Source organism: Plesiomonas sp. (assembly GCF_051652165.1).
Lineage (GTDB): Bacteria > Pseudomonadota > Gammaproteobacteria > Enterobacterales > CAMTGL01 > Plesiomonas.
Genome location: NZ_JBOFTR010000016.1, coordinates 173,014 through 288,356, shown reverse-complemented (window position 1 = coordinate 288,356; position 115,343 = coordinate 173,014). Strand labels below are relative to the sequence as shown.

At 42.7% G+C, this 115,343-nt stretch carries 101 protein-coding genes, 5 tRNA genes, 1 pseudogene and 1 other annotated feature (2 of these 108 only partly in view); of the genes and pseudogenes, 51 read left to right on the top strand and 56 right to left on the bottom strand.

Going from position 1 to position 115,343, the window contains the following annotated elements; genetic code table 11:
* Positions 1-133 carry the end of a cysteine--tRNA ligase gene (gene cysS, locus ACRC53_RS10935; RefSeq protein WP_438643437.1) on the top strand. It extends 1,256 nt beyond the left edge of the window, so the window shows 133 of its 1,389 coding nt (coding positions 1,257-1,389); the start codon falls outside the window, past its left edge; its stop codon occupies positions 131-133.
* Between the two features lie 79 nt (positions 134-212).
* On the opposite strand, the gene ACRC53_RS10930 is transcribed toward cysS, so the two are convergent.
* Positions 213-1,085 carry an ion transporter gene (locus ACRC53_RS10930; protein ID WP_438643436.1) on the bottom strand — a complete coding sequence of 291 codons (873 nt, stop codon included), beginning with the start codon at positions 1,083-1,085 and terminating at the stop codon, positions 213-215.
* A gap of 122 nt (positions 1,086-1,207) precedes the next feature.
* A complete protein-coding gene (gene folD, locus ACRC53_RS10925) occupies positions 1,208-2,062 on the bottom strand; it encodes a bifunctional methylenetetrahydrofolate dehydrogenase/methenyltetrahydrofolate cyclohydrolase FolD (protein ID WP_438643435.1) in 855 nt (284 codons plus the stop codon).
* A gap of 239 nt (positions 2,063-2,301) precedes the next feature.
* Between folD and ACRC53_RS10920 the strand changes: the two genes are divergently transcribed.
* The 3 genes from ACRC53_RS10920 (at position 2,302) to ACRC53_RS10910 (ending at position 2,603) form a co-directional block, all read left to right on the top strand.
* Positions 2,302-2,378, top strand: a tRNA-Pro gene (locus tag ACRC53_RS10920).
* A gap of 16 nt (positions 2,379-2,394) precedes the next feature.
* A tRNA-Arg gene (locus ACRC53_RS10915) sits at positions 2,395-2,471 on the top strand.
* Positions 2,472-2,527: 56 nt separating this feature from the next.
* Positions 2,528-2,603, top strand: a tRNA-His gene (locus tag ACRC53_RS10910).
* A gap of 116 nt (positions 2,604-2,719) precedes the next feature.
* Here ACRC53_RS10910 and ACRC53_RS10905 read toward each other — a convergent pair.
* The gene (locus ACRC53_RS10905; RefSeq protein WP_438643434.1) at positions 2,720-3,595 is read right to left on the bottom strand and encodes a winged helix-turn-helix domain-containing protein; all 876 of its coding nucleotides are present in this window, start codon (positions 3,593-3,595) and stop codon (positions 2,720-2,722) included.
* An 826-nt stretch (positions 3,596-4,421) separates the two neighbouring features.
* Here ACRC53_RS10905 and ACRC53_RS10900 point away from each other — a divergent pair.
* From ACRC53_RS10900 to ACRC53_RS10890, 3 genes are read left to right on the top strand one after another with little or no spacing between them, the layout of a single operon-like run.
* Complete coding sequence (locus ACRC53_RS10900; RefSeq protein WP_438643433.1) at positions 4,422-4,655, top strand: FeoA family protein; 234 nt, start codon at positions 4,422-4,424, stop codon at positions 4,653-4,655.
* Positions 4,652-6,934, top strand: coding sequence for a Fe(2+) transporter permease subunit FeoB (feoB, locus tag ACRC53_RS10895; RefSeq protein ID WP_438643432.1), 2,283 nt, complete (start codon positions 4,652-4,654; stop codon positions 6,932-6,934). The genes ACRC53_RS10900 and feoB overlap by 4 nt, the downstream gene beginning before the upstream one ends.
* Positions 6,931-7,173: a FeoC-like transcriptional regulator gene (locus ACRC53_RS10890; RefSeq protein ID WP_438643431.1), complete on the top strand. Its 243-nt coding sequence runs from the start codon at positions 6,931-6,933 to the stop codon at positions 7,171-7,173. Before feoB ends, ACRC53_RS10890 begins: the two co-directional genes overlap by 4 nt.
* A 132-nt stretch (positions 7,174-7,305) precedes the next feature.
* On the opposite strand, the gene ACRC53_RS10885 is transcribed toward ACRC53_RS10890, so the two are convergent.
* The 3 genes from ACRC53_RS10885 to ACRC53_RS10875 all read right to left on the bottom strand — a co-directional run bounded on the left by ACRC53_RS10885 (position 7,306) and on the right by ACRC53_RS10875 (position 11,519).
* Positions 7,306-7,749, bottom strand: coding sequence for an HIT domain-containing protein (locus tag ACRC53_RS10885; RefSeq protein WP_438643430.1), 444 nt, complete (start codon positions 7,747-7,749; stop codon positions 7,306-7,308).
* 137 nt (positions 7,750-7,886) lie between these two features.
* The gene (locus ACRC53_RS10880) at positions 7,887-10,439 is read right to left on the bottom strand and encodes a bifunctional diguanylate cyclase/phosphodiesterase (RefSeq protein ID WP_438643429.1); all 2,553 of its coding nucleotides are present in this window, start codon (positions 10,437-10,439) and stop codon (positions 7,887-7,889) included.
* Between the two features lie 423 nt (positions 10,440-10,862).
* Positions 10,863-11,519, bottom strand: a complete 657-nt coding sequence (locus ACRC53_RS10875) for a DUF4377 domain-containing protein (RefSeq protein ID WP_438643428.1) — start codon at positions 11,517-11,519, stop codon at positions 10,863-10,865.
* A gap of 299 nt (positions 11,520-11,818) precedes the next feature.
* Here ACRC53_RS10875 and lpxM point away from each other — a divergent pair, with 299 nt between their 5' ends.
* Positions 11,819-12,778 carry a lauroyl-Kdo(2)-lipid IV(A) myristoyltransferase gene (gene lpxM / locus ACRC53_RS10870; protein WP_438643427.1) on the top strand — a complete coding sequence of 320 codons (960 nt, stop codon included), beginning with the start codon at positions 11,819-11,821 and terminating at the stop codon, positions 12,776-12,778.
* Between the two features lie 146 nt (positions 12,779-12,924).
* The gene (locus ACRC53_RS10865; protein WP_438643426.1) at positions 12,925-14,187 is read left to right on the top strand and encodes a polysaccharide deacetylase family protein; all 1,263 of its coding nucleotides are present in this window, start codon (positions 12,925-12,927) and stop codon (positions 14,185-14,187) included.
* 205 nt (positions 14,188-14,392) lie between these two features.
* Here the strand turns inward: ACRC53_RS10865 and pyk are convergent, their stop codons facing one another.
* Both pyk and ACRC53_RS10855 read right to left on the bottom strand, forming a co-directional pair.
* Positions 14,393-15,835, bottom strand: coding sequence for a pyruvate kinase (gene pyk, locus ACRC53_RS10860; RefSeq protein ID WP_438643425.1), 1,443 nt, complete (start codon positions 15,833-15,835; stop codon positions 14,393-14,395).
* A 257-nt stretch (positions 15,836-16,092) separates the two neighbouring features.
* Positions 16,093-16,941, bottom strand: a complete 849-nt coding sequence (locus tag ACRC53_RS10855) for a MurR/RpiR family transcriptional regulator (protein ID WP_438643424.1) — start codon at positions 16,939-16,941, stop codon at positions 16,093-16,095.
* Positions 16,942-17,273: 332 nt separating this feature from the next.
* Between ACRC53_RS10855 and zwf the strand changes: the two genes are divergently transcribed.
* The 3 genes from zwf (at position 17,274) to ACRC53_RS10840 (ending at position 20,558) form a co-directional block, all read left to right on the top strand.
* Positions 17,274-18,743 carry a glucose-6-phosphate dehydrogenase gene (gene zwf / locus ACRC53_RS10850; protein ID WP_438643423.1) on the top strand — a complete coding sequence of 490 codons (1,470 nt, stop codon included), beginning with the start codon at positions 17,274-17,276 and terminating at the stop codon, positions 18,741-18,743.
* 151 nt (positions 18,744-18,894) lie between these two features.
* Positions 18,895-19,602: a 6-phosphogluconolactonase gene (pgl, locus tag ACRC53_RS10845; protein WP_438643422.1), complete on the top strand. Its 708-nt coding sequence runs from the start codon at positions 18,895-18,897 to the stop codon at positions 19,600-19,602.
* A 125-nt stretch (positions 19,603-19,727) separates the two neighbouring features.
* Complete coding sequence (locus tag ACRC53_RS10840; protein ID WP_438643421.1) at positions 19,728-20,558, top strand: SDR family oxidoreductase; 831 nt, start codon at positions 19,728-19,730, stop codon at positions 20,556-20,558.
* 238 nt (positions 20,559-20,796) lie between these two features.
* On the opposite strand, the gene rimO is transcribed toward ACRC53_RS10840, so the two are convergent.
* The 3 genes from rimO to ACRC53_RS10825 form a co-directional block, all read right to left on the bottom strand.
* Positions 20,797-22,110 (bottom strand): 30S ribosomal protein S12 methylthiotransferase RimO, encoded by a 1,314-nt coding sequence (gene rimO, locus ACRC53_RS10835; RefSeq protein ID WP_438643420.1) that lies wholly within the window; start codon positions 22,108-22,110, stop codon positions 20,797-20,799.
* Between the two features lie 108 nt (positions 22,111-22,218).
* A complete protein-coding gene (locus ACRC53_RS10830; RefSeq protein ID WP_438643419.1) occupies positions 22,219-23,445 on the bottom strand; it encodes a GGDEF domain-containing protein in 1,227 nt (408 codons plus the stop codon).
* A gap of 484 nt (positions 23,446-23,929) precedes the next feature.
* Positions 23,930-24,955, bottom strand: a complete 1,026-nt coding sequence (locus ACRC53_RS10825) for a HoxN/HupN/NixA family nickel/cobalt transporter (protein ID WP_438643418.1) — start codon at positions 24,953-24,955, stop codon at positions 23,930-23,932.
* A 507-nt stretch (positions 24,956-25,462) separates the two neighbouring features.
* Between ACRC53_RS10825 and ACRC53_RS10820 the strand changes: the two genes are divergently transcribed.
* Both ACRC53_RS10820 and ACRC53_RS10815 read left to right on the top strand, forming a co-directional pair.
* Positions 25,463-26,176 carry a TetR/AcrR family transcriptional regulator gene (locus tag ACRC53_RS10820; RefSeq protein ID WP_438643417.1) on the top strand — a complete coding sequence of 238 codons (714 nt, stop codon included), beginning with the start codon at positions 25,463-25,465 and terminating at the stop codon, positions 26,174-26,176.
* Positions 26,073-28,478, top strand: a complete 2,406-nt coding sequence (locus ACRC53_RS10815) for an acyl-CoA dehydrogenase (protein ID WP_438643416.1) — start codon at positions 26,073-26,075, stop codon at positions 28,476-28,478. The genes ACRC53_RS10820 and ACRC53_RS10815 overlap by 104 nt, the downstream gene beginning before the upstream one ends.
* A gap of 125 nt (positions 28,479-28,603) precedes the next feature.
* Here ACRC53_RS10815 and ACRC53_RS10810 read toward each other — a convergent pair whose 3' ends face one another.
* The gene (locus ACRC53_RS10810) at positions 28,604-30,289 is read right to left on the bottom strand and encodes an aspartate:alanine antiporter (RefSeq protein WP_438643415.1); all 1,686 of its coding nucleotides are present in this window, start codon (positions 30,287-30,289) and stop codon (positions 28,604-28,606) included.
* A gap of 305 nt (positions 30,290-30,594) precedes the next feature.
* Between ACRC53_RS10810 and ybjM the strand changes: the two genes are divergently transcribed.
* Positions 30,595-30,963, top strand: a complete 369-nt coding sequence (ybjM, locus tag ACRC53_RS10805; protein ID WP_438643414.1) for an inner membrane protein YbjM — start codon at positions 30,595-30,597, stop codon at positions 30,961-30,963.
* 287 nt (positions 30,964-31,250) lie between these two features.
* On the opposite strand, the gene ACRC53_RS10800 is transcribed toward ybjM, so the two are convergent.
* The gene (locus ACRC53_RS10800; protein WP_438643413.1) at positions 31,251-31,517 is read right to left on the bottom strand and encodes a GrxA family glutaredoxin; all 267 of its coding nucleotides are present in this window, start codon (positions 31,515-31,517) and stop codon (positions 31,251-31,253) included.
* A 269-nt stretch (positions 31,518-31,786) separates the two neighbouring features.
* Between ACRC53_RS10800 and ACRC53_RS10795 the strand changes: the two genes are divergently transcribed.
* A complete protein-coding gene (locus ACRC53_RS10795) occupies positions 31,787-31,963 on the top strand; it encodes a hypothetical protein (protein ID WP_438643412.1) in 177 nt (58 codons plus the stop codon).
* Between the two features lie 46 nt (positions 31,964-32,009).
* On the opposite strand, the gene ybaK is transcribed toward ACRC53_RS10795, so the two are convergent.
* Together ybaK and ACRC53_RS10785 are read right to left on the bottom strand one after the other, a co-directional pair.
* Positions 32,010-32,492 carry a Cys-tRNA(Pro)/Cys-tRNA(Cys) deacylase YbaK gene (gene ybaK, locus ACRC53_RS10790; RefSeq protein ID WP_438643411.1) on the bottom strand — a complete coding sequence of 161 codons (483 nt, stop codon included), beginning with the start codon at positions 32,490-32,492 and terminating at the stop codon, positions 32,010-32,012.
* 167 nt (positions 32,493-32,659) lie between these two features.
* Positions 32,660-33,238, bottom strand: a complete 579-nt coding sequence (locus ACRC53_RS10785; protein ID WP_438643410.1) for a flavodoxin family protein — start codon at positions 33,236-33,238, stop codon at positions 32,660-32,662.
* Positions 33,239-33,681: 443 nt separating this feature from the next.
* Between ACRC53_RS10785 and ACRC53_RS10780 the strand changes: the two genes are divergently transcribed.
* Positions 33,682-34,620, top strand: a complete 939-nt coding sequence (locus ACRC53_RS10780) for a GGDEF domain-containing response regulator (RefSeq protein ID WP_438643409.1) — start codon at positions 33,682-33,684, stop codon at positions 34,618-34,620.
* Between the two features lie 54 nt (positions 34,621-34,674).
* On the opposite strand, the gene ACRC53_RS10775 is transcribed toward ACRC53_RS10780, so the two are convergent.
* Entirely contained in the window at positions 34,675-36,156 is a 1,482-nt protein-coding gene (locus ACRC53_RS10775; protein WP_438643408.1) for a carboxypeptidase M32, read from the bottom strand.
* Between the two features lie 134 nt (positions 36,157-36,290).
* Between ACRC53_RS10775 and ACRC53_RS10770 the strand changes: the two genes are divergently transcribed.
* Positions 36,291-37,520: a DUF945 family protein gene (locus tag ACRC53_RS10770; protein WP_438643407.1), complete on the top strand. Its 1,230-nt coding sequence runs from the start codon at positions 36,291-36,293 to the stop codon at positions 37,518-37,520.
* Between the two features lie 233 nt (positions 37,521-37,753).
* Here ACRC53_RS10770 and ACRC53_RS10765 read toward each other — a convergent pair.
* The 5 genes from ACRC53_RS10765 to yqfB all read right to left on the bottom strand — a co-directional run bounded on the left by ACRC53_RS10765 (position 37,754) and on the right by yqfB (position 42,327).
* Positions 37,754-37,841 (bottom strand) — tRNA-Ser (locus ACRC53_RS10765).
* Between the two features lie 265 nt (positions 37,842-38,106).
* A complete protein-coding gene (locus ACRC53_RS10760) occupies positions 38,107-39,030 on the bottom strand; it encodes a GGDEF domain-containing response regulator (RefSeq protein WP_438643406.1) in 924 nt (307 codons plus the stop codon).
* 282 nt (positions 39,031-39,312) lie between these two features.
* Positions 39,313-40,968, bottom strand: a complete 1,656-nt coding sequence (locus ACRC53_RS10755; protein ID WP_438643405.1) for a phosphoethanolamine transferase — start codon at positions 40,966-40,968, stop codon at positions 39,313-39,315.
* Positions 40,969-41,356: 388 nt separating this feature from the next.
* The gene (locus ACRC53_RS10750; protein ID WP_438623925.1) at positions 41,357-41,584 is read right to left on the bottom strand and encodes an LPP leucine zipper domain-containing protein; all 228 of its coding nucleotides are present in this window, start codon (positions 41,582-41,584) and stop codon (positions 41,357-41,359) included.
* Positions 41,585-42,003: 419 nt separating this feature from the next.
* The gene (yqfB, locus tag ACRC53_RS10745) at positions 42,004-42,327 is read right to left on the bottom strand and encodes a N(4)-acetylcytidine aminohydrolase (RefSeq protein ID WP_438643404.1); all 324 of its coding nucleotides are present in this window, start codon (positions 42,325-42,327) and stop codon (positions 42,004-42,006) included.
* 295 nt (positions 42,328-42,622) lie between these two features.
* Here yqfB and ACRC53_RS10740 point away from each other — a divergent pair.
* The 3 genes from ACRC53_RS10740 (at position 42,623) to ACRC53_RS10730 (ending at position 44,436) form a co-directional block, all read left to right on the top strand.
* Positions 42,623-42,710: transfer RNA gene (locus ACRC53_RS10740), tRNA-Ser, on the top strand.
* Positions 42,711-43,045: 335 nt separating this feature from the next.
* On the top strand, positions 43,046-43,597 hold the full coding sequence (locus ACRC53_RS10735) for a kinase inhibitor (RefSeq protein ID WP_438643403.1): 552 nt from the start codon (positions 43,046-43,048) through the stop codon (positions 43,595-43,597).
* Positions 43,598-43,611: 14 nt separating this feature from the next.
* Positions 43,612-44,436, top strand: coding sequence for a helix-turn-helix transcriptional regulator (locus ACRC53_RS10730; protein ID WP_438643402.1), 825 nt, complete (start codon positions 43,612-43,614; stop codon positions 44,434-44,436).
* Positions 44,437-44,661: 225 nt separating this feature from the next.
* Here ACRC53_RS10730 and ychF read toward each other — a convergent pair whose 3' ends face one another.
* The 5 genes from ychF to lolB all read right to left on the bottom strand — a co-directional run bounded on the left by ychF (position 44,662) and on the right by lolB (position 49,177).
* Entirely contained in the window at positions 44,662-45,753 is a 1,092-nt protein-coding gene (ychF, locus tag ACRC53_RS10725) for a redox-regulated ATPase YchF (protein WP_438643401.1), read from the bottom strand.
* Positions 45,754-45,880: 127 nt separating this feature from the next.
* Complete coding sequence (gene pth, locus ACRC53_RS10720; RefSeq protein ID WP_438643400.1) at positions 45,881-46,471, bottom strand: aminoacyl-tRNA hydrolase; 591 nt, start codon at positions 46,469-46,471, stop codon at positions 45,881-45,883.
* Between the two features lie 161 nt (positions 46,472-46,632).
* A complete protein-coding gene (locus tag ACRC53_RS10715) occupies positions 46,633-47,580 on the bottom strand; it encodes a ribose-phosphate pyrophosphokinase (RefSeq protein WP_438643399.1) in 948 nt (315 codons plus the stop codon).
* Between the two features lie 147 nt (positions 47,581-47,727).
* A complete protein-coding gene (gene ispE, locus ACRC53_RS10710; RefSeq protein WP_438643398.1) occupies positions 47,728-48,627 on the bottom strand; it encodes a 4-(cytidine 5'-diphospho)-2-C-methyl-D-erythritol kinase in 900 nt (299 codons plus the stop codon).
* Complete coding sequence (lolB, locus tag ACRC53_RS10705; protein WP_438643644.1) at positions 48,611-49,177, bottom strand: lipoprotein insertase outer membrane protein LolB; 567 nt, start codon at positions 49,175-49,177, stop codon at positions 48,611-48,613. The genes ispE and lolB overlap by 17 nt, the downstream gene beginning before the upstream one ends.
* Positions 49,178-49,393: 216 nt before the next feature.
* Between lolB and hemA the strand changes: the two genes are divergently transcribed.
* The 6 genes from hemA to kdsA all read left to right on the top strand — a co-directional run bounded on the left by hemA (position 49,394) and on the right by kdsA (position 54,802).
* Positions 49,394-50,659, top strand: coding sequence for a glutamyl-tRNA reductase (hemA, locus tag ACRC53_RS10700; RefSeq protein ID WP_438643397.1), 1,266 nt, complete (start codon positions 49,394-49,396; stop codon positions 50,657-50,659).
* A 41-nt stretch (positions 50,660-50,700) separates the two neighbouring features.
* On the top strand, positions 50,701-51,783 hold the full coding sequence (gene prfA / locus ACRC53_RS10695) for a peptide chain release factor 1 (RefSeq protein ID WP_438643396.1): 1,083 nt from the start codon (positions 50,701-50,703) through the stop codon (positions 51,781-51,783).
* Between the two features lie 7 nt (positions 51,784-51,790).
* Positions 51,791-52,642, top strand: a complete 852-nt coding sequence (gene prmC / locus ACRC53_RS10690; protein ID WP_438643395.1) for a peptide chain release factor N(5)-glutamine methyltransferase — start codon at positions 51,791-51,793, stop codon at positions 52,640-52,642.
* A gap of 72 nt (positions 52,643-52,714) precedes the next feature.
* Positions 52,715-53,098 carry a SirB2 family protein gene (locus ACRC53_RS10685; protein WP_438643394.1) on the top strand — a complete coding sequence of 128 codons (384 nt, stop codon included), beginning with the start codon at positions 52,715-52,717 and terminating at the stop codon, positions 53,096-53,098.
* Between the two features lie 28 nt (positions 53,099-53,126).
* Positions 53,127-53,918, top strand: coding sequence for a transglutaminase family protein (locus ACRC53_RS10680; protein ID WP_438643393.1), 792 nt, complete (start codon positions 53,127-53,129; stop codon positions 53,916-53,918).
* A 29-nt stretch (positions 53,919-53,947) separates the two neighbouring features.
* On the top strand, positions 53,948-54,802 hold the full coding sequence (gene kdsA, locus ACRC53_RS10675) for a 3-deoxy-8-phosphooctulonate synthase (protein ID WP_438643392.1): 855 nt from the start codon (positions 53,948-53,950) through the stop codon (positions 54,800-54,802).
* A gap of 201 nt (positions 54,803-55,003) precedes the next feature.
* Here the strand turns inward: kdsA and ACRC53_RS10670 are convergent, their stop codons facing one another.
* Positions 55,004-56,902, bottom strand: coding sequence for a methyl-accepting chemotaxis protein (locus ACRC53_RS10670; RefSeq protein WP_438643391.1), 1,899 nt, complete (start codon positions 56,900-56,902; stop codon positions 55,004-55,006).
* A gap of 220 nt (positions 56,903-57,122) precedes the next feature.
* Between ACRC53_RS10670 and ACRC53_RS10665 the strand changes: the two genes are divergently transcribed.
* A complete protein-coding gene (locus tag ACRC53_RS10665; protein ID WP_438643390.1) occupies positions 57,123-58,472 on the top strand; it encodes a Na+/H+ antiporter NhaC family protein in 1,350 nt (449 codons plus the stop codon).
* Positions 58,473-58,781: 309 nt separating this feature from the next.
* Positions 58,782-60,446 carry a bifunctional UDP-sugar hydrolase/5'-nucleotidase UshA gene (gene ushA, locus ACRC53_RS10660; protein WP_438643389.1) on the top strand — a complete coding sequence of 555 codons (1,665 nt, stop codon included), beginning with the start codon at positions 58,782-58,784 and terminating at the stop codon, positions 60,444-60,446.
* A gap of 194 nt (positions 60,447-60,640) precedes the next feature.
* Here the strand turns inward: ushA and ACRC53_RS10655 are convergent, their stop codons facing one another.
* Positions 60,641-61,195, bottom strand: coding sequence for a lytic transglycosylase domain-containing protein (locus ACRC53_RS10655; protein WP_438643388.1), 555 nt, complete (start codon positions 61,193-61,195; stop codon positions 60,641-60,643).
* A gap of 526 nt (positions 61,196-61,721) precedes the next feature.
* Here ACRC53_RS10655 and ACRC53_RS10650 point away from each other — a divergent pair.
* From ACRC53_RS10650 to rimK, 3 genes are read left to right on the top strand one after another with little or no spacing between them, the layout of a single operon-like run.
* Positions 61,722-62,036 carry a DUF1418 family protein gene (locus ACRC53_RS10650; RefSeq protein WP_438643387.1) on the top strand — a complete coding sequence of 105 codons (315 nt, stop codon included), beginning with the start codon at positions 61,722-61,724 and terminating at the stop codon, positions 62,034-62,036.
* Positions 62,020-62,742 (top strand): oxygen-insensitive NADPH nitroreductase, encoded by a 723-nt coding sequence (nfsA, locus tag ACRC53_RS10645; RefSeq protein WP_438643386.1) that lies wholly within the window; start codon positions 62,020-62,022, stop codon positions 62,740-62,742. Before ACRC53_RS10650 ends, nfsA begins: the two co-directional genes overlap by 17 nt.
* A gap of 3 nt (positions 62,743-62,745) precedes the next feature.
* Entirely contained in the window at positions 62,746-63,687 is a 942-nt protein-coding gene (gene rimK / locus ACRC53_RS10640; protein ID WP_438643385.1) for a 30S ribosomal protein S6--L-glutamate ligase, read from the top strand.
* A 152-nt stretch (positions 63,688-63,839) separates the two neighbouring features.
* On the opposite strand, the gene ACRC53_RS10635 is transcribed toward rimK, so the two are convergent.
* Positions 63,840-64,034 (bottom strand): DUF4250 domain-containing protein, encoded by a 195-nt coding sequence (locus ACRC53_RS10635; RefSeq protein ID WP_438643384.1) that lies wholly within the window; start codon positions 64,032-64,034, stop codon positions 63,840-63,842.
* 358 nt (positions 64,035-64,392) lie between these two features.
* Between ACRC53_RS10635 and ACRC53_RS10630 the strand changes: the two genes are divergently transcribed.
* The 6 genes from ACRC53_RS10630 (at position 64,393) to rlmC (ending at position 70,936) form a co-directional block, all read left to right on the top strand.
* Entirely contained in the window at positions 64,393-64,881 is a 489-nt protein-coding gene (locus tag ACRC53_RS10630) for a YbjN domain-containing protein (protein ID WP_438643383.1), read from the top strand.
* Positions 64,882-65,252: 371 nt separating this feature from the next.
* Positions 65,253-66,371, top strand: a complete 1,119-nt coding sequence (potF, locus tag ACRC53_RS10625; RefSeq protein ID WP_438643643.1) for a spermidine/putrescine ABC transporter substrate-binding protein PotF — start codon at positions 65,253-65,255, stop codon at positions 66,369-66,371.
* Positions 66,372-66,615: 244 nt separating this feature from the next.
* The gene (potG, locus tag ACRC53_RS10620; RefSeq protein WP_438623154.1) at positions 66,616-67,737 is read left to right on the top strand and encodes a putrescine ABC transporter ATP-binding subunit PotG; all 1,122 of its coding nucleotides are present in this window, start codon (positions 66,616-66,618) and stop codon (positions 67,735-67,737) included.
* A 14-nt stretch (positions 67,738-67,751) separates the two neighbouring features.
* Positions 67,752-68,663, top strand: coding sequence for a putrescine ABC transporter permease PotH (gene potH, locus ACRC53_RS10615; protein WP_438622931.1), 912 nt, complete (start codon positions 67,752-67,754; stop codon positions 68,661-68,663).
* Positions 68,663-69,496, top strand: a complete 834-nt coding sequence (gene potI, locus ACRC53_RS10610) for a putrescine ABC transporter permease PotI (protein ID WP_438629763.1) — start codon at positions 68,663-68,665, stop codon at positions 69,494-69,496. Before potH ends, potI begins: the two co-directional genes overlap by 1 nt.
* Before the next feature lie 225 nt (positions 69,497-69,721).
* Positions 69,722-70,936 (top strand): 23S rRNA (uracil(747)-C(5))-methyltransferase RlmC, encoded by a 1,215-nt coding sequence (gene rlmC / locus ACRC53_RS10605; protein ID WP_438643382.1) that lies wholly within the window; start codon positions 69,722-69,724, stop codon positions 70,934-70,936.
* Between the two features lie 30 nt (positions 70,937-70,966).
* On the opposite strand, the gene ACRC53_RS10600 is transcribed toward rlmC, so the two are convergent.
* From ACRC53_RS10600 to hisG, 14 genes are all read right to left on the bottom strand, one after another.
* Positions 70,967-71,452 (bottom strand): methylated-DNA--[protein]-cysteine S-methyltransferase, encoded by a 486-nt coding sequence (locus tag ACRC53_RS10600; RefSeq protein WP_438622934.1) that lies wholly within the window; start codon positions 71,450-71,452, stop codon positions 70,967-70,969.
* 170 nt (positions 71,453-71,622) lie between these two features.
* Positions 71,623-71,976 carry a DUF2750 domain-containing protein gene (locus tag ACRC53_RS10595; RefSeq protein WP_438622935.1) on the bottom strand — a complete coding sequence of 118 codons (354 nt, stop codon included), beginning with the start codon at positions 71,974-71,976 and terminating at the stop codon, positions 71,623-71,625.
* A 102-nt stretch (positions 71,977-72,078) separates the two neighbouring features.
* Positions 72,079-72,744 (bottom strand): arginine ABC transporter permease ArtM, encoded by a 666-nt coding sequence (gene artM, locus ACRC53_RS10590; protein ID WP_438643381.1) that lies wholly within the window; start codon positions 72,742-72,744, stop codon positions 72,079-72,081.
* Positions 72,744-73,418 (bottom strand): arginine ABC transporter permease ArtQ, encoded by a 675-nt coding sequence (gene artQ / locus ACRC53_RS10585; protein ID WP_438643380.1) that lies wholly within the window; start codon positions 73,416-73,418, stop codon positions 72,744-72,746. Before artQ ends, artM begins: the two co-directional genes overlap by 1 nt.
* 6 nt (positions 73,419-73,424) lie before the next feature.
* Positions 73,425-74,168, bottom strand: coding sequence for an arginine ABC transporter substrate-binding protein (gene artJ, locus ACRC53_RS10580; RefSeq protein WP_438643379.1), 744 nt, complete (start codon positions 74,166-74,168; stop codon positions 73,425-73,427).
* Positions 74,169-74,202: 34 nt separating this feature from the next.
* Positions 74,203-74,931 carry an arginine ABC transporter ATP-binding protein ArtP gene (gene artP / locus ACRC53_RS10575; protein WP_438643378.1) on the bottom strand — a complete coding sequence of 243 codons (729 nt, stop codon included), beginning with the start codon at positions 74,929-74,931 and terminating at the stop codon, positions 74,203-74,205.
* 572 nt (positions 74,932-75,503) lie between these two features.
* The gene (gene hisIE / locus ACRC53_RS10570; protein ID WP_438643377.1) at positions 75,504-76,121 is read right to left on the bottom strand and encodes a bifunctional phosphoribosyl-AMP cyclohydrolase/phosphoribosyl-ATP diphosphatase HisIE; all 618 of its coding nucleotides are present in this window, start codon (positions 76,119-76,121) and stop codon (positions 75,504-75,506) included.
* Positions 76,115-76,891, bottom strand: coding sequence for an imidazole glycerol phosphate synthase subunit HisF (gene hisF / locus ACRC53_RS10565; RefSeq protein WP_438643376.1), 777 nt, complete (start codon positions 76,889-76,891; stop codon positions 76,115-76,117). The genes hisIE and hisF overlap by 7 nt, the downstream gene beginning before the upstream one ends.
* A complete protein-coding gene (gene hisA, locus ACRC53_RS10560; protein ID WP_438643375.1) occupies positions 76,873-77,610 on the bottom strand; it encodes a 1-(5-phosphoribosyl)-5-[(5-phosphoribosylamino)methylideneamino]imidazole-4-carboxamide isomerase in 738 nt (245 codons plus the stop codon). Before hisA ends, hisF begins: the two co-directional genes overlap by 19 nt.
* A 5-nt stretch (positions 77,611-77,615) precedes the next feature.
* Positions 77,616-78,227 (bottom strand): imidazole glycerol phosphate synthase subunit HisH, encoded by a 612-nt coding sequence (hisH, locus tag ACRC53_RS10555; RefSeq protein ID WP_438622943.1) that lies wholly within the window; start codon positions 78,225-78,227, stop codon positions 77,616-77,618.
* Complete coding sequence (gene hisB, locus ACRC53_RS10550; protein ID WP_438643642.1) at positions 78,228-79,313, bottom strand: bifunctional histidinol-phosphatase/imidazoleglycerol-phosphate dehydratase HisB; 1,086 nt, start codon at positions 79,311-79,313, stop codon at positions 78,228-78,230. It abuts the gene before it with no gap.
* Between the two features lie 59 nt (positions 79,314-79,372).
* Positions 79,373-80,482, bottom strand: coding sequence for a histidinol-phosphate transaminase (hisC, locus tag ACRC53_RS10545; protein WP_438643641.1), 1,110 nt, complete (start codon positions 80,480-80,482; stop codon positions 79,373-79,375).
* Between the two features lie 41 nt (positions 80,483-80,523).
* Positions 80,524-81,867: a histidinol dehydrogenase gene (gene hisD / locus ACRC53_RS10540; RefSeq protein WP_438643374.1), complete on the bottom strand. Its 1,344-nt coding sequence runs from the start codon at positions 81,865-81,867 to the stop codon at positions 80,524-80,526.
* 5 nt (positions 81,868-81,872) lie between these two features.
* A complete protein-coding gene (gene hisG / locus ACRC53_RS10535) occupies positions 81,873-82,772 on the bottom strand; it encodes an ATP phosphoribosyltransferase (RefSeq protein ID WP_438643373.1) in 900 nt (299 codons plus the stop codon).
* Between the two features lie 175 nt (positions 82,773-82,947).
* Positions 82,948-83,075 (bottom strand) — a sequence feature (His leader region).
* Positions 83,076-83,370: 295 nt separating this feature from the next.
* Here hisG and ACRC53_RS10530 point away from each other — a divergent pair.
* The 4 genes from ACRC53_RS10530 to rnd all read left to right on the top strand — a co-directional run bounded on the left by ACRC53_RS10530 (position 83,371) and on the right by rnd (position 89,439).
* Entirely contained in the window at positions 83,371-85,281 is a 1,911-nt protein-coding gene (locus ACRC53_RS10530; RefSeq protein ID WP_438643372.1) for an ATP-dependent DNA helicase, read from the top strand.
* A gap of 77 nt (positions 85,282-85,358) precedes the next feature.
* Positions 85,359-86,060: a tRNA (adenosine(37)-N6)-threonylcarbamoyltransferase complex dimerization subunit type 1 TsaB gene (gene tsaB, locus ACRC53_RS10525; RefSeq protein WP_438643371.1), complete on the top strand. Its 702-nt coding sequence runs from the start codon at positions 85,359-85,361 to the stop codon at positions 86,058-86,060.
* Positions 86,061-86,319: 259 nt separating this feature from the next.
* Positions 86,320-88,026, top strand: a complete 1,707-nt coding sequence (fadD, locus tag ACRC53_RS10520) for a long-chain-fatty-acid--CoA ligase FadD (RefSeq protein WP_438643370.1) — start codon at positions 86,320-86,322, stop codon at positions 88,024-88,026.
* A gap of 267 nt (positions 88,027-88,293) precedes the next feature.
* A complete protein-coding gene (gene rnd / locus ACRC53_RS10515; protein WP_438643640.1) occupies positions 88,294-89,439 on the top strand; it encodes a ribonuclease D in 1,146 nt (381 codons plus the stop codon).
* Positions 89,440-89,508: 69 nt separating this feature from the next.
* Here rnd and minE read toward each other — a convergent pair whose 3' ends face one another.
* From minE to minC, 3 genes are read right to left on the bottom strand one after another with little or no spacing between them, the layout of a single operon-like run.
* Positions 89,509-89,781 (bottom strand): cell division topological specificity factor MinE, encoded by a 273-nt coding sequence (gene minE / locus ACRC53_RS10510; protein WP_438643369.1) that lies wholly within the window; start codon positions 89,779-89,781, stop codon positions 89,509-89,511.
* A 3-nt stretch (positions 89,782-89,784) separates the two neighbouring features.
* Positions 89,785-90,597 carry a septum site-determining protein MinD gene (gene minD / locus ACRC53_RS10505; RefSeq protein ID WP_438643368.1) on the bottom strand — a complete coding sequence of 271 codons (813 nt, stop codon included), beginning with the start codon at positions 90,595-90,597 and terminating at the stop codon, positions 89,785-89,787.
* Between the two features lie 29 nt (positions 90,598-90,626).
* Entirely contained in the window at positions 90,627-91,307 is a 681-nt protein-coding gene (gene minC, locus ACRC53_RS10500; protein ID WP_438643367.1) for a septum site-determining protein MinC, read from the bottom strand.
* 126 nt (positions 91,308-91,433) lie between these two features.
* Between minC and ACRC53_RS10495 the strand changes: the two genes are divergently transcribed.
* From ACRC53_RS10495 to ACRC53_RS10485, 3 genes are all read left to right on the top strand, one after another.
* Entirely contained in the window at positions 91,434-91,727 is a 294-nt protein-coding gene (locus ACRC53_RS10495; protein WP_438643366.1) for a YcgL domain-containing protein, read from the top strand.
* Between the two features lie 107 nt (positions 91,728-91,834).
* Positions 91,835-92,884, top strand: coding sequence for a lytic murein transglycosylase (locus ACRC53_RS10490; RefSeq protein ID WP_438643365.1), 1,050 nt, complete (start codon positions 91,835-91,837; stop codon positions 92,882-92,884).
* Positions 92,885-92,980: 96 nt separating this feature from the next.
* The gene (locus tag ACRC53_RS10485) at positions 92,981-93,664 is read left to right on the top strand and encodes a fumarylacetoacetate hydrolase family protein (RefSeq protein WP_438643364.1); all 684 of its coding nucleotides are present in this window, start codon (positions 92,981-92,983) and stop codon (positions 93,662-93,664) included.
* 431 nt (positions 93,665-94,095) lie between these two features.
* Here ACRC53_RS10485 and ACRC53_RS10480 read toward each other — a convergent pair.
* Positions 94,096-96,366: pseudogene (locus tag ACRC53_RS10480) on the bottom strand (YgiQ family radical SAM protein); the annotation flags it as partial.
* A gap of 259 nt (positions 96,367-96,625) precedes the next feature.
* Between ACRC53_RS10480 and ACRC53_RS10475 the strand changes: the two are divergent.
* Positions 96,626-97,072 (top strand): YcgN family cysteine cluster protein, encoded by a 447-nt coding sequence (locus tag ACRC53_RS10475; protein ID WP_438643363.1) that lies wholly within the window; start codon positions 96,626-96,628, stop codon positions 97,070-97,072.
* Between the two features lie 166 nt (positions 97,073-97,238).
* A complete protein-coding gene (gene dusC, locus ACRC53_RS10470; protein WP_438643362.1) occupies positions 97,239-98,234 on the top strand; it encodes a tRNA dihydrouridine(16) synthase DusC in 996 nt (331 codons plus the stop codon).
* 218 nt (positions 98,235-98,452) lie between these two features.
* Here the strand turns inward: dusC and dsbB are convergent, their stop codons facing one another.
* Together dsbB and nhaB are read right to left on the bottom strand one after the other, a co-directional pair.
* Positions 98,453-98,983, bottom strand: a complete 531-nt coding sequence (gene dsbB / locus ACRC53_RS10465) for a disulfide bond formation protein DsbB (protein ID WP_438643361.1) — start codon at positions 98,981-98,983, stop codon at positions 98,453-98,455.
* Positions 98,984-99,113: 130 nt separating this feature from the next.
* Entirely contained in the window at positions 99,114-100,718 is a 1,605-nt protein-coding gene (gene nhaB, locus ACRC53_RS10460) for a Na(+)/H(+) antiporter NhaB (RefSeq protein WP_438643360.1), read from the bottom strand.
* A gap of 439 nt (positions 100,719-101,157) precedes the next feature.
* On the opposite strand from nhaB, the gene fadR reads away from it, so the two are divergent.
* Positions 101,158-101,877 carry a fatty acid metabolism transcriptional regulator FadR gene (gene fadR, locus ACRC53_RS10455; protein ID WP_438643359.1) on the top strand — a complete coding sequence of 240 codons (720 nt, stop codon included), beginning with the start codon at positions 101,158-101,160 and terminating at the stop codon, positions 101,875-101,877.
* A gap of 119 nt (positions 101,878-101,996) precedes the next feature.
* Here the strand turns inward: fadR and ACRC53_RS10450 are convergent, their stop codons facing one another.
* The 5 genes from ACRC53_RS10450 to gap form a co-directional block, all read right to left on the bottom strand.
* Positions 101,997-103,571 carry a SpoVR family protein gene (locus ACRC53_RS10450; RefSeq protein WP_438643358.1) on the bottom strand — a complete coding sequence of 525 codons (1,575 nt, stop codon included), beginning with the start codon at positions 103,569-103,571 and terminating at the stop codon, positions 101,997-101,999.
* Between the two features lie 12 nt (positions 103,572-103,583).
* Positions 103,584-104,855: a YeaH/YhbH family protein gene (locus tag ACRC53_RS10445; protein ID WP_438643357.1), complete on the bottom strand. Its 1,272-nt coding sequence runs from the start codon at positions 104,853-104,855 to the stop codon at positions 103,584-103,586.
* A 27-nt stretch (positions 104,856-104,882) separates the two neighbouring features.
* The gene (locus ACRC53_RS10440; protein WP_438643356.1) at positions 104,883-106,817 is read right to left on the bottom strand and encodes a PrkA family serine protein kinase; all 1,935 of its coding nucleotides are present in this window, start codon (positions 106,815-106,817) and stop codon (positions 104,883-104,885) included.
* Positions 106,818-107,240: 423 nt separating this feature from the next.
* The gene (locus ACRC53_RS10435) at positions 107,241-108,110 is read right to left on the bottom strand and encodes a D-hexose-6-phosphate mutarotase (RefSeq protein WP_438643355.1); all 870 of its coding nucleotides are present in this window, start codon (positions 108,108-108,110) and stop codon (positions 107,241-107,243) included.
* A 157-nt stretch (positions 108,111-108,267) separates the two neighbouring features.
* On the bottom strand, positions 108,268-109,263 hold the full coding sequence (gene gap, locus ACRC53_RS10430) for a type I glyceraldehyde-3-phosphate dehydrogenase (RefSeq protein ID WP_438622965.1): 996 nt from the start codon (positions 109,261-109,263) through the stop codon (positions 108,268-108,270).
* Positions 109,264-109,643: 380 nt separating this feature from the next.
* On the opposite strand from gap, the gene msrB reads away from it, so the two are divergent.
* Positions 109,644-110,048, top strand: coding sequence for a peptide-methionine (R)-S-oxide reductase MsrB (gene msrB / locus ACRC53_RS10425; RefSeq protein ID WP_438643354.1), 405 nt, complete (start codon positions 109,644-109,646; stop codon positions 110,046-110,048).
* A 147-nt stretch (positions 110,049-110,195) separates the two neighbouring features.
* Complete coding sequence (locus ACRC53_RS10420) at positions 110,196-110,498, top strand: YeaC family protein (RefSeq protein WP_438643353.1); 303 nt, start codon at positions 110,196-110,198, stop codon at positions 110,496-110,498.
* Between the two features lie 78 nt (positions 110,499-110,576).
* On the opposite strand, the gene ansA is transcribed toward ACRC53_RS10420, so the two are convergent.
* Both ansA and sppA read right to left on the bottom strand, forming a co-directional pair.
* The gene (gene ansA / locus ACRC53_RS10415) at positions 110,577-111,590 is read right to left on the bottom strand and encodes an asparaginase (protein WP_438643352.1); all 1,014 of its coding nucleotides are present in this window, start codon (positions 111,588-111,590) and stop codon (positions 110,577-110,579) included.
* A gap of 211 nt (positions 111,591-111,801) precedes the next feature.
* On the bottom strand, positions 111,802-113,655 hold the full coding sequence (gene sppA / locus ACRC53_RS10410; RefSeq protein WP_438643351.1) for a signal peptide peptidase SppA: 1,854 nt from the start codon (positions 113,653-113,655) through the stop codon (positions 111,802-111,804).
* A 219-nt stretch (positions 113,656-113,874) separates the two neighbouring features.
* Between sppA and ACRC53_RS10405 the strand changes: the two genes are divergently transcribed.
* Positions 113,875-115,343 carry the 5' portion of an oxidoreductase gene (locus ACRC53_RS10405; RefSeq protein ID WP_438643639.1) on the top strand. Its footprint extends 616 nt past the window's final position, so 1,469 of the gene's 2,085 nt are visible here — the first part of the coding sequence; it begins with the start codon at positions 113,875-113,877; its stop codon lies beyond the right edge, outside the window.

Genomic DNA, 115,343 nt, shown 5'->3' with positions numbered 1-115,343 from the left:
GTTGATTAAGCAGCGCAATGATGCTCGGGCAAGTAAAGACTGGTCTGCGGCTGATGCCGCACGTAACCGCCTGACTGAAATGGGCATCGTACTGGAAGATGGTGCGCAAGGCACAACCTGGCGCAGAGCGTAACTGTTATCGCTTATTGCGAGACAAATTTTTATTATTTCTACAGCTATAGATAAGCGGGAGTAAGACTCCCGCTGATTTTTTATCTTTTTTTAGGAAGAGCAGCACCGCAAAATTTGCAGTGTAGCGCATCAGCATCATGCCCAGTTCGGTGGCAGTGATCACAGCGTAACCTGTCTTTGTTTTTCTGTAACTCTTCCGTGAGTTGTGCAGTGAGAATGCCTGTTGGAACAGCAATAATCGAATAACCAATTAATATCACTAATGAGGCGATGACCCGACCCAGTGGTGTATGCGGCACAAGATCACCATATCCTACCGTTGTTAGCGTAACAATGGCCCAGTAGATCCCCATTGGAATACTGGTAAAGCCATTTTGCGGCCCTTCCACAACAAACATTATGCTGCCAAACAGACAAACCATCAGCCCGACCGCACCAAAAAAGACCAGCACTTTACGGTGGGTTTGTATCAGACAACGCCAAAGCAGATTGGCCTCTGACATATAACGAACAAGTTTGAGAATACGAAATAGCCGAAACATGCGCAGCAGACGCAACATTAAGGTGTACTCTAAGCCTGGAAATAGCAAAGAGAGATAAACCGGAAGAATAGATAACAGATCGACAATACCATAAAAACTGCCAGCATAGCGTAGGGGTTTAGGTGAACAATAGAGCCGTAAAAGATACTCTAAACTAAAAATGATACTAAATCCGATTTCACACCAGATAAACCATGTGTACCAATACGATTGTTGCGTCAGTGTGGAACCAATAATCAGTACCGCAACACTTAAGAGAACTGAAAATAACAGAGCTAACTCGACGATACGGCCAGAGCGATGCTGCGTATTAAATAAGATGTTATATAAGCGATGGCGATATTTTTTCGGTGTTAAATGTTGGCAATGGGGTGAAGAGGGGGGATGTTGCAAAGATGAGTTATCAGGCATAAAAGTAGCTCATACAGGTTGCTTGTGTGTTATCAATAAAATACAAGCTACTTGATGCCGGAAACGGCGGGCTAATGCAAATTAACCCGCACTAACTGCTAAATACAGACAAAAAAGAGTGATTAATCGTGATATTTTTCACATGCTAGTAATGTATTTTGCATCAAGGTCGCGACTGTCATCGGCCCTACACCACCCGGAACGGGTGTGATCCAAGCCGCATTCTCTTTTGCTGTTGCAAAATCGACATCACCGACAACTTTTCCATTCGCTTGGCGGTTAATACCAACATCAATGACTACTGCACCCGGTTTAATCCAATCACCGGGAATAAAATGCGGTTTACCGACAGCAACAACCAGCAAGTCAGCACGGCGCACATGGCTTTCTAGATCGCGTGTAAAGCGATGGGTTGTGGTGACGGTGCATCCAGCAAGCAATAATTCAAGTGACATCGGGCGGCCAACAATATTTGATGCACCAACCACGACCGCTTCCATCCCGTAAGTATCAATTCCGCACTGCTCAATCAACGTCATGATCCCCCCAGGGGTACAAGGGCGTAAGGTTGGAATACGTTGGCACAGACGGCCTATTGTATAAGGGTGAAAACCATCAACATCTTTATTCGGGTGAATTCGTTCAATAATTTGGGTGGTATCAATATGCTCAGGTAATGGTAGCTGAACTAAAATACCATCAATATCAGGTGCTTGATTGAGAGTGTCAATTAAATCAAGCAGATAATCTTGCGTTGTTTCTATGGGCAAATCATATGATTGAGATATAAAGCCAACCTCTTCACAGGCTTTACGCTTTGAACCCACATAGATTTGTGAGGCGGGATCTTGCCCTACTAGCACAACCGCTAGGCCGGGAGCGCGTTTTCCTTGCGCGATGCGTTGTTGTACTCGTTGCGCGACTGTTGTGCGAACTTGCTGCGCAATCGTTTTCCCGTCAATAATCATTGCAGTCATTAGACACACGATCCCTTACTAATTTTCAGAATGCATATTGTGTCAGAAACAACTAAGAGTGTCAGTAGACATCATGCAGGAAAAGTGGCGGGAAAAGTAACGAATGAAAAGTAACAGAATTGCTGTGATTTTGAGCGTTTGAACCCCTTGATGCTAAAAACATTTTGACTCATCAGCCCATCTCAGTATAATTCAAATCCTATTAAGTCAGGTGTTCGATACAGAGCAATGACATTAGTCGGTGAGTAGCGCAGCCCGGTAGCGCAACTGGTTTGGGACCAGTGGGTCGGAGGTTCGAATCCTCTCTCACCGACCACTATTCAATAGTGAGTGCACCCTTAGCTCAGTTGGATAGAGCAACGGCCTTCTAAGCCGTGGGTCACAGGTTCGAATCCTGTAGGGTGCGCCATTGAATATATATCAATATATTATATTGATATGATAAAATTAGCTAAAATCTCTATGGTGGCTGTAGCTCAGTTGGTAGAGTCCTGGATTGTGATTCCAGTTGTCGTGGGTTCGAGCCCCATCAGCCACCCCATTCTTTTGTCCTCGTGTTATCTATTTTTCCAATCATCTATTTATCTTTTTTTATTCCCGTATCATTATTATTTTATTTTTTCCTTTATTGCGATGATTTTTACTGTTTCAGCCTTTTCATATTAATACTTTGTTAATTATTTCTTTAATGATTTTATTAATATCTTCTTTTTTAGATCGTTCATTAATGAAAACTCTCTGATTATGTATCAGTTCATCATTTTCTACGATAAAAAAAGAGAGGTGATTATCCATCATCAATATACTGATTGAGCTTGGTTTTTGTTTTGTTATTTTAATTTTGTCTTGAATAATTCGTCTTAAATCTGATGTTAGATTCGGTTTGTCTGAAGATATCATTAATATATTGTCAGAGTAGATCTCTGGCAGGGTTCTATTTTGTTTTTTTTGTATTGTTGAATTGTAGTGAATAGTAATAATAAAGAGCACGAATACAACGAGCAGGCTAAATAGCAATTGTAATAGTGTTGTTTTATATTTGTCATGATGAGCCTGTGATTTGATGCTACTCTGTGTAGCATACATAGGGATATCAACTGCGATATTATTATCGTTTTGTGTGTTTTGTGTAGATGATGGAATACCGTTTGCTGCTGAGTATTTTAAGGCAATTTCATGAAATGGTATTGTTTTTTTCATATCAAGATAGAGTGGTGTTACGACATCAGATTCAAGCCTATAACCTGTTTTTGAAATGGTTTTAAGCCATTTTTGCTCTTTTCCGTTATCACCAATTAATGATCTAATATTACTGATAGCTTGAGTAATAGAACTTTCAGCCACTATTTTTCCTGGCCAACATTTCTCTAATAAATGCTCTTTTGATAATACATGACCTGCATTACGGGCTAATTCGAGCAGTGTCATGTAATCATGCTTCCCTATTTTAAACTCTCTATTTGACTCTGTGTCTAATAATAACGTCTTATCTGAGCTTATAATAATATTTCTTATTTGATAAGTATTCGTCATTATATAATACCAAGCTTGAAAAGAATCTGACTGAATTTTTATATAAATTCATATTAAAATCCAGAGTTAAATTTGAAATTTCATAAAACCTTAATTGATAGTGGTTTTTATATAATGCTAATTTTTATTTTATTCATTTTATTTGCATATTCGTGTGTGTGTGTTTTCGAATATACGTCTATTATATATGCTGTTATTTTTCATCTAAATAGAGTATGTTTTTGATATTGCAATAGGTATTACTTAGGGTTTTATACTGTAAGTGGAGATGTTGTAAATGTAGTTTTTAAACAAGACTTACAGCAATTTTATTTCTAATTTATTTCATACTAAGAATCGTTTACAGATATAGAGTGGTGTTTTTAAAAAAATGATGAAAGAATAATAAAATATATATGATAAAGAATGTGTGGGTATACTAGATAAGTAAAAAAATTAACGTGGCACGCTGTATAGCAATGCCACGGGTGTCAAGGACACCTTCGCTTGCTGCCGGGAGAGTGATGTAAAACCACTCTCTCTGATAAAACGGTCTTTTATCTATGATATAGGCGTGTAGTAAGGCAGTTCTACACATTAATATGTTTCTGTTATAGCAGTTTTAATCTCCATTATTTAGCTTAATCATCTTAATAATGTGACTTAATGTTAATTTATGCGAGATGTTTTGCACTGTAAATGTGTGATTATGTCAGCTGCATTAGTGAGTTTGTCAGATGTGCAACCTAGAGCAGGGAAATGTTGATCTGTAGCAAAAAAAGCTTGCTATAAAATACGTATAATAATGATAATGATAATCTATCCTATTTAAATGTTGGCGATTGCAATGAAAACACTGGCTGATTTGAGTGTGGGTAATAAAGCGCGAGTGGTAAATATGCAGCGTTTAGATCGCCCATTACGTAAAAAATTAATGGTTTTGGGGGTCTTACCTTCAAGCGAAATCAATGTGGTGCGTTTTGCTCCACTGGGTGATCCTTTGCAAATTGAAATTTGCGGGGTGAATATCGCGTTACGTTTAACAATTGCAGCGGGTATTGATGTTGAGGTATTAGCATGAATTTTTCCTTATTAACGGTAGGAAACCCTAACAGCGGTAAAACATCATTATTCAATGGGTTAACCGGTGCTCGTCAGCAAGTTGGTAACTGGAGTGGGGTTACTGTTGAAAAAAAGGTAGGATCATGCAGTGTTGGTGAGCATAAATTGCAAATTACTGACTTGCCTGGTGTATATGCGTTATCAGGAGATAATGTTGATAGTGGCAAAGATGAACAATTGGCAACGATTGTGGTTGAGTCTATTCCTGCTGATATTATTTTAAATATTGTTGATGCTTCTGCGTTAGAGCGTAGCTTATATCTGACATTACAATTAATTGAGACTGGTCGTCCTGTTGTTGTAGTGGTAAATAAAACAGATGCTCTTGATCGTAATCGTCAACAATTAAATGTGCCATTATTATCTCAAATACTTGGCTGCCCTGTATTTGCAATTTCAGCGCATAACCAACGTCAGGTAAATCGCTTTCGCAGTGAACTTGCTGATTTACTGATGCAAGGTGTGACACCTTCTACACTTCGACTAGATTATGGTTCAAATATTGAGTCTGTGCTTGGTGAACTTGAGGTATTGTGCCCACTCAATGAGCAAGCGAGTACTCGATCATTAGCTCTGCGCTTACTTGAAAGAGATCGGTTAGTTGAAAAGCGGTTAGATGCTGAACAGCAACATATTGCTAATCAAAAAATTATCCAATTAGAGAATGTTGTTGATACTGATTTACAAATTGCCGATGTGCGGTACAGCTTTATTCATGCGCAGTGCCAGAAAGTACGTAAACACATTGGTATTGTTAGTCATAAAACTAGTGAGAAAATTGATGGTATTGTCTTGAACCGTTATCTCGGTTTGCCCATTTTCTTATTAGTTATGTATTTGATGTTTATGTTTGCCATTAAAGTGGGTAGCTCCTTTATTGACTTTTTTGATATTTCAGTTGGTGCTTTACTGGTTGAGGGAACACATCATCTTTTTGATGGCGTACTCCCTGTTTGGCTCGTGACATTATTAGCTGATGGTTTTGGTGCTGGTATTCAAACGGTAACAACATTTATTCCGGTGATTGGATGTTTATATCTGTTTATGGCCATGCTAGAAGGCTCAGGCTATATGGCTCGTGCAGCCTTTGTTTTAGATAAATTAATGCAAAAAATTGGTTTACCAGGGCGTTCGTTTGTGCCTTTAGTGATTGGTTTTGGCTGCAATGTGCCTGCGATTATGGCAACCCGCACACTAACACAAGAGCGTGAGCGTTTGTTAACAGTAATGATGACACCCTTTATGTCTTGTGGCGCTCGTTTACCTGTTTATGCGCTGTTTGCGACAGCATTTTTTCCACATTCGGCACAAAATATTGTTTTTGCTCTATATCTTGTAGGTATTCTAGTCGCTATTTTTACAGGTTTGTTGCTGCGTAATACACTGCTGCCTGGAACAAGTGAAAGTTTTGTTATGGATCTTCCTGATTACGAGTGGCCAACATTACGTAATGTTGTGTTGAAAACATGGCAAAAACTGAAGAACTTTGTTTTTGGTGCGGGTAAAACCATTGTTATTGTTGTTGCTGCTCTTGGATTTTTTAATTCGTTAGGCGTAGATGGATCATTTGGTAATCAAAATACTGAACACTCTGTATTAGCTCAGATAGCCAAAAAAGTGACACCTGTATTAGCACCCATTGGAGTAGAAAAAGAGAACTGGCCAGCAACTGTGGGAATTATTACAGGAATTTTTGCTAAAGAAGCTGTAGTAGGGACACTAAACGCGTTATATAGCGGTGAAACAGCCACAAACAACAGTGACTATAATTTATTGGCTTCATTTAAAGAGGCTCTACTAACAATTCCTGAGAATTTGTTGAGTATTAATTTAGCTGATCCACTGGATATTAATGTGGGTGATACATCTAACCGTGCAGCAGCAGCAGAAGCGCAGCAGGTTAATGCATCAACATTTGATAAGCTATCACAAAATTTCTCTGGCCCTGCTGCTGCGTTTAGCTATTTATTGTTTGTGTTGTTATATACACCTTGTGTTGCAGCTATGGGGGCATTTGTCCGAGAGGTTGGGCGTAATTGGGCACTATTTGTTGCTGGCTGGACCATGCTTCTAGCATATGTAGTGGGGACTTGGTTCTATCAAATTATGCATTTTTCATTACATCCAGCAAACAGTATCTTGTGGTTGAGCATTACAGGCGGTTTGTTACTGGCAGTGATGGTGATATTACGCATAATGGGAAAAAATCAGCAACCGCGTGAGGTAAAATTAGTATGATTTTACAAACATTACGAGAAGCATTACAAACTCAAGGGCGTTCTACTCGTCGTGATTTGGCTAAACAATTTAATACCAGCGAAGAGGGTATTGATGCGATGTTGCAAGTTTGGTTGCGCAAAGGTCGAATAGCGAAAGAGACGCAATGTGTGTGTAGCGGCGGGTGTTGTGGTGCGAGTGAAGAGGTTTACTATCGCTGGTTAGGCGCTGATGGTATTTCGATTGTAGTCAAACACTAAGTGTAATGACCAAACTACTTTGCGCCAATGAAGTGTAATATAAACTTAAACGCCAACGGAAAAGACTTGCGTTGGCGTTTTTTGTGACTTTATGTTCTCTTATCTTATGTCTCTATTTTTATACTAAGATTTTTAGTCAGCAGGGACAAAATTAGCTAACTGTTTTAGTTTTTCAAGCAACAGTAAACTCGCTTGTGTTTGTTCATGAACACTACGCAGTTTACTGGCTAAATGACCCCAAATCGGTGCAGGCCAAACAGCATCTTGTTGGAATCGAGCAACATGGTGAATATGCAATTGAGAAACGATATTACCAATTGCTGCAATATTCAGTTTATCGGGTGTATATATTTGTTCAATGATCCGTGCAAGCGAACTTGACTCTTGCATTAGCTGTATTTGCTCTGCATCAGTTAACTGATGGATTTCTTTAATATTATTTCGTTGAGGAACAAGAATAAGCCAAGGTACATTACTGTCTTTACTCAATAACACCTGACATAGCGGAAAAAAACCAAGTGTAGTGGTATCAGCAAGCAGTTGTGGATGTAATACAAAATCTGAATGTGGCAGCATTACTATTTTATTCCTTAACGGGAAAGATCTGTATAAGCATAACAAGTTTATAGCCCAAGTTCTGCCCCGTTTGGGGAGTTTAATAAGATGAGCGATATGGTCTGCTTTAACTTATTTAGTTTACGTAACTTTGTGTATCACAAATTAAGTTTCCACTCTTCTAGTGGTATAGGCCGACCAAAATAGTACCCTTGTGCTTTTTTAGCTCCAAGTTGCTTTAAGCGAGACGCTTCTTCTGCATTTTCAACACCTTCAGCAACTAAGGGAACGTGGCAACTATTAGCAAGTTGAATGACGGAGTTGATGATACGATCACTGCCTGCACTATTGAGTAACCCACTAACGAATGTTCGATCTATTTTTAGACAATCAAAGGTTAACTGGTGCAAGTGCGCTAAACTTGAATAACCACTACCAAAATCATCTAGCGCAATTTTTACACCGATGTTGCGTAATATATGCAACCTTTCTTCAATAAAATGAAAGTTTTCAATAAGCATAGACTCAGTCAACTCTAGTGTGAGATTAGCCGGATTAAGTTGACTGTGTATCAGTGCTTTTTTTACAACAGCAATAAAATCAGTTTGGATTATTTGTCGTACAGAGATATTAATGTGCAGTTCAAAATCAGTTGGCCACTGTTGATATTTAATTTTATCCGCAATTGCTTTACAAGCATGCATTAATGTCCATGATCCAATAGGTAAAATTAACCCAGATTGTTCGGCAATAGGAATAAACTGATCAGGGCTAACAACCCCCAATGATGCTGATTGCCAGCGTAAAAGCACTTCAGCACCTACGGTTAACCCTGATTTTAAATCAACAATAGGTTGATAATGTAGATATAACTCATTGTTTTCTAATGCGCTGTTTAAGTGGGTGAGTATTTGAGTGGATAGCCCTACATTATCAGCCAATGTTTTATCATAAATAACACCCGTGTTTTCGCCTTTTTTCTTTGCGGCCAAACGTGCAATATTGGCTTGAATATAAGCATTGGCTAAATCAATAACTCCAAACGGCTCAAGTACACAACCTATATTGGTAGTTATCAGTACATCATCATTATAGATTTGGAGTGATTCGGTAAAAAGAGCTAAATAGCATTGTAAGCTACTGTCAATCGTAGGATTTGGATCAACATAGACCAACATAAACCCATTGTCAGAGCTTTTTATAACCAATATTCTGTCTGATATATTCTTAGCAAAGGCTAATAATTTTTGTGCAACAACACGATATAACGCATTTAAACTCTCATCTCCCATACTGTTTTTAATTGCATCAATATTATTGATACTCAGTAGTAATAAACCTTGTAGTCTATTTTCTTCGGATGATAAATGAGTTTTTAACCACTGCTTTAATCCAGCTTTGTTGAGTAAGCCTGTATTTTGGTCATGCTCAATGAGGTGTTGTTGTTGATTAAATGCATTAGACAATGAACTCGACATGTCATTGAAAGCATCATTGAGTCGTCTAATCTCTTTGAGTTCGAAACGGTCGTGTTTAACAGGTTGCCATTTTTGTTGAGTCAGTAAGCGTGCTGTTTTGGCAACATTCATAATCGGTGTGGTAATTTTTGAAAGTGCAAACCATGTTAAAGTAACGCCACTAGCAAAAATAGCAATAATCCATAGCAACATCTCTTCTCGATCACCGTATAAACCACCAATAACCTCACTTTCTGGCACAATGACAACAACTTTCCAGTTATCAAGTTGAATAGCTTGGCCTACGCCCATCATGCGTAAAAAGTAGGTTTCTCCTTTTATTTTAAAAGTATATGAACCTGATTTATTTTGATCAATAAAAGTGGCCGCAGCTCGTACTCGTGAGTCTGCACTGGTATTTGGAGTTAATAAATTTGGGTTTTCCATTGAAGACAAATCAATAATTGCGTTTTGTTGCTCTATTTTTTCGTCAGTTGAGTGTGAGATAATCTGGTTATTTTTATTTAAAATCAATACGATGGAGTGATCATTTGTAGCAGTTGTTTTTAAGTATTGATTAAACCTATTTAGTTTTATATCTGAGGTAACAATACCAATAAACTGATTGTTTTTGTCATAGGCAGGTGTTGAGTATGAGATTGTAATACCATGATGTGTGTGATAGTCATAGTATGCATTGCTCCATAATGATATTTTTTTTGCTGCACTCTCTCTATACCAAGGGCGTGTTCGTGGATCATAACCTTTAAACTGACTTAGAATAGGTGACTGTATACTCAGATCAGTAAAAAAGCGTAGTTCATTGTCTGTATTACTGTCTTTTAACGTGAGTGCATATTTGTTTTTCACCATTTCACGGCTAATACCTACATAGTTACCATTATGTGTACCTATTGCAACAAAGCTCAACTGTGGTGTATTTGGAAAAAGATCATGGATTGTATTATAGAGTGTCGGTGAGAATGATATTAAATTGTGGGTGTCAATGTTATCAGTGGCATGAATACTCATGGCGATAACAGTATTAGCTTGTAGTGGTGCTTTTAAATAATTATCCAGATCATCGCTAACTAACTGAGCACGTGTTGATGCTATTTTTTCACTTAGCTCTTTGACCATTTCGCTTGCATTGCGATACTGTACGAGCATTGATACGCCAAGAATCGCACTTATTGCGATAAAAAAGAGTAGGGTAATAACCAGCCTTAATGAGAGAGAACCGGATAGCTTCATAGATTAAATACAGACCAAGTGAATAATTATTTAAAATTCGTAATGACGTAGGTGATATTGAGAAAATCAAATGCTAAATATTAATACAATATAATAAATAAACCATAACGGATATTGTTAATACAGAGTAACAATATCAATGTGTTTCAATGCGATATAGAATCTAATGAATAATAAACTATAATGGAAAAAATGCGACATTATTATTAATAAGAGTATCAATGAAAATATCAATAGCAAATGAAAGGTATAAAAATAACGTGTAAGCAAATGGTTTTATATATAGGTAAGGCTGGATCTTATTAGGGTTTTGTTGTGGTAAAAAGCAATTAGTCATATATAAAAATACACAACTAATTGCGCATGCGATATAAAATGCTGAATTACGATATCATCTTAAAAACTAATCTGTTAAGACACTCGTTATTCAGGTTTTACAACTGCTGTTTCAACAATCATATCTAAAATCCAGCGTTTAGAAGAGGCATCAGCAGCAGGGTTGGCTACATCAAACTCTTTAATGCGTAAGCGATAAGACATACCAGGCTCAGGCTCAAAACCTTCGATAGTGCCGTAGTAGTTACTCCACGGTGCATCTTTTGTTTCTCGGATTTGTAGACAAGTTTGTTGTGCTACGCCAGTGCACGGTTTGCGATCAGCAGAAACATAGATAAACTTAGTCACACCATCAGCCATAGAAGGCTGTTGGATAAACTGATATTGCATATTGCCATTACTCAGTGTCAGTGTATTACCTGCTACTTTCACTGCAGGTTTGCTGTTGAGTAGTTCAGTAAAGGCTTGTTCACGCTGCATGGCTTCTGGTGGGCACATCATCATTGTTGCTGCCATACCTTTAACAATGAGGTGGCCATTTTCAACGCTAACCATTCCCATCATACGGTTACACCCTGCAAATGCAGCCATACGACCATCTTTGACTTCAAAAGTGGTTGGTTTGATATTGGCTGATGTATCAGCTTGCTGCCAGTTACCTTCAATATTTGGAGGGGTAGACACTGAACTACAACCAGCAAGAAGGGCGCTAACAGTCAGTAAAGCTAAGGCATGAGTACGCATAAAAAAAGTGACACTCCCAAAGAAAATAATATGCACAGTGCAGTTTTGAACTCACGGTGATGTTTTTAGTGAGTAAAATAGTGTAGTAGCCACTAAAAATAGCAATAAATTGGCTCTATTTCAGCCTTTATTGGCATAATTAGCCGAATTTATGCGTGCTAAAGTCAGTCGCCTTTATCGATGATACAAAGATTGCGAAAAGCCATATTGCGTATTTTTTGTTCACTTATCAACGTGGCAATTGCAAAATTACAGATCATCCCTATTATAGTTCGGTTTTTATTGATGTTGGAATTTACATGACTCGTGAAAAAAAAGCCGCAGGGCATGTACCAAAGTTTACTCTCTCAATGCTACACCCTCGTTATTGGCTGGTGTGGTGTGGATTGTTTATTGTCGCATTACTGGCTTTTTTGCCGCATAAATTGCGTGATGCTGTAGCGGGTCGTATAGGGCGTTTTGCCGGAAGAAAAGCAAAAAAACAGCGCCATAGAGCAGAGATTAATCTGCGATATTGTTTTCCACATTTATCTGATACAGAACGTAATGAGCTTATAGACAACACTTTTTCGACTGCGGCACAAGTAATGCTGGCAATGACTGAATTGGCTATTCGCAGCAAAGGTTTTCTTGACTCTCGTACACGATTTATCGGTTTTGAGCATGTTGATGCAGTTAAGGCCAGCGGTCGAAACATTATTTTTATGGTTCCTCATGCATGGGCAATTGATTTTCCTGGCATCATTATGGCATCGAAAGGCATGCCTATTGCAGCAATGTTTAATCCACACCGTGATATATTAATTGATTGGATATGGAATAGAGTACGTTTGCGTTTTGGTGGCCGATTACACACAAGACAAGATGGTATTAAAGCATTTTTAAGCTCTGTGCGTCAGGGGTATTGTGGTTATTATTTGCCTGATCAAGACCATGGTGCAGAGAAAAGTGAATTTGTTGATTTTTTCAGTACTTACAAAGCAACGTTACCTGGGCTAGGTAAGATGATGAAAGTCTGTAATGCTGCCGTAATCCCACTATTACCGGTTTATAACAGTAAAGAGGGAATATTTGAGATGCATATTCGCCCAGCAATGGATGATTTGCAAGAAGCCGATAATGTGACTGCGGCACGTAGAATGAATGAAGAGATTGAGCATTTAGTGATGCCAAACCCTGAGCAATATATTTGGATATTGAAGCTACTAAAAACCCGTAAAGAGGGAGACACTAGCCCCTATTCAGATGATGAGCAATAAACTAAAACTTGTACTCACCCGTTAAGATAACCCTACTTTTACGGGTACTAAACTATTGTTATTTTGATTATGATGTATTTATGATTACGCGGCGATTTTCAACGTGGCTTTTGGCCTTTGTGTTTTTAATTTTATGTTCGTCTGCTGTGGCTGTTGAGCACTCTGACTCTGTTGTTTCTAATACAAAACTTGTCTTTAATGCAGCAGTTGCTTCGGAAAAATCAGCTATTTCTACGACAGCAATATATACTAAAGCAATTACTGAAGCGAAAACGCCAGTATATGCAAAAATAGCTGGCCATGAAATGCAGGTGTTGACATTAAACAAAGGTCAAAGCATTGATATTAATACGGTGAATAATGGTGATTATCAAATTAACTTTGGTAATGCTTTTGCTATTATTCATCAGTCAGATTTAAATATAGTCAAAAAAGATAAGATTGATCGTTTATTAGATACGATGTTATTACAAGAGAAGCAAGAGCAACACCGTGCTTTAGATAATATCATCACTAAATCTGCTGTGCCAATTTATAATGAAATATCCTATAAGCCTACTGTTTTTGCTTATTTAAGTGAAGGGCTACGTTACCCTTTTGTGGATAAAATAGAAGATAGTAATAACGTGTCATGGTATGTTATTCGAATTGCCGGAGAAGTAAAATATATTAAAGCAAGTGATGTTGAGCTTGATCACGGCATTGCAGTATTAACTTTCCACCATATATTGACTAATCAAGAAAATAAATTATTTCGACATACCTCAACAACAACATCAGATGTTGCATTCAGTAATCAGATGGCCTATTTACAACAGGCTGGTTATCAAACAGTGAGTATGGAAGATCTTGAAGGATATATTAAGGGTAAAATTAACTTACCAGCCAGAGTTGTGGTATTAACGTTTGATGATGGGTTAAAATCAGTCTATAAATATGCTTATCCTATTCTAAAGAAGTATAAATTTAAAGCGACTGCATTTATTATCTCATCACGGATTAAGTACTTCCCTCAACCCTGGGATGCTAATTCATTACAATTTTTGAGTTTTCAAGAAATTGATGCAATGCAAGATGTATTTGAGATAGAGTCACACACGCATTTCATGCATAAGCGTGTATTAAGACATCCAGTATTGTTATCAAAATCATATCATAATATTTATCGTGATTTTGTACGCTCAAAGAAAGTGTTACGTAAATACAACTATCATGTTGATTATTTATCATATCCTTTTGGTGGTTATAATAAAATGGCGATTAAAGCTGCAAAAGAGGCAGGTTATCATTTAGCGGTAACAACTGAGCAAGGAAAAGTAAAACCTAATGATAATCCATATACGCTAAAACGCTTGTATGTTTTCCGTACTGATCCAGTACAAGTTTTTGCTGATAAAATTCGCAATTAAACAATGCCGAAAGAGAGACGATAGAAGTAATAAGATAACGGGTGTATTAGAGTAGGTGATAACAAGACCCTTATTTAATAAAAAAAGCCACGATAGTTTCGTGGCTTTTTTACGTGATAAAGAGATATTTCTGTATAAGTGGTATTTCACATTATGTAAAACCACACAATACGATAGGCTACCGCCTGTTTACTTTATAAACACATTACTCAACACGCAAAATACGGCAAGTATTCGTGCTGCCAATAGCACCCATCTCATCACCTTGTGTGACCATAACCAGATCACCAGTCATCAAAAAGCCTTTATCTTTTAGAATAGAGACCGCTTCTTTTGCTGCTTCATGGCCTGAAATATGGGTATCAAACAATACCGGTGTTACCCCACGATACAGTGCAGCTAAATTGAGGGTTGTTTCATGGCGTGACATAGCAAAAATTGGCTTACCAGAACTGATACGTGACATCATCAGCGCAGTACGACCAGATTCCGTCATGGCAATGATAGCCGTCACACCCTGCAGATGATTAGCGGCATACATGGTTGACATCGCAATAGTTTCTTCAACATTGTCGAAGGTACGATCCATACGGTGGTTAGAGACATTGATGCTTGGCATCTTCTCTGCACCTAAGCAGACACGTGCCATGGCTGCAACAGTTTCTGCTGGATACTGGCCTGCGGCTGTTTCGGCTGACAGCATGACTGCATCAGTGCCATCGAGTACGGCGTTGGCAACGTCCATTACCTCTGCACGGGTTGGCATCGGGTTGGTGATCATGGATTCCATCATCTGGGTTGCGGTGATCACTGAGCGGTTCAAGCTACGTGCGCGGCGGATCAGTTTTTTCTGTACGCCAACCAGCTCTGGATCGCCAATCTCAACACCTAAATCGCCACGGGCAACCATCACAACATCAGAGGCTAGGATCACATCATCCATGGCTTCATCAGTTGCCACGGCTTCAGCACGTTCAACTTTAGCAACAATTTTAGCATGGCAACCGGCATCGCGTGCTAAACGGCGAGCATAGTTCAGATCTTCCCCTGTACGTGGGAAAGAGACAGCCAGAAAATCAACATTGATTTTAGCTGCAGTAATGATGTCAGCTTTATCTTTTTCTGTCAGAGCTTCTGCAGACAGACCACCACCGAGTTTATTGATGCCTTTATTGTTAGAGAGTGGGCCACCAACGGTTACTTCGGTGAACACTTTTAGCCCTTGAACATCGAGGACTTTCAGTTGTACTCGGCCATCATCAAGCAGCAAAATATCACCGGGTACAACATCATTTGGTAGACCTTTATAGTCAATACCAACGTGCTCTTTATCGCCTTCACCTTTTGGTAATTCGGCATCTAACAAGAATTTATCACCTACATTTAAGAAGATTTTACCCTCTTTAAAGGTAGATACACGAATTTTAGGGCCTTGAAGATCGCCTAATATCGCAACATGTTTACCCAGTTTTGCTGCCAGTTCACGCACTTTATTTGCACGAGCAAGGTGATCTTCTGCTGTACCGTGAGAGAAGTTTAGACGAACAACGTTAGCACCGGCGGCAATGATTTTTTCAAGATTATTGTCGCGGTCAGTTGCGGGGCCAAGTGTGGTAACGATTTTGGTTCTTCTGAGCCTTCTGGACATGGATAACTCCGTTAAATAGTCACTGTACGGTATGCCAAATATGGCAAAGAACACCGTAATGGTGAACAGAAATGCAATAATGCACATGCACAGTATGATACTGATATGAAGAGAAAGACTGTGCGGTAATCTTGTACCTAATTATTAACTTATTATCGCACTTTCGATGAAACCTGCATTAGTTGTTTCATGCTGTTTGTGTGTAATAACGACATTTTTTATGAATAATCATTCAGTGGGCTTTAGTTATATCAGGCTTATGCCCCTTTTTCAAAGCGCGAGTCACGCAGGGCCTCTTTTACCCGCTTGAGGTTATCACGGAATTTAGCTCCTCGGCGTAATGTGAAGCCGGTGGCAAGTACATCAATAAGCGTCAGTTGTGCAATGCGTGAGGCCATTGGCATATAAACATCGGTATCTTCAGGAACATCGAGTGTTAAAGCAAGTGAGGCTTCACGGGCTAACGGTGAATCTTCAGAGGTAATCGCAATGACAGTGGCTTCATTTTCACGGGCTAACTGAGCAATTTCAACCAGACTCTTGGTTCTGCCAGTATGCGATATCAGCACAATGACATCGTTTTCGTTTACGTTCATACAGCTCATGCGTTGCATGACAATGTCATCAAACCAGATAACCGGCACATTGAAGCGGAAAAATTTGTTCATGGCATCATGCGCTACGGCAGCAGATGATCCTAAACCAAAAAAGGAAATTTTCTTCGCTTGTGTTAATAAATCAACCGCACGGTTTACTGCATGCGTATCTAAACTGTTTTTGGCCACTTCCAGACTGGCCATAGTCGATTCGAAAATTTTTGCAGTATAGGCTTCTGCTGCATCATCCTCTTCGACATTACGGTTTACGTAGGGTGTGCCATTCGCCAAACTTTGGGCGAGGTGCAGTTTAAAATCAGGGAAGCCTTTGGTATCTAAACGGCGACAAAAACGGTTTACCGTTGGTTCACTCACATCCGCTACTTTCGCTAACGTGGCAATGCTTGAGTGAATTGCCGTTTGCGGTGAAGCAAGAATGACTTCAGCCACTTTTCGTTCTGATTTACTAAAGTTCTCTAGGCTTTTCTGGATTTTGTCCAGTGTGTTCATGCGAATACCACGTCATGTTTTAGTGTTACGAAAATCCCTGTATCTCTCAATAAAATCACGAGAGTGTGTTGGAAATATACTACCAGAGGTGGGGGCTTTACAGCGAGTCAACCTATGAATGTTCGTACTATTTCATCAGAATATGATTAAAGTCTAAAAACCACACCGTTGCATAAGCCGCTAATTATCTGTTTATTTAGAGATTATTCCATTGCTTCTGAGGCTAATATTAGCGTATTTTCCTTGAATTAGTTTCTTGCGTAAAATAAGTTGCTTAGAGGGTATAGTAAAAAAATAACACCACGAGCAACAACCAGTTTGAGGACAACATAATGGTATCAAAAGCACAAGCCTGTGATCTGGTTCTGTTTGGAACAAAGGGGGATCTGGCTCGTCGTAAACTACTGCCTTCTTTGTATCAACTAGAGAAAGCAGGGCTGTTACACCAAGATTCACGGATTATTGGTGTTGGCCGTGCCGAGTGGACACAAGAAGAGTATGTTGATTTTGTTCACAATGCGCTGATGACCTTTCAAAAAGAGGCGGTTGATCCTGCTGTGTGGGGAACATTAAGCCAACGTCTGCATTTTTGTAATTTAGATGTAAATAACGAAGCTGATTTTGCACAATTAGTGGCACTAGATAATCACGCAGAACGTGTGATGGTGAACTATTTTGCAATGCCACCATTAACTTATCCTGCCATTTGCCGAGGGTTGGCTGCGGTAGGCTTAAATCGCCAGCCTAATCGTGTAGTGATGGAAAAGCCAATTGGTACTAGTTTGGCTTCATCCCAAATTATTAATGATGGTGTAGCTGAGTTTTTTGATGAGTCTCAGGTGTACCGCATTGACCACTATTTGGGTAAAGAGACGGTTCTGAATTTGCTGGCATTGCGCTTTGCTAACTCAATTTTTGCTTCTAAGTGGGATAATCGCACGATTGACCATGTGCAGATCACCATTGCTGAAGAGGTGGGTATTGAAGGGCGCTGGGGCTATTTTGATAAAGCAGGCCAGATGCGCGATATGGTGCAAAACCACCTGTTGCAGATTTTAACCATGATTGCGATGTCGCCACCTGTTGATCTGACATCTGACCGTATTCGTGATGAAAAAGTAAAAGTTCTGCGCGCTCTGCGCCGTATCGATCATACCAACGTGAATGAAAAAACGGTACGCGGCCAGTATACGGCGGGCTTTGTGCAAGGGCAGAAAGTTCCGGGCTATCTGGAAGAAGAGGGCGCAAATAAGAGCAGTGCGACCGAGTCTTTTGTCTCTATTCGTGTGGATATTGATAACTGGCGTTGGGCTGGTGTGCCGTTTTATCTGCGCACGGGTAAGCGTTTACCGGCAAAATGTTCTGAAATTGTGGTGTATTTCAAGAATCCACCATTAAACTTATTTAGCGATTCGTATAAAGATCTTCCACCGAATAAGCTGACTATTCGCTTGCAGCCTGATGAGGGTATTGAGATTCAGATCCTCAATAAAGTGCCAGGTCTTGATCATAAGCACCGTTTACAAACTACAAAGCTGGATCTGAGTTTTAGTGATACGTTCAGTGAAGAGCATATTGCTGATGCGTATGAGCGCCTGTTGCTAGAGGCTATGCGCGGTATTCAGGCGCTGTTTGTTCGCCGTGATGAGGTAGAAGAGGCGTGGAAATGGGCTGATTCAATTATTCAGGCATGGGCGGCAGATAATGAGCCACCAAAGCCGTATCAGGCAGGAACATGGGGGCCGGTAGCCTCTATTGCGATGATCGCCCGTGATGGCCGCTCATGGAGTGAGTACGCATAACGCTCTGTGTTTATTCAACAGTGGCATTTTTACAGTATCAATATTATGCATTATATAAAGTTATGCATAATACAGTAAGAGTAAAAGTGTCACTTTACATGATATTGAGTGGTTGTTTTATGCTTATGTCCATTAGAGATAAGGATTCATTATGTTAACGGCTAGGCCGCAATGGTGTGAGTTTTCGTCAGCAGAAGTACTCAATCAGCAATTAGCTGCACGTATCGTTGAAAGGCTACAACAGGGCATTGCCGAGCGGGGCGCTGCCAGTTTGGTTGTTTCAGGTGGGCGTACACCAACAGGGCTATTTCGTGCATTAACACAGGTTGATATTGATTGGTCTTGTGTGTTTATCACGCTGGCCGATGAACGCTGGGTAGATGAGCATGATGAGGCTAGTAATGAGAAACTGGTTAAAGCGCATCTGTTGCAGGGTTATGCGGCGGCAGCGACGTTTTGTGGGTTAAAAAATAGCTGTGCTACGCCGTTTGAAGGTGCAGATCTGGCTGCCGATCGTTTAGCCGGTTTTCCGCGTCCGTTTGATGCGGTGATTTTAGGAATGGGTGATGACGGGCATACTGCGTCACTGTTTCCTGGTGCTGATAATCTGGCGGCAGCACTGGATATGGATTCAGGCAAAGTCTGTATGGGGATGACGCCGTTAACTGCGCCATTAGACCGTATTACGCTGACACTGCCTGCGTTGCTTGATAGCCGTCAGATTTATGTGCATGTGGTCGGAGAGGGCAAGCGCAGTGTGTATGATGCGGCTATGCAGGGTTCTGATGTGAATACGATGCCGGTACGGGCAATATTGGCGCAAACGCAGACTCCGGTTTCGGTATTCTGGACTGCATAAATGCAGGTGCGCCTGTCTATCAGGCTGGTTTGTTGTGTAGGTGTTGATATGAAAAAAACAGCAACTTTGTACGCAGGCCAGTGCTTATTCCAACGCGTTTAAGAGTGTTATTGAGGGATAAGAGTATGGATAACAAGAAAATCTCGATTATCGGTTTGGGCTGGTTAGGCATGCCACTGGCTATGCATCTACAGTCAGCCGGTTATGCGATAGTGGGCAGTAAAACAACGGCAGACGGGGTGGCAGCGGCGCAGCTAAGTGGTATCGAAAGCTACTTACTCAACCTTAATCCGCAGATTGAGTGTGATGATACTGATCTCGATACGCTGCTGAACGTTGATACTATGGTGGTGAATATTCCGCCTGGCCGTAAAAATTACCGCGCACAGTTTTATCTTGAGGCCATACAAAACTGGGTTGACAGCGCACTGGCTAATCAGGTTAAGCATCTGATTTTTATCAGTTCGACCTCGGTGTACGGTAAAATATCGGGTGAGGTAAATGAATCATCAGCGTGTTATCCGGAAACTGGCTCTGCACGTGAGCTGTATGAGCTGGAACTCTGGTTGCATGGCTTGCCCAATATACGGATAGATGTGCTACGCTGTGCAGGGTTGGTGGGCCCCGATCGGCATCCGGGGCGTTTTTTAGCCGGAAAACAAAATCTGCCGGAAGGTGCGCAGGGTGTGAATTTGGTGCATCTTGATGACTGCATTACGGCCATTTCACGGCTGATTGAGTGTCGTTTACCGGAAGGGCGAACCTACAATTTGTGTGCGCCAGAGCATCCCATTCGTTCGGTATTTTACCCGCAGATAGCGAAAAATCTGGGGCTTGATGCGCCCACTTTTTTGCCCGATCTGGCTGGCCGTTCGCGGATTATCAATGGTAATAAAATCTGCCGTGAGCAAGGGTTTACGTATCACTACCCAGACCCGTTCACTATGCTATTTTAAAGCATACTGTTTTAAATCATATGATGTGAAACAGTGACTTACTGATACTGCTTATAGGTGAGTGAACAGTAGGTGATGAGTACGAGAGACAAAAATCCCCAGACCTTCGATTAAAAGATCTGGGGATTTTTTTACGGTATTGCTCTATGAGATCGAGCACTCAGATAGCTTGAGGGCTCAAACATTGCACGGTACATTTTACGGTATATAGCAGCTTATACCGCTGTTAGCGCCAGTATTATACTTGGCTTGCCCACAAGTCATACTCATCAGCGTGATCAACTTTGACTCGCAAGATATCACCGGCTTTTACATCGGTGACACCGTTGAGATAGACAGCACCATCAATTTCCGGTGCATCGGCCATACTACGGGCTACCGCACCTTCTTCGTCAACTTCATCAACAATGACCATAATTTCACGGCCGATTTTGCTTTGCAGGCGCTGTGCTGAGATCTCTTGTTGCAGCTGCATGAAGCGATTCCAGCGATCTTCTTTGATCTCTTCAGGTACTTGCTCAGGCAGTTCATTTGCGGCTGCACCCTCTACAGGGCTGTACTTAAAGCAACCTGCGCGGTCGATTTGTGCTTCACGCAAAAAATCGAGTAACAAGTTAAAATCTTCTTCAGTTTCACCGGGGAAGCCAACAATAAATGTTGAACGTAGTGTTAACTCTGGGCAGATTTCACGCCAGCGTTTAATGCGCTCAAGCGTACGCTCAACTGAACCTGGGCGTTTCATCAGTTTTAGCACTTTCGGGCTGGCATGCTGGAGCGGAATATCCAAATAAGGCAGGATTTTTCCTTCTGCCATTAATGGGATCGCATCGTCAACATGTGGATATGGGTAAACATAATGCAAGCGTACCCAAACACCGAGTTTAGCTAGTTGCTCACACAATGAGAGCATACTGGTTTTTACCGGTTGGCCATTCCAAAAACCGGTACGGTGCTTAACATCAACGCCGTATGCCGACGTATCTTGTGAGATCACTAAGATCTCTTTTACACCAGCTTCCACCAAGCGTTTTGCTTCATCAAGTACCGCACCAATCTGGCGGCTCTCTAAATCACCGCGCATAGACGGAATGATGCAGAACGTACAACGGTGATTACACCCTTCTGATATTTTCAGATATGCATAGTGGCGCGGCGTCAGTTTAACGCCGGTTTCAGGCACAAGGCTAGTGAACGGGTCATGCTCAGGTTTTGGCACATATTTGTGCACATGGCTGAGCACTTGCTCGTAACTGTGCGGGCCGCTGATTTCAAGCACTTTTGGATGCACTTCACGGATTTGGTCCTGCTTTGCACCCAGACAGCCGGTAACAATGACCTTGCCGTTTTCGTTTAATGCTTCACCAATTGCCTCAAGCGACTCTTGAACGGCGCTATCGATAAAACCACAGGTGTTTACAATCACCATGTCCGCATCTTCATAGCTAGGGACAACATGATAACCTTCAGTGCGCAGCTCAGTCAGAATACGCTCAGAGTCGACCAAATTTTTCGGACAACCCAGTGACACAAAACCAATACGTTTTTCGCTCATAGTGCCTGTTCAAAAACTCATCAAAAAATGGTCGCGATTATAGCGTTAAGTGGCATAACAAGCTACCTAAACACGCAAGTGATCGACTTATTCATCGATAGGTTTTGATTAATCTTCTATTTTAACAGAACAATGACCCGCAGTTACTTGGTTTTTACCATGAGTTTTTGAGTGATAAAGTGCCATGTCTGCCTGCTGGAAAACGGTATCAAAATGGCTATCAGCTTTAGCAACACATGTACCTAATGAGATTGTTACCGCATGTTTTCCTATTGGTTTGTCTGCAATAGCTTGTCGTATGCTTTCTGCTCGAGTATTGACTGCACTTTCATTCGTTGTATAAACAATCAGTACAAACTCTTCACCGCCCCAGCGGATCAGTAAATCATCCTGACGGGCATTGTTTTTAATTCGTTCTGCAACCGTTTTTAATACCTGATCGCCAGCATAATGGCCGTAGGTATCATTGATTTTTTTGAAATTATCAATATCAATAATAATAATACTGTAACGCTGTTTAAGACTTTTTTGTTTAGATAAAAAATAGTGTCTATTATAAAGTTGTGTTAATCCATCAGTATATGCAGAGTCTTTTAGTTTTATATATGAGTGAAAGAGAACAGTAGATATGAATGATACAAATAGACTAAATAATAAATTAAATAATGTATTAAATGATAATGCTGAGTAACTTAGATGGTATGTTTCTTGGTTGCATAAAATATTCATTTTAAGCCCTGACTGGCTTAAATAAATATTTGAGTTATACTCTTTATTAAATGCATTTATTTTATCTTTAATAAAAGAGGGTGATAGGTCCACAATAACAACAGCAGCGAGTTTATCTTTAAAGAAAATCGGCATAAAGATACTTTGCATTTTTTTTAAGGAGTAATCTTCTGTATATATCTCTGAGGTTCTTATGTCACAAGTGATAAAGCTATCATCAAATGATTCAGGAAGATTTAATGTATTAATAGCATTAATATAGGTTGATTGCTTTATTGCGGCTTCCATAAATTCTTTATAATAAGTTTTATAAGGAAAGAAATAAGCATAATCACCATTTTTTTGAATGAGTGATAATGAAATAATATTATTGTCACTCTCTTTTTTTAATTTCTCATTGATTTTATTTAAAGTTGATTGCAATAGCGGTATTTTTGAGTTGTTATTTAATATAATCAATTTTGCTTTATCGTTATCATTGAGCTCTGTTTTTTTCACCTCAGCAGCATCAATAAAGTCAGCATTTGCATAAACAACATTTAACTTTCTTACTAATGCATACATTTGCATATACTGGGTGTTGATCTCATTATATAACTGATGCATGTAATAAATATGTTCCTCACGTTGAGAAACATAGAAAAAAAGATTGCTAATAGCAAAGACAGTAATAAAAACCAGAAATTTATAACTATTCATACGTGATATTCAATACATTGCATGAGTATTTTTTTTCATATTAATTAATGGCGCATACTGTAATGTGTGTGATATTAAATTAATGTGTAAAAAAATGCATATTTGGCCGCTAATAGTACTTAGCTGGCAATAAAATTTTTAGGAAATTGTGCTGATAACTATTTAGTGTTACGTTGATTTGATTGAAGATGTATAAAATAGAGCACATGAGTACAAAAAATACGTGTTGATATCTATACTTTATAGATAGTGTATGTTTGGTTGGTGAGTTAAAAAAATGCCGCCAGTATACACTGCGGCATTGATTACTGTGTTAGCAATATGGAGACATGCAGACTATACCACTATAAGCGTAATGCGTTATAACATAGGTATTGCACTTATACATGTATCATGAAGATTTTATTTCCAGTGAATCGTATCCACGCCAGCGATAATTGAGAATAGAAACTACCCAACATAATACAAATAGGCCAATAATCATAAAGCCAGCATTACCTAGATGATCATTGAGTTTACCAATGATATCCCATATACCACCGCTCAGTGATAACTGATCCATTAGCAAGCCTAATGCTTCTAACCCGCCAATAAAAAGTGCCACAATCACGGATGCTGCAGTGATTGTTATATTGTAATACAGCTTTCGCTGGGGTTTATTAAATGCCCAGTTATATGCACCGACCATTAACACATTATCTATTGTGTCGACTAGAGCCATACCTGAAGCAAAAAGAGCAGGGAAGATCATAATAGACCAAATAGACATTCCATGAGATGCACCAGCAGTAGAGAGCCCAAGAACACCGATTTCTGTTGCGGTATCAAACCCTAATCCGAATAAAAAACCTACCATATACATATGCCAGCTTTTATTGACAAGGCGAAATGTTTTGGCAAATATTAAACTCATGATACCGCCGCTGGCAGCTAAATTTTCGTTAAATGGCTTACCTTGTTTTAACGCTTGAAAGCTGCGCCAAGTACTGCGCAAGATAACGAAGTTAATAAAGGCCATGGCTAACAAAAAAATAGCAGAAATAGCTGTACCGATAATACCGCCTGTATTATGAAACCAATCCATATGTTGGCTAAAGGTTGTTGCAGTAGCAGCTATAGCGGCTGAAGCAAGAACGACAATAGTAGAGTGCCCTAATGAAAAGAATACGCCAACACCGAATGGGCGTTTTCCCTGTTGCATCATCTTACGGGTAACATTATCTATTGCGGCAATATGATCGGCATCAACAGCATGGCGTAGGCCATAACCCCAAGCCAGTAAACTTGCAGCCATTAGCGCGCCATTGTCTCCAAACTCTATCCATGCCCAGCACCACGCCAACATATTTGCCAGTATCAAAACGAGAATAAGCAGTGAAGCTCGCGTCTGCTGACGCAATATGTTACTAAGTGTCATCTTTATTTCCAATATTAAATTAATGGATTTATCAAAATCCATAGACAACATAAGTCTAATATTTTCGTGATAGGGATACCATAAAATCGGCGTAAAATAGCCAGCATTTTTAGATTTGAAAGGAAAAACTCCCGATAACGAGAAACGCTGTACCGTTATCGGGTTACCTTCTAGTTTAGAGGGTATTAAAGAAAAAGCAGTGGCAATAATTGAGACTGTGTATTTATCAGTAAGTTTCATTCTTAATGTAAAAATTTTTTTCAAATATAGATATTCAATAGATTTAGCTTGCTTGTTCACTCTTTGTTATTGCGAGATCTTAGCTGATTATATTGATTTTACTCAGTTTTGAGTGTTTTAAAGCGCGTTATTTTATTTGTTAGGCGAAGAGCTACTTTTATGATGACAGAAAAAAGAATTTTTTTGTCAGATATATGTATCTAAACATTGACTGGAATGTTAACAAGATGTACATTTCAAACATCTGTTTAATATGGGTGTATGATAATGATCGCCAAACCTGACACCAAAGCACGCATCCTTGATGCGGCCGAACGATTATTTGCCGAGCAGGGTTTTAACGATACATCATTGCGCACAATTACTGCAGAAGCCGATGTCAACTTAGCGTCAGTAAATTACCATTTTGGTTCGAAAAAAGAGCTGATTCGGGCAGTGCTGGAACGCTATCTTGATGTTTTTATGCCTGCAGTAGCAAAGGCATTGCAAAAAGTGCTTGATACGGAAGAAAAGCCTAAGTTAGATAAAGTATTTCAAGCATTTAAAGCCCCATTACTGCAACTTACAGCGTTGCGTCCTGAAGGTGCAACCTTATTTATTCAACTGCTTGGACGTGGTTATACCGATGTTCAGGGGCATTTGCGTTGGTTTATCACTACTCGGTATGGCAATACGTTATCTCTTTTTACTGTTGCAGTAAAACGAGCTAACCCTGAGCTTAATGATGCAGAGCTATTTTGGCGCTTACACTTTACGCTAGGCACAGTAGTCTTTGCGATGCTTTCAAATGTGGCGTTACGCGAAATTGCACTCTCTGATTTTGGCCAGCAGATTCAGATAAGTGATCTTTTTGACAAAATTATTCCTTATTTAGCCGGTGGTGTTGCTGCGCCAAGTTATCACTCAGAGCCGGGCTATCACACAGACATCGCCCAACGACATCAACCAGTGTGTAAAGCTGTCGCTAGAAATATTGGTTAAACCTACCCTAATACCTGTGATAAGGATGAACATCATGAATACTCTGCGCCAGCGTTATCTTTCAGGCCCAGCGTTTAAGGTATTTAAGCAAATTTTGCCGCCTCTTTCAGCAACAGAGCGCGAGGCAATGGAAGCCGGTACGGTGTGGTGGGAAGGCGATCTGTTTTGTGGAAAACCAAACTGGAATAAGCTGCATGCATTGCCAAAACCGAGGTTAACCGCAGAAGAACAAGCGTTTATGGATAATCAGGTTGAAACTCTGCTAAATATGCTCGATGACTACCAAATTGTGCATGAGCTTCATGACTTACCAAAAACAGTGTGGGATTACCTTAAACAAGAGCGTTTTTTTTCGTTAATTATTGGTAAAGAGTTCGGTGGACGCGCATTTAGTGCTTTAGCTAACTCCACGATTGTCACTAAAATTGCCAGTAAAAGTACTACTGCCGCGGTGACGGTTATGGTACCTAACTCTTTAGGCCCCGGTGAGCTGTTATCTCATTATGGTACAGATGCGCAAAAACAGCACTGGTTACCTCGTTTGGCAGATGGCCGCGAGATCCCCTGTTTTGCATTAACGGGCCCAGAAGCGGGCTCCGATGCAGGCAGTATCCCTGATAAAGGTGTGGTATGCCGTGGCCAGCATGAGGGCCGTGATGTGTTGGGTATCCGGTTAAACTGGAACAAGCGTTACATTACACTTGCGCCGGTGGCTACCGTGTTAGGGCTGGCATTTAAGCTGCATGATCCTGATGGCTTATTGGGTGATAAAGAGGATATTGGCATTACTTGTGCACTGATCCCAACTCATCATCTAGGTGTAGAGGTGGGTGCTCGCCATATCCCGATGAATTTGGCTTTTATGAATGGCCCAACATGGGGTAAAGATGTTTTTATCCCGCTAGATTGGATTATCGGCGGGGCGGAGTATGCGGGTAAAGGCTGGCGTATGCTGGTTGAGTGCCTCTCTGCCGGACGCGGTATTTCTCTGCCGGCACTGGGTACGGCTATTGGCCACTTAACAACCCGTACGACCGGCGCATATTCGTATGTGCGTAAACAGTTTGGTATGTCTATCGGGCGCTTCGAAGGTGTTGGCGATGCGATGGGGCGGATTGGTGGACTGACTTATCTGCTAGAGGCATCACGCACGCTGACAACCACGGCACTTGATACTGGTGAAACCCCAGGTATTGTTACCGCGATAGCAAAATATCACATGACAGAAATTGGCCGTAAGCTGCTGAATGATTCGATGGATGTGCATGCAGGGCGGGCGATTCAACTGGGTGAAATGAACTATCTGGGGCACCACTATTTTGGTATTCCGGTTGCGATTACCGTTGAAGGCGCAAATATTCTAACACGTAACCTGATGATTTTCGGGCAAGGCGCAACGCGCTGTCACCCGTTTGTATTAGGCGAGATGGAAGCTGCGGCAAATCCAGATGAAGCAGCAGGGCTGCAGGCTTTTGATGATCTGCTGTTTAAACATATTGGGTTTGGTGTTAGTAACTTTTTCTCAACATTCTGGCAGGGGATTACCGCAGGTAAATTTAGCGCTGCACCGGATGCCAGCCCGCTGAAAAGTTACTACAAACAGCTTAGCCGTATGAGCCGTGCGCTGGCATTAACCGCAGATATGGCGATGTTGGTGCTGGGTGGTGATTTGAAGCGTAAAGAGATGCTTTCAGCACGGCTCGGTGATGTGTTGAGTAATCTGTATCTGGCCTCCGCAGTGCTGAAGCGTTATGAGCAAGAGGGGCGCTTGAAAGAGGATCTGCCGCTGGCAGAATACGGCTTGCAATATTGCCTGTACGAGTGTGGTAAAGCTTTTGACAGCTTCTTCCAGAACTTCCCGAACCGAGTGGTGGCAAGATTACTGCGTACGGCAGTATTCCCATACGGTGTGAGCTACAAACCGGTGAGTGATGACATTGCGCTGACCATCGCTAAGTTGATTATGATCCCAGGTGCGCAGCGTGATCGTTTAACGAAGTTATGTTTTGTCGGTCAGGCGGCTGATGAAGCCATTAATATTGTTGAATCGGCGTTTCAGGCGATGTATGCCGCACGTGGTATTGAGAAGAAATTAGCTGAAGCGCAGCGTTCAGGCGCATTACCACGTAAAGTGGCATTAGAGGCATTAATCACTGCCGGTCTGCAAAAAGGGGTGATTAATGATGCAGAAGCGAAGCAAATGCGTGAAGCGGATGAACTGCGCAGTCGTGCGGTACAGGTAAATCATGTTGATGGTCCGCACCCTAATCCGGCACGTGCCGAACGTGAAGAGGCAGCATAACCGTAATTTACTGACGTTGTAGAGATAAAAAAAGCCCATCGAAAGAGGGGCTTTTATTTTTACTTATTTAGCCGATGACTTAATGCTGATATATCAACCGCAGTGTAATCTTAACACCTTGAATATCAATGCCAAAAGACCACAATCAGCGAACCTGCCAGCGTTAATAGCACATTAGCAATGGCATAGGTACCCGCATAGCCTAGCGCCGGAATATTACTGCGCGAGAGTGAGTTAATCACTTCCATAGCCGGTGCCAATGTACGGGCTCCCATAATTGCACCAAATAGCATAGCACGGTTCATTTTTAGGATATAAGCGCCGAATAAATAAGCGATAATAACTGGCCCAAGGCTGACTAATAAGCCACCTAAAATCATCTGTAACCCGATATTGTCCACTTCATTATTCAAACCACTGCCTGCACTTAAGCCAACACCAACCATAAAAACCATTAACCCAAACTCTTTGGTCATGGTCAACGCTCCTTGCGGCACGTAACCGAACGTAGGGTGGTTGGCGCGTAAAAAGCCGAGCATAATACCGGAAAATAGCAGACCAGCAGCATTACCAAAGCTGAAACTGAACTGGCTAAACTGGAAGGTGACTTGGCCGACCATCAGACCAATGATAAAGAAGCTGCAAAATGCCAGCAGATCGGCCACTTGGCTATGAATTGAGATAAATCCGACGCGATCGGCTAACCCACGTACTCGTCTGGCATCGCCGCTGACATGTAAAACATCGCCTTTATTGAGCACGATAGTATCGTCAATAGGCATCTCGATTTGGCTACGAACGATGCGGTTCAAAAAACAACCCTGATCAGTTAACCGTAGGTGCGAAAGGCGCTTACCGACAACACTATCATTTTTTACGACGATTTCTTCGGTAACAACATGCAAATCAAGAAGATCGCGGTCAAATACCTCTTTCCCTTCACGAAAACTGGGGTCAAGGCGTGCATGGCTATCAGGATACCCCACCAAGGCTATTTCATCACCAATTTGTAATACAGCATCACCATCTGGGCTGGCTAAAATACCGTTACGACGAATACGCTCGATATAGCAACCAGTTTGACGATAAATGCCCAGTTCGCGCAAGTTTTTACCGCCACTCCAATCCACCAATTCAGGGCCAACGCGATAAGCTCGGATAATTGGCAGATACACTTTGCGTTGGCTATCTGGATCTAAACCGCGTTCACGGGCAATTTCTTGTGCACTGGTGACCAAATCTTGCCGCTGTAATTTAGGCAGATATCGCGCAGCAAGGATCAAGCTGACTAAGCCAACGAGGTAAGTGAGTGCATAGCCTAAACTTAAATTACTCAATGCCGTTTGTACTAACTCCGGGTTGGCAATATTGTGCGAGCCACTGAGTAGAGACTCTCGTGCACCAACAAGTACTGGAGTAGAGGTCATCGAGCCCGCTAACAACCCCGCTGTTAACCCAATATCCCAGCCAAGCCATCGGCCTAAACTAAAAGCGATACAAAGTGCACTTATGACTAAGATGAGTGCTAGCAGTAGGTAGTTTTTACCATCACGAAAGAAAATTGCAAAAAAGTTTGGCCCAGCTTCAATGCCTACGCAAAAAATGAATAACATAAAACCTAGACTAAGAGCTTCAGCATTTAGCGTAAAGTGCATCTGTCCGAGCAGTAAAGAGACAACCAGTACGCCAATTGAGTTACCTAGTTGGAGCGATCCCAAACGTAGCTTGCCCAGACATAGTCCGAGAGCGAGTACGACAAACAAAAGCAGAATGTCATTTCCATTGAGCAATGCTGATACGTCGATATTCACAATGTTAATTCTGTTGTCAAATTAAGTGACGAAATACATATTAGCAAAATAATATATTTACCGATACAAGAAAATAGACCTATAAATGTAAACGTAATGTTTTAAAAATGATGAAATTATTTGACGATATAATTTCAATATACTGATAAACATTATGTACATATCATATTTTACATCTAACTTTTTTGAATTGCCTACTTATTTGCTATAAGTCTTGATGTATTACACCATTTAATGATTTTCTAATTAGATGCATTGTGTGTTATCGGTAGAATTAGCCGAAAAGTGTCGAAGGGAGTCGACGTATGCAAAAGTGGAATTGGCGTACTGCTATTATGAGTAGCACGCTATTTTGTATTATTTTTTTCTTTCAAGGCGTGTTGTCGCCACTTAAGCAAACATCAGGGCATACAGGGCTTCTTTTTTTCATGATCCCTGGCATGCTGTCTGCTTATCTTATGCCGCGTGAGGGTTTAGAGCATACACTGTTAGGTACGCTATTGGCTTTACCAGTGTGCACTCTTATTCGTTGGACAACATTCTCTTCCTATATATGTGTTATTGAAATGATTGTCTATTTTTTGGGTGCTGTATTTTGGTGTGGTTTAGGGGCTTTGCTCTCTATCTTTGGTTTACGTGTTTTACAGTTTTGTAAAGAAAAAGATCATTCATAATAGGTAACTTTTCCTATTTTGGTCACTTAGACGGTTATGTTAAATAACACAGCTGAGTTGTAAGTATAAAAAATCAGTATAGAAGAGCATAGATAAACGATCACCAAGAGATAGAAAAAGAGAGGTAAGAGAAGAGAAATAAGAGAAGAGATATAAAAAAGAGAAGATAGGCTGTTTATCTTCTCTCTTTCTATTATTCTGATATTTACGCTACACAGTATAAACACACAGTGTTATATATATTGAGCTGTTGTGTTTTATATATGCAATAACAGTACAATATTAACTTATTCGCTATACAAGTTTAAATGCTCTTTTGCGTAGGCTTCAAAATCTGTACATCCACCAATATGTTCTTGATCAATAAAAATTTGTGGAACAGTAGTAACAGGTTTTCCAACCGTTTTTTCCAGATCTTCTTTTGAGATCCCTTCAGCATGGATATCAATATAACGGAAGCGGAAATCGTCACGTTCTGTACTTAGTTTTTCAGCCAGCTCTTTTGCGCGGACACAGTAAGGACAACCTGGACGACCAAAAATCACGACAAACATACATACTCCTGTATTATGGCTAAAAAGCCACACCAACGTAACGTTTTAATGAAAAATTAAGTGTATTTTACATTTAAAAAAGCACAAACTAAAAATAAGACTAAAGCCTACTTTTAGTACTATGCCAGTGTACAAAAGTTTAATAAAATGGAGCATACCTGTTAATTTAATAGTTTTTACCTATTAATTGGTGTGAGTTATAACTTATTAGCTTGTTGATAACAGTAAATGCATACATTCATCGTTATTAACAATAAGAAGGAGGCTTAATGAAGGATTCACTGATCGCGTTAATGCTAGTTGCTTTACCAATGGCAGCATTTGCCTCGTGGAGTATGAATCTGCACCCGCATAATAAAGAGTCTGTTAGCACATTTCAGTTGCAATCTGAATATATCGCTGAGTCTACTGGGCGTGGTGATCCAGTTGTGCGCACACAGCGTTAGCGTTGATTGCCTTATAAGCCTAGAGTGTGTGCTGTATGATATAACATTACTCATCATCTTTAGCGATATCTGCTGATTTTCCATTTAATACATGCAGTAAATCATGCGGTGCTAACTCAATATCTAAACCACGTTTGCCACCTGAAACTAAAATTGTGGTAAATAACTCAGCACCACTATCAAGTACAGTGGGTAATTGTTTTTTTTGGCCTAAAGGGCTAATTCCACCTACTAAGTAGCCTGTTGTTCGCTGTGCAATAGCAACATCAGCCATCTCTGCTTTTTTTGCACCTAATGCTTTAGCCACTTTTTTTAAATCCAGCATACCCGCAACAGAGACAATGGCTACTGCCAAATTCTTTGCATCCCCGTTGAGGCACACAAGCAATGTTTTATAGACACGTTGAGGATCTATACCCAGCAATGTTGCCGCCTCTTCACCAAAATGTGTGTTATTAGGATCATGCTCGTAGGGGTATAATTCAAACGCAATATGCTGTTTTTTTAATAGAACAACGGCTGGTGTCATGAGTTAACCTATTCAAATCGTAAATATACAGTATAAATTTGTCGCATTTTAATGTGTTGTAATTTTCTTGTTAGGCGTGTTTTTTACTAAAAATGCCCACATCAAAAATATATGTAGGCATAATATTCCAATGATACCACCTGATGTTGTGTACACAGTTTAAACGTTTATTGGCCACGCCATTTGAGTGTCACTTCAGCAATACGTTGCCCAAATAAACGGGCTGTTTTGAGATCGCCAGGTAGTGGCCCTTCTTCTGGGCTGGCATCTGCAGGGGATTGTGCCATTGCACCTGCAAATGCGCCTAGATAGTTAACATCGTTACGATCTGCCGTTTTAGTGTTTGAAGGCATTAGCCCTGTGCCAACCCAGATCATACTGTGTTGCATAGCAAGGGTAAAAAGATAGTGCAATGTCGAGTGTTTATCGCCATTTATTGTGGCGGAGTTAGTAAATCCGGCAGCAATTTTATCTTTCCACTTTTGCGCAAACCACGGGCGAGAGCTGGTATCTGCAAATTTTTTAAATTGCCATGATGCCATTCCCATATACGTAGGTGAGCCAAAAATAATCGCATCAGCCTCTTCTAGCTGACTGAATATAGCGTCGGGTAGATCGCCCTGACTATCAATTTGATACAGTGCAGCATGAACACCTTGTACTGAGTTTAGGCCTGCAAATACGGCTTCAGCTTGCTTTTGAGTATGACCATATCCACTGTGATACACGATGGCAATTTTACACATAAGTTACTCCTGATTGCAGTTATTATGTTGTTGAATAAAAGGGCAATTCATACAGCATAAACATTAGCACAAGATAATAAAAAGCCTGTTTGTGAATCAATATTGTTTGAGCGTTAACACCGTTCATTGCTTTATAGAAAAAAATAAAATGTATGTGGATATATATTAACGCGTAAAATCATCTTTTCTATTTACGCTATATAAAATAAAACGCTAAAATGGCAGTGAATAACACTTATAAATTGCAAGGAAATGTATAACACTGCGCATGTTAATATTGTAAATTACAGGATGAAAAAGAGTGCATTAATATAACTTATTGTTATTATTGAGCAGTAGTGTCTATTTTCCCTATTTTGTATCACTTGGTGTGAATGATTGAGTTTAAGATAAGCGATATTAATTATAAGCAGATACTTTTTTGTCGTATAGGATAAAACATCATGGATTCTGAGAGCGAATTACGGCAGCCATTACTGCTTCTTGTTGATGATTCACGTGCATCTCGTTTACTTTTAGCCTCAATTTTGAAGAGCTTTGGGCAAATTATGCATGCAAGTAATGGTGAACAGGCGCTCTTATTTTCCAGAGAATCGATTCCTGATATCATTTTGTTAGATATTGAAATGCCAGAGCAAAGTGGAATAGATGTCTGCCAACAACTGCAATCAGACCCTTTAACACAAGATATTCCAATTATTTTTGTCACAGGTACGCATGATCCTTATAAAGAAGTTGAAGGATTAGCCGTAGGCGCAGTTGATTTTATTTATAAGCCTTATCATGCAGCAATTATTCGTGCGCGTGTGAGTACTCAGTTAAAGCTAAAGCGTTTATCTGATCAACTCAGGCAATTAGTGAATCTTGATGGTTTAACGGGGTTATATAACCGTCGTGCGTTTGATAATCGTCTGTCTGTTGAGCTGCCTCGGCATTGCCGTAGCCAACAACCATTAGGATTAGTGATGATCGACGTAGATCATTTTAAGGCCTATAACGATAATTATGGCCATTTAGCCGGAGATCAATGTCTTAAAGCAATAGCGCACTGTTTACAGCAAAGTGCTAGACGTGCAGGAGATATGGTGTGCCGTTATGGTGGTGAAGAGTTCGCGATTATTTTACCTACTATGACCCTTGAGGCTCTACATGAATATGGGCAATGGCTATGTGAACAAATAAGAGCACTGCAATTACCCCATGTTAGCTCGAAAACATCACCGTATGTTACAATTAGTGTTGGGATCGCCACAACAATGCATACCGGCATATCGGTAGAGATGTTGATTGCACATGCTGATCAAGCACTGTATTACGCCAAGACACATGGGCGAAACCAATCTGCAAGTTATACGCATATTGAACATTCAGAGGAAAAATAGGTGCAATTTATCGCTACTTTTCCCCATACTTACTTATTGTATTAAGACATGTGATTATAAATAACGTTGTTCAAGATGTTGGCGGAAATAACGTGGATTGAGCGTTTCCCCCGTAGCTTGTTGGATTAACTCATCGGTTGGGTAATAGCTACCCTGTTGCCAAATTTTTTGATGAAGCCAGCCAAACAGTGCACTTAAATCGCCATTAGCAATTTGAGTTTCTAACTCCGGGCATGCAAGTTGTGCATGATGGAAGAGCTGTGCTGCATACATTGCACCAAGGCTATACGTTGGAAAGTAGCCAAAAGATCCATCAGTCCAATGGATATCTTGCATACAGCCATCACGAAAATTACCTGCGGTACTTAATCCTAGATACGCTTGCATTTTTTCATCCCATAGAGCAGGAATATCATTGACCTCAATATCCCCTTCAATTAATGCTCGCTCTATTTCGTAGCGCAATATGATGTGTGCAGGGTAGCTGACTTCATCAGCATCTACACGGATAAAACTTTGTTTCACATGTGTTGTTAAGGCTAAAAAATTATCACGAACAAAAGCGGCTTGATCACCAAAATGTTGTTGTACCAATGGCAAAATATAGTTTAAAAATGCAGGTGAGCGCGCGAGTTGCATTTCGAATAACAAACTTTGTGATTCATGGATCGCCGTTGAACGCGCTTGGGCAACTGGCTGACCTAATAAATGACGTGGCAAGTTTTGCTCATACCGTGCATGGCCGGTTTCGTGAATAATCCCCATCAATGCCGGAAGAAAATCACTTTCTGAATACCGCGTTGTTATTCGCACATCTTCAGGTACACCGCCACAAAATGGATGAGCACTGATATCAACACGGCCAGAATTAAAATCAAATTCCAGTAATTGCATGATTTTTAAACCTATTTCACGCTGATCCTGTAGATTGAATGGGCCTTGTGGCATGATAATAGAGTGTTGTGTTTGTTTTTCTAAAATCTGTTGTAACAGCGTGGGTAGCCACTGTTTCAGATTGCCAAAAATCAGATCTAATTGCTGGCTAGTCATACCAGGTTCATAGAGGTCAAGCAGAGCATCGTAGCGAGATTTTCCTGTTGCATCAGCCCGAATACATGCTTCTTCACGGGAAAATTTAACCACCTCTTTGAGATGAGTAGCAAAACCTCGCCAATCATTGGCAGGACGCTGAGTACGCCATGCATGTTCACAGCGAGCTCCCACTAATGATTTTTTCTCAACCAATTTAGCCGGCAATACCGATGCTGCTAACCAATTTCGGCGCATTTCTCGTACATTTGCACGTTGCGTGGTGGTTAATGTTTCCTGCTCGGCACGTGTGAGCCATTCGTGAACTTGAGGGGCTGTAAGGGTTTCATGTATAAGTACATTCAGTTCGGCCAATGCTTCAGAGCGCGCAGTATTCCCTTGATTGGGCATCATAGTGTGTTGATCCCAACTGCATATGGCATTGAGATGAGCAAACTTGTGTAGGCGGGAAAATACCGCTTCAACATTCTGATATGCTGTTGTCATTATTGTTATTCCTTTCAATTTTAAGCCAGCTCAAACAAAGTAGCAGCCCGTGCTTAAACGCACGCAGAGGCTTAATACAAGATAAAATCATGCTATGGTATAACACATTAAGCAACCCTTGAGGATAGAGCATAATGGCAAATGTAAAGGGAACTGTGATCGGGCTAAGTCTAGCTGCAATTGCAGTTGCGGGGGGCCTTCAATATTACACCGCGCACGTATTTGATCAGCAATTAGCGCAGATCAAAACACAATTACAGGGAAATAAATCCGTCATAATTACAGAAACGGAACGCTCATTATTTAGCCGAAATATTGATGTAAAATGGATCTCGACAGCGTCTCCTACAGAGGGTGGTCAAGTTGAACCTGTTGAGCTGACGGCTGAGAGTGCGGTAACACTGTGGCCGTTACATATTCAAGCTGATACACATTTGCAGTCTGAAGGTATTGTTGCAGAAATTGAAAAACTAAGTGGTAAGCCACTGCCATTGACTATGCATACCTCTTATACATTAGGTGGCGATGTGAATAGTCAATTCTTTTTAGGATTAGTGAATGCAAAAGATGGTGGTAACCATATTACATTGCAGCCTGCGTCGGGTTCAGTGACATTTAATCCACAGCAGTCAACATTAGCATGGAATAGCCAATGGCAGGGGGGAGAGTTAGCAAGTGCAGAAGGTACAATATTTACGGTTGGTGCAATAAATGCACAAGCATCACAACAAGAGCGCGATGGCTTATGGTTTGGTACAAATACAATTACGATTAAGTCAGTGAATAGCCAAACACCACAAGGCCAGATGTCTGCAAGTGATATACAAGTGCTCACAGATCAAAAAAATAATGGTGATAACCTTGATTTCAATTTAGATGTTGTGCTTGGGAAATATGAGCTGAAAAAACCGACCCATTTTGCAGTGAATGATGTGGTACTCAATACCACAGTCACTGGGTTAAATAAGCAAGTTTTACAGCGCATGGCAAGTAAAAATGAAATAACAGAGACGCAGGCACAAACGCTATTGCTTGAACTATTAGGAAAAGGCGTAAAGCTTTCGATTAATAAACTCAATGCTAAAATTGGTGAAGGAGCTCTTGATGGCAAAGGTGTGATGCAACTGCCTGCTGATCGTACCGCTCCTACTAACTGGGATGCGCTATTATTACCACTGACGGCAGATACACAATTAAGCGTTGATGAAAAAGTCTTTATGAAGCAACCGCAGATGCTATTGATGTTATTACAGTTTTCTAGTCAGGGCTGGGTAACACAATCTGATGGAAAACTTCATACTTCAGCTACGATTCACGATGGCATGCTATCGGTTAATGGTCATGAAGTGACACAGTTATTCTAATTACTACGCATGCTTTTTCTAGCAATACTTAAAAAAGAGTGACCGACGCACCTGAAAGTATAAATACATACTGAGGTGCGTTTTTTTATCGATTTTATCAATAAAAATAGAGCAATGCAGAGCAATATATTGGATGCAGTATAAAACAAGAAATTGATTTTTTTAGAGAAATTATTGAGATTTAAATAGAGATGAATATTTAGGAATGGTGTAATTAAGGAAGTTACCCAAAGTGGCGGAGGAGGTGAGATTCGAACTCACGAACGCTTTCGCGTCGCCGGTTTTCAAGACCGGTGCCTTCAACCGCTCGGCCACTCCTCCACTTGGGTTGAGAGAACTATAACGATGTTAGTGAGTGATGTAAAGTTAAAATCAGCCGTTTGTACATTAATTCAACAGGTTAGGGGGTGTTTGCTTGTAATGTAAACGCATTGCACTTTTTTTGTTCGGTATCAGCACTGTATAAATGGTATAACAGTGAGAGATAACTTTACTGATGACATTGAGCACTCATTAAGGGTTATTGAATAAGAGCTATCGAATAAAAAGAGGAATAAGGAGTACTTATTTGGTAATAGATCGACGATTAAGTATCTTGCCAGTATTTCATTTGATTTCTTCCCGTTTTTTTTGCTTGGTACAGTGCTTTATCAACCATATTTAACATTAATTCTGCCGTTTCATTTGATGGTATGAGTGAAACAACCCCGATACTTACCGTGACAATATTCCCTGTATCTGGTGACATATTGTGAGCCCACTGTTGTTGTCTGACTTTTAAGCACAAAAAATCGCCATATTTGCGTATTTCATCCTCATTTGTGTTAGGTAAGACCACTGCAAACTCTTCCCCTCCATAACGATATACTCTTTCAGCAGCGCGACGTGTTGTAGATTTAAGCGTGTTTGCTAACCGCTTTAGACACTGATCCCCCTCTAGATGGCCGTAAAAGTCGTTGTAAAGCTTAAAGTGATCAACATCAAGTAAAGCTAGGCCTAATGGCTGATTTGTTCTGGCATGGCGACGAATTTCATTATCTAAATCACTGTTTAATGCGCGCCGATTATACACTTCAGTTAATCCATCAAGATTCACTTGTTGGCGCAACATATCCGCTTGTCTTTTTAACGTTAATTGAATATTTACCCGTGTTTTTACGACTGTTGCATTGAAGGGTTTTGTAATGAAGTCAACAGCACCACTTTTTAATGCCTCGATCTCTTCTGCAGGGTTTTTATATTTAGTAATGAAAATAACAGTAATATCGCGTGTCAATGGATCTTGCTTGAGCATTTTACACGTATCAAAGCCACAAATACCAGGCATTTCAATGTCTAAAATAATCAGATCAGGCTGTTTTTCACGAGCTAAATTGACAGCGGTTAGCCCATCCATAGAGACAATAATTTCAGCTTGGTTTGATAAAATAGTACTCAGTAACATTAGCGTAGACCGAGAGTCATCAACCAGTAAAATTCGAGGTATAAACCGCGTGTTTTGAAATGGCATATGTGTCAGGCCTTGTAGTATCAATTATCATGACATAATAATAGTAAGATTAGCGAGTTATCGCGCTATTTATGATAAATGTTGAAATGCACACTTTTTAAAGTAAAACAGATAATCTATATATAGACTAGTTTTCATCTTTTTAGTAGCGAAATAGCCTGTTAGGTGATTTTTTTTCATCTAGTATACTCACTTAGAATAAGTATCTATTGAAAGTGAGTTTTATCAAAAAGTAAAGCCAACCTTAATAGATAAGGTTGGCTTACTAGGAACGGTTGACGTTTATTTAGTGTTTCGGCATGTCTGGAATATATCTAATTTTGGATTGTACTCTTTTGTTTTTATATCCATGATGCCTAAGACTGAATGAATTAAATTATCTTGCGAGAAGTTATTTTTAGTAGCTTCCTTTTTAAGACAGTCTATATTTAAATCCTTCGCTTTACTAAATCCATTAGATAACCAAGTGATTAATGGAATAGTTGTTTGCCCTGCAGGTGCAAGATCGTACGGTGTACCATGTAAATATAACCCATTCTCACCGAGTGATTCACCGTGATCAGATAAATAAATCAAAGCGGTATTATATTGATTACTTAATACAGAGAGCTTTTTAATAATTTCAGACAATACGTAATCAGTATATAAAATAGTGTTGTCATACGTATTGACTAATGCTTCGTTACTGCAGTTTTCAATATCACTCCGAGGGCAATCTGGTACAAAATAACGATGTGAGGGTGGGTAGCGTAAATAATAGGTTGGCCCATGGCTACCCATTAAATGGAGTGTGAGTACACTGTCAGTTTTCCCATTTTTTTCTAATTGTTTAATATCTTGATCAAATGTCTCTAAGAAAACACCATCATAACATGTTGAACCATTGCACTCTGGATCACTGGCTAAAGGTTTAATCATTTCATGCGGAATGCGATCACAGACCCCTTTACATCCACCATCGTTATCTTTCCATAATAAAGATACGCCTGCATGGTGTAATATATCAAGTAAGCCATCTTGGTTATGTGCTTGCTGCCCATTATACTCATCTTTGGTCATTGTTGAGAACATACAAGGCACGGAAACGGCCGTTGCTGTACCACAAGAACGAACATGTTGAAATGAAATAACACTTAAATCTTTGGTATATTGGTTAGTAGGTTTTGAATATCCATTGAGTTGATAGTTTTGGCTACGGGCTGTTTCACCTACAACTAAAACCAGTAATGTAGGTTTGTTTTCATGTTGCTTTGCAGTATTAACAGCATCTGTACCGAGCTGTTTATAAGGCTCATCTGTTGTAAAGTAACGAGTTTTAATATACTTGTAAGTACTTTCTGTATAATAACTTGGAATAATATACTTTCTTAATTCAGCGTTATTTCTTCCAATTGATGCATAATCTTTATAAAAGAAAAACCCAATAATGAGTAGCGCAATTATAGAGATTATCATTGAGAATGCACGGAACAGCAGCGATTTTAACCAGTGATCTGGATATTTTATTTTTGCACTTATAATAAGAACTGAAGGTAATATTCCAAAAAATAAAAACCATGCAATAAAAGATAAATTTAAATAAGATGAAGCTTCGCTAACATCTGTTTCTACAATATTCTGAATCATGCCTGTAGTAAAAATTACGCCATATTTTGTTGTGGCATAAGAGACTATAGATGATGTAAGAATGAGTAAAACAAAAAAAGGTTTAAAAATTAACTTCCAGTTAAATACATTAAATAAAAAGTTAATGGCAAATAGAAGTACAAAGGGTATAGAAATAACAAAAAATGTATTAACAGTGGGTAAAGAGTGGAAAATAAGCTTGAATTTTACATAAATAGGATAGTTAAGGACAATAGCATAATATAAGCTGAGGAGGAAGGTTAGGCGAAATACACCAACCTGCCACGATAAAGAGAATTTTTTTTTATTCATTAGATTTATATACAGCCAATCAGAAAACAGAGAATAAATGCATAAAATAATTAATGCATCCAAGTATGCAGATTCAAATGTGCGAACTCACGATGTTATGATACGGTGTCATTCTTACACTGATTATGCTAATAGTATAATAGTTCAAAGTAGTAGAATGTGGTAATAGTCAATTTAAACTTAAATATACTAAAGTGTGTTTAAATGTTTATAAAGGTATGCTTTTTAAGGGGATGTCTCTGTATTTTATTAAAACAGTAGCAAATATGGCGTGTGATACTCATTTACCGTATAAGCTAAACATTCGTTTATAGAGTGAAAAGATTTACTGAGGGTATAAAAAAAAGCAGCACGAAAAACGCACTGCTTTATAAGTATTACACAGTTATCACTTTTTGTAGTGAGTTGCCATGTTGTCTAGACGCTGGTTAGCACGAGTAGCTTCTGCTTTAGCATCTTGAACGTCAGTACGCATAGAACCTACGTCAGTTGCCAATTGGTCAACTTTAGTGTTCAGATCTGCAACACTTTGCTCTAGCTTGCTAGTGTTCGCACAACCAGCCAGCAGAGTAGAGCTCAACACGATGGTACCAAGAATTAATTTGGTCTTGTTCATTATAGACTCCCTGTAAACACATACTTGATCTAGATTCAAGCCTAAACAAGTATTACTCAAATTTTGAACTTTAGAAATTTTTTTTTCATTAAAAAGCAGAAATTCCCTGAAAGATTGAACAACCTCTCAAGGTTTATAGTATTTGTTGAAGAGCTAAATTATTTTTGGGATACTAAAATATTTTAACTTGCTGATATATATCGATGTTATCTTGGTGCACTAAATATGCATCTTGTCAAGACGTATTGTTCCTGATTGATTTTTCTCAGTAGTTATTTATTCAGACTTTGAGTTTAGAGCAAAGTTCAGTATTTAAGAAAAAACATGAAATAAATAAAGAGAGGATACTCAAGTCTATTGTGTACGTTTTGGTATTAATACCGAGTTATGGGTATACACGAACCATAATGTCAATTTTCTTATGCTGAATGTAGTTTGAAGTGAACAACATACAAAGTAGCAAGCCCTGGATAAATATCGCGAATAACCTGTTTGAGCTCTGGAAGAGTCATATTCTCTTGTTGTGCATGCGTTTCATTTAAATGAGTGAATGCTATTGGCGTTACGGAGAGAATGTCTAGCTGACAAAAATACACTTGTTCTGGGTTGGTATACACATCAAGGCGTTGCCCAACATATAATTGGTTAGCTTCTTGTGCATCACGGATAGTGATGGTTTTTCGTTTGGCGAGAATATCATCTTTAAAACGAGTATAAAAAGTGAGCATGTTGTTGGTTGGCATGATAATTTTACAATCTCTCATTATGTTATGATATATGGCGATAATTGAGTAAAATAACAGAATAAAGCATCGTTGTATTAAAACTGTGTGCGATTCCATATTTTATGACAATCTGCTGCTTATGTTACGGTGAAGATTGAAAATAGGGTTTCCTTTAGAGAAGGCGCATAAATTTACATCGATTGGTCTGTTTTTCAATCAGTTAAACTGACAGTTTAAAATAAGCTATTGACCATTTAATCAGATTTCCGTATATTTCGCCCCGTCCGCTACTGAGGGTAGTGGCACAAAATTTGGTGAGGTGTCCGAGAGGCTGAAGGAGCACGCCTGGAAAGTGTGTATACGGCAACGTATCGAGGGTTCGAATCCCTCCCTCACCGCCATATTTAGAGAGCCCCGCGCATTAACTTGTGCGGGGTTTTTGCGTTATAATCGCATAATATGATCATAGCTATAGCCTATATGATTGGAATACTAGGCTAGTTTTTTGCCTTGATATGCATCCATTCAACAACTTCATTATGCACATACTACTATTTTTCTTCAGTAGAGTACGTACGCGGGATTAATCAATACCTGATTACCTATTGAGCCCTTGAGTATATTGTGCATATAGAGTAAATGTTGATATCATTTGCATGATATTTGAGTAAGTTGGCATGATACGGGTGTATTCATACAGATAGAATAATGGCTCTTTACTGATTAGGGTATGTGTATGAAAAAGCGTATTGGATTGACAACAGTAGCTGCTCTTTTTTCATTATCAGCGCAAGCTGGAACTTTTCATTTAGAAAGTAATGAAATAAAAACAGGCCAATCTTTATCTCAAAATCAAGTTTATCAAGGATTTGACTGTGATGGTGCAAATTTATCACCTTCATTAACATGGTCAGGTGCACCTGAGGGAACAAAAAGTTTTGCGATAACTGTATTTGATCCTGATGCACCAACAGGAAGCGGTTGGTGGCATTGGACAGTTGTAAACATTCCTGCATCAGTAAACAGCCTTGTTGTTGATGCCGGAGATAAAAAAGGTACTAAACTGCCAGCAGGTGCAGTTCAGGGCCGTAATGATTTTGGTTATGCTGGATTTGGTGGTGTATGTCCGCCAAAAGGGGATAAACCACACCATTATCATTTTAAAATTTGGGCATTAAAAACAGATAAATTACCTATTGATAATAATTCCAGTGGTGCATTAGTTGGGTTTATGCTGAATGCGAATAAATTAGCAACAGCTGAAATAGTTCCAGTGTACGGTTATTAAATAAGATAAAGATAATGCAGGCACAAAAGCATCAGATTACTCAATTAAGTATGCAAAAAATTACTTCATGTCAGGCTCATGAGCTTCATAAAGTAAAACTGATTATGCCTGCATTGTGCCGAGTTCGGCAGGGTAAGAAAATAATTGAATGGCAAGATCATGTTGAAACGGCTGATCCTACACAATTGATTATTTTCCCTGCCGGATATGAGTTAAAAATCGCAAATTTACCTGCTAATGGCCATTATTTATCTGAGATAATTTATATACCACCATCAATTCTTCAATTGTTTCAGCAATCTTATCCATCATCAATAAATAGGGAAAGGAAATCAGGTTTTTGTCTTTCACTTAACGATGAACTGATTTATTGCTGGGAGCAGTTAAAATATGTATTGGATAATAAGTTCTCTTTACCATTATTAGAGCATATGGTTTTGGGATTATTATTGATGTTGAAAGGGCATAATATCAGTAATATTTTGTTCTCTTCGCAAGACAGTTCACTGATTACCCGCTGCCAAGAGATCTTAATGTTAGCGCCAGAAAGACATTGGACTGCAAGCCAAGTGGCTGAGAAGTTACATATGTCAACGTCAACATTCCATCGCCATTTAGCTGCAGAAGGGGGGCGTTTCCAACAAATCATTGACGATGTAAGGTTAGGTAGTGCATTAAATGCGATTCAGCTAACTAAAAAGCCTATTAGTGAGATAGCCAGAGAGAATGGCTACCATTGTCCATCTCGTTTTACTGCTCGTTTTCAAAAACGTTATCAAATTACACCAAGAGCGTTGCGTCAAACAGTGCATGTTACTGAAATGATAGTTCATGATTAACACGGTACGTTTAGTTTATACCGTCTTTATATCAGCAAGCTTTTATGAGTAGAGTGTTTTAGTGATATGAAAAAGCTCACCAATAATAGATGAGCTTTTAAGGACATTAAGGCTTAGTATGGCATCATAAATACTCAGTAGTTTATTTAATACCGAAAATAATTTGCCGTTTTCCACCTTAGTATTTAAGTACTTTCGTATTTGAATGGTAGAGATTCAAACTGGTTATACGTTAAAGAGGAAATTCATTACATCGCCATCTTTAACGATATAATCTTTGCCTTCAGCCCGCATTTTGCCCGCTTCTTTAGCGCCTTGCTCACCACGGTATTTGATAAAATCATCAAATGCGATAGTTTGTGCACGAATAAAGCCTTTTTCGAAATCTGTATGGATCTTTCCTGCGGCTTGTGGCGCGGTATCACCCACAGAGATAGTCCATGCACGTACTTCTTTCACACCCGCGGTGAAGTAGGTTTGCAGGTTCAGCAGCTCATAACCGGCACGAATTACGCGGTTCAGGCCCGGCTCTTCAATACCTAGCTCGGCCATAAATTCGGCTTTATCTTCTTCTTCTAGCTCTGCAATATCCGCTTCGATAGCGGCACAAACAGCAACTACAACAGAACCTTCAGCAAGTGCAATTTCACGAACCTTATCCAGATAAGGGTTGTTCTCAAAACCATCTTCGTTCACGTTAGCAATGTACATGGTTGGTTTGAGTGTCAGGAAGCTGAGGTACTTGATTGCCGCTTTTTCTTCATGGCTTAAATCAAGTGTACGCAGCATCTGGGCATTTTCCAGATGTGGCAGACACTTAGCCAGCACTTCCTGCTCCAGTTTTGCGTCTTTATCACCACCTTTAGCACGCTTTTGTACACGTTGTAGTGCACGTTCACAAGCTTCAAGGTCTGATAACGCAAGTTCAGTGTTGATTACATCGATATCATCTGCTGGATCAACTTGACCTGCAACATGAATGATATTGTCATTCTCAAAACAGCGAACTACGTGGCCAATTGCTTCAGTTTCACGAATATTGGCTAAAAATTGGTTGCCTAAACCTTCACCTTTTGATGCTCCTTTTACCAAACCTGCAATGTCGACAAACTCCATTGTGGTTGGTACGGTGCGCTGAGGATTGATGATCTCCGCGAGCTGATCAAGGCGTGGGTCAGGCATAGGCACTACACCTGTGTTCGGCTCAATGGTGCAGAACGGGAAGTTTGCTGCCTCGATACCCGCTTTAGTTAGGGCGTTGAACAGGGTAGATTTACCAACATTTGGTAGACCCACAATGCCGCATTTGAATCCCATGATGTAATTACCTTCTACACTCAAAATATCATGCACAAAAAAGTGCAATATAAACTCTGTATTATACCACAGCTTTGTCTGCAGTTTTGCATCCTACTCTATTACTGTGGTGGTGCGTGTTGCTACATTATTGGTGAGCTTTAAAGCTGTGCAGGCGATTCATTGCAGCAAGCATATCGTTTTGTAACAACACCTCTGTACAGCGTACTGCTTCATCAATAGCATCATCAATCAGCGTTTGCTCTACTGTTTGTGGCCGACCAAGCACAAAACCAGTGACTTTATTTTTATCACCTGGATGGCCAATACCAAGGCGTAGCCGATGAAAATTAGGGTTATTACCTAGCTTACTGGCAATATCTTTTAAACCATTGTGCCCACCGTTTCCGCCGCCGAGCTTAAATTTTGCTACACCAGGAGGAAGGTCAAGTTCATCATGTGCCACCAAAATTTCATCAGGGTTGATACGATAAAAGCTGGCCATGGCTGCAACAGCCTTACCACTTAAATTCATAAACGTGGTGGGAATAAGTAACCGAACATCGTGTCCGTGTAGTTGTAGGCGGCTGGTATAACCAAAAAATTTAGCCTCTTCTTTCATGCTGCAATTATAACGGCGGCATAATAGGTCAATATACCATGCCCCTGCATTGTGTCGGGTTGCAGCATATTCAGCGCCAGGATTGGCTAGGCCAACCATCAGTTTAATCGTACTCATGGTATTCTCATGCTTAACAATAGGATAAAAGAGATGTTACGAGATAACCGAAATACCGTATATTTTAACCTTGTCGTGGCAGAATAACAAAAAGCACCTTGGAAGGTGCTTTTTGTTGCAGCATTTTGCAATGTGGGTGTTAAAGCAGAAAATCGGGTTGATTAATGCTCAAACATTGCTGAAATAGACTCTTCATTGCTGATACGGCGAATAGCTTCAGCCAGCATGCCTGAAAGCGTTAATACACGAACTTTATCGATGGCTTTAAACTCAGGGGTCAGTGGAATACTATCAGTAACAACCACTTCATCAATCACTGAGTTTTTAATATTGTCGATAGCGGTACCTGAAAATACAGGGTGCGTAGCATAAGCAAACACACGTTTTGCTCCGCGCTCTTTCAGTGCTTCAGCCGCTTTACAGAGTGTGCCACCGGTATCGATCATATCATCAACAAGAATACAATCACGGCCATTAACATCACCAATAATGTGCATGACTTGAGAGACATTTGCACGCGGGCGGCGCTTATCAATAATGGCCATATCAGTATCATTGAGCAACTTGGCAATAGCACGAGCACGTACAACACCGCCAATGTCAGGTGAGACGACAACAGGACTTTCTAAATTCTTTGACAAAATATCTTCTAGCAGTACAGGGCTACCGAAAACGTTATCAACTGGAACGTCAAAGAAACCTTGAATTTGTTCGGCGTGCAAATCAACTGTCAAAACACGGTCAACACCGACATTAGACAAGAAATCAGCCACAACTTTCGCCGTGATAGGTACACGCGCAGAACGTACACGACGATCCTGACGAGCATAACCAAAATACGGGATAACCGCAGTAATACGACCAGCCGAAGCACGGCGCAGTGCGTCAACCATTACGACTAACTCCATCAAGTTGTCATTGGTTGGGGCACAGGTTGACTGGATGATAAAAATATCACCACCACGCACATTTTCGTTAATTTGTACACATACTTCGCCGTCACTAAAACGACTCACAGTAGCGTCGCCAAGAGAAATGTACAAACGGTCAGCGATGCGTTGTGCCAGTTCCGGTGTTGCGTTACCAGCAAAAAGCTTCATGTCGGGCACGAGAAGAACCTCAGGCTTGCGTCAGGATACGAAGGTGAATCTGGTGTTGATCAGTAATATCACCAATGTATACGGTGAGAGTTACGAACAAGCCATGCAGATTCGATCAGTGAATCAATATTACCAAGGTTAACACTGTTAACCATTTTACTTGCTCATGTGAGTGAGGGGTATGTCGTTCGGATATAAAGCTATTTGCATCAGTGGCGACACATTCATACCTTTAGCGACAAAACCATGTAAACCCTCAGGAGCGATATTCAGAATATTACGTGCTTTTGCTTCTGAATCACATTCAGCAAAAACACAAGCACCCGTTCCAGTTAATCGAGTCGGTGCGTATTGTAACAGCCAAGAAATAAGGTGTTCAACCTCACGAAAACGTTTTCTTGCTACATTTTCGCAATCGTTTTCGTATGGGGAGCTCATCAGTGTATTTAGATCACGCTTTGGCGTATTACGGGGAAGATCAGGATCACTAAAAATTGTTGCTGTAGGAATGCTAATTTGAGGATGAATCACAACATACCATTTCTCTTCAGGGCTGCAATCAGAGAGTTGTTCACCAACACCTTCGGCAAATGCGGCATGCCCATGTACAAATACGGGGACATCAGCACCGAGTTGTAGGCCTAATTGTTCCAGCACCGAGCGTGAACAACCGGTTTTCCATAAAGAATTTAAGGCAACTAATGTTGTTGCTGCATTTGATGACCCACCGCCTAGCCCACCGCCCATCGGCAATATTTTTTGCAATTCAATGTTTGCACCCAATGTACAACTCGTATGTTGTTGTAGTAGGCGCGCAGCACGAACAATGAGATTGTCTTCGTGTGGGACAGAGTCAATGGCTGGTGTCAGGTGAATTTGCCCATCATTCCGGCAACTAAACCACAAGGTGTCACCATAGTCGAGGAATTGAAACAGGGTTTGCAAATCATGATATCCATCAGCACGTTGGCCGTTGATATACAGAAATAAATTTAATTTGGCCGGAGATAGGCACTGTAAGCGAGGCTCCGGCAAGTTCTCAGAGTATCCAGTCATCAATCTTGAGTCTGATCCGTTGTGTTCCCTGTAGCAACTCCATATCCGTTGGCAACACAGGCTGGGTTTGCAGATCATAACGTTTGTACTGCATCGTCCATTGCCCTGTTGGCGTGGTGTGTTGCAGTTGATTGATTCGCTGATCTGTTAGTGTATAGGTATCCCCTGTACCAGGAATACCTAAAATCCAGTGGCGCAAGTTATCAACAGGAATTTGCATACCGGTAAGCCGAGCAATCAATTCTGAACCCTCTGGCCCTGAATAAATTTTACCATTGCTATCTTTAAGCTGCGTATTATTAGGTTGTCCAGTGATCTCAAACGCTGTATTTCCTAAGGGATTGAGCAGCAGCAGACGATAGTGCTGGGCATCAGTTTGCTGTAAAAAGAAACGGGCAGATTGGCGATGCTCAGGTGTAATGTATGCAAAAGCACCACGTACTTGATAACGCTGTAGTTTCTCTAATTTTGCAATATGTTCAGCCCAGCTGATCGAGGGTTGTGTGCCTACCGGCGGAGCGGTGACACAAGCTGTTAACAGCAATGTCATCGCCACAGGAAGCAATCGTGTATAAAAATATTTATGCATGATTGTCATAAAAAGTCAGTCAGATGCGCAGTATAACGACATTTGTGTTTTCCGACCAGTGTATTCACAACGGTTTGCGCACTCCTAAGGTGTGATTGCTTTAATTGATCCGCATCATCAAGTAGAATAGATATTATAGTTTTCAGTATATTATGAACTGGATTTAGCTGACTAAGTATGAGCTTGCTTGCTCTTGGAATTAATCATAAAACAGCCCCTGTCTCACTGCGAGAAAAAGTGGCGTTCTCTCCTGAAAAGATGGAGTCAGCTCAACAGAGTTTGGCTATGCATTCGGCTGTACGTAGTGCAGTCATTTTATCGACATGTAATCGAACGGAGCTGTACTTAAGCCTGCATAGTACGATTGAAAATAGCACAGAAGCTGCCGCGCAGCTAACGGCATGGTTGTGTGAGTTTCACCAAATCTCTGAAGATCAAGTTAGAGAGTGTTTATATTTCCATTATGAGCAGCATGCGGTTATGCATTTAATGCGTGTTGCCTGTGGTTTAGATTCATTAGTATTAGGTGAACCCCAAATTTTAGGGCAAGTAAAACAGGCGTATGCACAAGCCAAAGTGCAGTTATCACCTGATCTTGACCGTTTATTTCAAAAAACATTTTCAGTAGCTAAACGGGTTCGTACTGAGACAGAAATAGGTAGCAGTGCGGTTTCTGTAGCTTTTGCAGCCTGTACCTTGGCAAGGCAAATTTTTGAGCACCTCTCTACTTTGACGGTTTTACTTGTTGGCGCTGGTGAGACCATTGAGTTGGTAGCTCGCCATTTGAAAGAGCATGGTGTACAGCGTTTAATGATAGCAAACCGTACACGTGAGCGGGCACAACTGTTGGCTGACGAGGTGAACGCTGAAGTGCTCACTTTGCCACAGATCCCTGAATATTTAATGTATGCCGATATCATTATCAGTTCAACGGCCAGCCCATTGCCCATTATCGGTAAAGGAATGGTAGAACGTGCACTAAAAGCACGTCGTCATCAACCCATGTTATTTGTCGATATTGCAGTACCGCGTGATATTGAAGAAGAGGTGGGTAATTTATACGATGCCTATCTTTATACTGTTGATGATTTACACGCGATCATTGAACGAAATTTAGCATTGCGTAAAGCCGCAGCAGTAGAAGCTGAAGATATCGTGAAAGAAGATACGGTGCTATTTATGCAGTGGTTGCGCTCACAAACGGCAGTCGATTCTATTCGTGAATACCGTTCACATGCTGAATCAACACGACAAGCGTTACTGGAAAAAGCATTGTTAGCTCTGCGTAATGGCGCTGATGCTGAAGAGATTTTGGTTGAGTTTGGAAATCGACTAACTCACCGCTTAATTCATGCTCCTACCCGTGCACTGCATAGTGCGGCTAAACAGGGTGATATGGAGCGTTTGGCTATATTGCGTAGCAGCCTTGGGCTGGACGTATAAAGACCGTTTTCTTACGTATTTTTACGGGATCATTTTTTCCTATGAAACCTTCTATTGTTGCCAAATTAGAGGCGTTGCTTGAGCGTCATGAAGAAGTTCAGGCGATGCTTGGTGAACCAAGTATTATTACTGATCAAAACCGTTTTCGCGCACTATCAAAAGAGTATGCGCAGTTAACGGATGTGACTACCTGTTTCCGAGCGTGGATGCAGGCACAAGATGATTTAGTCACAGCACAAGAGCTGCTTGATGATCCGGAAATGCGCGATATGGCGCAAGATGAGATTGGTGAAGCCAAAGCAGCGATTGAAACATTAGAGCAAGATTTACAATTGCTACTACTGCCAAAAGATCCAAACGATGAACGTAACTGCTATTTAGAGATCCGTGCAGGAGCGGGTGGGGATGAAGCTGCCATTTTTGCGGGTGACTTATTCCGTATGTACAGCCGTTTTGCAGAAGCACGCCGTTGGCGGGTGGAAGTGATCAGTTGTAATGATGGCGAGCATGGTGGTTATAAAGAGATGATCACCAAAATATCAGGTGAAGGTGTTTATGGTGTACTGAAGTTTGAGTCCGGTGGCCATCGTGTACAACGTGTTCCGGCAACTGAGTCGCAGGGGCGTATTCATACCTCAGCGTGTACCATTGCGATTTTACCGGAAGTTCCTGAGGCAGAGCTGGCGGAAATTAACCCGTCTGACCTGAAAATTGATACTTTCCGTTCATCAGGCGCGGGTGGGCAGCACGTTAACACCACCGATTCAGCGATTCGAATTACACACTTACCCACCGGTATTGTTGTTGAGTGCCAAGATGAACGTTCTCAGCATAAGAACAAAGCAAAAGCTCTGTCGGTGTTGGTATCACGGATTCGTGCTGCTGAAGAGGAAAAACGCCATCAAGAAGAGGCCTCTACTCGCCGAAACTTGTTAGGATCGGGTGATCGCTCAGATCGTATCCGGACCTACAATTATCCGCAAAGTCGGGTTACTGATCATCGTATCAACTTAACGTTATACCGTTTAGAAGAGGCGATGGAGGGCAAATTAGATATGCTAATCCAGCCTATCGTACAAGAATATCAAGCCGATCAGCTTGCCGCGTTGTCAGATCAGGAGTGATCGGGTAATGAGAACCGATCAGTGGTTGGCACAAGCCAGTGAGCGTTTGGCTGTTGCGGGCAGTGAGAGCCCGCAACGTGATGCACAGGTGTTGTTTTGCCATGTCACTGGAAAAAACCGCAGCTATATACTGGCATTTCCCGAATATCTGCTTTCGGAAGAGTACCTACACATACTAGGGTCACTGCTTGAACGTCGATTGCAAGGTGAGCCTGTGGCGTACATTGTGGGTGAGCGTGAGTTCTGGTCATTGCCATTGGAAGTTTCTGCTGCAACCTTGATCCCTCGTCCAGATACCGAATGTTTGGTGGAAATTGCACTGACACTATTACCTGATACCCCTTGTGCGCTATTAGATTTGGGAACAGGTACAGGTGCAATTGCGTTAGCTTTAGCCAGTGAGCGCCCCGATTGCCGCGTATTAGGGGTTGATTTACACCCTGATGCCGTAACACTGGCTACCCGTAATGCTGCGCGGTTGCACATTCATAATGCCCACTTTGCACAAGGCAGTTGGTTTGCACCTGTTCGAGCTGCTTTAAATACACCGTTTGCACTGATTGCCAGTAACCCCCCATATATTGATGCAGCCGATTTGCATCTTACGCAAGGAGATGTGCGCTTTGAGCCACGCAGTGCGTTGATTGCAGCAGACTCCGGATTGGCTGATATTCGAACCATAGTAGCTGATGCACGTTACTACCTGATAAGCGGAGGGTGGCTCATTATCGAGCATGGTTGGCAACAGGCTACTGCTGTACAACATATATTTCAGCAAGCAGGTTTCCATGCTATTCGATCAGAAAAAGATTATGGCGGAAATGAACGTGTCACACTAGGGTGTTTTGGCTGTTGTTAAATAGCAGTATCAATACGGTAGTGGACGTATATTTCTTATTTTTACAGTAGGATTAAGAAAAAGGAGCTTGCGATGTACACATTTCTAAAGCACTTGCATATGACCACGTTAGCAATTTCGGTCAGTTTGTTGGTGTTGCGCTTTATCTGGAGTTTTTGTGGTGCAAAAGTGATGCAGCAACGCTGGGTCAAAATTGTTCCACATATTAATGATACTCTTGTGTTACTCAGTGGAATCGGTTTGATGATTATCACCGGTTTTTATCCCTTTACTGAACAGACATTGTGGATGACAGATAAGCTATTAGGCGTTGTTATCTATATTTTGCTTGGCTTTGTGGCACTTAAAGAGAGTAAAAATAAAGTGATCCGTTTAGCGGCTCTATTGGGTGCATTAGGCTGGATTTGGCTAATTGCTCAAATGGCGATTACCAAAACACCGTTATGGTTTAGTTAATTCGTTTTGTGACTTTACTGAGAATACCATGTCGTTTGATTTTGAAGAGTACTCATTAGTCGATAGTTTTACCTGGCTAGGGGCGCAAATTTTCCCAGATTTCTCTACTGACCGTGTACACGTTGAGTTAGAACAATTACGTCAACAAGTGCAGTCAGTTCAGCATGTAGCACTTGGCGTGCCCCGTTTACTGGCGCTCATTCATACAGTTTATACTGAGTGTCAGTTTTCTGGTGATTATCAGACATTCTATCATTCAGATAATTTGCGCCTTGATCGGGTATTGCAAAGACGACAAGGTGGGCCAGTAATGTTAGGGGCAATATTATTGCATTTAGCCTCAGACTTAGAATTGCCACTGTATCCGGTTGTTTTCCCCACACAGTTTTTACTGCGTGCAGAGTTTGATGATGCCACTTTATTTATTAATCCGTTTAATGGCGAGATAGTCAATGAGCATATTTTAACCGCATGGTTAAAAGGGCATGAAGGTCCATTGGCTATTTTACGTGATGAAGATGTTGATATAACCGATCACTCTCCAGTTATTATGCGGCTACTTGATGCGCTAAAAGGCGCACTATTGCATGAAAAACAGGGCATTCTGGCCTTAAAAGCCAGTGCATTATTGTTAGAGTACAACCCTGATGATCCATATGAAATTCGTGATCGGGGGCTAATTTTTGCTGCACTTGAGTGTAATCAGGCTGCGCTAGATGATTTAAGCTATTTTGTTAAGCAGTGTCCGAAAGATCCGGTGATTAATCTGGTGCGCGAGCAAATTCGCTCGATTGCTACACCGAGACTGACACTACACTAAATTCAACCCTACTGAAGAAGGTTAAGGGCATGCAACAGAAGAATGTACGCATCGGTGATATTGATGTCGCGAACGATAAACCGTTTGTCCTGTTTGGTGGCATGAACGTACTGGAATCGCGTGATATGGCAATGCGAGTGTGCGAGCATTATGTTGAGATCACCAATAAACTGGGCATTCCTTACGTATTTAAAGCTTCGTTTGATAAAGCGAACCGTTCATCTATTCACTCTTACCGAGGCCCTGGCCTTGATGAAGGAATGAAGATTTTCCAAGAGCTAAAACAGACGTTTGGCGTAAAAATCATCACAGATGTACATACTGAAGCTCAGTGCCAGCCTGTTGCTGATGTGGTTGATGTTATTCAACTTCCGGCATTTCTTGCTCGCCAAACTGATTTAGTTGAAGCAATGGCACGCACTGGCGCGGTGATTAATGTTAAAAAACCTCAGTTTTTAAGCCCAGGTCAGATGGGAAATATTGTTGATAAGTTTGCCGAGTGCGGTAACGATCAAATCATTTTGTGTGATCGCGGCAGTAACTTTGGCTATGATAACCTTGTAGTTGATATGCTGGGTTTTAATGTTATGAAGCAAGTTTCTCATGGCAGCCCAGTTATTTTTGATGTAACTCATGCACTGCAGTGTCGTGATCCGTTTGGAGCAGCATCCGGTGGTCGTCGTGATCAGGTGGCAGAATTAGCACGCTCAGGTATAGCCGTGGGTATTGCAGGGCTGTTCCTTGAGTCTCATCCTGATCCTGTCAATGCTAAGTGTGATGGCCCGTCGGCTCTGCCGTTGGCTAAGTTAGAACCGTTTTTGCAGCAGCTTAAAGCTATCGATGATTTAGTAAAAAGTTTCCCTCAACTTGATACGACTTGCTAATCACTATATACCCGTTTAGCACTCTGGTTTTGTTATTTAATATAATCAATAAATGACGGTATTGGGGATAACAGGGTGTACAAACCATGATCAATAAAAAAGCCCCAATCGTGGATTAAACGGTTGGGGCTTTTATTTTCACGGTTTAGCGCAATGATAATTGATAATATTGTTATCTAATGGTAGCAACATAGCGTTAAATTAAAGCACAAAACGGCTAACTTCCCGATGCAACTGATAGGCTAACTCACTAAGCTGCGCTGCCTGATGTGCGGCATTATGTGCCTCTTGTGCTAAATCATTTGAGACTTCTTTGATTGACTCAGTATTACGGGTGATCTCTTCTGTTACTGTACTTTGTTCTTCAGCAGCAGTTGCAATGTGCGCCGCCATATCATTAATCGCAGTGACAACATCATTAATGTGTCTCAGATTATTGCCTGCGGCATCTGCATCATGCACGCTGGTCTCTGCGAGCTGGCTACTGCCCGACATAATATCAACAGCCTTACGGGTGGATAACTGCAGTTGATTGATCATTAACTCAATCTCTTCAGTTGAAGTATGAGTACGCTGTGAAAGCATTCGCACTTCATCAGCAACAACGGCAAATCCCCGCCCTTGATCGCCTGCACGAGCCGCTTCAATCGCCGCATTAAGTGCAAGCAAATTGGTTTGTTCGGCAATAGAGCGAATGGTCATCATAATTGAACTGATACTGGCTGCATGGCTGTTTAAATCATCAATGACACCTGTTGCAACACTGACCTCTTCTGACAATTTACGAATAGAGAGCTGACTTTGCGCTACTTGCTCTTGGCCCTGCTGACAAGTTTTGACTGCACTACCGGCTTCGTGCGCTGCTTTATCTGCATTGGCAGAAATTTCATATGTTGCCGCTGACATTTCAGTGATTGCAGTAGCAACCATGACAATTTCACCTTGCTGCATATGAATACGTTGGGTGCGCTCTTCTGCACTGGCTGCACTGTGAGTTGCTTGATTATTTAGGTTGTCAGCAGTATCACGCATTTGTAGCAAGATTTTTTGTAATCGTTCAACAAATTGGTTGAAGTTTTTCGCTAATTTACCTACTTCATCATCATTACGCGGCACAATACGCACCGTTAAATCACCTTCACCATTGGCAATATTGGCCAGTGCAGTCGAAACCGTATTAAGATCACGAAACAGATAGTTCATCAGTAATGCGAGAAGCATAACAGTACTTAGAGTCAGAATTAATGAGATCCCAAGTAAAAGGCTGCGTGTATTTTGATAATCAGCAAGTTCAGTCTCTTGATCGAGGATAAAACCTAAAATCCAACGGGAATTAGCAATTTTAATTAAGTCAATCCATTTAGGTTGTTGCTCAAAATGAGGACTATCAAGATTAAATAATTGACCTTGGGTGGATAACTCACTGATTAATAAAGGAGTAAACAGTGGGTCTAATGTACTGAGTGGTTGCATGATCATCGCACTGTTTTGATAGGCAATGATCGTACCCTCAGAGGTAAGAAGCAGACTTTGTGTGTTTTCTCCCACACCTAACTGCATAATTTTAGTTTGTAGCTGCGCTAATGCCATGTCAGCACCGAGTACACCCAGTGTCATGCCATTGTGTTGCACAGGCAAAGAGAACGTCACCACAATTTCGCCGCTGACCGGGTCTTGATAAGGGTCTGAGATAACCAATTTATTTTGGGTAATAGCGTCTTGGTACCAAACTCGAGTACGAACATCAAGAGTGCTGTAGTCACGTTCTGGACGTGAGTTGATAACACGGCCTTGCGTATTACCAAAATAGATATCATCAAAATCAGCACTGATTCGAGCCTGGATTAAATGTGACAGTAAAGTCTGAGTGTCAGAAACAAAAGGAATTAATCCCTTAATTTGCATGGCCTTATTCTCTTGCCACGCCATAATTTCACCGGCAATGACCGCAGTGGTTGATGTGACTCGGTTTTGAATCCCACTTTGTGTTTGGCTGTACAACTTGGTCGATGCTTGCCACGTTAATGTGCTGGCAATCAATAATACAGAAAACAGGCTTACACCAATAATTTTCTGTTTTAGAGTCAAATGTTGTGGCATAGCGATGAAAACTCCAGATATCCGGCTGTATATGAGCTTATCGGCAGGGTTTTTATATTGTTAAGCACCGTTGCGTATTTATTTTTACGTATGCAATTTATTATTTATGAGAAAATAGCGCATAAATATTAGATGTTTAGATGTCCAGATGTTTACATTTCTATACATCTCAACGTAAAATCATGCCAGATACTTAATCACCCTGACATTGTGGGTTTCTATGATAGATAATAAGAATAATCCTCCATCACGCTCTTTTTTCGCTTTGCTACCGTTACTGGTTTTTTTAATCATTTATATTGGTGCAGGGGTTTATCACACACTAATTGGCACTGAATTTGCCTTTTACCAGTTACCGGCTCCGGTTGCTATTTTACCCGCTATCATGCTGTCACTGTTGTTGGCAAAAGAGCCACTCAATCGTGCGATTAGCCGTTTTATCAGCGGAGCAGGGCATCCTGACATTATTGCTATGTGTCTGATTTACCTACTCGCAGGCGCATTTTCAACGGTAGCTAAAGCAACAGGTGGTGTAGATGCTGCCGTAGGATTAGGGCTTTCGGTACTGCCGAGTTGGGCGCTGTTGCCTGGGTTGTTTCTTATCTCTGCAGTTATCTCTACGGCAATGGGAACATCAATGGGCACCATTGCGGCACTCTCTCCGGTAGCATTAGGCATTGCACAGGCTACCGGTATCTCGTTGCCGCTGATGGCTGGCGTTGTACTTTCCGGTGCAATGTTTGGCGATAATATGTCTATCATCTCTGATACCACTATTGCGGCAACCCGTTCACAAGGTTGTGCTATGCGCGATAAGCTCAAAGAGAACTTCCGCATAGCTTTGCCCGCGGCCTTTGCTACCTTATTACTGTTCTTTTTTCTGACACAGGCAACAGATGTTCCTGCTGTTGCGCCATTTTCGTGGGTATTGGCACTGCCTTATCTGGTTATTTTGGCATTGGCACTTTCAGGCTTAAATGTTTTTGTTGTTCTGACCGTGGGTATTGTGTGTGCAGGGTTGATGGGGTTTGGTGCGACAGACACCTATAATATCAGCGGTTTTTCCCGTGATATTTACCAAGGCTTTAGCGCAATGCAGGAGATTTTCCTGTTATCAATGCTCATTGGTGGTTTAAGTGAGCTGATGAAGCGTCAGGGTGGATTAGCATTTTTAGCGCACCATATTCAGACATTGATTGAACATCTTAACCGTAATGGTAAGCCATATAGCCGAGCCGGTGAATTAGGTATCGCGTTGCTGGTGGGGCTTACAAACTTCTGTACGGCAAATAATACGGTTGCAATTATTGTTAGTGGCAGCGTAGCTCGCACATTGGCAGAAGAGAACAATATTGCGCCACGCCGTGCTGCCAGCGTATTGGATATCTACTCTTGTGTCGTACAAGGGTTACTTCCCTATGGCGCACAAGCACTATTACTGGCCTCTAGTTTTAAACTTTCACCACTTGATGTGGTTACCCATGCATGGTATTGCATGGCGTTGGCTATTAGTGCGTTATTTTTTATTTGGTTACGCCCAGTTAGTGTACAGCAAACCCCAATAAAATAGCACATATAGTAACGTGGTTATTTTTAATAAATAGCATCACTCATTAAATAAAAGCCTATTTTATATTAGCCCGACAGAATATTCTGTCGGGTTTTTTTATGTATTAAGATCCTAAAAAGCCTATTTTGTAGGATAAAAAAATTAAAACTTGCGCTGATTAACAAATTACTCTTTTTCCTAAGGCCTTATTTGAAGCAAAAAATTAAACTTACATGCTGTTTATTTGTGGGCATGTCCGTAAATAGGTATCTAATACCGTATTTGTACGATAAGTGCATATAATTAGAATAATTTCAGAAGGTCAATATCATGATTTTTTCGCTTCCTCATAAAATAGCGGTATGTAGCCTGGCTATTTCGTGTGTTCTGAGTTCCGGAGTTGTGCAAGCACAAGGGTGGGAAAAAGATAAAACCTACAACCTTACTGTTTTACATACTAATGACCATCATGGCCATTTTTGGAAAAATGAGCAGGGTGAATACGGTTTAGCAGCACAAAAAACACTGGTTGAACAGATCCGTAAAGACGTTGAGGCAGCCGGAGGCTCAGTATTACTGCTCTCAGGTGGTGATGTAAATACGGGCGTTCCTGAATCAGATTTACAACATGCAGAACCAGATTTTCGTGGCATGTCGATGATAGGTTACGATGCAATGGCATTAGGTAACCATGAGTTTGATCGACCATTAAGTGTTTTGCGCAAACAAGAGCAGTGGGCGACATTCCCATTGCTTTCCGCCAATATTTATGATGAAAAAAGCGGTGAACGTTTATTTAAACCTTACGCACTATTTGATAAGCAAGGCATTAAAATTGCCGTTATCGGATTAACGACTGAAGATACACAAAAAATTGGTAACCCTGAATATCTTAAAGGGATAGTGTTTAAAGATCCTAAAATTGAAGCTAAAAATGTTATTGCACAACTTAAGCATACAGAACAACCGGATATTATTATTGCTGCAACACATATGGGGCATTATGAAAATGGGCAGCATGGCTCAAATGCACCAGGTGATGTTGAGTTAGCGCGATCATTGCCTATGGGCGATTTAGATATGATTGTTGGCGGACATTCACAAAACCCTGTGTGTATGGAAGCTGTCAATACGCGAAATAATCGCTATATTCCAGGAACAGAGTGTAAGCCTGATCAACAAAATGGTACATGGATTGTTCAAGCTCATGAATGGGGTAAATATGTTGGCCGTGCGGACTATCAATTTAAAAATGGTGAGCTACAGCTTGTTAAGTACACATTAATCCCTGTAAATTTAAAACAAAAAATAACAGGTGATGATGGAAAATCAGATTATGTACTCTATAGCACCCCCATAACTGAAGATAATCATATGTTAGCATTGCTGACACCTTTTCAGGAAAAAGGTCAGGCTGAGTTAGGTATTAAAATTGGTGAGGTAGACCAAAAGCTAGAAGGAGATCGTAATATTGTACGTTTTCAACAAACTAATTTAGGTCAATTGATTGTTAAATCACATATGGAACGCGTAAACGCAGATTTTGGTGTGATGAACTCAGGGGGAGTTCGAGACTCTATTGAATCTGGCGATATTTCATACAAAGATGTATTAAAAGTGCAGCCATTTGGTAACATTGTGAGCTATGTTGATATGAAGGGCCACGATATTATTGATTATCTTAATGTTGTAGCAACCAAAAAAGTTGATTCTGGGGCTTATGCTCAGTTTGCCAATATTGCAATGATTGTTGAAAACGGTAAAGTGCACAATGTAAAAATTGCCGGTAAGCCAATTGACATGAATAAATCATACCGTTTTACGGTACCTAGTTTTAATGCGGCAGGCGGGGATGGTTACCCTAATATTTCGAAGAGTGCGGGTTATGTAAATACCGGATTCGTTGATGCAGAAGTATTAAAAGATTATATCGCGAAAAAGTCACCCATTAAAGCGAGTCAGTTTACACCAAACAGTGATATTATTTATAAATAATAGAGTGTGACTGAAATAAAAACCGCGCAAATAATATAATTATATTATTTGCGCGGTTTTTTTAAGCATATTGCAGGCTTGTCATATAATATACAATGTATTTTTAGTCACTATTGTTATAAATGCATTGTGCTTTATTAAAAGGCTCATGGCCATAAACGTCGTATAGATAAAGGCTATTCTGGATAAAGCTATTATATAGAAACTGTTTTCATTACTGTCATTACCTTATCAGCATAACCTAATGCACGAGAGTCATTCCATGAGTGATAGCGGCCGATACCAAGTTTTATATCATCAGGTGATGATGCTAAGGCGCTTTTTAATATTTCCGCCCCTACACGTAAATTAACATGGGGATTAAACAGATCTGCTGGCGTTTCAACGCGAGAACCATGCCAGCCTAAATTAACTTGCATTGCACCTACATCAAGATTTTTTTTATCTGTTGAGTCAATCAGTTGAGTCAGTGTTTTTTCTGCTTCTTGTTTTGACTCTAAATAGTAAGGCTTACCTTTTTTATTAATGACATAAGGCCAAGGTTTCGCTTTATCTCCCTTTGACATGGAAGACTCAACAACTGCAATAGAGTACAATAATTTAGGGTTTAAACCGTATTCATTGGCAACATGAATAAAGTCACTTTTTGTTAATCCCTCAATAGAGGATGCAAATGTATTGGATGAAAAAAAACTCGATAGCACAATAAAAAAAGAGAGTAAAATGGTTAAATTATATTTAAAACGCATGGTCAAATCCTCATGTAATATTAAATGAATAGATTCATCCTTAAAATACAAATAATGGTATATGTGTTGTCTACTTTTAGTTTGTATAGGCAGTAATGCGTGCCCGTATTGATAGACAAATAATATAGAGAAGCTCATAGCCTCGACACTTATCTATTATCATTGTTTATCTGATATGGTTATTTCTACGGGGTAACTATGACAACAGTATGTCTGTAATATAATCTATATGTGACGATTATGAGGAATAGCATTAAATAGCATGTGTATTGTGGGTGATATTATAGCAAGTTGAGGGTGATAAACCATTACAACACATTGTATTGAATTTTGTGAAATCAAAATATTTATTGCTCAAAAAGTGCGCTAATTATACTAATGAAATTAGATTAAGCAACTTATTTTGTTTTACTGTGTTTTTTTACTTTATTTATGACATTAAATGTTTTCTGTCATGTTTTGATTGAATTTATTCCCCGTTGAGTCTTATTATTTAGAAAACGAAACAGTGGTATAGCTATTTGTTATGATGAATACATCAGAAAGAAAATCGGTATTACCATGGCCATTGGTGTTAAGTGAGTTACTCGGTTTTATGGCTATTGTGTTAGGGTATGCTGAGATAAAGCAGTACATACAGTTACCTCTCTTTTTTGAGGGGCAAAAGCAAGGTGTTGTATTGATTATTGTGGGTGTACTGTTAATGTTACCTGCAGGCGTATATTTGGTTTCAGGTTGGTTTAGTCAGATAGATCAATTAATTACACCACATTTTAGTCACTCATCAGCTAAAGAGCGTAAAAAAAACTGTAAGGAAACTGACAATGACACCGACCATTGATCTTATCTTATCACACCGCTCTATTCGTCAATTTACCGAGCAAGCACTCAGTGCCGAGCAACTTAATGCCATTATTGATGCTGCACGAGCTGCATCAACATCGAGTTTTTTGCAGATGGTCAGTATCATTCGTGTGACAGATGCAGCATTGCGACAGCAGTTAGTTAGCTTGTCAGGTAAGCAACAATATGTCGCACAAGCACCTGAGTTTCTTGTTTTTTGTGCTGATTTTAATCGCCATCAGCAGATTTATCCTGATGCTCAGTTAGGGTATGCAGAGCAGTTACTTACCGGAGCAATAGATTCTGCATTGATGGGGCAAAATGCACTATTAGCTGCTGAATCATTAGGGTTAGGCGGTGTATTTATCGGCGGGTTGCGTAATCATATACAACAAGTTACTGCTGCATTGCAATTGCCAACACAGGTGATCCCCTTGTTTGGTTTGTGTATTGGTTATCCAGCACAAGACCCACAACATAAACCCCGCTTGCCGCAAGAAATGATACTGCATACTAACTACTATCAACCGGTAGACCGAGCAGTATTGCAAGTTTATGACACAGAGGTTGAAGCTTACTACCGTGCCCGAGGTAGCCATAACAAACTGCAAAATTGGAGTCAGCATGTGGCTGCAACACTGAGTAAAGAAACGCGCCCATTTATGCTTGATTATTTGCACTCACAAGGTTGGATCACCCGCTAAACCATGAAAATAGCGATTCTTTCACGTGATGCAGGCCTATATTCAAGTCAGCGTCTACTGCATGCAGCACATCAATGTGGTATTAAGGCAGAGGTCATTGATCCTCTGCGTTGTTATATTCATCTTTGCTCTGAAGCAGCACCATCTCACACTCGTTCACAGGCATTGTATCTTGCAGGTAAACCATTAGCTTTTTTTGATGCAGTGATCCCACGTATTGGTCCGGCAACAGCATACTATGGCAGCAGTATCGTACGGCAATTTGAATTAGCTGGAAGCTATATACTCAATAATGCAGCAGCAATTTGTTGTGCACGTGATAAGTTACACAGCTTACAACGATTAGTTGCCTATGGTGTAGCAGTACCTACAACGTGTTTTTCGCACGGCGCTGATGATACAGCAACAGCAATACGGCAGTTAGGAAGTGCCCCTTTAGTGATTAAACAAATTGAAGGCTCTCAAGGGATAGGTGTTGTGTTGGCGGAAAGCTATCGTGCTGCAGAGAGTATGGCTGATGCTTTTCGGGGGTTACAAACAAATATTGTGCTACAAGAGTACATTGCTGAATCACAAGGTGCAGATATTCGCTGTTTTGTTATTGGTGATCACGTAGTTGCGGCAATGAAACGACAGGCAAAAATAGGGGAGTTTCGTTCTAATTTACACCGTGGAGGATCTGCCCAAGCTGTCGAATTATCTGCTGCCGAGCAAGACATAGCAATACGTGCAACACAAGCTATTGGCTTGCACGTTGCAGGTGTAGATATATTGCGTTCAGCACGTGGCCCACTGGTGATGGAAGTGAATGCTTCGCCCGGTATTGAAGGTATTGAACGATGCACGGGAATAGATTTAGCAAAACTTATGATTGAGTATGTTAAACAGCAGGTATATGCATCACAGCATGAGCCTATTCATGAACTATTGCATTCAATATCCTAAATTTCATGCTATATCAATATGATATCTACTTCGGTTATCTCAAGCATTAGCGGAATATGGTTATATTATATTTTCGAACAGAAAATATTAAAAAATGATATCCGCTAAGAGGTGGTATTAAAAATAAAACCGATAAAGGTATTTGCATTACGTTATGCAACACGAAATTGATTAAAATCAGCATGATAATGAAAGCCACCATGCTCTAATTTTTCGCAAAGTGCAGCAGCATCAATTTCATATGCTTGAGCTAATTCATAGATACTGTCAAATTCATTACGTAACTTCATATTGACGATGCTAAACAGCATATTGCTGTCCATCTGCGCAAAACGGGTAAGATCCATATTGACTCCTTTGAATGAGTTGAACGTATACTGACATTAATTCAGAACATTCATTTATATTTGTACTTTTTTAGCATACATACAGAGCAGATAACATATGAGTATAGGCTATTACAGTGATAGGTTATTTAATTTTAGGGTGAAATATGATGACATCAATCAATAATGTAAAGACACTCGATATAAAAAATACAATCAGCTAAAAATAAAGCATAGACGCTGATGAGAAAACGTCGAGTATATAGTGTATAAAAAATGATGATTATCAATACTAAGCATGATCAAATCATTAAAACGTAGATAAATAGACGCTGATTTCGTAAGCTATCCCAATGAGAATCACAACAATAAGCGTTGTATGAGCACACTACCGGTTTCTGAATTTGCTGTTCCTGATCTTGACCTGTTGAAACAGTGGCTAATCCAGTTGAACATTGATTATTTTGAGTGCGAATCATGTCTAGCACTGCATTTACCGCATATGCAAAATATTAATGGCATTTTTGATGCAAAAATTGATCTGCTGGAACAGCATATTTTAGTGTTCTCCTCTGCATCTGAAGTTCGGCCAACAGGCTTGCTGCCACTGGTTGCCGAGCTTAGTGAGATCAATGCCCAGTACTCGCTGATTAACGGGTTTGTTGATGTACAAGATGATAATCTGCCTAAACTTATCATTACGCATTCACTGACTGCTTCTGCCGGTATTACTACCGCTCAACTGCTTGTTTTTATTAAGCAAACAGAAGAACAAATTGAGCAATTTATTGATGTAGTGAAACGTAAAGGCTATCTGTTCTTTCCTGAGGAAGATGAGATCTCTGATCAGGATAAAATCCTGCATTGATAATCAGATACCGGAAGTGTGATTTTGCTTCCGGATAGCCTCTTTTTCCCTGTAAATAGAAATAATAAAGATTAAAAATCAATTAATTATCTCATCGTCTCTTTGTCTAATATTGTAAACTCCGGTGCTTTTATTGCCCGCTTACACGCGCCTTTCTCTGCGATAACCTGCTGCATAAGTCATCTTCTATCCCTACATTTCACTACAAATTGTCTATTTTTCAACAGGTGATCAAGTAATTACGGTTATTTATCTTTGATGCTGTTGTTTTCAGGCTACGTTCTGGTCTTAACATTCATACAGCGTTATTCTAACAACTGTTGTTTTTATGTGTATCCAATGTGGTCAGTTGAGCAGGGAGGCTCTCGGTGATGGGATTTATCGCTAAAAATAATACATGTTCATGGGCAAAAACTGTCTTAACGACCCTGTTGTTAACGGTTTCTGCTGCACATGCAGAAGATAAAACGCTGCATGTCTATAACTGGTCAGACTATATTGCCCCGAATACCTTGGCAAATTTCCAAAAAAGTCAGGGGATTAAAGTTGTTTACGATGTCTTTGATTCTAATGAAGTGCTTGAAGGTAAACTGATGGCTGGAAGCACGGGTTTTGATGTTGTCGTGCCGTCAGCGAGTTTTCTTGAGCGCCAAATTAAAGCCGGTGTCTTTAAGCCGCTGGATAAAGCCAAGCTGCCTAATTATGCCAACCTTGATCCTGAACTGCTTAAAATGCTGACCAAGCATGATCCTGATAATACCTATGGTGTGCCTTATTTGTGGGCAACCACCGGTATTGGTTACAACATTGATAAAGTCAAAGCAGTGCTGGGCAAAGATGCACCGGTAGAGAGTTGGGATCTGATTTTTAAACCAGAAAATCTGGCCAAACTGAAAACCTGTGGCGTTGCGTTTTTAGATGCGCCAAGTGAAGTCTATGCCACTGTACTGAATTATTTAGGGAAAGATCCTAATAGCACTAACCCAAAAGAGTATTCAGGGGAAGCGACGGACCTGCTACTAAAACTGCGGCCAAATATTACCTACTTCCACTCATCACAATACATCAATGATCTGGCAAATGGTGATATTTGCGTCACTATCGGCTGGGCGGGGGATGTAAAGCAAGCCGCTAATCGTGCGAAAGAAGCGAAAAATGGCGTGAATATTGGCTACAGCATTCCAAAACAGGGCGCTCTGGCCTTTTTTGATATGTTAGCGATTCCGGCAGATGCCAAAAATACCGATGAAGCTTATCGCTTTATTAACTATCTGTTGCAACCTGACGTTATCGCCACGGTGACAGATACTGTGTATTACGCCAACGGTAATGCCAAATCCACACCGCTGGTTCAAGCCGATATTCGTAACGATCAGGGTATTTACCCATCAGCAGAAACGCGTAGTAAGTTATTTACCCTGACAGTGAAAGATCCGAAAGTTGACCGTGTGATTACCCGTTCTTGGACTCGGGTAAAAAGTGGCACATAAGCGGTAATTTTCCATGGTTTAACTGTAAAACCAGTATTCAACCGAGGTAAATAGATCTGCTAGATCGTTAACTTATGCACCGGTATGCCCATGTTCTGGGCATACCGCTATCTTGCGGCGAGTTAGCGTTATTAGCGCAAAATCTTACCGGACAACCCGATATTCTACCGTTACGCACTGTGTTGATAATGGATTATTAACGGTTTTTTGCAGTATGAGGAGAACCCTTCCAGTGAAAGAGACCATGTCACGCCCTCAGATAAAAGCCCCAAAGTTGAAAACCCCCTTACTTGAGATCCGTAATCTGACCAAATCGTTTGACGGCACATTTGCTGTTGATGATGTTGATTTGACCATCTACAAAGGTGAAATTTTTGCTCTGCTAGGCGCATCAGGATGCGGTAAATCAACGCTGCTGCGTATGTTAGCCGGTTTTGAAACGCCAACCAGTGGGCAGATTTTTATCGATGGGCAGGATTTATCAGCCGTACCACCCTATAAGCGGCCTATCAATATGATGTTTCAATCATACGCACTGTTCCCGCATATGACGGTAGAGCAGAATATTGCGTTTGGTTTGAAGCAAGACAAAATGCCAAAACATGAGATAGCCAAACGCGTGGCGGAAATGCTCGATCTGGTACACATGCGTGAGTTTGCAGCGCGCAAGCCACATCAGCTTTCTGGTGGGCAGCGTCAGCGGGTTGCGCTGGCTCGCAGTCTGGCCAAACGGCCAAAATTGTTGCTGCTTGATGAGCCAATGGGCGCACTGGATAAAAAGCTGCGCGATCAAATGCAGCTAGAAGTGGTTGATATTTTAGAGCGTGTCGGCGCGACTTGCGTGATGGTGACACATGATCAAGAAGAGGCCATGACGATGGCCGGACGTATTGCGATCATGAACCGTGGAAAATTTGTGCAAATCGGTGAGCCTGAAGAGGTCTACGAGTATCCGAACAGCCGCTTTAGTGCCGAATTTATCGGCAGTATCAATGTGTTCGAGTGCATGCTGCAAGAAGAGACAGATGAACATTACATTGTACGCAGCCCCGGTTTAATGCACCCACTGAAAGTAGAGCAAGAGGTGAAAATTACTGCCGATGTGCCGGTGATGGTTGCTCTGCGGCCAGAGAAAATCGCACTGTGTGATGATGTGCCTGAAGATGGCTGTAACTTTGCAGTAGGCGAGGTGGTCAACATTGCTTATCTGGGGGATCTCTCTATCTACCATGTGCGCCTGCACAGCGGCATGATATTGACCGCCCAACTGCAAAATGATTGCCGTTATCGCCGCGGAATGCCGACATGGGGCGATGAAGTTCGCCTGTTCTGGAATGCCGATAGCGGCGTAGTACTGACCGCCTGATTGAGGAGTCAAGGATGAGACAATATCTATCACGGCAATATCTGGCTCGAGCAGGTATCAGTGGTCGTCAGAGTATCATTGCCGCCCCTTATCTCTGGTTGCTGATCTTTTTTCTGATCCCCTTTCTGATTGTTTTTAAGATAAGTTTTGCCGAGATGCAGGTGGCAATTCCACCCTACACTGACCTACTCAGTTGGCTAGATGGTAAGCTGACCTTGAGCCTAAATCTGGCTAATTACAGCTATTTGGTGGAAGATCCGCTGTATGTTGATGCTTATCTGCACTCACTGCGTATTGCTGCGGTATCGACCATTATCTGCTTGTTGATGGGCTACCCAATCGCGTGGGCTATCGTACACAGTACACCTTCTACACGAAATATTTTGCTGCTATTGATTGTATTACCCTCTTGGACATCATTTTTAATTCGGGTCTATGCATGGATTGGGCTTTTGAAAAATAACGGGATTATCAATAACTTCCTGTTATGGACAGGTATTATTGACCAACCGTTACCTATGCTGCATACCGATTTTGCTGTGTATATTGGTATTGTGTATGCCTATCTGCCGTTTATGATTTTGCCTTTATATACTGCGCTGCAAAAAGTGGATTACTCATTGGTTGAGGCCGCTTCAGATCTGGGTGCTCGCCCGTTTAAAACCTTCTTTTCGGTGATATTACCGCTGACAAAAGGGGGCATTATTGCTGGTTCAATGCTGGTTTTTATTCCAGCTGTGGGGGAGTTTGTGATCCCTGAGCTACTCGGTGGGCCTGACAGTATTATGATCGGGCGGGTGATGTGGCAGGAGTTCTTTAATAATCGAGACTGGCCGGTTGCCTCTGCGGTGGCGATTGTCATGTTGCTGATCTTAGCTCTGCCGATTATGTGGTTTCATAAACACCAGAATCAGGAGATGCACTGATGAATAGCGTTCCTGTGATTAAAAGCCGTTGGAAAGCGGTGATTCTGACTATCGGCCTGACTTTTTTGTATGCGCCGATGCTGATGTTGGTGATTTATTCATTCAACAGCTCACGCTTAGTCACGGTTTGGGCGGGTTGGTCCACTAAATGGTACGGAGAGTTGTTTGCTGATCAGGCGATGATGGACGCTGTTTGGCTGAGTCTGACCATCGCCACGGCGGCTGCGTCTGCGGCGGTGATACTCGGTACGATGGCCGCTTTTGTGATGACCCGTTTTCGGCGTTTTACCGGCCAGACATCCTTTGCATTTATGCTTACCGCACCGTTGGTTATGCCAGAGGTGATTACGGGTTTATCGCTGCTGTTGCTGTTTGTGGCAATGAGCCAGTGGCTTGGATGGCCAGAGCAACGTGGCGCGATGACCATTTGGCTAGCACATGTGACTTTTTGTACCTCTTATGTTGCTGTTGTAGTCAGTGCTCGTTTGCGCGATCTTGACCGTTCACTGGAGGAAGCGGCGATGGATCTGGGAGCTCCTCCGCTGAAGGTATTTTTCATCATTACCGTGCCGTTGATCATTCCTGCATTGGTATCGGGTTGGTTGCTGGCATTTACCTTATCACTCGATACATTGGTGATCTCCAGTTTTGTCTCTGGCCCGAGCTCGACTACATTGCCGATGATGGTTTTTTCCAGTGTTCGCATGGGGGTTAGCCCGAAGATCAACGCACTGGCGACCTTGATTATTCTGGCTGTCGGGGTGCTTGGCATGATCTCATGGTGGCTGATGTCACGCGCTGAAAAGCGTCAGCGTTTAGAGCAGTTACACTGATAGCGGACGACAGTGATAGTGAGTAGTGGTGATAGTCAGTAACAGCCAATATCCGTTGAGTGTAAGGCGACTTTTTGGTGCAAACAAAGAGAAAGCGACCTTAAAGCAAGGGTAACTTTTGGCACTTTACGCGGAGTAACCTTGTGGTCGGCGCTTTGCAGCCAGTGCAATGAGGGGTAGAATCTTGCCCCTCATTGTACTTGCTGCAACTTGATTGAGGTTTTCATGTTCTGTGCCCATTTTCAGGCTGGCGAATGCCGTTCGTGTCATTGGCTGGATAAGCCCTATACCGAGCAACTGACACTTAAACAGCAGGCGCTAGAAACCCTGTTTTGTGCTATTCCGGTACAACAGTGGTTACCTGCGGTGCACAGTGCTGAACAAGCTTTTCGCAACAAAGCTAAAATGGTGGTTAGCGGTGCGGTTGAACGCCCGATTTTGGGTATCGTCAATGCTGACGGTGCTGCGGTTGATTTGTCAGATTGTCCGCTGTATAACGCCGATTTTCAGGCGTTGTTTCCGGTCATCAAACAGTTTATCGGCCGTGCCGGTTTAACACCGTACAACGTTGCACGTCGGCGCGGTGAGCTGAAATTTATCCTACTGACACAAAGTGCGGCTAATGGTGAGTTTATGCTGCGTTTTGTGCTTAAGTCAGACCAAAAACTGGTATTGATCCGCCGTGAGTTGCCGTGGTTACAAGCGCAGTTACCGCAATTGCGGGTGATCTCGGTGAATATTCAACCGGTGCATATGGCGATTTTAGAAGGTGAGCAAGAGATTATGCTGACCGATGATCACAGCCTGTCAGAGCAATTCAACTATGTTCCGCTTTCTATCCGCCCACGCAGTTTTTTCCAGACCAACCCGCAAATTGCTGCGCGTCTATATGCTACTGCCCGCGATTGGGTGCAAGCATTACCGATAAACTCACTGTGGGATCTGTTCTGCGGTGTTGGCGGATTTGGCTTGCACTGTGCAACACCAGAGATGAAACTTACTGGGATAGAGATCTCACCCGAGGCGATAGACTGTGCGCGTGCTTCGGCAAAACAACTGGGTTTATCGGATGTCCATTTTCAGGCTCTTGATTCTAGTGCTTTTGCTTGCCGTCATCAGGCAGATCATGGCACATACCCTGAAGAGCCGCAAAGTGAAGCAGGCGATGAAAGTGATCGCGTAAAAAACCGTGATAATGTTCCTGATCTCGTACTGGTTAATCCGCCACGTCGGGGGATTGGGCAGGCCTTGTGCAATTATCTGGCAACCATGGCACCTGACTATATTGTTTATTCCAGTTGCAACGCCAATACCATGGCAGAAGATATTGTGCGTTTAAACGGTGGGGCGCAGCAGTATCAGGTCGAAAAAATGCAGTTGTTTGATATGTTTCCGCATACCGCTCACTATGAAGTGATCGGTTTACTTAAACGTGTTTGATGCTAGTTGTGTTACCGGTTAAAAAGCCCGTTAGGGCTTTTCACGCCAGCCGATACCTTCGAGTGTCAACAGAGCGGTTTTAATCGGTAAACCGCCACTGTATCCGGTAAGCGAGCGATCTTTTCCTAGCACCCGATGGCACGGAATAATAATGGCCAGCGGGTTTGCGCCAATAGCACCGCCAACGGCGCGTACAGCCTTTGGATTACCGATATTCTCTGCTACTGCCCCATAACTTGATATTTGTGCATAGGGAATCGCCAGCAATTGTTGCCAGACTTGTTGCTGAAACGGTGTACCAACAGGTGCAAGCAGAAGACGATCAGGGGAAGGGGCAAGGCCGGCGAAGTAATCATTGAGAAAATCGGTAGCCAATTGCAGTGGCCGGATACACTCTTGCTGCCATAACGGGTTAATACTCTGCTGTTCACTTGGCAGATATAAATGGCGTAAACCGTGGCGGTCGGCTACCAGCAGTAGTTCACCGAGTGGTGAGGTATAATTGACGTAGTACATCTGAGCGGTCTCTTCAGGGTATTGACGTCTTAACTTAGCGCGATTTTGACAGATGACTGAACCGACCTGTTAATTTATCCATTGGCCGGTTCAGTGTGTAGCGTGATCATAAGGTTACGTGATCATATTGTTAGCCTATCATGCCCTGTATACGGGTGAGATTTTGGCTATCAGATAAAACGTTGTGCAACAGCTTCAGGCTCTAACTCATCACCTTCAAGATCTGAATTCCAGTTCAGACCCAGTAGAACGCCATCTTCAGCCAGTGTTAACAACCACTCATTGGCAAACAAATTAAGCGGAATAGCCGTTGGAACAAACTCAGCCCACTCGTCATCACAGTGTATACGAGCGTCAGCTTCGTTTGACCAAAATGGCATCACTTCACCGTCTTCAAACTGGCTTGACTCCATAGAGAGCCAATTTACTTCGTCTTGACACAAACCCCATACTTGTCCGGTTTGCTGGCTTTGTGCAACAAACAGATCAATGTTGGCTTGCAGATCTTGTCCTAACTGGCTCATGGATACTCTCACTCTTTAAAAGGGAATTTCTGTGCTTATGGTAGCAGAAATTAAAGTGACTGTAGTGCTTCATCAGGCAATGCTTCTGCACAATCAGTATCTTTACCGTTGCTCAAAGGCTAGCATCCGCTTTTCAAGCGCCCGCATTGACAGTGTGAGCGCACCGTTAACGGCTAGATAGATCACACCAGCCATACCGAAAATTGCAAGAGTATCGTAAGTTTGAGCATTGAGTTGCTGCGCGTAACCCATGATGTCCATAATCGTAATGGTGCTGGCCAGTGATGTACCTTTAAAGATCAAGACCACTTCATTGGAATACGAAGGCAAAGCTCGTTTTAGCGCAAAAGGTAATAAAATCTGTAAAGTTTGTCGCCGAGTCATTCCGAGTGCACTGCACGCTTGCCATTGTCCAGTTGGGATAGCTTTGACTGCGCCATAAAACAGCAAAGTAGAGTATGCTGCGCTGTTGAGTGCTAAAGCTATCATGGCACAAAACCAAGGTTCAGAGAGTAGTGGCCAAAGTACGCTGTTGCGCAGGGCATCAAACTGCCCTGGGCCGTAATAGATCAAAAATATCTGGATCAGTAACGGAGTTCCGGTAAACAGCGTTAGATAGCCTTTTGTCAGCCAGCGTAACGGGTGGTTGTTACCGGCCATCACCAGCGTGAACAGTACAGCCAGTGTAAAACCAATCAGCAGGGCACAAACAGTCAGTGATAAGCTGGTTTGCAGCCCTTGCATCAAGGTGGGAAAGTAGCTCCACATCAGACAGCACTCCTCTCAAAACGGGTAACGTAGCGATCAAGGCGCTGCAATAAGAACTGGCTGATTAGGGTAATCACCAGATATAACACTGCCGCTACTGCAAACCATGTAAATGGTTGCCACGTTGAGGTCGCAATAGTTTGTGCCTGACGCATTAACTCATTCACACCGATAAGGGAAACCAGTGCGGTATCTTTAAGCAGCACCAACCATTGATTACCCAGCCCTGGCAGCGCGTGCCGCCAGACTTGCGGCAAAATAAGACGGGTAAAAATATGCCATGGGCGCATACCCAGTGCCGCGCCTGATTCCCACTGTCCGGCTGAAATGGCTTTGAGTGCACCGCGTAATGTTTGTGAAGCATATGAAGCAAATATAATGGCCAATGCCACCGCACCACACCAAAACGGGCTGAGGTCTACATAATTGTCAGTGATCAGAAACAATGCTTGGGTTGAGCCAAAATAGATAAATAGCACCACCAGTATTTCGGGCAAGCCACGTAATACGGTGATAAGCGTACTGGCGGGAATACTGACCACTTTCCAGCGTGATGATTCGAGCACAGCAAAAACAAGTGCCAGTAATAGGCCAATAACCAGCGAAGCAAGTGCTAGGCCGATAGTCATACCGGCCGCCATGCAAAGGAGTTGTAGAAATTCGTTTCCCGCCATCGTCTCTTATTTAAACCACTTGTTGTAGAGGGATTGATAAGTACCGTTGGCATGCAAAGTGTCGAGTGCCGTATTGAGCTGCGTGAGCAGTGCAGTATTGCCCTTGTTAACGGCAATGCCAAAACCTTGACCAAAATAGGCTTTATCGGTGACGGGCTGACCGACCGGTGCGAGGCTCTTGTCTTGTTTTAGCCACTCAGCGATAACGGCGGTATCACCAAATACGGCATCAACACGGCCATTTTTCATATCAATTACTGCATTTTGATAGCTGCCATAGGGCACAGCCTTCAGATTTTTCATCTGCTCATTGATGTAGGTTTGGTGTGTTGAACCGTTTTGCACGCCCACTTTTTTATCTTTGAGAGCACTAACGTCTGCAAATTTACCTTTTTGGCTGATAAAAATGGCTGCGTTATCGTAGTAAGGTTTAGTGAAATCAACCTGCTTTAGGCGGTCATCGGTGATGTCCATGGCTGAAATGGCGGCATCGTAACGGCGAAATTTCAGATCGGGGATTAAACTATCAAATGCCTGATTGCTGAATGTACACTCTGCTTTTAGTTCGGCACATAAGGCTTTAGCCAGATCCACATCAAAACCGACAATTTCATTTTTTTCGTTGGTCGATTCAAAGGGTGGGTAGGTAGCTTCCATAGCAAAGCGGATCGTTTCTGTCGCCAGTGCTGAGGTGCTAAATCCTGCACACACGCTGCTAGTTAACAGGGCAGCGGTCAGTAATTTTTTCATGGTGAACTCCTTGTAGACAGAAAATAAAATAGAGTTAGTGTGATAAATACCCAGCAAATTCAGATGTTTGTGGTGCAGAAAAACAGTGTGCATCACCCTGTTCTATAATGTGGCCTTGCTCCATATAAATCACCTGACTGGCAACTTTTTTAGCGACTTCAACCTCATGTGTCACAATCACTTGTGTAATACCTGTTTGGGCTAACTCTTTAATAATTGAAACCACTTGTGCAGTAATCTCAGGATCAAGTGCAGCGGTAGGCTCATCAAACAGTAGCACTTGAGGCTCCATCATCAGGGCGCGAGCAATGGCCACCCGCTGTTGCTGGCCGCCAGAGAGGTGCAGTGGATAACGGCTGGCATACGGGGTTAAGCGTAGACGCGCCAATAATGTTTCGGCACGCTGTTGCGCCTGATCTTTGCTTAAGCCTAAAACTCGGCAGGGGGCTTCGGTTAGATTTTCTAACACAGTCAGGTGTGGCCATAAATTATATTGTTGAAACACCATGCCCACATTTTGCCGTAACTCGCGCACCGCTTTACTATCAGGTGTTTTGGTCAGTTCAAACAGGTGTCCAGCAATCTGTAATGTACCGTTACGTGGAACTTCCAATAAATTTAATGTGCGTAGCAACGAACTTTTGCCCGCACCGCTAGGGCCAAGCAGCACGAGCGTTTCACCTTGCGGGCAGTTAAAGCTGATATTGTGCAATGCCTGATGATCACCGTAAAAACAATTTACGTCAGTTAATTGAATACTCATGCGATTATTATGAATAATGAATGATTTAACCGATAGTAAATTTATTTACATAACTATGCAATATATAACTCTGTGGTAAAGCGTAATTATCGTGATAAAAACAGGAGTCGTAACGATAGGCTTGTTATTGTCGCAATGTTGTATACGTTACATTCGCTAAATATGTATCTTACTGATTGTTCTCTTTAGTGTTTTTGTTTTTGTGTAAGTTGCTAGAGTAGCGCGGTAAAGCTGTTTCCTGTGACAGGAAAATGATCAAACAGTGTTCCTGTTTTTACGCATAGAGTTCATACAAGATTGTATCAACAGAAATGCTCAGTTTTTATCAAAAGAATGTTATGTTCAGCGCATATCAGAAGTGCATAAAACAATGGGTTGAGTGCATAATTTACGGTGTGGTTTTATAGGTGATGGCGATATTTCTGATTTGAATCAGAACTATCATAACGAAAAAGAGAATAAGAAAATCAGAGAGATAGGAAAGAGAGAAAGAAGAGATGATAAGTATATTGCAAATGACATACTCAGTGTATGACTACTGAGTATGTGTAAACAAACAAGAAGTGAATAGATTAACGTTGGCGTTCACGCAGACGTTTGATGACATCACGCAACTGTAAATCTTGATCTTGCAGTAAGACCATCAGGTGATAGAGCAAATCAGCCGATTCATTAATGAGCTCATTTTTATCACCGGCGACCGCAGCAAGTGCGGTTTCAACACCTTCTTCACCCACTTTTTGTGCAATACGTTTTGTACCTTTGGCGTATAAACGTGCTGTGTATGATGTTTCTGGATCAACAGTTTTCCGCGCCATTAATTGCGCTTCAAGTTTACTGAGGAAAATCAGATCTGGCTCAACGGCAACATCTTCAAAGCAGCTATCGGTACCCAGATGGCAGGTTGCTCCGTGCGGTTCAGCTAAAATCAGCAGTGTATCGTTATCGCAATCAATCGCCATTTTGGTCGCCCACAGGATATGGCCTGAGGTTTCGCCTTTGGTCCATAAACGTTGCTTGGTGCGCGAGAAAAAGGTGACCTGTTTTGTCTCCAGCGTTTTTTCTAACGCCTCTTGATTTAGGTAGCCCAGCATTAATACCTGACCATTTTGAGCATGCTGGACGATGGCTGGGAGCAGCCCATTGACTTTATCCCAGTTAATATTTGCACGTTGTTGTTCAGTTAGCATAATCTTATCTCCACTCCCTGTTTGAAGAGGTACTCTTTGAGATCACCAATATTGATGATCTGCTTGTGGAATACTGACGCAGCCAGTGCTCCGTCAATATCCGCATCGCGGAATGCCTCAAGAAAATGCTCATTATGCCCCGCACCGCCGGAAGCGATTAACGGAACGCGGCACACCTCTCTAACGTATTGCAACTGGCGGATGTCATAACCGCGTCGGACACCGTCTTGGTTCATCATGTTAAGCACAATCTCACCTGCGCCGCGTTGCTGAACCTCATTAACCCAGTCTAGCGTATGCCACGCTGTTGCGCGGGTTCGGGTTTCATCTCCGGTGAACTGATAGACCTGATAGCTGTTGCTGGCTTCGTCGTACCAAGTATCAATACCAACCACAATACACTGTACGCCAAAGCGATCGGCCAGCCGTGTAATCAGCGTTGGGTCAGCCAGTGCTGGTGAGTTGATTGAAATCTTATCGGCTCCGAAAGCCAGAATCTGTGCGGCATCTTCCGCTGTGCGAATTCCACCGGCAACACTAAAAGGAATATCGATCACTTCTGCGACTTTTGACACCCAGCTTTTATCAACGGTACGTCCATCAGAAGAGGCGGTGATATCGTAGAATACCAGTTCATCAGCACCCTCTTCGGCATAGCGCTGTGCTAGCGGGACAATATCGCCAATAATTTCGTGGTTGCGAAACTGCACGCCTTTGACCACTTGCCCATTGCGCACATCCAAACAGGGGATTATCCGTTTTGCCAGCATGCAATCGCCTCCTCAGTGTTGAATTTTTCTTCGAGTAAAGCGCGCCCGACAATCACACCGGCCACACCGCTACCGCGTAGGGCTCGAATATCAGCTAGCGATCCGATTCCGCCGGAAGATTGAAATGCGATGTACGGAAAACGCGCTGCTAGTTCACGGTACAGGCGTACGTTTGACCCTGACAGCGTGCCATCGCGTGAAATATCGGTGCATAACACGTGTTTAAGGCCGACGGTTTGGTACTCTTCGAGCAAGGTTTCAATGGCAATGCCGGAGTCTTGTTGCCAGCCGCTGACGGCAACGCGCTTGACCTCATCACTGCCGATACGCACATCAAGTGCCAGTACCAGCCGTTCAGGGCCGAACAGTGAGAACCAACGTTTTACTTCAGTGACATTGCGTACAGCGGTTGAACCAATGACAACGCGTGCCGCACCTGCTGCCAGTAAATCGGCAACATCCTGTTCAGTGCGGATACCGCCGCCAATTTGCACATTGGCGGGTGTTGCAGCAATCAGCTTGGCAATTAATGTCAGTTGGCGCTGGCTGGTGTCTTTTGCGCCGGTTAAATCAACCAGATGCAGCCATTGTGCTCCTGCTTGCTGATAGGTTTGCAGACGCTCTGTGGGGTCGGCGTGGTATTCGGTTTTGTGATCATAGTCACCCTGTAACAGGCGCACGACTTTGCCGTCGATCAGATCCAGTGCGGGAATAATCATCCTTGTTACATCTCCAGAAAGTTTTTCAGTAACTGGGCACCGGCTTTACCGGATCGTTCAGGGTGAAACTGCACACCGTAAAAATTATCCTGTTGCACTGCTGCAGAGAAGGCTTCGCCGTAATGACACTGAGCAATCGTGTGGTGACTTATCTGCATCGCATAGCTGTGAACAAAGTAGAAATACTCGCCATCGGCAATATTATTAAATAGGCGATGGCCTGCTTTTGGGTACACGCGGTTCCAGCCCATGTGGGGCAGAGGTAGGCCAAAATCGGTCATTTGCAGAACCGAGGTATCAGGGATCACCCCGAGAGTATGGGTATTACCCTCTTCGCAATATTCGGCCATCAGTTGCATGCCTAAGCAGATCCCCAATACCGGTTGGGTACAGGCTCTGATCAGGGCGATCAGGTTGCGATCATGCAGCTGTTCCATGGCGGTACTGGCCGTACCTACGCCGGGCAGCAGCAATTTATCAGCGGTGAGGATCACATCAGCTTCTTTGCTGATAACCGGGTGGTAGCCGAGTTTTTGCACGGCAAAATAGACCGAAGCAAGGTTGGCACAGCCGGTATCAATAATGACCACACGGGTTTGCGGGGTCTGTTGTGGCATCTACAAAACTCCTTTTGAGCTTGGCAATGCATCACCCTGCATGTGAATGGCCTGACGTAGTGTGCGGCCAAATGCTTTGAACAGGCTTTCTACCATGTGGTGGCTATTTTTGCCTTTGGTTTTTAGGTGCAAGGTGCAGCCTAGGCTGTCGGTCAGCGAACGGAAGAAGTGCTGCACCATTTCAGTGCTCAGATCCCCGACTTGATCGCGGTTAAAATTCGCTTTGAATTTCAAGTAGGGGCGGCCGGAGAGGTCAAGCGCACAACGTGCTAAACACTCATCCATCGGCAGCACAAACCCAAACCGACCAATACCGCGTTTGTTGCCCAGTGCTTGTCGCAGGGCTTGGCCGAGTGCTAAAGCGGTATCTTCAATAGTGTGGTGATCATCAATATGCAGATCGCCGCTGACGGCAATATTCATGCGAAAACCGCCATGGGTGGCAATCTGATCAAGCATGTGGTCAAAAAAACCTAATCCGGTGCTGATCTGGTTTTCACCGTTCTCATCTAACCAAACTTGTACGCTAATATCGGTTTCGCGCGTAATACGGCTGACGCTGGCAGTACGGGCCGGAAAGCTCAGGCGCTGAACAATCATCGGCCAATTTGTATTGTCAGGGTGATAGAGAATGCCGTTAATACCCATGTTTTCGGCAAGTTTCAGATCAGTTTGTCTGTCGCCAATAACAAAGGAGTGCGCATGATCAATGCTGCCCGATTCCATATAGCGTTTTACCAGCCCAAGTTTCGGTTTCCGACAGGTACAGTTGTCGTGCTCAAAATGTGGGCAAATTAAAATATCAGCAAACTCAATACCCTGAGAGCTGAAAATATCGAGCATAGCGTTGTGCGGCAGGTCAAAATCAGCTTGTGGCAAACTGTCTGTACCTAAGCCGTCTTGATTGGTGATCATCACCAGCGTGTAACCTTGACGCTGCAGTGTTAATAGCGCCGGAATAACGCCCACTTCGAGTTTGAGTTTATCGAGACGATCAACCTGAAAATCTTCCGGTGGCTCTTTAATCAGCGTGCCATCACGATCAATAAACAGGTAATTACGTGCAACTGAATTGGATTTATTCAGTTGTGCTTTGTGTGGCTGCGCATGGCGCGCGGTTTCTGCTGCGTAACGCACTCTTTTTTTCACTGCATGCCTCCTTGCTGGCAGCACATCTCATCGGATAACGGCATCGCGTTGATGACATTCAGCGTGTGCTGACACTCTTCTTGTGTGCCAATTGAGATGCGCAGACAGTTATACAAACCGGGTTGTTTTCCTTGATCTCTAACGATAATGCCTTGATCCCACAAATTTTTGAATACTTTCTCACCGTTATGGAAGCGAACCGTGATCCAGTTACTTTCGCTGGGGTAGACAGTGTCGCATAGCGGGCTTTTTTGCAGCTCTTGACTCAGCCATGTGCGGGTTGTGCGCAAGCAATCAACATTGCGTTGCATAGCCGCAATCCCTTGTTCGCTCAGTGCTTGCGCGGCAATGTCAGCAACCGGTAGCGGTAGTGGGTAGGGGGCAATGACTTTTAATAGCAAACGAATAATGTCGGGGGATGAGAGCGCAAAGCCGCAGCGTAATCCTGCCAGTGCAAACGCTTTTGACAGGGTGCGTAAAATCACCAGATTCGGGTACTGTTGCAGCAACGGTACACAGCTGTGTTGCGGACAAAACTCGATATACGCTTCATCAATCACCACGATGGCTTTTCCAGCGGTGAGTTGCAGCAGCGCATGCAAGTCTTGTTGTTGCAGCAGGTTGCCGGTCGGGTTGTTTGGGCTACACACAAAGACGACTTTGACCTGATCAAGTGCGGCATGAATAGCCGGAAGATCGAGCTGCCAGTCTGCGGTGCTGGGCACGATTTTTCGCGCAATGCCCAGTGTTTCAGCACTGACTGTGTACATACCGTAGGTCGGCGGGCAAAACATCACGGCATCGCGTGCAGGTTCGCAAAAGGCGCGGATCACCAGCTCTATCGCTTCATCTGCACCACGGCTGACCAACACTTGTTCGGGCATGAGATTGACATAGGCGGCGTAACGGGTAATCACGCTCTCTGGCTGGCACTCTGGATAACGGTTGAGCTTTTGTGTGGTTAACGAATAGTCAGGCGCGATGGGGTATTCATTGGCGTTTAACCAGACATCACCGCGCCCCCCGATGCGGCGCGCTGACATATACGGAGTCAGTTTACGCACGTTGTCGCGTGCCAGTGTATCGGCGTTAAATGCAGAGCTCATGTCATCAGTAGGTAATGTTGCATTGAATGATAGAGAGGGTTTCATGCATCAACTCCTTGTTTTTGCACAGGTGAACACGAGCCCGCTTGCAGAGCCTTGACCCGAACACTGACGGCAAAGCGGTGTGCTTCGAGTTTTTCGGCGCGCGCCATCATCTCTACGGTCGGGGCGAGCGTGAGCAAACCTTCGGGGGTAATTTCTTGCACCGTCATGCGCTTCATAAAATCGGCTAAACCGAGGCTGGAGTAAGTGCGTGTGTACCCGTAAGTGGGCAGTACATGGTTAGTGCCTGAGGCGTAATCACCGGCAGACTCAGGTGTCCATGCGCCTAAAAAAATCGATCCGGCATTATGCAGTTGTGGCAATAAACTGCGCGGTTGTGCGGTTTGTACAATCAGGTGCTCCGGCCCGTAGCGGTTGCTGAGTGTTACCGCTTCGTTCAGATCGGCGGTAACAATTAAGCGGCTCTCTTGCAGGGCTTGTGTGGCGATAGAGGCACGCGGCAACAGTGCTAACTGGCGCTCAACTTCATCGGCAACCTGTTGTGCTAGGCGTGGGCTAGGCGTAACTAATATCACCTGAGAATCTGGCCCGTGTTCGGCTTGTGATAACAGATCACTGGCAATAAATGCTGGGTTAGCCTCACCGTCAGCAATCACGAGGACTTCTGAAGGGCCGGCCGGCATATCCATCGCTGCTCCTGCAAAGTCTTGGCTAACCTGCTTTTTGGCCTCGGTGACATACGCATTACCCGGTCCAAAAATCTTATCCGCTTTGGGGATAGACTCCGTACCGTAGGCCATTGCAGCAATGGCTTGTGCGCCGCCAACATTGAATATCTGTGTGATCCCACACAGAGCGGCAACATACAAAATTTCATCTGCAATGGGTGGCGGTGAGCAAAGCACAACCTGCTGACATCCGGCAATACGTGCCGGAATACCGAGCATCAGCGTGGTAGACAGCAGCGGCGCAGAGCCACCGGGAATGTATAAACCTACCGCACGGATAGGGCGGGTGATCACTTCACAGCGAACGCCCACTTGCGTTTCAATATCTACAGGCTGCGGTTGTTGGGCTTCGTGAAAAACGGCGATATTGGCATAAGCCTGCGTTAATGCCTGTTTCATTTCATTTGGTAAACGGGCGCTTGCGGCCTCAATGTCTGACGGGCTGACCTGCAAGTTTGTCGGGCGGCAGCGGTCAAAACGTTCGGTTAAGTCGAGCAACGCCTGATCGCCGCCGGTGCGCACGGTATCGATAATAGTACGCACTTGAGCACTGATCTCATTTGAACCACTGATAGCGGGTCGGGTCAGCAAGCGCTCTTGCTCTTTACGGCCTTGCTCCGTGCGGCTGAGGGCTGTCCAATCAATAATTTGCATGGTTGTTACTCCATCATCTTTTCAATTGGTAGCACCAGAATTGAACTTGCACCCAGACTTTTGAGTTGCTCCATGGTTTCCCAGAACAGGGTTTCAGTGCTAACCATGTGCATGGCTACCCGATGTTTTTCATTGGCCAATGGCAGCACAGTTGGGCGTTCAGCGCCGGGCAGCAAGGCGATAATCTCTTCGAGCTGTTCAGTCGGTGCATGTAGCATAATGTATTTTGATTCACGGGCTTGAATAACCCCCTGCATACGGGTCAACAGGCGGTTAATAAGCTGCTGTTTTTCATCGGGCATCTCACCGGCTCGTTGAATTAGCGCCGCTTTAGAGCGATAAATGACTTCCGCTTCACGCAGGCCATTGGCTTCGAGTGTTGCACCGGTAGAGACCAGATCACAAATGGCGTCAGCAAGGCCGGCCCGCGGCGCAACCTCGACAGAGCCATTCAACAGACAGCTTTTAAAGGGAATGCCTTTCTCATCCATATAACGTTTGAGTAGGTTTGGGTATGAGGTAGCAATGCGAGCGTTGGTGAGCGAATCGGGGGCGTTATACGCATGGTCAAATGGCACAGCCAGAGATAAGCGGCAACTTCCAAAATCGAGTCGGCGCAGGGTTTGGTATTGCGGGTTTTCACCGCGTGCCTGACGACCAAGTAGCTCTTCCTCCAGCACATTTTCACCGATAATGCCAAGATCAACCACGCCATCCATCACCAGACCGGGGATATCATCATCACGGACACGCAGAATGTCGATAGGCATATTTTCGGCAAAAGCGATCAGGCGTTGCTGTTGCAAATTGATTTTAACACCGCAACGGGCTAGCAGTTCGCGTGAGTCATCACTCAGGCGGCCAGATTTCTGCATAGCAATGCGCAGTCGGTTGTTGTTTAGCATGGCAAATTCCTTGTTTGGTCGATTCTGAAATAGTGTGAATTCTGTGTTTTTGAACTCTTCACAATCCTAAAAATCCAGATCTTAAAATCACTATTTTAAAAGTAGTGACTCGATTCGATTCGTTACGTCTTCCGTTGACGTTTTGCCTGTTAGCGCATGATATGCTGCGTTACACAGTAAAAAGCCCCCGGAGTAAGATCTTCCGAGGGCTCTGATTGGTTCTGACTGTCCACCGGAAGATCTCGTTGAGTGTCTTCCACGGAACATCGCCTGAAAGACTACTCAGGGTGATGATGGTGGTGATGGCTAATACGCAGTGTGCTACGTGCAGCCGATGTTACAGTCAGTAAATTCATGGATAATATCTCAACAATACATGATGATTATCTGTTCATATTAATTTCAACTTAACCAAAGCTGCGTTTAAAAGCAACTGTAAAATAACACTTTCAGCACAATCTTTGCGTTGGGTTTAATACAGGCTTACGGTCTGGCATGCGGGATGATTCGCGCAATGGCAGATCTCATTAGCGGTATGGAAAGACAATGGGCATAATTAAGCATCAGGATATTAAAAGAACAGGTCATAGGCTACGGTGTGATTGAGAAGTATTTTGCGGATAATGGTGCACTGGCGCAGGCTATTAATGGGTTTAAAGCACGTGAACCACAGCGCCAAATGGCCGATGCAGTAGCGAGTGCGATTGAGCAGAATACATCACTCGTGGTTGAAGCGGGCACAGGCACGGGGAAAACCTATGCATATTTAGTGCCGGCACTGGCGGCAAAACGCAAAACAATTATCTCTACGGGATCAAAAAATCTCCAAGATCAGCTATATAGCCGCGATTTGCCCACGATTCAGCATGCACTGAATTTCACCGGAAAAATTGCGCTGCTCAAAGGGCGGTCAAACTATGTCTGTTTAGACCGGCTCGATCGTCAAATGGCAGAGAGCCATATTACCGATACCGGAACGCTGGCCGATTTAGTGCGAGTGCGCAGTTGGTCTTCATCTAGCGAAAGTGGTGATCTAAGCGATTGTGATGTGGTGGCTGAAGACAGCCCCGTATTGCCACTTATTACCAGCACGAATGAGAGTTGTTTAGGCACCGAGTGCCCACTTTACAAAGAGTGTTATGTGGTAAAAGCGCGCCGCAAAGCCCTAGAGGCGGATGTAGTTGTGGTAAATCACCACCTTTTTTTGGCGGATATGGTAGTCAAAGAGACTGGTTTTGGTGAGCTCATTCCTGAAGCGGAAGTGATTATTTTTGATGAAGCGCATCAGTTGCCTGATATTGCTAGCCAATATTTTGGACAGTCATTAACCTCACGGCAGTTGCTTGATCTGGGCAAAGATATGCTACTGGGTTATCACATTGAAGTGCGTGACGTAGCGCAATTGAGTAAAGTGGCTGATCGCCTGACACAAACCGCACAGGATTTATGTGTCGTGCTCTGTGGTGGCAATGCCCGTGGTAACTGGCGCGATATGCTGCGTAATCCGCTGGTACAAGGGGCGTTAGCTCGGCTAAATGATGCGTTAGATTTTGCTGCTGATGTGCTGCGTTTAGTGGTCGGGCGCTCTAAATTGCTCGATGCTGCATTTGAGCGGGCAGAGCTATTTCGCGCTCGGCTTAAACGGTTAATGGATACCGATATCAGCGGTTACAGCTACTGGTATGAGTGCGGAAGCCGCCACTTTAGCCTGAATTTAACGCCGCTCAGTGTTGCAGATAAATTCAGTGAACAGATGAAATCACACTCCGCAGCATGGATTTTTACCTCGGCTACTTTGGCTGTGGGAGATAGCTTTGATCACTATTGCCAGCGTTTAGGGCTGGGTGAAACCCGTCAGATGACCTTAAACAGCCCGTTTGATTATTCACAACAAGCTCTGCTGTGTGTACCGCGTTTTTTGCCTGAAGCGAATCGCCCGTATACCGCAGACCGGCTAGTCAGCTTGTTAACACCGGTGATTGAAGCGAGCCGTGGTCGCTGTTTTTTCTTGTGTACTTCACATCAGATGATGCGTGATCTGGCCGAGCGTTTTCGTGCCTGCTTAACGTTACCTGTGCTGGTACAGGGCGAAACTGGGAAGCAAAAATTGTTGCAGCAATTTGTCGAACAGGGTGATGCACTGCTGGTGGCCACGGGCAGCTTTTGGGAAGGGGTAGATGTGCGTGGGCAGGCGCTGTCGTGTGTGATTATTGATAAACTGCCCTTTACTGCACCGGATGATCCGCTGCTAAAGGCGCGTATGGAAGACAATAAGCTCAAAGGCGGTGAACCCTTTAATGATGTGCAATTACCGGATGCCGTTATCACCTTAAAACAGGGGGTTGGGCGACTGATCCGTGATACCGATGATCGAGGTGTTATTGTTATTTGTGATCCGCGTTTGGTGGCAAAACCTTACGGGCAAACCTTTCTTGAGAGTTTACCTCCGCTACCACGCACCCGTGATATTGCACGTGTGATTGAGTTTTTACACCAGATTAGCCCGTAATCAGCGGGTTTGGCGCTATTTATGCTATCATTGGCGGTTTAGCTTACTTCTTTATTCGTTATTAATCCGAGGTTTGGATGTCAACCCGAATTCTGGCATTAGATACTGCTACCGAAGCCTGCTCTGCCGCACTCTGGGTAGAGGGTCAGATACACAGCGTTACTGAGATCTGCCCGCGTGAGCACACGCAGCGTATTTTACCCATGGTTCAGCAAATGCTGGCTGAAGGTGGTGTTTCCTTGCAACAGCTTGATGCCATTGCATTTGGACGCGGGCCGGGGAGTTTTACCGGTGTGCGTATCGGGATAGGTATTGCACAGGGCCTCGCTCTGGGCGCAGATCTGCCGATGATAGGTGTTTCTAACCTGCTGGCTATGGCTGAAGGCGCACACCGCGTGCACCAACATACTCAAGTATTGGCTGCCATTGATGCGCGAATGAACGAAGTTTACTGGGGTCAGTATCAGCGTACTGCCGATGGTCAGTGGCAACTTTTGGGCGAAGAGCAGGTGCTTACCCCTGACGCTGTTGATACCTACATTATTGAAGATGTGGGTAGTTGGGCGACAGTGGGAACAGGCTTTGAAACATATCCAAATTTAGCAACACACAGTGCACTTCATGTGGAACATAGCCATATTTTATTGCCAGAAGCACAAGATATGCTGCCTTATGCATTATATTGTTTGGCTAATGGCCAGACAACGGCAGTTGAGAATACTGTTCCTGTTTACTTGCGAAATAACGTGGCATGGAAAAAATTACCAGGCCGTGAGTAATGGCCATACGTAAAGTGATTTACTGTTTATACCTTTAACGTTGCTACAGGCATTAAAGGTTACGCTTGTGCTATTTTTTCAGATAAACAGATGTTTGAAAAGATATGTTAATTTATTGTTAATATTTGGTTTGCCCTGTAGAGTAGTGCTTGTTGCTAGAGTATTTACCCTAATTGCAACCGGATTTATATTGCGTAAAGCTAGCCCAGGGCCTCCTCCTGAGGCATAGCATACAATGATATTTGTGAGGAGACTTACCGTGGAAAAGGTCTGGCTTTCTAGTTACCCTACTGATGTTCCTGCTGAGATAAACCCTGAACAATATTCATCTCTGGTCGACTTGTTTGAACAGATCATACACCGTTATGCCGATCAACCTGCTTTTGTAAATATGGGGCAGGTAATGACATTCCGTAAGCTAGAAGAGAGCAGTCGAGCATTTGCTGCTTATTTGCAAAATCAGCTCAAGCTGCAAAAAGGTGAACGTGTCGCCTTAATGATGCCAAATTTGTTGCAATACCCAATAGCCTTATTCGGTATATTAAGAGCGGGCCTGACTGCCGTTAACGTAAACCCGTTATATACACCACGCGAGCTTGAGCATCAGCTCAATGATAGTGGTGCGAAAGCTATTGTTATTGTTTCAAACTTTGCGCACACCCTAGAGAAAGTGGTGTATCAGACACCGATTAAGCATGTCATTTTAACCCGTATGGGTGACCAGTTGCCGATGGCAAAAGGGACACTGGTGAACTTCGTTGTGAAGTACATCAAAAAAATGGTGCCAAAATATAACCTGCCAGATGCCATTTCATTCCGTGCCGCGCTGCGAAAAGGGCGTTTTCAGCAGTATGTAAAACCGGAAATTGTCTGTGATGATATCGCCTTCTTGCAATATACCGGTGGTACAACTGGCGTATCAAAAGGAGCGATGCTCACCCACCGCAATATGGTATCTAACGTTTTACAGGCAAAAGCGGGTTATTCACCTATTCTGGAAGAGGGCCGTGAGCGTGTTGTTACTGCTCTGCCGCTGTACCATGTGTTTGCGCTAACAGTAAACTGCTTGCTGTTTTTAGAGATGGGTGGCAAGAACCTGTTGATTACCAATCCGCGCGATATTCCGGGGTTTGTTAAAGAGCTGGCGCGTTACGATGCCACAGCGATTACCGGCGTTAACACACTGTTTAATGCACTGATCCACAATGAAGACTTCCGTGAAATTAACTTTTCTGCTCTGCGGTTAACCGTGGGGGGCGGCATGTCGGTACAACGCGCGGTTGCTGAACAGTGGCAAAAACTGACCGGCACTAAATTACTTGAAGGCTATGGTCTGACCGAGTGTTCACCATTAGTTGCAGGTTGCCCATATAATCTGAAAGGGTATAACGGGGCAATTGGTTTACCTGTTCCATCAACGGATATCAAATTGGTTGATGACAATGGCTGCGAAGTCCCAGAGGGTGAGGCCGGCGAGTTATGGGTTAAAGGCCCACAGGTGATGCTCGGTTACTGGCAGCGCCCTGAGGCTACAGCTGAGATTTTAAAAGAGGGTTGGTTGGCCACTGGGGATATCGTGCGTATTGATAATGAAGGTTTCATGCGTATTGTTGATCGCAAAAAAGATATGATCCTCGTCTCAGGGTTTAATGTTTATCCAAATGAGATCGAAGATGTTGTCGCGCATCATCCAAAAGTGTTGGAAGTTGCTGCTGTAGGTGTACCGAGTGAAGCCTCAGGTGAAGCTGTCAAAATTTGTGTGGTAAAAAAAGACCCATCATTGACGCGTGATGAGTTAATTGCGTATTGTCGGAAAAATCTCACCGGCTATAAGTGCCCAAAAATCGTTGAGTTTAGGGATGAGTTACCAAAAACCAGTGTAGGTAAAATCCTTCGTCGGGCGTTACGTGAAGAGGTTAAAACCGCCTCTGCTTTTGAAATATCAGAGCAGACCAAAGCCTCTTAATGTATACAGCGATAATACTTGTTGTAGGTTAACACGCCGGCAGTTGTCGGCGTTTCTCTTGCTAATACCAATGAGTATATACTTGACGATATAACGACAAGCCTAGATTTTGCTATTATATCAACCGGTACTAATAAATAATTATCTTGATACATTAAAATAATACAAACTCAAATTTTTCATGTATGTATCTTAACGTACTTTTGCCTGATGAATATCGTACAACAGGCATGCAAAATACATCGCATAGTAGAAGAGAATATTGTTGTGGATTACCGATTAATTACTACAGATGTCGACCTGCTTGAGGTCTGTCAGCGAGCAGCAACTTGTGAACTGGTTGCGATTGATACTGAATTTGTACGTACACGCACTCTTTATCCACAGCTTGGTTTAGTGCAGTTATTTGATGGTCAGAATGTCTCTTTAATTGATCCGTTAGCAATATCAAGTTTAGCACCACTGCGCGATCTCCTGGTTAATCCAGCGATTACTAAAGTACTGCATGCTTGCGGTGAAGATCTTGAGGTTTTCCAACACTATTTAGGTGTTATGCCAACACCTATGTTAGATACACAAATTATGGCCGCTTTTCTTGGCCACCGAATTTCAACGGGATTTGCCACATTAGTGGCTGAATATCAGGGTGTTGAACTCGATAAAGGTGAGTCAAGAACTGACTGGTTAGCCCGCCCATTGACCGAAAAACAGTGCCACTATGCCGCAGCAGATGTTTACTATTTACTGCCAATGTTTAAAGCATTGTTAGAGAAAGTACAACAAAGTGGATATATCAGTGCTGTACAAGCTGAGTGTCAGCAGACTATTTTGCGTCGTAGCCAGATAACGCAACCTGAGTTGGCTTATCGTGATATTAGTAATGCATGGCAATTATATCCACGTCAGCTTGCTTGTTTGCGTTTATTAGCAAAATGGCGCATTGAAGAGGCTCAACGTCGCGATTTAGCCCTTAACTTTGTGGTGAAAGAGCTGAGTTTATGGAAGGTCGCGCGTTATCTGCCACATACATTGGGTGATTTAAATCATTTAGAGTTGGAAAACCCGGCAATTCGGTTTCATGGCCGGACAATGTTGCATATGGTTGAGCAAGCAAAAAAATTGCCTGAGAGTGAATGTCCTGCGCCACTGAGCCGCTTAGTGGATAATCCTGAGTACAAAGCCACACTTAAAGAGATTAAAGCATTTATTGGCACACTGGAAACAGAAACCGGTTTAAGCAGCGAATTGTTAGCATCACGTCGTCAAATTCATCAATTACTGAGTTTTGTATGGCAATCAACAGAGCATACTGACAGTGAGAAAAGTGATAGAGACCTTCCGGAATTATTGTCTGGATGGCGCGGAAAACTGATGGGTGAGCGTTTGCAAAAGCTATTGAGCAAACCAGAATAAACAGATTTGCTCAATAGAGATATAAAAAAGGGCTCTTAAATTAAAAACACGTTAATCGTTAATTATTAATTAAGGGCTCTTTTTTGCATCATCTTCGGGTAAGGTAACATTCAATTCAAGTATTGAAATATCGTCACCTTTTTGTTCTAGTTGCACAGTAACATGCTCTGGGTCAATCTGAATGTATTTACAAATAACGGCGAGAATATCTTGCTTCAATGCCGGTAAGTAGTGAGGCTCACTGTCTCCACGTCGACGTTCAGCAACAATAATCTGCAAACGCTCTTTTGCGATGCTTGCGGTTTGCTTTCTATGCGACAGGAAAAAGTCTAGGAGCGCCATAATTTATCCCCCAAACAATCGCTTTAAAAATCCTTTCTTCTCTTCATCAAGGAAACGGAAAGGACACTCATTTCCTAAAAGGCGCTCAACAGTATCTAAGTAGGCTTGGCCTGCTTCAGAGTCTTTATCAAGGATAACGGGTTCACCTTGGTTTGAGGCTCGTAATACAGAAGGGCTTTCAGGGATCACACCAATCAGTGGAATACACAAAATTTCTTTAACATCTTCAACACTTAGCATGTCTCCTCTTGTTACTCGCTCAGGGCAATAACGAGTTAAGAGAAGATGCTCTTTAATTGGCTCAAGATTTTGCTCTGAACGGCGTGATTTTGAGGATAAGATCCCTAAAATACGGTCAGAGTCGCGAACAGATGAAACTTCAGGGTTAGTGGTGACAATGGCTTCATCAGCAAAATAGAGTGCCATCAACGCACCAGTTTCAATACCGGCAGGCGAGTCACATAACACATAATCAAACCCCATGGTGTTGAGTTCATTTAATACTTTTTCTACACCGTCGCGAGTTAGCGCGTCTTTATCACGGGTTTGTGAGGCAGGTAAGATAAACAAATTTTCAACACGTTTATCTTTAATCAATGCTTGATTCAAACTTGCATCGCCTTGAATCACGTTCACAAAATCGTAAACTACACGACGTTCACAACCCATAATCAGGTCAAGATTACGTAGGCCGATATCAAAATCAATAACAACCGTTTTCTTTCCCTTCAATGCTAAACCTGTGGCAATGGCCGCGCTTGAAGTTGTTTTACCAACGCCACCTTTACCAGAGGTTACAACGATGATACGTGCCATGAGGGGTTCCTTGTTAAAAAGAGCCTATTTCAAAGAGCTTCAAAATGAATATTATCTTCTCGTAATGTAATGCGAGTCGCTTTTTGCCATACTGAAGAGGGGATCTGCTCACTCAGTGCATATTGCCCTGATAATGACACCAATTCAGCTTGCAAATTTAGGCAAAAAATACTGCCATCAGTTCGGCCATCTGCTCCGGCAATTGCACGTCCGCGCATTACACCGTAAATATGAATATGGCCGTCAGCAATTAATTCTGCCCCCGGACTTACATGACCATTAACGATAAGGTCACAATTTTTCGCATAAATTTGTTGCCCAGATCGTACCGGCGTATTAATGACTTTTGTGTGTGTAATAATGGGTACGACAGGCGTAGATTGTTCTGGTTTTGGCTCTTTTATCTTACCTTCACTCAGAATGGGTAACCCAGCGCATCGAACGTTTTCTTTTTGTTGGCTATCAGTGCAACCACTGACACCCACTAAAAAGAGCCCCGCCTCACGAATTATGCGTTTTAGAAATTTAAAATCAGCTAATTCAGTAAGATTTGCCACATTTAATACCACAGGCGCACTTTGAAAAAAGACCGGCGCTTGCCGCACTTTTTCTAAAAGCATTTGCTTAATTTGGTTTTGATCTGTGCTGTGCAAATGAACAACAGTGAGGGTGAAATTCCCTCCTTTCAGATCTACAGGGTATTGTGACATAAATTGGTTTCGCTTCTCCTGCGTGTCCTAGCTATTATTAGGCATGACAAGAATATAAATCGTTTATCTTAACATGGTATAGTTACAACACGGCTTAGGCAAGAAAACATAAGGGATTCCGTCGAGATGTGGTGCGCAATCTATAAAAGTATTAAACGTGAAGAGACCTATTTATTCCTAGAGAAAAGAGATGATTTTTCACGGGTTCCAAATGAATTGCTACAAAGTTTCGGAACGCCACAATTAGTTATGCTTTTCCCCTTAGATGGTTCGCACAAATTAGTGAGTACTGATGTAAATAAAATGAAAATAGCATTGTTAGAGCAAGGTTTTTATTTACAAATTCCTCCACCAAAAGAGAACTTATTAAAACAACACCGTGCAGATTTGCAACTAAAAGTGATATCTGACACAGAATAATCGTAAATAGGTGATAATTACTGATTAACAAGCATAACAAAATAGTGATAGCACAGTAATGACACCATTATGATAGGTTTATTGCGGTAATAAATAGAGTACAAAAAATGAAGCGTTCATTACTTTCACTTATTAGCATAAGTATTTTATTAACAGGATGTGCCTCACATGAGTCTACACATGCTGTACAAACCCAAGAACAAACAGCGCAAGCGGCTCAATTAGCTACTTTTCGCTCTGATCGTACACCTGCAGATTTTGCTGAGTTTATTGAGCATCTCAAACAACATGCGCTTGCTCAGGGTATTGCGCCAGCAACCGTAGAGAAAGGTTTTGCAAATGTTTACTTTTTAGCGCGGGCAGTAAAAGCAGATAAAGGTCAGCCTGAATTTAAGTTGACACTAGACCAATATCTGCAAAAAAGTCTGACACAAAGTAAAATCCAAAAAGGGCGAGAGATGTACCAGCGTTACCGTACACAACTTATGCCAATTGCAAAGAAATACGGTGTACAGCCACAGTATATTATTGCGTTGTGGGGAACAGAGAGCAGTTTTGGGCGTTTTACGGGTAAAGAAGATGTTATCTCTGCATTATCAACGTTGGCGTTTGAAGGCCGCCGTGAGGTCTTTTTCACTAAACAGATAATGGCTGCACTGCAGATTCAGCAAAATGGGGATATTTCTCCCGCTTTGATGAAAGGCTCATGGGCCGGAGCAATGGGGCAGTGCCAGTTTATGCCAACTTCTTTCCTTACTTATGCGGCTGATGGCGATGGTGATGGGCATAAAGATATTTGGAACAACGTGCTAGATGTATTCGCATCCACAGCAAATTATCTCTCAACCGAAGGGTGGAATGATCAATTGAGCTGGGGTGAAAAAGTAGTATTGCCCGCGAATTTTAATCGTGAACTTGCCGGTACGAAAACAGCACAGGGTAAAACCGTTGAGCAGTGGCAGGCATTGGGTGTGAGTTTGCCTAACGGTGGGGCTTTACCACATAGAACTCAACAAGCGTGGTTGGTATTGCCTGATGGTACAAATGGTCAAGCTCTGTTGGTATATAATAACTACCGTACACTGATGCATTGGAATCGCTCTTACTATTTTGCGACCAGTGTTGGTATGTTAGCTGACGCGATTGTTGCGCCATAATATAAAAATGTTGTAGCTTAAGAAACAAGAAGCCTCGCCTAATTAGGATGAGCCCTTAACTTGCACGATAGAATTTGTTGCTAAGGAAGGCTGGCAGTGTCACATACAGATGAGTATCAACATACTGATTGGCAAGGAACGCCGCTTGCTATTCCTGTCGGAAAAGTCGTGTGTGTTGGGCTAAATTATGCCGACCATGTTAAAGAGATGGGCAGCGCCCGAGCCATTGAGCCGGTGCTGTTTTTGAAACCCGATACCGCATTGTGTGATTTACGCCAGCCGGTTGTATTACCGGCAGGGTTTGGTGAGGTACATCATGAAGCCGAAGTTGCAGTGCTTATTGGTGCACCATTGCAAAGTGCCACCACAGAACAGGTAGCTGATGCAATTTGGGGTTACGGTATCGGGTTGGATCTGACACTGAGAACCTTGCAGGCTGAATGTAAAAAAGCGGGGCGTCCGTGGGAAAAGGCCAAAGCCTTTGACGGCTCTTGTCCTGTATCCGGCTTTATTCCCGCCACAGCGGTACATGATCGGCAGAATCTGCCTTTTTCGCTAACAGTCAACGGCCTAGCTTGTCAGCAGGGAAATACGGCAAATATGCTGACACCGATGCTTGAGTTGATCAGTTATATGAGCCGTTTTTTTACCCTGAAAGCCGGTGATATTATTCTGACTGGCACTCCGGAAGGTGTTGGCCCATTGTGCGCAGGAGATCAATTATTGCTGACATTGGCAGAAAGAGAACTTCGTACATCAGTGCAAGAGAGAAAAAGATAATAAGATAATAAGCTTATTGGCTCATTCATAGTGGATAAAAAAATGCCTGTTCAGACTGAGTGCTGAACAGGCATTGTTGTTTTTACGGCCGTATTTTTCCTGAAAATAGCGGTTATCAGGAAAGGAGTGGTGGATTATGCTCCTACTTTTTTACCTGCAGGTTTTTTGGCGCGGCTCGCCCCTTTACCTTGTGTTTGATGACCACTATTGCTGTGGTTATGGGCACTTTTCCCGCTATTTCCTGCTACACGCTTATCTGCACGTTTTTGTCCTGATGGAGCATGTGCTGATTGTGTATGCGTAGATACCGTTGATTGAGCTGCCGCTTGTTCTGCGGCACGTCGCCCTTGACGGTTGGTTGGTTTTGCACGAGACGCAGCCGGAGTACCGGTTTGAGCCTGCTCTTTATGTGTGCTTTTACCCTGAATATTGTTTGCTGGTGCTTTTTTACCGTTAGGTTTCACCGGCTGGGTGTTCGCTGCAGTACCCGTGGCACTGTGCCCCTGTGTTTTTGCGCGCGGAGTCTGCGGTTTTCCTGTGCGCCCGGCCTCTTTTTGCTGACCGTTACCACGTTGATGGGAAATATCACTGTGTTTGGTCAGCGCAGCACGTGTGCCTTTTTTCATACTATCAGCGTGCTGAATTTCGCGCGCCGAGGCCGGTGGAATCAGGTGTTGAGGGCCTGTACCTATCAGGCGCATTAGCCCCATATCACGTAACGCCTGACGGATCATTGGCCAGCCTGCCTGATCATGATAACGCAGCAAGGCTTTATGTAGACGGCGCTGACGCTCGCCACGTGCAACAACAATATCTTCACTCTTGTAATCAACCTTACCCAGTGGGTTTTTACCGGAGTGATACATCGTAGTGGCATTAGCCAGCGGTGATGGATAGAAATTTTGCACCTGATCAAGTCGGAACTTGTTCTTTTTCAGCCATAACGCCAGATTGACCATATCTTCATCGCGCGTGCCTGGGTGTGCCGAGATAAAATATGGGATCAGATATTGCTCTTTTCCAGCCTCTTTCGAGTACTGTTCGAACAGCTCTTTAAAGCGATAATAAGAGCCCATACCCGGTTTCATCATCTTAGAAAGCGGGCCTTCCTCGGTGTGTTCTGGTGCAATTTTTAGGTAGCCGCCCACATGGTATTTGGCTAGTTCTTTGACGTAACGCGGATCTTCTACCGCCAGATCATAGCGTACACCTGATGCGATCAGGATCTTTTTGATCCCCTTGAGATCACGTGCCCGACGATAGAGATTAATGGTCGGCTCATGGTTGGTATCCATATGCTGACAAATATCAGGGTAGACGCAAGAGGCGCGGCGGCAGGTCTGCTCGGCACGTGGGCTTTGACAGCGCAGCATATACATATTCGCTGTCGGGCCGCCCAAGTCAGAGATAACACCGGTAAAGCCCGGCACTTTATCTCTGATCTCTTCAATTTCAGATATAATAGAGTCTTCTGAGCGGCTTTGAATAATTCGGCCTTCGTGTTCGGTAATCGAACAGAATGAGCAGCCACCATAGCAACCACGCATGATATTGATTGAGAAACGGATCATGTCGTAGGCGGGTATTTTGGCTTTGCCATATGAAGGGTGCGGAATGCGTTGGTAAGGTAAACCAAAGACACCGTCCATCTCTTCGGTTGTCAGTGGAATAGCCGGTGGATTGATCCACACATAGCGGTCAGCATGCTTTTGCATCAGCGCACGGGCACAACCTGGGTTGGTTTCATGATGCAAAATACGTGATGTATGCGCATACAGCACTTTATCATTTTTTACTTTTTCATAGGAAGGCAGCAAAATATAGGTCTTTTCCCACGGCTTCGGGCGTGGGGGCTGCACGACAATGGCTTTTGCGGCGTTCTGTTTTTCTGCATTTGTTTTTGCTGCATCAGCGTCGGTTGCACACGGGGCATCTTCCATATACGGATTAGGGATAGGATCAATGTGGCCCGGTTGATCAATACGGGTTGAGTCAACCCCTTTCCAGTCAAACAACGCCTCTTTACGCATCACCGCAGAGCCGCGAATATCTTGCATATTTTCGACTGTTTCACCGGCAGCAAAGCGGTGGGCAATTTCAATAAGTGGGCGTTCGGCATTACCGTAAATCAGAATATCGGCTTTCGAATCAACCAGTACTGAGCGGCGAACATTGTCTGACCAGTAATCATAATGTGCGATACGGCGTAAACTGGCTTCAATTCCGCCAATCACGACAGGGGCTTCTTTGTAGGCCTCTTTACAGCGTTGGGTGTACACTAATACGGCACGATCAGGGCGTTTTCCGCCTACGTTATCGGGGGTGTAGGCATCGTCATGACGCAATTTTCGATCGGCGGTATAACGGTTGATCATAGAATCCATATTGCCGGCAGTGACACCGTAAAACAGATTCGGTTTGCCCAATTTCATGAAGTCATTTTTATTGGTCCAGTCGGGCTGTGCAATAATACCGACACGGAAACCTTGAGCCTCTAGCATACGGCCAATAATGGCCATACCGAAACTTGGGTGGTCGACATAGGCATCTCCCGTTACGATAATAATGTCACAGCTATCCCAGCCTAGTTGATCCATCTCCGCACGGGACATGGGCAGGAAAGGGGCTGTGCCATAACATTCTGCCCAGTAACGTGGGTAAGAAAAGAGGCTGCGCTCCGGCTGGATCAGGCTTGTACTCATGTGGCTTATCGCTCCGGTTAGTCAACGGCGTACACGGCGTATACAAAGAAAGCGCGCGATTATACTCTTTCTATTCGTATCGCGCGAATAAGCTTTTATACTAGGCCACGATCATGCGTATAAATAACACAACAGTGTGTAGTCACGCCGATGTCTGCACTGTTTCCACGTAAGTTTAATGATCCTCTTTTGTGCTCTTAGCAATATTATGTACTGCTATTTTGGTAGTACACATTTTTGAAGTGAAGTATTTAACACTATGACTGAACATGCATTTTGGCAAACTAAAACATTAGATCAAATGAGTGATGACGAATGGGAGATGTTGTGTGATGGCTGCGGGCAGTGCTGCTTACACAAGCTTATTGATGCTGATACTGATGAGCTGTACTACACCAACGTTGCTTGTGATCTGCTCGATTTACAAAGTTGCCAGTGTCGTCATTATGAGAATCGGTTTGAGTTTGAGCCTGACTGCATCAAACTTACCCGTGACAACATGCACAGTTTTGAGTGGTTGCCGATGACATGTGCTTATCGTTTGATTGATGAAGGAAAATCTTTACCACAGTGGCATCCGTTAGTTTCCGGTAGTCGGGAAACCATGCATAAAGCCGGTATTTCTGTGCGTGACCAGTGTGTTTATGAAATTGATGTGATTGACTGGGAAGAGCACATCATCAAAAAACCAAAGTCTGCGCGATAAAAAACAGCGTTAAGCTATCAAGGCAGTGAGTTATACCAATAAATGAGTGTTCGATAGCATCATCGTATACAAGGGTACAGATCATTGGTCTGACTTTATATAAGTAGTTATAGCCACCTAGCCGACAGTAAAAAATAAAATATAACCCGTGTCAGAGTACCGTTTTATGATATTAAAACCACACGATCAGCGACAGATTACACCAGCAAAAATAGTAACTGGGCGTGTTATTTTAGCGCCAATGGAAGGGGTGCTTGACCCGTTACTGCGTGATCTATTGACCCGAATCAATGCCTATGATCTGTGTGTGACCGAGTTTGTACGTGTAGTTGATGCGTTACTGCCTGAGCACCTGTTTTATCGCTTGTGCCCTGAATTACATCATGGTGGGCTTACACCATCAGGCACGCCGGTTCGGGTGCAACTGCTCGGCCAATCTCCCCAATGGTTGGCAGAGAATGCAGCCCGTGCGGTGGCGTTAGGCTCGCAGGGCATTGATCTCAATTGCGGTTGTCCTTCGAAAAAAGTCAATGGCAGTGATGGCGGAGCATCATTGCTCAAAGACCCCAACTTAATTTATCGGGCAACCAAAACCATGCGTGAAGCTGTGCCTAACGACATGCCGGTGACAGTAAAAGTTCGTTTAGGTTGGGATAGCACCGATCACAGCATGGAGATTGCCGATGCCGTACAGCAGGCAGGTGCAACGGAAATTGCGATTCATGGTCGGACAAAGGCTGATGGCTACAAGGCAGATAAAATTAACTGGCCGGCAATCGGTGTGTTGCGTCAGCGTTTGCATATTCCCGTGATTGCCAACGGTGAAATTACCGATTATGCCTCGGCATTGCGTTGTCGTGAACTTACCGGCTGTACTGATTTGATGCTGGGCAGGGGGGCGCTGAATGTGCCAAATTTAGCGAATGTGGTGAAATATAACCATGCCCCACTTAGCTGGGCCGAGGTGGTTGAGTTGTTACTAGCATACACGGCACTTGAGAAAAACGGAGATAAAGGTTTTTACCATTCGGCACGCATTAAGCAGTGGTTCAGTTATTTACGCAAGCAATATGCTGAAGCTGATGCGCTGTTTGCGCAGATACGAACCTTGCAGCGGGTTGATGAAATGGTTGCTGTGCTTTCTGCTTCACAGGACAACTAAATATCGGTTCAATCTGCTCAATCACCGACTGATGATGCCATAGTTATCGGCGTTATATTGTTTTTGATTCTTTATTTTCTTGTTTCTGGTTTTTTAGCAAAAAAAGGTCAGATAACCGGATAATTACAGACAAAAACAGGCTGTAGTAACAGCCTGTTTTTTTTGTTGATTATGTTGCTCATCTAAAGAGAGTCAGCGGGTTAATCAACCCGCTAATCTTACCGCCACAGTGAACGTTTTTCCTTCCCAAGCAATAGCCCTAATGCGATGACAACCGCCACAATCAGGTAAGCGGCAAAGATAAACACCAACCAGCCCGGCATAGTGATATTCAAAAAATGCCACTGATCTTGCGCGCAATCACCATAAGCTTCAAAAATACCAGGAGCCCACTTATTGAGTGGTAACCAACTAGGGAAACGCACCATAAAATCGCAGGTCTGGAAAGGGGATGGGTTAACTTGAAGCTGGTTATGCTCCCACGCCAGCATAACACCCTGCCATGCGCTGTACATCCAAAGTACAATGCCTGACCAGCGAAACACCGGATTTTTCGGGTTATACAAACCAAGCAGTGCCGCACCGACAAGACCAAACAGTGCGACTCTCTCATAAATACAGAGAACACACGGTTCTAGCTTTAGGATATGTTGAAAATAAAGCGCAGTTAACTCAAGCCCCGTGGCGGTGAGTAGCATAAGAAACCACGATAAGCGAGTTGTAGAGAAGCGGTAAAGAGTATCCCACATAATGCTGTAATAGATCCCTGTTATTCAGATAGAGCGTAACGTTGGCATTATCGCAGTGTACACATAAAAAAGGCTCTGGAAATAGAGCCTCATGAGAAAATATTCTATTACAGGTCGTGTTGTTATGCTGCTAGTGTGCTGCCGGTAGCGCATTCGCATTGAGCAGAGCGGCATTTGCTTCATTAGACAACCAGTGCCACTGATAAAAAAGATCAGTCATTGGCTGTAGGGTAAATTCTACGCAAAATAACCCCACCAGTGTGAGCACAATGGTATAAGGCAGTGCCATTATGACCATGCGGCCATACGACAAGCGCAGCAGTGGTGCCAGTGTTGAGGTGAGCAAAAATAAAAAGGCGGCTTGCCCGTTCGGGGTGGCAACGGAAGGCAAGTTGGTACCGGTGTTGATTGCCACCGCTAACAGTTCAAACTGTTTCAGGCTTAATGCGCCATTCATCAACGCAGTTTTGGCTTCGTTAATATACACAGTGCCGACAAACACATTATCTGATACAGAGGACAACAGGCCGTTAAACAGATAAAACAGCGTTAGCTGGTGGGAAGGGGATGCCTGTAGTACAAAATCAATGATCGGTTTAAACAGTTGCTGATCAATGATAACGGAAACTACGGCAAAAAATACGGTCAACAGGGCGGTAAACGGTAACGACTCTTCAAAGGCTTTACCCAGAGAGTGCTCATCAGTAATACCACAAAATGCCGTAGCCATAATAATCACGGATAATCCGATTAACCCCACCGCCGCAAGGTGCAAAGCTAAGCCAACAATTAGCCAGATACCGATCAGTGCTTGTACCCACAGTTTTACCGTCTCTTGCTTAGTTCTGCGGGTATCTTGTTGATGATCAAAATCGAGCAAAATTTGGCGAACACTGCTTGGCAATTGATCGCCATAACCGAATATTTTAAAGCGTTCAACCAAATAACAGGTGAACATTCCGCAGATAAATACCGGTACGGTGACAGGAGACATCCGCAGTAAAAATTCGGCAAATTGCCAACCCGCACGATCGGCAATGATAAGATTTTGCGGCTCTCCCACCATGGTCATTACACCACCTAATGCTGTACCTATTGCAGCATGCATCATTAAACTGCGTAAAAAAGCACGAAAATCATTTAAATCTTGTTTATGGGTTATATCATTAAGCTGACTGTCATGATTGTGGTCAGGATGGTGTTCATCAACCATGCCCTCGCTAGAGGCTACTTTATGGTAGATAGAGTAAAACCCAATTGAGACACTAATAACAACAGCAACCACTGTTAACGCATCAAGAAATGCAGATAGAAATGCAGCAACAAAACAAAAAGCTAATGAAAGGGTGGTTTTAGATTCAATTTTTAGCAGCAGTTTGGTAAATACAAACAGCAAGAGCTGCTTCATAAAGTAAATGCCGGCCACCATAAAAATGAGCAGTAACAGCACTTCAATATTGGCCACCAACTCATGTTTTACATGTTCAGGGCTTGTCATGCCAATGGCAATTGCTTCAATAGCTAGTAGCCCCCCAGGTTGCAGTGGATAACATTTAAGTGCCATGGCAAGGGTAAAAATAAATTCTGCAATCAATGCCCAACCAGCAATAAATGGATCAACAAAAAAGAACAATATTGGGTTAATAAGCAGAAAGCTAATAATAGCTAACTTGTACCAATCGGGTGATTTCCCTAAGAAATTTTTAAGAAACGCGCGGGAGAACGTGATTTCCATGAGTGTTATCTCGTTATCAAAGCCGTAATGTTAGGTATGAAAGACACAATGTCAGTAATGCATATTGTAGAGTATGAGCAGAATGACAAATTGATATTGCTTAGTCTAGCGACAGATAACAATAAAACATAAATAAAACATATTGTTGCACATGTGTGTAAGGTAAACGGTGTGTGTACTCTTTTGTTATGAATCGTAAGTAACATACTGTTTTTAATATTAAAGAGTGCGTCTTAAGTGAATGGCTAAGAGATTCGTTTGAGATGAAAAAAGATGCACTCTGTTATGAAAAGGAGTCTTTTGGCGTATTTACAGCAATTTGCTGTGATTTTTCAGTATACTGCCGAACTTTAATGAGCGTTATAGCTATTACATTTGTGATCATCTGGTATGATGAGCTCAAGCAAAAGATAAAATAAATAGATGGATAACGAATACCATGGTAATTAAGGCGCAAAGCCCCGCCGGATTCGCAGAAGAGTACATCGTTGAAAGCATTTGGAATAACCGTTTTCCACCGGGCTCTATTTTACCGGCAGAGCGTGAACTGTCAGAGCTGATAGGTGTGACTCGAACGACATTGCGAGAAGTGTTACAACGTTTAGCACGAGATGGCTGGTTAACTATTCAACATGGTAAGCCAACAAAAGTGAATAACTTTTGGGAGACATCAGGGTTGAACATCCTTGAAACTCTGGCTCGATTAGATCATGACAGCGTACCTCAACTGATTGATAATTTACTGTCAGCGCGCACTAATATCTCTTCTATTTATATTCGTGGTGCACTGCGCAATAGCCCTGAACGCGCGTTATCACTGTTGCATGAAATCAGCACAATTGAAGATACCGCAGAAGCGTACACTGATTTAGATTACCGTGTATTTCAAGGCCTTGCGTTTGCATCTGGTAACCCTATTTACGGCTTAATTCTCAATGGCTTAAAAGGGTTATATTCACGAGTTGGCTTGTACTATTTTTCAAACCCCGATGCCCGCAAGTTAGCCGCTGACTTTTATACTCAATTAGCACGTATGTGTGAAAGCAAACAGTTTGATACTATTTTTGCACTGGTTCGCCAATATGGTATTGATAGTGGTCTCATTTGGCATGGTATGCGTGAAAATATTCCTTCCGATATTGCTGAACATCGGCGTTAATGGTTTTTGACGATGATATTAAACGGCATGCTTAAAACACATGCCGTTTATCTTTTATTTAATACTTTTTGTCATTTTTGAATCATAGAGTTAGCATGCTTAACAAAGGTGAACATAAGCTAGATTTGAAAACTACTGTCACCGGCTCTTGGTGGACAACGTTCAATTAACTCTGCTTTTCCTTCAGCATTCACTTCTTCAAGATACACATCAAAGCCCCATAACCGATAGATATGTTTCATCACTTCTTTGCGGCTTTTAGCCAATGGTATACGTTCATGCATAACATGCCGGAGTGTTAGTGATCTATCACCACGTAGAGCAACATTCCAAATTTGGACATTAGGTTCTAAATTGCTCAAATTGTACTGCGCAGAGAGTGCTTCGCGAATTTTTCGGTAACCTTCATCGTTATGAATGGCAGGAATTTCAAGATAATTATTACGATCGTTATCTAATACTGAGAAAAAACGAAAATCACGGATTAGTTTTGGGGATAAAAACTGGCTAATAAAACTCTCATCTTTAAAATTACTCATAGCAAAATGCAGTGTTTGAAGCCAATCACTTCCCGCAATATCAGGAAACCAACGTTTGTCTTCCTCTGTTGGCGCTTGGCAAATGCGTTTTATATCTTGAAACATAGCAAAACCAAGAGCATACGGGTTGATACCACTGTAATACTTACTGTTGTAAGGGGGTTGATAAACCACATTGGTATGGCTGTGCAAAAACTCAAACATGAAGCGGTCGGTCAGTTTTCCTTCATCATAGAGATGATTAAGAATACTGTAGTGCCAAAAAGTGGCCCACCCTTCATTCATCACTTGTGTTTGTTTTTGTGGGTAGAAATATTGGCTCACTTTACGCACAATGCGTACAATTTCGCGTTGCCACGGCTCTAAAAGTGGAGCATGTTTTTCGATAAAATAGAGTAAGTTCTCTTCCGGTTCGGGCGGGAAACGGACTTGGGTTAATTCGCTGTCTTTTTCTTTACGGGGGATAGTGCGCCACAGCTCATTGACCTGACTTTGCAGATACTCCTCACGGTTTTTTTGCCGCGTTTTCTCCTCTTGCAGAGAGATTTTTTGTGGCCGCTTATAGCGGTCAACCCCGTAATTCATCAATGCATGACAAGAGTCGAGAATTTTTTCTACCTCATCAACCCCGTATTTCTCTTCACAATCACTGATGTAGTGTTTGGCAAATAGCAGGTAGTCAACAATTGAACCAGCATCTGTCCACGATTTGAACAGATAGTTATTTTTAAAAAATGAGTTATGGCCATAGCTGGCATGTGCAATCACCAGAGCCTGCATGGTGATGGTGTTCTCTTCCATCAGATAGGCAATACAAGGGTTAGAGTTGATCACAATTTCATATGCTAACCCCATGTGGCCGTGTTTGTAATTTCGCTCAGTTTCAATAAATTTACGGCCAAATGACCAGTGGCTATAGTTGATGGGCATACCAATGCTGGAGTAAGCATCCATCATCTGTTCAGCAGTGATAATCTCTATTTGATTGGGATAAGTGCTTAAATGGTAGAGTTTTGCCACCCGATCAATCTCTTGGTGATATTGTTCTAGTAGAGCAAAAGTCCAGTCAGGGCCATCACTTAATGGGGGCTGATGACCAATATGTGGTGAAATTGGTGCAGTAATAGATTGTATGGTGTTATTGCTACTTTCCATTGTGTATCCTCCTTATGCCGCTTGCTTGCGAAACAGCTCACGGAATACCGGATAGATATCCTCTACGCCCCGAATATGTTGCAGCGTAAAGTTTGAGAATTGTGCATTTAAGGTTTCATACTCACGCCATAAAGTTTGGTGTGCCCGCCGTGTAATTTCGATATAGCTGTAGTAGCGAACAAATGGCAGGATTTTTTCCTGAAGCAATTCTCGGCAATGTGGTGAGTCATCAGCCCAGTTATCACCGTCAGAGGCTTGTGCTGCATAAATATTCCACAGTGATGCCGGATAGCGTTTTTCTATGATCGTTTGCATCAGTTTTAGAGCACTCGAAACAATCGTACCGCCAGTCTCTTGTGAGTAGAAAAACTCGTGTTCATCAACCTCTTTTGCTTGTGTGTGATGACGAATATAGACTACGTCTACATTCTTATAAGTGCGTGATAAGAAGAGATACAGCAGAATATAGAAGCGTTTTGCCATGTCTTTGGTGGCTTGATCCATTGAGCCTGACACATCCATTAAACAAAACATTACAGCTTGGCTAGAGGGTTCTGGGCGGCGTTCGTAATTTTTGTAGCGTAGATCAAAAGTATCAATAAAAGGGACTTGCTTAATTTTACGACGCAACTCAGTGATTTCAGTTTTGACCTTATCTTCTTCGAGTAAACGGACAGGTTCACTGTTTTGTAGTAAAGTGAGTTGGTGCTCAAGATCACGTATTTGCCCACGTTTCGCCGCAGTCATGGCAGTGCGGCGTGCAAGTGAGTTACGTAAAGAGCGAATAATACTGATATTGGCCGGAACACCGTTAGCCGTAAATCCAGCACGGTGCACTTTGTATTCGACTAGCCGATTGAGCTGATTTTTTTGTAAATTGGGCAGTTCTAAATCTTCAAACAGCAGATCAAGATATTCGTCTTTGGATATTTGAAAGACAAACTCATCACTGCCTTCTCCATCAGCACTGGCTTGGCCTTCACCGCTGCCATTTCCTCCTGCACCGCCTTGCGGGCGATCAATATGATCGCCCGCAACGAACTGATCATTACCTGGATGTACCCGTTGGTGCACTCCGCCTTTACCTTGATGTAAAAACGGCTCGGTAATGTCTTTGGCAGGAATTGAGATAGATTCTCCGCTATTAACATCTGTTACTGAACGTTTATTGACAGCATCTGAAATCGCCTCTTTAATTTGTGATTTATGTCTGCGCAAAAAACGTTGCCGGTTAACCATGCTCTTATTTTTGCCGTTAAGACGGCGATCGATAAAATGTGCCATGTTTCCCCCAAATCAGTTAGCCCGTTTTTAGGATGATTTACGCACACGTAAGTACCATTCACACAACAAGCGCACCTGTTTTTTGGTGTAGCCTTTTTCCATCATCCGATGAACAAAATCATCGTGCTTTTTCTGCTCTTCGGTGGATGTTTTGGTATTAAACGAGATAACCGGCAATAGCTCTTCGGTGTTGGAGAACATTTTCTTCTCGATAACCGTGCGCAGTTTTTCATAGCTGGTCCAATTCGGATTACGGCCACCATTGTGTGCTCTGGCCCGCAATACAAAGTTCACAATTTCATTGCGGAAATCTTTCGGGTTACTGATACCGGCTGGTTTTTCTATTTTTTCCAGTTCTGCATTGAGGGCTGAACGGTCAAATAACTGTCCGGTTTCCGGATCGCGATACTCTTGATCTTGAATCCAAAAATCAGCGTATACCACGTAGCGATCAAAAATATTCTGCCCATATTCAGAGTACGACTCTAAATATGCGGTTTGGATCTCTTTCCCGATAAACTCAACATATTTGGGGATCAAGTAACCTTTCAGGTGTTCAATATACTTTTCTGCAATCTCCTGCGGGAACTGCTCACGCTCAATTTGTTGCTCAAGCACATAGAACAGGTGCACCGGGTTGGCTGCAACTTCACTGTGATCAAAGTTGAATACACGAGACAAAATCTTAAAGGCAAAACGGGTGGATAGACCGTTCATTCCTTCATCAACACCACCATAATCGCGGTATTCTTGGTACGACTTTGCTTTTGGATCAGTATCTTTTAGGCTTTCACCATCATAAACGCGCATTTTTGAGTATAAACTGGAGTTTTCTGTTTCTTTCATGCGTGAAAGCACGGTAAAGCGAGCCAGTGTTTCCAATGTTCCCGGTGCGCAAGGGGCATTAGCGAGTTCACTGTTGCGAAGAAGTTTGTCATAAATACGCATTTCATCAGAAACACGTAGGCAATACGGCACTTTTACAATGTAGACGCGGTCGAGAAAGGCTTCGTTATTTTTATTATTTCTAAATTGCACCCACTCAGATTCGTTTGAGTGAGCCAAAATAATGCCTTCAAACGGCAGGGCAGAAAGGCCTTCTGTGCCGTTGTAGTTGCCTTCTTGTGTTGCGGTCAGTAGTGGGTGTAGCACCTTAATCGGTGCTTTAAACATCTCAACGAACTCCATTAAGCCCTGATTTGCACGGCATAATGAACCTGAGTAGCTGTAGGCATCGGGGTCATGCTGGGCAAAATGTTCAAGCTGACGGATATCAACTTTACCGACGAGTGCCGAAATATCCTGATTGTTCTCATCTCCTGGCTCTGTTTTAGCGATAGCCACTTGATCCAAAATAGAGGGGCGAACTTTGACCACTTTAAAACGGGTAATATCGCCACCAAATTCATGTAGGCGTTTTGCAGCCCAAGGCGACATAATATTGCGTAAATAGCGTTTAGGAATACCGTATTCTTCTTCTAAAATTCGCCCATCTTCATTGATATCAAACAAGCAAAATGGGTGATCATTGACTGGGCTACGTACGCCATTTGCGGTTAATACATAGATAGGGGTGCGTTGCATTAAACTTTTCAAACGTTCAGCCAAAGATGATTTACCGCCGCCAACAGGGCCTAATAGATACAAAATCTGTTTTTTCTCTTCTAAACCTTGAGCAGCATGTTTGAGATAAGAGACTATTTGCTCAATTGACTCTTCCATCCCATAAAATTCTTCAAAGGCTGGATAACGTGCAATAACACGATTGGAAAATAGGCGAGATAAACGAGAGTCAGTTGAGGTATCAATCATGACAGGTTCACCTACGGCCATCAGTAAGCGTTCTGCTGCATTCGCATAGGCTGTATGGTCATTACGGCAAATAGTGAGAAACTCTTGCAGTGTAAACTCTTCGTCTTTTGCCGCTTCATAACGCTCACGATAGTGATCAAAAATAGTCATGGTGATACCCCCAGAAGGATGGATACGAAATGGAACGTTTTGATTCACTCGATATACTATTGTTACGTTCCTGAAATTAAGCTTAGTCGGGTATACAAGAATTTCATGTAAATAACGCCAAGTTTTTTAACGAAATTTTAACCTTGATGTGCATGTAGGCTAAATAGAAGATATCAATAAGCGCGTTGATGCATAATGGGTTGGTTTGCTGTTGATAACAGAGTGTGTGTTTTTATACGTGTCAGAATGGATGTAAATCAAAGATCTATTACGTGATATGCACAAGACGTGTACAAAAAAAGCAAAAAGAAATGGCAAAAGAAGGTAGGAATAAATAAAAAGAGCTTATACGGTATAAAAAGAAAAGGCGGTTAAGCCGCCTTTATGTGTTATTCATGAAAATACTTCAACAGTACTTCACTATTATGCAATACGAATATGTGTACTGAGTGTATGGCTGTGTTGTGGCGTTACGGTGACAGGTTGACGGGTGATAGCCGTTTCCACGCAGACCATGGTCAGATACGCGTCGTCATTCATATCAACCATGTTCTGAGCACCTTCATGCCATGGTGTCCATGCGACCACACTGTTATTACCCTGATGCTCTACGGTAATAACACGTTGCGCTGCATCATCATGAATAAATGAGATATTTTCGGCAGCGGTATAGATGCGATCAACGGGGCCATCGAGCAGTAAAACCGGCGCATTCACAACCTGCTGGCTGTGGTTTAGGCTGTCAATGTAATCATTGCCTAACCCTTCAACACTGGTTTTATTAATATTATCAACGGCAAAGTAGGTGTGCAGCGCGCCGGTCAGATTAATGGCCTCAGTGCTTTGGCTGTGCAACATGATATTGAGTGTTGTGCCAATTTCGAGTGTGAGTGATAGGGTAAACGGGTGTGGCCAGTAAGCATCCGTTTCAGCGGTATCATTCAATGTCAGGGTTAGCTGCTGTATGTCGGCTGACTCTTGATGGTGCTGTAATTGCCACGGTAAGTTACGGGCAAAACCGTGTGCGGGTTGCGCAGTTCGGCCAAACCATGGCCAGCAAACAGGGATGCCGCCGCGCAGTGCTTTTCCGGCGACAAACTGTGCCTTCTCACTCAACCAGATAACCGGCTTTTGATCTCGTGGTTGCCAGAGTAGTAATTGCGCGCCTTGCAAACTGATCACGGCTTGTGCTTGCGGGTGATCAATGACCAGCACCTCAAGTTCGTCTTTGCGGCGTAGTGTTAGTGCAGGGGAGAGTTGCTCAATAATCGGCAGGGATAAAAAGCGATCCATACTCGCGTGCTCCTGTGAACCGGAGATAAAATAAAGGGTAAATTTCAGTTATAAAAAAAGGCGGCTCAACGCCACCTTTTTTATTTGATTCACTCAGGATAATCCATTTAGGATCATCCGCTCGAGGTTAATCATTCAGATAAGGTATCTGGAATAATTACTTAGAGATGTGAGCGATCAGATCCAGAACTTTGCTGGAGTAACCCATTTCGTTGTCGTACCAAGATACAACTTTAACGAATTTGTCAGTCAGCTGGATACCGGCTTTAGCATCGAACACAGAAGTTTGACGCTCGCCCAGGAAGTCAGTGGAAACAACTTCATCTTCGGTATAACCCAGAACGCCTTTCATTGCGCCTTGAGAAGCCGCTTTCATTGCGTCACAGATTTCAGCGTAAGTTGCTGCTTTCTTAAGGTTAACAGTCAGGTCAACTACAGATACGTCTGGAGTTGGAACACGGAATGCCATACCAGTCAGTTTGCCTTTCAGCTCAGGGATAACAACACCCACGGCTTTCGCTGCACCAGTAGAAGATGGAATGATGTTTTGAGCCGCGCCACGGCCACCACGCCAGTCTTTAGCAGATGGGCCATCAACGGTCTTCTGGGTAGCCGTTGTTGCGTGAACAGTTGTCATCAGACCTGATTCGATACCGAAAGTATCGTTCAGAACTTTAGCAATTGGTGCCAAGCAGTTAGTGGTGCAAGATGCGTTAGAAACGATCTCTTGACCAGCATATTCGCTGTGGTTTACGCCCATAACGAACATTGGGGTCGCATCTTTAGAAGGACCAGTCAGAACAACTTTTTTCGCGCCAGCAGCGATGTGCTTACGTGCAGTTTCGTCGGTCAGGAACAAACCTGTTGCTTCAGCAACAACGTCAACACCGATAGCATCCCACTTCAGGTTAGCTGGATCACGCTCAGCGGTAACGCGAACGGTTTTGCCGTTAACAATCAGGTTGCCGTCTTTAACTTCAACGGTACCATTGAAACGACCGTGAGTAGAGTCGTACTTCAGCATGTAAGCCATATAGTCAACGTCGATCAGGTCATTGATACCAACCACTTCGATGTCGTTGCGCTCGCAAGCCAGACGGAAAACAAAACGACCAATACGGCCAAAACCGTTAATACCTACTTTGATAGACATATTCATTCACCAACTCAGTGTTCGTTGATTAAAAGATGGTTGTAAACTTACAAAAACCCTACAAACCGTCAAGAGGAAATGTGTCAAACCTTGCAGAAAATCATAAAGCAAGACAAATTTCTTCTCTATTTTTTCGTGTTACTTCACTTTTCTGATAGGCAGTGTATCGCCTTTATCGGGTTATTTTACACATTTCGCTCGGCTATTATGCGTTAGCTAACGTGCTGAATCGATAGAGCTAATAAGTATAGTCAGTTTTAATTTGTTTATTGTGATTATTATCACGTTTCTTTGGATGATGACGAAATGTAACTCACTTTCACGGTATTTTTGGTACATTTAACCTGTTATGAACATTAATACAGCAAAAGTGTGGTGTTATGTCTGAGAAAAAATGTGTGCCTGAAACACTGACTCCTGAGCAACAACATGTTTGCCGTGAACAGGGTACTGAAGCGCCCTTTTCAGGCCGCCTGTTACATAACCGAAAAACGGGGTTGTACCACTGTGTCTGCTGTGATCATCCGCTGTTTTCTTCGGTGGATAAATTTGATTCTGGCTGTGGTTGGCCAAGTTTTTCTGCACCATTAACGCCAAATTCGCTGTGTTATTTAGATGATTTTACACACGGTATGTGCCGTATTGAGATCCGTTGTAAGCAGTGTGATGCGCATGTTGGGCATGTGTTTTCTGATGGCCCTGCTCCTGAGGGGAATCGCTATTGTCTCAATTCTGTTGCACTCTGTTTTGTTGATCAAATATCGGGTGAAAAAACAGTAGGTTAGATATGTCACTACGATACAGTGATGTATGCCGTTATTGGGGTAAAAATACGGTGCTTGTCTAAATAAGAATAGTATGGTTTGTATCAAAAAATAATAAAATTATTGAATTTCAACAGGATGTACGTTTTAGATGTAAGGAGCAGAGGGATGCAATTAGACAGTGTGATTGCTAAAATGACTACCGAAGTATATGAGCGATTATGTCAAGCAGTTGAAACGGGAAAATGGGCTGACGGGACGCGGTTAACGGATGCGCAAAAAGAGACCAGTTTGCAGGCTGTATTAATGTGGCAGTCTAAGCATAATTGCGATCCGCAACATATGACAGTTGGGCCAGACGGTGTTTTGGCGCATAAGTCGAAACAGGAGTTAAAGCAGCAGTTTTCAGCCTCTTCTTCTATACCGATAGTGAGCTCGTTATCAATAGTGAGCTCGTTATCAAGTGATTAAAACAAGCATGCAAAAAGTGGTGCGATGTAAAAACAGACAGCCGATATGCTGTCTGTTTTGTTTAGCGCAGTTGTCTATTTAATCTCGGCTTAATTCCCCACACAAGCTTTGTTGCATCAGGGCACGCATGGTATCGACGGGCAGGTCTTGGCTAAGAAGGTAATGTAGTTTAGCAAGTGCAGCTTCAACGGTCATATCGTGTCCACTAATTACCTGTGCTTGTGCGAGAGCATTGCCAGTGGCATAGCCCCCCATGTTGACTTTACCTGAGAAACATTGAGTTAGGTTTACAACAAGAATGCCACGTTTGGCGGCTTCTTGCAGTTCGGCCAGCAGTGCTGGGTGTTGAGGAGCATTGCCTACTCCGTAAGATCGTAAAATCAGTGCTTTTACTGGTTGGCGCAAAAAGTTGCGCACAACTTCTGAAGATATACCCGGATAGAGCGATACGACGCCAATAGGTTGAGGAGTAATACTGTGCAGTTTTAGCGCAGTGTTGTTTGTTGTATGTGTCAATGGCGTAATGCGACGAATATGGATACCTGCTTCCATGAGAAGCGGAAAGTTGGGTGAGGCAAACGCATCAAAGCCGTCAGCATGCGCTTTAGTAGTCCGGTTGCCACGAAACAGTTTGTTGTTGAAAAATAGGGTTACTTCATTGATGGGGTAGGTTGCTGCCAGATAGAGGGCGTTGAGCAAGTTGGTTTGGCCATCAGAACGTAGCTCGGCTAACGGAATTTGTGAGCCGGTGATGATAACGGGTTTATTTAAGTTTTCCAGCATGAAGGAGAGTGCTGAGGCGGTGTAGGCCATGGTGTCTGTGCCGTGTAGGATCACAAAGCCATCATAGTGATCGTAGTTGGCGTAAATATCATCGGCTATACGCTGCCAGTCAGCGGGTGTCATATCTGATGAGTCGATCAGAGGGGCATATTCATGAATACTAAAATCGGGCATTTCGGCACGATGGAACTCTGGCATCTGCTCCAGTTGTTTTTGCATATAGCCAGAGACGGGAATGTAGCCATGCTCTGAGTGTTGCATGCCGATAGTGCCGCCGGTATAGGCAACATAAATAGATTTTTTCTGCATAAATATCCGCTGATTGTGAGCGTTAAAACACCAAGTAGGTGGATTATCTGGCCTATATTGGAAAAAGGGCAGCTAAATGCACTTTATATGGCGTAAATTATAGAAGAGTCTATGGTGAAAAAAAGCCCAGATTGACTGGGCTTGGATGATTTTTATCAATATAGAGGGTGAATTTTACGGTTTACCCTGTTTATCTTATTCAAATAAATCACTAATGGGTGACTTGTCCGCAGTTTAGGCAATATGCGTAACGGCCATTTGGGTCATTAAATTCACTCAGCATAGAGGTCTGCTGCTGCCATGCTTTAAGCGTTTGCATCAGTGGGGTTGGAACCACCATGCTTGTGGGAATGAGAGTCTGCATTTGTACACTAAATTGCGATAAAATCATGTCACGTGTGGACAATGTTTGTTGGACCCAATTAAGTTTTGGTGTTTTTATTTTTGCCAATTCAGCCGCTTTGGTTACAGCAGTATCAAAATCACCTAAGGCATCAACCAGCCCTTTTTGTTTCGCATCAACCCCTAACCAAACTTGCCCCTGAGCAATACTATCTACTTGAGGAATGGTCATTTTTCGGCCTTGAGCAACAAGTGTTAAAAATTGCTGATAACCGTGTTCGATTGAGAGTTGAATGAGATCGGTAACATACGGGTTAAGTTTTTTGGTGATGCTCAGATTTGCTAATGGCCCAGTTGACACGCCATCTGTATTCACACCGATGCTGTTTAGAGTATTCTCAAAGGTGTTGATCACACCGAAAATACCAATAGAGCCGGTGATAGTGTTCGGATTAGCAACGATATAGCTTGCGTCGGCTGAGATCCAGTATCCACCCGATGCGGCCATTGACCCCATAGAGATCACCACCGGTTTACCGGCTTTTTCCAGTGCAACCACTTCATTGCGGATAATTTCAGAAGCAAAAGCACTGCCGCCAGGGCTATCAACCCGTAATACAACCGCTTTAATTTTGTTGTTAACACGTGCTTGGCGCAGTAACTCTGCAGTACTATCACCACCAATACTACCTGGTTGCTGTGTGCCATCCATGATTGCGCCACTGGCAATAATAACGCTGATATTACCGTCTGCCGGGGTGCGATCAAGCGGGTTAGCACTGAGATAGTGCTGATAGTGCGTAGCAATAAAGCCTTGTGGTGTTTTATCTTCACCAAACACTTTTGCCATGGCACTGCTCATCTCTTGGCGAGTGGCCAGTTGATCAACAAGTTTATGCTGTAGAGCATAAGTAGCACGATCGCCATTGAGTTTTTTCAAATCAGCAAGCAGCGTATCGGTAGTAGGAGTAAGATCGCTTGGGTGTAATTTACGGTTAGTTGCAATATCAGTTTGGATATTTTTCCACATCAAATCAACCCAACGTTGGGTATTTTCACGTGCTTCAGTAGACATATCATTACGGATAAAGGGCTCTACGGCAGATTTATATGTGCCGACCCGGAATACATGAGTATTGACTTTTAACTTATCGAGCAAGTCTTTGTAGTATAACGCATTCATTCCTAAGCCATTTAACTCAACACTACCTTGTGGAGACATGAATATTTTGTTGGCATAGCTGGCAAGGTAATATTGGCTTTGTGAATAGGTATCAGCATAAGCATATACCGGTTTTCCACTCTCTTTAAACTCTTGCAGTGCTTTACCTATATAAGTAATAGATGGTGCGCTGGAACTGGTTAAGTTATTGAGATATAAAACAATACCTTTAACTTTGCTGTCAGTTTTTGCTTGCCGAATAGCATCAACTAATTCAAATACTGAGTTTTCTGTAATACTGGTGTTATTGCCAAAAAACTCACGTCCCATCTGTTGAATTGGATTAGAAAAACGGGGTTCTTCAACAATAACACCGGTTAAATCGAGCAGCAGTGCGCCTTGTTTAATATTAGGGCTTTCGGGCTTTAAAAAGCCGTAAATGACGATGCCGATTAATACCAGTACAACCAGCATCAGATTAAGGGTGGCTTCGCGAATAAAATTAATGATTCGCCATGCCCAGCTAAACAAATTTGCAACCAGTCGCCACAATAAGCGCATGGTATCTCCAGTAAGTTAAGTGATAATTAATTAGTTGATAAAAGATATCGTAACGCGAACGGCAGTAAAGATCAGCTTTTCATACTGTTTCGCTATAAGTTGTATATTGGTTTGTTGTATGACACCTGCAAAATGTAAATAAATTGTTTGCGGTTGTTTACGGGCTTTCGTAAGCTGGTCAGACCATAATAATAAGGACAGTTATGTATGCCTTCCTCTATGCCACACTCTCTTTTGTTGTCTGAGCCCGTGCCGGTTTTGCTCTCAGCGGCATCACCTTATCCACACTTATTACAGCCATTAGACTTGGGGTTTACCCAATTACGTAACCGTGTATTGATGGGATCAATGCATACCGGTCTTGAAGAGGCTCGCGGCGGATTTGATAAGCTGGCGGTGTTTTATCGCCAGCGTGCCGAAGGTGGTGTCGGGCTGATTGTCACCGGTGGGATTGCACCCAATTTTCGTGGCCGTTTAGTACCGCACGGTGCGCAGTTAAGCTTTCCATGGCAGGTGGGTAAACACCGTAAAGTGACGACCACCGTGACAGAAGCTGGTGGTAAAATTTGCCTGCAAATTTTGCATGCCGGGCGTTACGCTTACCATCCGTTTTCAGTTGCCCCTTCTGCTATACGCTCTCCTATCACGCCCTTCAAACCTAGCACATTATCTGTACGCCAAATTCATAATACGATACGTGATTTCGCCCAAACTGCGATTTTAGCGCAAGAGGCGGGTTATCACGGCATTGAAATTATGGGATCAGAAGGGTATCTGATTAATCAGTTTATTTGTGCCCGAACCAATCACCGTACCGATGGCTGGGGAGGGGATTTTACTGCCCGCAGCCGTTTCCCACTAGAAATTGTGCGTGCTGTGCGTGAGCGGGTCGGACGTGATTTTATTATTATCTTTCGTTTATCAATGCTGGATTTGGTTGAACAGGGAAGCAGTTGGGATGAAGTTGTGTTACTGGCCAAAGCACTTGAGAGTGCGGGAGTAACATTGCTCAATACCGGTATTGGCTGGCATGAGGCACGTGTGCCGACAATTGCAACTTGTGTGCCGCGCGGAGCATTTAGCTGGGTAACTGCGCGTTTGCGTGCGGAGGTAAATATTCCGCTGATCACCACCAATCGCATTAATACACCACAAATTGCCGAGGATATTCTGGCCCGTGGGGATGCCGATATGGTTTCAATGGCACGCCCGTTTTTGGCAGATCCTGACTTTGTGCGCAAAGCGGCCAGCAATCAGGCTGACCGTATCAATACCTGTATTGCCTGCAATCAGGCCTGTTTAGATCACGTATTTATTGGCAAGCGAGCGAGCTGTTTGGTCAACCCGCAGGCTGGGTATGAAACCGAGTTGCGTTATTTGCGCAGCGCAGCACCAAAACGGGTTGCCATTGTGGGCGCAGGGCCAGCGGGGTTATCTGCGGCCTGTGTTGCCGCAGAGTGCGGGCATCAGGTTACGCTGTTTGAACAACACCATCAGATTGGTGGGCAGTTTAATTATGCCAGCCAGATCCCCGGTAAAGCAGAGTTTACCGAAACGCTGCGCTATTTTGCCGCACGGCTGGCCGACAATGCGGTTGATGTGCGCCTAAATCAGCGGGTTGATGCGGCCATGCTGACGGGCTTTGATGAGGTGATTATTGCTACCGGTATTGTTCCGCGCGTGCCGCC

Coding starts and splice junctions, on each gene's coding strand:
- ACRC53_RS10930 (WP_438643436.1), bottom strand. CDS start 1,085: ATGCCTGATAACTCATCTTTGCAACATCCCCCCTCTTCACCCCATTGC.
- ACRC53_RS10840 (WP_438643421.1), top strand. CDS start 19,728: ATGGATAACAAGAAAATCTCGATTATCGGTTTGGGCTGGTTAGGCATG.
- dusC (WP_438643362.1), top strand. CDS start 97,239: ATGATATTAAAACCACACGATCAGCGACAGATTACACCAGCAAAAATA.
- minC (WP_438643367.1), bottom strand. CDS start 91,307: ATGTCACAATACCCTGTAGATCTGAAAGGAGGGAATTTCACCCTCACT.
- ACRC53_RS10450 (WP_438643358.1), bottom strand. CDS start 103,571: ATGGAAAGTAGCAATAACACCATACAATCTATTACTGCACCAATTTCA.
- feoB (WP_438643432.1), top strand. CDS start 4,652: ATGAATTTTTCCTTATTAACGGTAGGAAACCCTAACAGCGGTAAAACA.
- dsbB (WP_438643361.1), bottom strand. CDS start 98,983: ATGTGGGATACTCTTTACCGCTTCTCTACAACTCGCTTATCGTGGTTT.
- ACRC53_RS10635 (WP_438643384.1), bottom strand. CDS start 64,034: ATGGATCTTACCCGTTTTGCGCAGATGGACAGCAATATGCTGTTTAGC.
- ACRC53_RS10630 (WP_438643383.1), top strand. CDS start 64,393: ATGAGCACACTACCGGTTTCTGAATTTGCTGTTCCTGATCTTGACCTG.
- ACRC53_RS10885 (WP_438643430.1), bottom strand. CDS start 7,749: ATGCTGCCACATTCAGATTTTGTATTACATCCACAACTGCTTGCTGAT.
- minD (WP_438643368.1), bottom strand. CDS start 90,597: ATGGCACGTATCATCGTTGTAACCTCTGGTAAAGGTGGCGTTGGTAAA.
- ACRC53_RS10880 (WP_438643429.1), bottom strand. CDS start 10,439: ATGAAGCTATCCGGTTCTCTCTCATTAAGGCTGGTTATTACCCTACTC.
- ACRC53_RS10665 (WP_438643390.1), top strand. CDS start 57,123: ATGATAGATAATAAGAATAATCCTCCATCACGCTCTTTTTTCGCTTTG.
- ACRC53_RS10435 (WP_438643355.1), bottom strand. CDS start 108,110: ATGGATCGCTTTTTATCCCTGCCGATTATTGAGCAACTCTCCCCTGCA.
- ACRC53_RS10800 (WP_438643413.1), bottom strand. CDS start 31,517: ATGTTTGTCGTGATTTTTGGTCGTCCAGGTTGTCCTTACTGTGTCCGC.
- ACRC53_RS10595 (WP_438622935.1), bottom strand. CDS start 71,976: ATGAGCCAGTTAGGACAAGATCTGCAAGCCAACATTGATCTGTTTGTT.
- prmC (WP_438643395.1), top strand. CDS start 51,791: ATGAGAACCGATCAGTGGTTGGCACAAGCCAGTGAGCGTTTGGCTGTT.
- rimK (WP_438643385.1), top strand. CDS start 62,746: ATGAAAATAGCGATTCTTTCACGTGATGCAGGCCTATATTCAAGTCAG.
- lpxM (WP_438643427.1), top strand. CDS start 11,819: ATGACTCGTGAAAAAAAAGCCGCAGGGCATGTACCAAAGTTTACTCTC.
- zwf (WP_438643423.1), top strand. CDS start 17,274: ATGGTATCAAAAGCACAAGCCTGTGATCTGGTTCTGTTTGGAACAAAG.
- ACRC53_RS10420 (WP_438643353.1), top strand. CDS start 110,196: ATGCAATTAGACAGTGTGATTGCTAAAATGACTACCGAAGTATATGAG.
- pth (WP_438643400.1), bottom strand. CDS start 46,471: ATGAGTACGATTAAACTGATGGTTGGCCTAGCCAATCCTGGCGCTGAA.
- tsaB (WP_438643371.1), top strand. CDS start 85,359: ATGTCAACCCGAATTCTGGCATTAGATACTGCTACCGAAGCCTGCTCT.
- hisD (WP_438643374.1), bottom strand. CDS start 81,867: ATGCAAATTATTGATTGGACAGCCCTCAGCCGCACGGAGCAAGGCCGT.
- kdsA (WP_438643392.1), top strand. CDS start 53,948: ATGCAACAGAAGAATGTACGCATCGGTGATATTGATGTCGCGAACGAT.
- ACRC53_RS10445 (WP_438643357.1), bottom strand. CDS start 104,855: ATGGCACATTTTATCGATCGCCGTCTTAACGGCAAAAATAAGAGCATG.
- ACRC53_RS10820 (WP_438643417.1), top strand. CDS start 25,463: ATGATCGCCAAACCTGACACCAAAGCACGCATCCTTGATGCGGCCGAA.
- ACRC53_RS10670 (WP_438643391.1), bottom strand. CDS start 56,902: ATGCCACAACATTTGACTCTAAAACAGAAAATTATTGGTGTAAGCCTG.
- gap (WP_438622965.1), bottom strand. CDS start 109,263: ATGTCTATCAAAGTAGGTATTAACGGTTTTGGCCGTATTGGTCGTTTT.
- ACRC53_RS10830 (WP_438643419.1), bottom strand. CDS start 23,445: ATGCATCAGTTATATAATGAGATCAACACCCAGTATATGCAAATGTAT.
- ybaK (WP_438643411.1), bottom strand. CDS start 32,492: ATGACACCAGCCGTTGTTCTATTAAAAAAACAGCATATTGCGTTTGAA.
- ACRC53_RS10890 (WP_438643431.1), top strand. CDS start 6,931: ATGATTTTACAAACATTACGAGAAGCATTACAAACTCAAGGGCGTTCT.
- ybjM (WP_438643414.1), top strand. CDS start 30,595: ATGCAAAAGTGGAATTGGCGTACTGCTATTATGAGTAGCACGCTATTT.
- minE (WP_438643369.1), bottom strand. CDS start 89,781: ATGGCGCTCCTAGACTTTTTCCTGTCGCATAGAAAGCAAACCGCAAGC.
- ACRC53_RS10600 (WP_438622934.1), bottom strand. CDS start 71,452: ATGTACTACGTCAATTATACCTCACCACTCGGTGAACTACTGCTGGTA.
- ACRC53_RS10785 (WP_438643410.1), bottom strand. CDS start 33,238: ATGTGTAAAATTGCCATCGTGTATCACAGTGGATATGGTCATACTCAA.
- ACRC53_RS10475 (WP_438643363.1), top strand. CDS start 96,626: ATGACTGAACATGCATTTTGGCAAACTAAAACATTAGATCAAATGAGT.
- hisA (WP_438643375.1), bottom strand. CDS start 77,610: ATGATTATTCCCGCACTGGATCTGATCGACGGCAAAGTCGTGCGCCTG.
- potF (WP_438643643.1), top strand. CDS start 65,253: ATGGGATTTATCGCTAAAAATAATACATGTTCATGGGCAAAAACTGTC.
- ACRC53_RS10735 (WP_438643403.1), top strand. CDS start 43,046: ATGAAAAAGCGTATTGGATTGACAACAGTAGCTGCTCTTTTTTCATTA.
- hemA (WP_438643397.1), top strand. CDS start 49,394: ATGAGCTTGCTTGCTCTTGGAATTAATCATAAAACAGCCCCTGTCTCA.
- potH (WP_438622931.1), top strand. CDS start 67,752: ATGAGACAATATCTATCACGGCAATATCTGGCTCGAGCAGGTATCAGT.
- ACRC53_RS10750 (WP_438623925.1), bottom strand. CDS start 41,584: ATGAACAAGACCAAATTAATTCTTGGTACCATCGTGTTGAGCTCTACT.
- ACRC53_RS10680 (WP_438643393.1), top strand. CDS start 53,127: ATGTCGTTTGATTTTGAAGAGTACTCATTAGTCGATAGTTTTACCTGG.
- artM (WP_438643381.1), bottom strand. CDS start 72,744: ATGTGGAGCTACTTTCCCACCTTGATGCAAGGGCTGCAAACCAGCTTA.
- hisIE (WP_438643377.1), bottom strand. CDS start 76,121: ATGCTAACTGAACAACAACGTGCAAATATTAACTGGGATAAAGTCAAT.
- pgl (WP_438643422.1), top strand. CDS start 18,895: ATGTTAACGGCTAGGCCGCAATGGTGTGAGTTTTCGTCAGCAGAAGTA.
- hisF (WP_438643376.1), bottom strand. CDS start 76,891: ATGCTGGCAAAACGGATAATCCCCTGTTTGGATGTGCGCAATGGGCAA.
- rlmC (WP_438643382.1), top strand. CDS start 69,722: ATGTTCTGTGCCCATTTTCAGGCTGGCGAATGCCGTTCGTGTCATTGG.
- ACRC53_RS10900 (WP_438643433.1), top strand. CDS start 4,422: ATGAAAACACTGGCTGATTTGAGTGTGGGTAATAAAGCGCGAGTGGTA.
- ACRC53_RS10760 (WP_438643406.1), bottom strand. CDS start 39,030: ATGCCATTTCAAAACACGCGGTTTATACCTCGAATTTTACTGGTTGAT.
- artJ (WP_438643379.1), bottom strand. CDS start 74,168: ATGAAAAAATTACTGACCGCTGCCCTGTTAACTAGCAGCGTGTGTGCA.
- ACRC53_RS10795 (WP_438643412.1), top strand. CDS start 31,787: ATGAAGGATTCACTGATCGCGTTAATGCTAGTTGCTTTACCAATGGCA.
- ACRC53_RS10875 (WP_438643428.1), bottom strand. CDS start 11,519: ATGCGTACTCATGCCTTAGCTTTACTGACTGTTAGCGCCCTTCTTGCT.
- ansA (WP_438643352.1), bottom strand. CDS start 111,590: ATGCAGAAAAAATCTATTTATGTTGCCTATACCGGCGGCACTATCGGC.
- artQ (WP_438643380.1), bottom strand. CDS start 73,418: ATGGCGGGAAACGAATTTCTACAACTCCTTTGCATGGCGGCCGGTATG.
- hisH (WP_438622943.1), bottom strand. CDS start 78,227: ATGCCACAACAGACCCCGCAAACCCGTGTGGTCATTATTGATACCGGC.
- ychF (WP_438643401.1), bottom strand. CDS start 45,753: ATGGGATTCAAATGCGGCATTGTGGGTCTACCAAATGTTGGTAAATCT.
- pyk (WP_438643425.1), bottom strand. CDS start 15,835: ATGTCCAGAAGGCTCAGAAGAACCAAAATCGTTACCACACTTGGCCCC.
- ACRC53_RS10825 (WP_438643418.1), bottom strand. CDS start 24,955: ATGACACTTAGTAACATATTGCGTCAGCAGACGCGAGCTTCACTGCTT.
- ACRC53_RS10655 (WP_438643388.1), bottom strand. CDS start 61,195: ATGCGTTTTAAATATAATTTAACCATTTTACTCTCTTTTTTTATTGTG.
- ACRC53_RS10490 (WP_438643365.1), top strand. CDS start 91,835: ATGAAGCGTTCATTACTTTCACTTATTAGCATAAGTATTTTATTAACA.
- lolB (WP_438643644.1), bottom strand. CDS start 49,177: ATGACATTGCTGTTAACAGCTTGTGTCACCGCTCCGCCGGTAGGCACA.
- msrB (WP_438643354.1), top strand. CDS start 109,644: ATGTCTGAGAAAAAATGTGTGCCTGAAACACTGACTCCTGAGCAACAA.
- nhaB (WP_438643360.1), bottom strand. CDS start 100,718: ATGGAAATCACGTTCTCCCGCGCGTTTCTTAAAAATTTCTTAGGGAAA.
- ACRC53_RS10650 (WP_438643387.1), top strand. CDS start 61,722: ATGATGAATACATCAGAAAGAAAATCGGTATTACCATGGCCATTGGTG.
- hisC (WP_438643641.1), bottom strand. CDS start 80,482: ATGAGCTCTGCATTTAACGCCGATACACTGGCACGCGACAACGTGCGT.
- folD (WP_438643435.1), bottom strand. CDS start 2,062: ATGACTGCAATGATTATTGACGGGAAAACGATTGCGCAGCAAGTTCGC.
- sppA (WP_438643351.1), bottom strand. CDS start 113,655: ATGCGCTTATTGTGGCGACTGGTTGCAAATTTGTTTAGCTGGGCATGG.
- rimO (WP_438643420.1), bottom strand. CDS start 22,110: ATGAGCGAAAAACGTATTGGTTTTGTGTCACTGGGTTGTCCGAAAAAT.
- ACRC53_RS10905 (WP_438643434.1), bottom strand. CDS start 3,595: ATGACGAATACTTATCAAATAAGAAATATTATTATAAGCTCAGATAAG.
- hisG (WP_438643373.1), bottom strand. CDS start 82,772: ATGCTAAACAACAACCGACTGCGCATTGCTATGCAGAAATCTGGCCGC.
- artP (WP_438643378.1), bottom strand. CDS start 74,931: ATGAGTATTCAATTAACTGACGTAAATTGTTTTTACGGTGATCATCAG.
- potI (WP_438629763.1), top strand. CDS start 68,663: ATGAATAGCGTTCCTGTGATTAAAAGCCGTTGGAAAGCGGTGATTCTG.
- ACRC53_RS10770 (WP_438643407.1), top strand. CDS start 36,291: ATGGCAAATGTAAAGGGAACTGTGATCGGGCTAAGTCTAGCTGCAATT.
- ACRC53_RS10495 (WP_438643366.1), top strand. CDS start 91,434: ATGTGGTGCGCAATCTATAAAAGTATTAAACGTGAAGAGACCTATTTA.
- potG (WP_438623154.1), top strand. CDS start 66,616: ATGTCACGCCCTCAGATAAAAGCCCCAAAGTTGAAAACCCCCTTACTT.
- ispE (WP_438643398.1), bottom strand. CDS start 48,627: ATGACTGGATACTCTGAGAACTTGCCGGAGCCTCGCTTACAGTGCCTA.
- ACRC53_RS10440 (WP_438643356.1), bottom strand. CDS start 106,817: ATGACTATTTTTGATCACTATCGTGAGCGTTATGAAGCGGCAAAAGAC.
- ACRC53_RS10855 (WP_438643424.1), bottom strand. CDS start 16,941: ATGAACACACTGGACAAAATCCAGAAAAGCCTAGAGAACTTTAGTAAA.
- ACRC53_RS10775 (WP_438643408.1), bottom strand. CDS start 36,156: ATGACAACAGCATATCAGAATGTTGAAGCGGTATTTTCCCGCCTACAC.
- nfsA (WP_438643386.1), top strand. CDS start 62,020: ATGACACCGACCATTGATCTTATCTTATCACACCGCTCTATTCGTCAA.
- fadR (WP_438643359.1), top strand. CDS start 101,158: ATGGTAATTAAGGCGCAAAGCCCCGCCGGATTCGCAGAAGAGTACATC.
- ushA (WP_438643389.1), top strand. CDS start 58,782: ATGATTTTTTCGCTTCCTCATAAAATAGCGGTATGTAGCCTGGCTATT.
- yqfB (WP_438643404.1), bottom strand. CDS start 42,327: ATGCCAACCAACAACATGCTCACTTTTTATACTCGTTTTAAAGATGAT.
- ACRC53_RS10780 (WP_438643409.1), top strand. CDS start 33,682: ATGGATTCTGAGAGCGAATTACGGCAGCCATTACTGCTTCTTGTTGAT.
- ACRC53_RS10755 (WP_438643405.1), bottom strand. CDS start 40,968: ATGAATAAAAAAAAATTCTCTTTATCGTGGCAGGTTGGTGTATTTCGC.
- prfA (WP_438643396.1), top strand. CDS start 50,701: ATGAAACCTTCTATTGTTGCCAAATTAGAGGCGTTGCTTGAGCGTCAT.
- ACRC53_RS10685 (WP_438643394.1), top strand. CDS start 52,715: ATGTACACATTTCTAAAGCACTTGCATATGACCACGTTAGCAATTTCG.
- ACRC53_RS10730 (WP_438643402.1), top strand. CDS start 43,612: ATGCAGGCACAAAAGCATCAGATTACTCAATTAAGTATGCAAAAAATT.